We start from the raw sequence: 112,991 nt of genomic DNA, 5'->3' as shown, positions 1-112,991 counted from the left end.
GATCCGGCTCGGCACGTCGGGCGCCATCCGCGACTCGTCGATCAACCGGTAGAAGGCGGCGTACTCGCCTGCGAGCAGGACGGCGAACAGCTTGCCGATCGCCACGTCGTCACTCGCGGATACCGCGTCGGCAGAGTCGGATCGGGGCGAGCCGGAGTCGGAGGAGATACCGGGAGGAGGGGTCGCAGACGACATGATGGAGATGGTAGGCGGGGCCCGGAATGTTCACCAAGTACACTCAGGAAAGGTGTACCGACGCGAACATGGAGTTTCGGTGGCGCAACGACCGGCCTGATCGCGAGATCGTGGACAACGGATCGTCGACGGCGACCTCATCCATGAGCGCGAGAACACCCGACAATGTGCGCGCACACGGCCCGTACGACGACAGCGACGATCACCCGAAGACGACGCTGTCCGGGCCGCCCGGTTTCCTCCTTGCGATTCGCTTTCGCGACCAAGAGACGTGGAGCCCTTCGTGCGTGCGAGAACGCCAGAAAGGCTCGACAACACGATATGAGTGACACCACCACGAGCGAAGACGTCCAGACGACCATCGTCGACGAGGCGCACACCGCTCCCACCTTCGCCGAACTCGGCGTCGACGAACGACTCGTCGAGGCACTCGCCGACGACGGCAAGACCCACACCTTCGCGATCCAGGAACTGACGCTGCCCCTCGCCATGTCCGGCGACGACCTCATCGGACAGGCCCGCACCGGCATGGGCAAGACCTACGGTTTCGGCATCCCGCTGATGCACCGGCTGCTGCACGCCGAGGACTACGGCGTCCGCGCGCTCGACAAGACGCCGCGCGCGCTGATCATCGTGCCGACGCGTGAGCTGTGCATCCAGGTCACCGGCGACCTCGAGGTCGCCGCGAAGAAGACCGATCTACGGATCACCTCGATCTACGGTGGCCGTCCGTACGAGTCGCAGATCGCCGAACTCCAGAAGGGCGTCGACGTGGTCGTCGGCACGCCCGGCCGCCTGCTCGACCTCGCTCAGCAGGGCCACCTGGTCCTCGGCAAGGTGGCCGTCCTCGTCCTCGACGAGGCCGACGAGATGCTGGACCTGGGCTTCCTGCCCGACATCGAGCGCATCATGTCGTCGTTGCCGACGCCGCGCCAGACGATGCTGTTCTCGGCGACCATGCCGGGACCGATCGTCACTCTCGCCCGCACCTTCCTGGAGCGCCCGACGCACATCCGCGCCGAGCACGCCAACGACTCCGCGGTGCACGAGCGCACCACGCAGTTCATCTACCGCGCCCATGCCCTCGACAAGGCCGAGCTGGTGGCACGTGTGCTGCAGGCCGAAGGTCGCGGCGCCACAATGATTTTCACGCGTACCAAGCGAACGGCACAGAAGGTCGCCGACGATCTCGCCGAGCGCGGCTTCTCGGTCGGCGCCGTGCACGGCGACCTCGGCCAGGTGGCCCGTGAGAAGGCGCTGAAGAAGTTCCGCACCGGCGACATCGACGTCCTGGTCGCCACCGACGTCGCGGCCCGTGGCATCGACATCGACGACGTCACCCACGTCATCAACTACCAGTGCCCCGAGGACGACAAGACCTACGTGCACCGGATCGGGCGCACCGGCCGGGCCGGTCGCACCGGTATCGCGATCACCCTGGTCGACTGGGACGAGCTGCATCGCTGGGAGCTGATCAATTCCGCTCTGGGCCTCGGCGTCCCGGAACCCGTCGAGACGTATTCGACGTCGGAGAGCCTGCAGACCGAACTCGGCGTCCCCGCGAGCGCAACGGGGCGCATCGGCGCATCGACACGCAAGGAGTCCGCCGAACGGACCGAGGAGCGTCGAGCGCGTGCGGACCGCCCCAAGTCGACACGCACCCGCCGACGGACCCGCGCCGGGAAATCCGCGGATGCCGGGCAGTCCGGTGCGGACTCCGCTACGGGCGACAAGGCGGAGAAGAAGTCCACGGAGAAGGCGTCCGGGGACCAGGCCGCCACGGACACCCACGACGGTGAGGGCGCGAGTAAGCCGCGTCGCCGGCGTCGTCGCCGAGGTGGCGCCAAGCGCACCGACGACGGCCCGAACGTACAGGTGAGCACCGCCGCCACCGGCGAATAGCACTCTCCCCGACCGGCGACGACAGAACAGGCGGAACATCGGACGTGGCACGCATCCGACCCGAGCGGCGCACCCCGCTCGATCTGGTGATCAGTGCCGCGATCCTGTTCGTCGTGATCGTCGTCGGCGTGGTGGTCTGGATCGTCAGTCCCGCCCGGAACAGCGAGAGCAATCCGGCGTCGGCCGCCGTGCCGTCGGTGCCGCCCGCCGGTGCCGTCCCGGCCGAACTCGTGCCGACATGGGAGGCACGCTCGTCCGGCACACTCACGCCCGCGGTGGCCAATTCCCTGATCGTCACGGCCGATGACGGCACGGTGGCCGGCGTCGACCCGGTGTCCGGGCGGCAGGTGTGGAGCTATCACCGCAACCTCGACGTGTGCGCCGTCATCGCGGCCTGGCCGTCGAGCACCAACGAGGTCCTGGCGTCCTATCGCAATTCGCGGGGCTGCGGTGAGATCACCGCCCTGGATGCCTCGTCGGGACGGCGCGCCACGTCCCGCAGCAGTGACGCCGACTCCCGGATCCGATTCGCCGCGGACACCGGATACGTTGTCGCACAGGGCGATACCCGCCTGGAGACGTGGGGGTCAAATCTGGTCCGGGGCATCGAATACGGACGGGTGGACGCCCCGGTGAAGAGCGATGCGCAACCCGGTCGCACCGGTTGCACACTGCTGTCGTCGGCGATCGGCGGTGATCGCATCGCGGTCATCGAGCGATGCGATCGGGACACCGGATACCGGCTCACCATCCTCGGTGCCGTGCAGAACAAGGACGAGAAGGTCCAGCAGTACGGTTCCACGCTGATCACCTCGGGCACCGACGGTCCCCCGCCGGTCCTGATCTCGATGAGCACCTCCGGAGTCGCCGTCTACGACGGCGGCGCCAATCCCCCCAACGGTTTCACCGGCAACCCGGCCGAACCCCGTGGCGCGAGCATCCGGCAGTTCAACACCGACGGTGTCGCCACCACCACCAACACCGTCGACGGAGACGCGGCACCGCCCGCCGACTCCGTCCCGATCACCACCGACGGGCTCACCAGCTTCTACACCGGACGCTCGACCGTCGTCCTCGACGCCCAGCAGGTCCGTCCGATCTATCAGGTGCCCGGCGCCATCGGCACCGGCGACCAGATGGCCGGCACCCTCCTGCTGCCCACCGCCAATGGCATCAGCGTGCGCGACGCCGCCAACGGCCGCGAACTCCGCGCCATTCCGGTGACCCGCGCGGACCGCGGCGACCACCCGGTGGCCCTACGCGTGCTCGGCAGCACCATCGTCGAGCAGTGGGGACCGACGATCCACGCCTACCGCGCGCCCTCCTGAGGTTTCCGCCGATCGGGCGGTCGCGCACACCGGTTTCCGTGCCGCTTATTGGATCCGATAAGCACGAAGGAAGCCCGAACGCGGCAGCCGCCGATTCAGGACTGCGAGAGCTCCCGGACCGGCTGGTCGGTCTCCCAGTGCTTGAAGAGGTTCTCCGCGAGCTCGCGATAAGCGTTGGCGCCCTTGTTCTTCCGGCCCCGCATCACCGACGATCCGCTGGCCGACGCCTCGGCGAAACGCACGGTCCGCGGGATCGGCGGATCGAGCACCGGTAGGTCGTAGCGATCGGATACGTCGGAGAGGACGTCGCGGCTGTGGGTGGTGCGCGCGTCGAAGAGCGTGGCGACGGCGCCGAGAACCTCGAGATCGCTGTTGGTGATCTGCTGGACCTCGGTGACGGTCCGCATCAGCTGGCCCACGCCACGATGCGCGAGTGTCTCGCACTGCAGCGGGACGACGACCTCGTCGGCCGCGGTCAGCCCGTTGAGTGTGAGAACGCCGAGCGACGGCGGGCAGTCGATCAGGATGACGTCGTAGTCCTCGGCCACCTCGGCCAGCGCGCGTTTGAGCGCGTACTCGCGGCCGGGACGCATCAGCAGGAGCGCTTCGGCACCCGCGAGGTCGATGGTGGCGGGCAGGAGCGTGACGTTGTCGTCGGTGTCGAGAAGGACGTCGGCGATCTCCTCCTCACCCAGCAGCACATCGTGCACCGACATCTCGAGCTGGTCGGGGTCGTGGCCGAGTGAAAACGTAAGACACCCTTGCGGATCGAGGTCGACCACGAGGACCGAGACATCGAGGTCGGCGAGCGCTGCACCGAGCGAGGCCACGGTCGTCGTCTTGGCGACGCCGCCCTTCTGGTTGGCGATGGCGAGCTTCCGCGTCATAGGTCTCACTGTACGGCGACCGGTCGCCCCGGGGTGGATTTACCCCACCGGCTTTTACCTGCGCGTCATCATTTCGTGTGAGGCTCGTCCGGACCGTATTCGCCGACCAGCCACCGCGTGGAGGCCGGACTGAAGATGAGGACGAGGACGCCGAGCGCGGCGATGGCCACCGGGATGCCGATCGCCGGCAGGCCACTGTCGGTGAGCAGGGCATAGGCCACCGGCAACAGCAGGATCTGCGCGACCACCGAGATGGCGCGTCCCCACCGGCGGCCGGTCAGGAGCGCCAGACCTCCGACGAGGACACCGCCACCGATGATCCCGAACCACGCGGCGGTGCCGTAGCCGCTGATCGCCGCCTCCCGGTGACCACCCGCCTCACGAATGACCAGGATCACCGCGACGACCAGCGCGATGGCGCCTTCCAGCGCGGTGACGGCACCGGCCAGTCGGATGGTTGTCGGCGGGCCACTCTGATCGCTCACAAGCCAAGCCTAGGGGAACCGCCGAACACCTCGAGGGGCCGGTCGTACCGCGCCACGACCAGGCGGGATGCGCATCACACGGCCGGAGGCAATACGCTGAGGACCCGTGCGCGTCATGCTCATCGTCAATCCATTCGCCACCGCCACCACTCCGGCGGGCCGCGATGCCCTTGCCCATACCCTCAGCGCGAGATTCTCCCTGGACGTCGAGAACACCACTCATCGCGGCCATGCGGGCGAATTGGCCCGGCGGGCGATGGCGGGCGGAGTCGACGTCATCCTGGTGCACGGCGGTGACGGCTCGGTGAACGAGGTCGTCAACGGCTTGCTGGGGGCTCCGGGCGCTCCGCGGGCCGGCTCGGACCGGCCACTGCCCGCCGTCGGTGTGATCCCCGGCGGCAGTGCCAACGTGTTCGCCCGCACGCTCGGCATCGAGGCCAATCCGCTCGAGGCGACGGCCCAGCTCATCGAATTGCTCGACGCGGGTCGGTGCCGCCGCATCGGATTGGGCCACACCCAGGATCGGTGGTTCCTTTTCAACACCGGCATGGGCATGGATGCCGTCGTCGTCCACGCCATGGAGGACAAGCGTCACGCGGGCAAGGCGGCCACGCCTGCCCGATACTTCTGGACCACGGTGTCGTCCTTCCTCCGTCACGCCGGAAACAGCGCCACCTTCACCGTCGAGGTCCCGGACCGCGAGCCTCTCGACGGGGTCCGATTCGGCTTCGTCAGCAACACGAGTCCGTGGACCTTCCTCGGTGACTACGAGATCCGCACCAACCCGACGACCGGATTCGGTTCGCGGCTCGGATTGTTCGCGGCCACATCCACATCGGTGGCCCGCAACCTGCCCCTCGCGACGCAGTTGCTCACCCACCGAGCACCGAAGGCCCGCCATCTCTACCGCGACGACGACGTCGCCTGGGTGCGCTTCCGCGCCGATGAGCCCATCGACGTCCAGATGGACGGCGACTACGTGGGCGCACACCGACTCATCGAGTTCGGGCATCGCGCCGATGCACTGACGGTCGTGGCCCCACCGGCGCCCTGACTGTGACGAGGATCAAACAATCACCACGGGTTCATCCCGCCGTATCCCGTGTTCCCGCTCACACATTTCGGCGTTCGCCCAGGATAGCCCGCCCGTAACCTGGACGATCCGAAAAATTCTTCGAGCGTTTGCAGACGAAGGCGGGTAGAGTACTACAACGGTGATGATCGTAGTGCAGCCACCCCCTCTCCCGGAGGTGGTCGCAGCGAGTGATATTGCACACGTGTCGCCGGAAGCCCATTGACTTCGCCTGGATTCGTGAAAGTATTCACAAGCAACAGCGCGGAAACATTCGGTGCATCCGTGTGAACTATCGGTTACAGCCACAACCAACCACTTTTGGGAGCTGTCTAGTGGTGCGCGCAGCGCACTTGAAGGAGTTAGGAATGGACTGGCGTCACAAAGCAATCTGTCGCGATGAGGATCCGGAACTGTTCTTCCCGGTGGGAACCAGTGGCCCGGCCATCGCGCAGATCGCCGATGCGAAGCTCGTCTGCGCCCGGTGCCCGGTCACAGCCGAATGCCTCTCGTGGGCACTGGAATCCGGTCAGGACGCAGGCGTCTGGGGCGGAATGAGCGAAGACGAGCGGCGTGCACTCAAGCGTCGTACCGCTCGTACGCGTTCGCGCAGCGCTGTCTGAACCACATCGACAGCCCGGCCGGCGAACCGCCGCCAACGAATACACATGAAATGAGACCCGGCAGCCCCGGGTCTCATTTCTTGTGATGTGATCGTTCCCACTGAGCCGCAATGATTCTCACCGGGCCGCAATGATTCTCACCGGGCGCGGCACGCCGAATGTCAGCGCAGAGGGACGACAACCCGGGCCTGCGTGCCACGACCGGACGGGTTGGGCCCCAACTCCAGGGTGCCGCCCAGCTCGATCGACACCATGGTCTGCACGATCTGCAGCCCCAGTCGGTCCACGGCCTTGACATCGAATCCATCCGGCAGACCTGAACCGTTGTCGCGCACCGTTATCCGGAGGGCACGCACGTCGCGGTCGGCCACGATGTCGATCGCGCTGTCCGGTCCGGCGTCCTCGAAACCGTGCTCGATGGCATTCTGGATCAATTCCGTGAGCACCATGACCAATGGCATGGCCAATTCCGCGGACAACACCCCGAGGCGCGCACGGCGCCGAATGGCGACGGTCGACGATTCCTTCGACGTCACATCCACCAGAATCGGCACCAGCCGGTCGACCACCTCGTCGAGGTCGACTTCCTCGTCGACGCTGCCGGACAGCATTTCGTGGACGAGCGCGATCGACGCGACCCGTCGCACCGCTTCGCTCAGAGCCAGCCGCGCCTCCGGATTTCCGGTACGCCGCGCCTGAAGCCGCAAGAGTGCGGACACCGACTGCAGATTGTTCTTCACCCGGTGATGAATCTCCCGGATCGTCGCATCTTTACTGATCAGTGCCAGATCACGACGTTTGACCTCGGTGACGTCGCGGATGAGCACCACCGCACCGGTACTCACGCCACGCGGCCGCAACGGCACCGCCCGGATCAGCACGGTCGCCCGGCGGGCGTCGGCCTCCATGCGCATCCCCAGATCGCGGTACGGCGCGGCGGGCGGATCGCCGGCACCGGCCGCGGCGTCGATCATCGTCGCGACGTCCGCGGCCTCGAACGGATCAGTGAGCAGCGACGACGCCACCTCGGACAGCCGGGCCTGCGTCAGGTCGGCGGTCCAGCCCATGCGATGGAACGCCGACAGGGCGTTGGGACTGGCGTAGACCACCATGCCGTGCTCGTCGACACGGACGAAACCGTCGCCGGCGCGGGGCGTCGACAATCCCTGCGGGTTGCCCTCGAGATGCGGAAAGGTCCCGTCCGCGACCATCTGGCACAGATCGTCGGCGGACGCCTGATAGGCCATCTCCAGCGGCGACGGAAGGCGCAGATGACTCAGATCGACCGCACGGGTCACCACCGCGATCGGCGCATCCGCACCGTCGAACCCGACCGGAACCGCCTCTCGACTGATCGTCGATGATCCCTGCCGTGTCGCGCTGTCGTCGCGCAGCACACGATCTGCGGAGAACGCACGGGCCACCTGGGCGTTCAGCGGCCCGTCGACGACGGTGCCGACCTCGTCGCTCGGAAAGACCGTCGCCGCGGTGTTCGCCCGGCATTGCGCGACCGTGACGATGTCGCCGTTCTCGGTGCGCACCGACAGCAGCAGGTCCCCGAAGGACAGGTCGGCGAGCAACTGCCATTCGGCGACGAGCCGTTGCAGATGCCCGGCCTCCTCGTCGGACAGGGTGGTGTGTTCGGCCAGCAGATCGGCGAGCGTGGACATGAGCGGCCCCGCTCAGCCGAGACGACCGTGCGGTCGAGACGGCATCGCCGCTATTGATAGACGGCGATGATGTCGCCGGCCTGGATGACGTCGCCGACCTTGACCTTCACATCGGCGAGCACGCCGGGTTCCTCTGCGAGAACAGGGATTTCCATCTTCATCGATTCCAGCAGCACCAGCGTGTCACCGACATCGACCTGTTGGCCCGCCGTCGCGCGCACCTCCAGGACACTCGCCACGATTTCTGCCACGACGTCTTCAGCCATGCACCCAAAATAGCCCACCGGCTCCGCCCTGCCGACGCGATAGCCCCTACCCGCGAGTAGCCCTCCGGAGGCGGATACGAAGAAGCCCGGGCCGGCAGCCGTAGTACGGCCGCACCTGCCCGGGCGTCGTCTGCTCGCGCTCGTTGAGCCGGTGGCTCAAGCGTTGGGACGCTTGCCGTGATTGGCAGCGTTCTTCTTGCGAGCGCGCTTCTTGCGACCGCGCTTACCCATGACGGATCTCCTTCAATACGATGTGCGTCGTCGATTCTCCCATGACGACCGCCCGGAACAGTAATCGTGGTCGCCGGGACCCGCCGATCAACGCTGCGTCGGACGCTGTTCGACGATGACGGTCGTCTGCCGGATCGCCACCCGCAGCCGCTCACGCAGGCCGTCGGGGGCGTGGTCGCCACCGCACTTACGGCTGATCAGCGCCTTGAGCTTGACCTCGATGCCATAGTGCGCGAAGCACGTCGCGCAGGTGTCGAGATGATGCTGCAGCCGCGCACGGACCTCGGAATCGCATTCGTTATCGAGCAGCAGCCAGACATCGGCGATCACGGCCGAGCAATCGAGCGACGTCATCTCCTGGGCCACCGGGTCGGTGGAGTCCCGGCTCACCGGCCGGTCGTTGCCGGGGCATGGTGTATCGATGCTCATCGGGCCACCTCGCTCGCGGAATCGGTCGACGAGGACCGCAGGAACCCGCGATCCCGTGCCACGTCGGACAGCAGATCGCGCAGCTGACGGCGACCTCGGTGCAGACGGGACATGACGGTGCCGATGGGGGTGTCCATGATCTCGGCGATCTCCTTGTACGGCAGCCCTTCCACGTCGGCGTAATACACCGCCATCCGGAAGTCCTCGGGCAATTCCTGCAGGGCAGCCTTGATCTCGTCATCCGGCAAGGCGTCGAGCGCCTCGATCTCCGCCGACCGAAGACCCGTGGAGCTGTGCTCGGCGGTGGCCGCGAGCTGCCAGTCGGTGATCTCGTCGGTCGGGTATTGCGCGGGCTGCCGCTGCTTCTTCCGGTACCCGTTGATGTAGGTGTTGGTGAGGATGCGGTAGAGCCAGGCCTTCAGATTGGTGCCCTCGCGGAACGACGCGAAGGCCGAGAACGCCTTGACGTAGGTCTCCTGCACCAGATCTTCCGCGTCGGCCGGGTTGCGGGTCATCCGCAACGCGGCGCCGTAGAGCTGATCCAGCAACGGAAGCGCGTCGCGTTCGAAACGCTCGCTCAGCTCCTCCGCGGATTCGGACGGATCGGCGCGACGCGGCGCCTGCGACCCCGCACCGGTTTCGGTCACGTCTTCATCGGCCTGATCGGCAGATTCGGCTTCGACCACTACGATCCCTTCGGCGACGGTCTGTCGTCCGGCCTGGGCCGGACGAGGATCGGAAGCTCCGACCACCCATAGCGGATCGAGCATGTGTCCGCCATCGTTCGAGCTTACCGATCTCGATACGGACGGGACCCCGACGGTCTTGTCGGGGGCGAGCAATCCGGCGGTACTCATCGTCGGCGTCGACCTCCTTCACCGGCGGATCCGATCCTGGACCTGCCGAGTACGGGCCCGACCCGGACCCGTGTCGTGTGGCTGTTCGGCCACCGATACCTCGGCGGCACATGCAGCAACAACATCAGTGGGCCGGCAAATGTTCCGCCTTCCGTACGATGGCGGTCCGGTCGGCATGAGGAAGGCGGCGACGAACACATGGCTGCAACACCCGCCGTCACGGCACTCGAATACGCTCGGATGGCACACACCGTGCACCGCTATCGCCACGATCCTCGGCAAACCTCGTTCGGGGAGGAGGCCGTCGCGGCGCTCGCCGACGAACTCGGCATCGAGCCCGCGCAGGTCCTGAAAACGCTGGTGATCGACCTCGGCGGCACTCTGGCCGTCGCGGTCCTGCCGGTTCCCCAGCGACTCTCTCTCAAGGCCGCGGCCGCCGCGTTCACCGCGGTGGGCAACGTATCGTCGAAAGCCCGGATGGCCGACGCGAAGGCTGTCACCCGCGCCACCGGCTACGTCCTCGGCGGTGTCTCTCCCATCGGCCAGCGCACCCCGCTGCCGACAGTCGTCGACAGTTCGGTAACCACCTGGTCGCGGGTGCTGTGCAGCGCGGGCCGTCGCGGCCTGGAGATCGAACTGTCCCCGACCGACCTGATCGGGGTCACCGGCGCCGTGGTGGCCGACATCGTGGCCTGACCGCGCCTCGCTGGTCGAACAGCGAGCGACCCACCCCGCCGATCGAACAGCGAGCGACCCACACCCCGCCGATCGAGTAGCGAGCGAGCCGCCAGGCGAGCTCGCGTATCGAGATCCGCACGTGACCGGGTCTCGATACGCGCTGGGCTCGCCGGCGCTCGCGCACCGCTACTCGCGACCAATGGGACGAGCTCGCAGACTGTTGTTCGGCGGGCCGTGGAAACATGGAGGCATGTGCGGACGCTTTGCGGTGACCACCGACCCGGCGAAACTGGCTGCGGAGATCGAGGCCGTCAACGAGGTGCCCGCCTCGCTCGACCGGACACCGCAGACGGGTGGCACGGCCACGGACGCCGGTTCGGGAGAAGCAGCAGCCGAGACCGATCGTGAGCCCCGCGAGCTCGGCCCGAACTACAACGTCGCTCCGACGACCACGATCATGTCCGTGGTCAAACGCCACTCCCCCGACGATCCGGACGACGATCCGCTGCTGCGCGTCCGCGCGATGCGGTGGGGTCTGGTTCCGCCGTGGACCAAGGAACTCGGCAAGGGGCCGCTGCTGTTCAACGCCCGCGCCGAGAGTGCCGCGGAGAAGAGCTCGTTCCGTGCGTCGGTGAAATCGCGGCGGTGCCTCATCCCGATGGACGGCTGGTACGAGTGGAAGAAGGGTCCGAAGGACGCGAAGGGCAAGCCCACCAAGGTCCCGTTCTACATGTCGCCGCAGGACGGCACGCGCCTGTTCATGGCGGGGCTGTGGTCGGTATGGCGGCCGAAGGACGAGCCGAAAAGCACTGCACCCCTGCTGAGTTGCACCATTCTGACGACCGATGCCGTCGGCCATCTGACCGAGGTGCACGACCGGATGCCGCTCATCATGCCGTACGGCAACTGGGATGCATGGCTCGATCCCGATGCCACCGCGCCGCCGGAACTGCTGGCGGCGCCGAGCGAGGAGATCGCCGCGGCGATCGACATCCGCGAGGTCGCTCCGCTGGTGAACCGGGTTGCCAACAACGGCCCCGAACTGCTGGCGCCGGTATGAGCGGGCCCGGCTACCGCTGCGAATACCGGTAGGAATCGAGCGGGAACGTCTCCATCTCCCGCAGGGTCCCGAGGGTCGAATTCGGCCGCAGCAGTGCGGCTTCGCCGTGCTGGTTGAAGTAGTAACTGCGCGCGGTCGAGCAGTTGCCGTTGTAGAACACCGATGACTGCAGGTGATCGGTCACCTGATCGAGGAATCGGGTGTTCGCCTCGTCGGTCACCTCGAAGACGTCCCGCTTGCGGCGCTTGAGTTCCCCGAACAGTCGCCGCATGTGCTTCATCTGTCCTTCGATGGTGGTGAAGTACGAAAGTCCGCTGTACGAGTAAGGACTGTTGAGCGACAGGAAGTTCGGGAAGCGCGGCACGGTGATGCCCTCGAAGGCCTGGAAGCGGTTCTCGCGCCACCACTTTCCGAGGTCGCGCCCCTCTTTGCCGATGACCTGCATCGCCGGGAAGTTCACGTCCCACAGGTTGAATCCGGTGGCCAGCACCAGGGTGTCGACGGGGACCTTGGTGCCGTCCTGCGTCACGATGCCGTCCGGTTCGATCCGTGCGATGGAGTCGGTCTGCAGCGTCACGTCGGGACGATTGAAGGTGCGGAAGTACGTGTTGGAGAACGTCGGCCGCTTGCATCCGAAGTCATAGGACGGGGTCAGCTTGCGGCGGGTCTCCTTGTCGCGCACCTGCATTCGCAGGTGCGCCTTGGCCAGCAGTGCGGCCCCGCGATTGCCGGGCTTGGCCTGCTTGAAATGCAGCACCCCGACGACCATCAGCAACTCCAGCAGCGAGGTGTTGACCATCCGGGCCGCACGTTGCGTCAGTGGCACCCGCGCGAACAGCTTCTGCACGGGGCGCGGGATCGGGAAGTCGACCTTCGGCACCACCCAGATCGGCGTCCGCTGGAAAACGGTCAGATGATCTGCCCGCTCGGCGATCTCGGGGATCAACTGCACCGCCGTGGCACCGGTGCCGATGATCGCGGCGCGCTCGCCGGTGAAGTCATGCGATTCGTCCCACGCCGTGGTGTGGATGATGGTGCCCGCGAAGGTGTCGATCCCGGGGAAGTCCGGGGTGTGCGGCTGCGACAGAAATCCGGTCGCGGTGACGAAGTACCGGCAGGTGCGTTCCGCACCGTCGGCGGTCCACACATGCCAGAGGCCGGCTGCATCGTCCCACTCGGCCCGTTCCACCACCGTGCCGAATTCCATGTGGCGGCGCAGGTCGTACTTGTCGGCGATGTGTTCGGCGTAGCGCTTGAGTTCGGCACCCGGCGCGAAGAGTCGCGACCAGTAGGGATTCGGCTCGAACGAATAGGAGTAGGTGACCGACGCGATGTCGACGGCCAGCCCCGGATAGTGATTGACGTGCCAGGTGCCGCCGAGGTCGTCCTCGCGCTCGAGGATCGCGATGTCGTCGACACCGAGTCGTGTGAATTCGATGCCCGCCCCCATGCCACCGAAGCCTGCTCCGACGATCACCACCTGGTGATCCGGCACCGGCCGGTCGCGATCCAGGTTGTCCTCGGCCAACGGCTCCACAGACATGATTCTCGTTCCCCCCGGTCGAGCCCGCACAAGTAACTGTTACTTGAGAAACAGTAACTCGATCCCGCATCCGGCGGAATAGGATGGAGGCATGAGCGAAGCCGCACTCGGCACCGACACGGTGGTCGTGGTGTTCATCTCCGGCCTGATCCTGCTGTGGGCACTGGCGCTCGGCGTGTGGAAGTACCACGGCATCCGCACGTCACCGGACCACCGCGCGCATGTCTATGTCGACATCGCTCACCGTGCGGCGCTCATGTACTCGTTCGCGACGCTGGTCGTCGCGGCGCTCGTGGAACTCAGCGACTGGCCCGCCGCGGTGAACCTCACGGCGGCCGGCGTGATGATCGTGTTCTTCGTGGGCGCCATCGCCGCGTACATGCTGCACGGCGCGCGCCGCGACACCGAGAACCAATACGCCGATCCCGCACCGGGACTCGGCGCCGTGACGATCGCCTTGATCATCGGCGAGATGGGCGGCTGCATCGTGTTGCTCGCCGGCGTCGCCGCGGGGCACTTCTTCTGACCGCGGCGCCCCTGTCCTGGCGCGGCTCAATTCTCGAACAGCACACCGGGATTCAGCATGCCCGCCGGATCGAACGCGCGCTTGATCACCCGCATCGTGTCGAGGTCGGCCGCACTCCGGCCCAGGTGCGTCCACCCGACCTTGGCTCGGCCGATCCCGTGTTCGGCACTGATGCTGCCGCGGTGGCCGGAGATCACGGCGAAGACCCGTTCGGTGACATCCCCGGCGTTCTCGACGGGCACATCGAGCAGATTGACGTGAATGTTTCCGTCACCGACGTGGCCGAAGAGGATCGGCCGGCACGGATGGTCGACGGTCTCCGGCAGTGCGCTCAGTTCGGCGAACACCGCGGGCAGCGCACCGAGCGGTACCGAGACGTCGAGTTTCACGACCGGCGTGACCGAGGATCGCGAGATCGCCTCCGTGTGTGCCTCCCGGATCGCCCACAGCCGCCGCGCCGGTCCCGGCTCGAGAACCGCGTCACGCACACCCGGGGTGGTGTCGAGCACCGCGAGCAGGTCGGCCTCCACATCGCCGGGTCCGGACGCCTCGATCAGGACGGCATACGGTGTCGCCCGGTCCAGCGGACGGCGAAGTCCGTGTGCCCGTACGAGTTCGATGCCGTCGTCGGTCATGATCTCGGCCGCCTCGACGGTCCGTTCACGCTCGCCGAGGCGGGCGATGAGTTCGGCCGCGGTGTCCACCCGGTCCACCCCGGCGACGGCGACAATCGTTCCGGCGGGGGGCGTGACGAGCCGGAACAGCACACCCGTCACCACCGCCAGGGTTCCCTCGCTTCCGGTCAACAGCCCCGGAAGGTCATATCCCACATTGTCTTTCATCAATGGCGACCACCGGCGCAGGACACTGCCGTCCGCCCGGACCGCCTCGATGCCCGCCACCTGCGCACGTGTATTGCCGTGCCGGATCATGCGGATACCGCCGGCGTTGGTCGCGACGATTCCGCCCGCGGTGGCGCTGTCGCGTGCGGCGAGGTCGACTCCGAACATCAGCCCGCGGCGGCGCGCAGCCGCCTCGATGGACGCGACCGTGGCACCGGCCTGCACTCCGACGCAGCGATTGCGTTCGTCGACATCGTCGATCCCGGTCATCCGGGCGGTGGACAGCAGAACGGCAGGACGCGTCGCGTCCCGTGCCACCGGCGGTACGGAACCGCCGACCAGGCCGGTGTTCCCGCCCTGGATCGAGAGTGCGGCCCCCGCGCCGGCACAGATGCGGACGATGTCCACGACCTCGTCCGTGGTCCGGGGACGCACCACCGCGTCGGCAGCACCCGTCCGGTCACCGGTCCAGTCCGTCAGGTAACCGGCCATCGCGTCGGGATCGGTGAGCACATGGGCGGGACCCACGACCTCGACCAGCGCACTGGTATCCACCGCGGTTACCGACCGTCCGTCAGCCGAGCGCCTCGGCGATCGGTGTGGAACCGTCGCTGAACTCGATGGTGCGCCGCGCGGTGGCGGGAGCGTTCAGCACGTCCGCGGCCACGAGCGCCACATTGTCCCGGCTCACCTCGGCACCCTCCCCGCGTTCGCCGCCGACGGTGATCCGTCCACTGCCCGGCTCGTCGGTGAGACGACTCGGCCCCAGGATCGTCCAGTCGAGTGCGGTGCCGCGCAGATACTCGTCGGCCTCGGCCTTCGCCTCTGCATACGGATAGAACGGATTGTCTTCGGCGACACCGTGTTCGGGCCCCGCACCGAAGTACGAGATCATGACGTAACGGTTGACGCCCGCAGCCGCCGCCGCATCCATCGACCGGATAGCCGCATCGCGGTCGACCGCGTACGTGCGTGCCGGGTCACCGCCGCCGGCACCGGCGGACCAAACGATCGCCTGATGATCGCCGAGCACCTTCGCCAAACCGTCCACATCGAGGAGTTCGATGTCGGCCACCACCGGACGCGCACCGGTCAGCGCGACCTCGGCGGTCTGCGTGTCGTCGCGAATGATCGAGGTCACCTGATCGCCGCGTTCGGCCAGAATCCGCGCCAGCCGCAACGCGATCTTGCCGTGTCCCCCGATGATTGCCACCCTGCTCATCTCGCACTCCTCTCACTTGCGCCCCGACTCCAACGACTCCCAGGCTACCGACCGTCACCCTCTTTACGATTCGCTTACTTAGCCCTAAGCAACTAATAATTGGCCTCGGATCGGACGAGAGGGTGAATCGATGACGAGTGCACCGAACGGCACGGACAGCGGCGCCGAAGTGGCCACGCTGTATCACCTGCTCACCCGCATCAACCGGGCATTACGCACCCGAGGCGGCCAATCCAGCCTGACCACCGGCGTCGCCGCGGCCCTGTGGACGGTCATCAACCACGGCCCCATCCGGCTCTCGGCGCTCGCCGAACTCGAATCGGTGACCGCGCCGACCATGTCGCGTGTCGTCGCCGCACTCGAGGAACAGGGCTACGTCGAACGGACGGCCGACCCCGAGGACGGCCGCGCCAAACTCCTCAGCGCGACACCCGAGGGCGTCGAACTCATCCGCAACGCGCGCACCCGGAAGGCCCGACTGCTCTCCGAGGTCATGGATGAACTCGCCCCCGACGACCGGGCCGCGGTGAGCCGAGGCCTGTCCATCCTCGCCGACGCCCTCGGGACGACCTGAATCCCGGGCCGGTCACCGGCCCATCGCGACCCCTCCCCCTTCGCGACACCATCGAGTGCCCATGGCACTCAAAGGAATTCACATGACCACCACACACGCCACACCATCTGCGGACACCGTGGCCGCCGACCACGGACCCCACTACAAGTGGATCGCCCTGTCGAACACCACGCTCGGCATGCTCATCGCCACGATCAACAGTTCCATCGTCCTGATCGCGTTGCCGGATATCTTCCGCGGCATCAACCTGAACCCGCTCGAATCGGGCAACACGAGCTATCTGCTCTGGCTGATGATGGGATTCCTCGTCGTCACTGCCGTACTCGTGGTGAGCTTCGGCCGCCTCGGCGACATGTTCGGCCGCGCCCGCATGTACAACATGGGTTTCGCGATCTTCACCATCTCGTCGATCTTCCTCGCCATCACCTGGTTCGACGGAGCACCCGCGGCGATCTGGCTCATTGCCTGGCGCATCGTCCAGGGTGTGGGCGGCGCCTTCCTGATGGCCAATTCCTCGGCCATCCTCACCGACGCCTTTCCCACCAATCAGCGCGGCCTCGCACTCGGCATCAACGGTGTCGCCGCCATCGCCGGTTCGTTCCTCGGACTACTCGTCGGCGGTGTGCTGGCACCCATCCACTGGCATCTGATCTTCCTGGTGTCCGTGCCCTTCGGGCTGATCGGAACCGTGTGGGCCTACCTGAAATTGAAGGACACGGGTGTGCGCCGCCGCGCCAGGATGGACTGGTGGGGCAATCTGACCTTCGCGGTCGGCCTGGTCGCGGTCCTCGTCGGCATCACCTACGGCATCCAGCCCTACGGTGATCACACGATGGGATGGACCAGCCCGATGGTGCTGGGCTGCCTCATCGGCGGCGGACTCCTCCTCGTGGTGTTCGTGATCATCGAGACCCGGGTCGAGAGCCCGCTCTTCGACCTGCACCTGTTCACCAACCGCTCGTTCACCTTCGGCAACATCGCGAACCTGATGGCGTCCATCGGTCGCGGCGGGCTGCAGTTCATCCTCATCATCTGGCTGCAGGGCATCTGGCTGCCGCAGCACGGCTACAACTTCGAGCAGACACCGCTGTGGTCGGCGATCTACATGGTTCCGATGACCGTCGGCTTCCTGCTCATCGCACCGGTGTCCGGCGCCCTGTCCGACCGCATGGGCACCAAGTGGTTCACCACCACCGGCTTGGCGATCACCGCGGGCACCTTCGCCGCCCTGATCGCGCTACCGGTCGACTTCAGCTATCCGGTGTTCGCGATCATCTTGCTGCTCAACGGGATCGGCATGGGTCTGTTCTCCTCCCCGAACCGCGCCGAGGTGATGAACAGCCTGCCCGCCGATCAGCGCGGATCGGGTTCGGGCATGATGACGACCTTCCAGAACGCGGCGATGGTGCTGTCCATCGGACTGTTCTTCAGCCTGATGATCGCGGGCCTGGCCGCACACCTGCCGTCGACGATGAGCGCGGGCCTGACGGCCAACGGCGTGCCGGTCGGCGAGGCGAATCAGATCGCCCAGTTGCCCGCGGTCGCCGTGCTGTTCGCCGCATTCCTCGGCTACAACCCGGTCAAGGAACTCCTCGGCCAGCACCTCGGCGACCTCCCCGCGGCCGATCAGCACACACTGACGGGACTGGATTTCTTCCCGCACCTGATCTCCGCACCGTTCGCCGACGGACTGTCCGCAGCCTTCACCTTCGCCATCGTGTGCTGCGTGATCGGCGCGATCGCCTCGCTGTTCACCGGCAAACGGGCGGTGACGCCGGAGCCGTTGACCCCCACCGCGTCGGCCGACGACACGGAGACGTCGGTCGGCGAGGAACTCGCGGGCGTGGCGGCCGCCGCATCCGGGGAATCGCCCACCGAACTCATCGACGAACCGCGCCGCTAGCGGCTCACACCTGCCACCGGGGCCCGGACGATGCGATCGTCCGGGCCCCGTTCTTGTCCTTGAGCAACTATCGACAAATCGGACGATTTGCCGGGTTGCTTTACAAGTCATCTCCGTTGTCTAGACAACGTTCATCTCAACGGCTATTGTCAACTTCCGAGAGTGACGGCAACCACACCGTCGACGAACGGAGGAACAGCCCATGTCCCACGAGACCCTGTCCGAACACGGCGGAGCGACCGCCGAATGGCGCGACAAGAAGCGTCACCTGTGGCTTCTCGGCCTCATCCCGCCGACCGCGGTCTTTCTCGCCACCGGCTTCGTCGCGGCGTTCAACGCGATCGGCTGGGACCTGGTGTCGCCGGTGTGGTGGTGGATCGGCCCGCTGCTCGTCTACGTCCTACTGCCGGTCCTCGACGTGTTCTTCGGCCCGGACGGGGAGAATCCGCCGGACGAACTGATGGAGGAACTGGAGAACGACAAGTACTACCGCTACTGCACTTACGTCTACATCCCGTTCCAGATCGCCAGCCTGATCTTCGCCTGCTATCTCTGGACGGCAACGGATCTCAGCTGGCTCGGCATCGACGGCGGCCTCGGCCTGATCTCGAAGATCGGGCTCGCCTTCTCCATCGGCGCGATGGGCGGCATCGGTATCAACACCGCACACGAACTCGGTCACAAGAAGGATTCGCTGGAGCGCTGGCTCTCGAAAATCACTCTGGCGCAGACCTTTTACGGCCACTTCTACATCGAACACAACCGCGGGCATCACGTGCGGGTGGCCACCCCGGAGGATCCGGCCAGCTCACGGTTCGGCGAGAACTTCTGGACCTTCCTGCCACGCAGCGTCTTCGGCAGCCTGCGTTCGGCGTGGGAACTCGAGGCCAAGCGCATGCAGCGTCTCGAACGACCGGTGTGGCACATCAGCAACGACGTCGTGAACGCCTGGCTCATGTCGATCGTCCTGTGGGGTGCGCTGGCCGCGATCTTCGGCTGGCAGGTCCTGCCCTTCCTCGTGCTACAGGCGATCTACGGGTTCTCCCTGCTCGAAACCGTCAATTATCTCGAGCATTACGGCCTGCGCCGGCAGACCACCGCGTCGGGACGCTATGAGCGTTGCACCCCGCGCCACAGCTGGAATTCCGACCACATCTGCACGAACATCTTCCTGTATCACCTACAGCGGCACAGCGATCATCACGCCAACCCCACCCGCCGCTACCAGACCCTGCGTTCCTTCGACGACGCACCAAATCTGCCCAGCGGGTACGCCAGCATGATCACCCTCGCCTACTTCCCGCCGATCTGGCGACGCGTCATGGATCACCGCGTGCTCGATCACTACGACGGCGACATCACCCAGGCGAATCTGCATCCGCGCAAGGCCGACCGGATCATCGCGAAGTACGGGACGGTGGCCCGATGAGCGCTCACGAGAGCTACCGCTGCCCGGTGTGTGACTACGTCTACACCGAGGAGGCCGGCGCGCCCCGCGAGGGCTTCCCCGCCGGCACCGCATGGTCATCGATCCCCGACGACTGGCCGTGCCCGGACTGCGGGGTGCGGGAGAAGGTCGACTTCGAACCCGTCGCCGCGTCCACCTGACCGACACGACATCCCCTGATAACGAACGAAAAGAGGAGCATCCCATGAAGTTTCGACTCTTCCGCTGCGTCCAGTGCGGCTACGAGTACGACGAGGCCGTCGGCTGGCCGGATGACAACATCGCCCCCGGCACCCGCTGGGAGGACATCCCGGACGACTGGTCGTGCCCCGATTGCGGTGCCGCCAAAGCCGATTTCGAGATGGTCGAGGTGGCCCGGCCATGACCGGAGTGGTCGTCGTCGGCACCGGCACCGCCGGCATGTCGGCCGCCGAAGCCCTGCGCGCCAGGGGATTCGACGGACCGATCACCGTGCTTGGTGCCGAGCCCGACGCGCCCTACCGCCGGACCGCACTATCCAAGGACATCCTCGCCGCCGACTTGTCGCCGGAACGGATCACGCTGCGTCCCGCCGCCTTCTGGGACGACCGGGCCATTGAGATCCGCACCGGCGTACGGGTCGAGTCGATCGACACGGCCCGGCGACGGGTCCGATGCGCGGATGGCTCCGAATTCGCCTACGAAGCACTGATTCTCGCGACCGGTGGCCTGCCCGTCCGGCCCACGATCCTGTCGGCGGACGTCCCCACACTGCGCAGCCGTGCCGATGCCGAGCGCATCCGGTCGCTGATGGACGAATCGGAGGCACTGACGATCGTCGGCGGCGGCCTCATCGGCTTGGAACTCGCGGCGTCGGCCGCCTCCCAGGGCCGGCGTGTGACGATCTGCGAGGCGACCGACCGGCTCATGAAGCGTGCGGCACCTCCGCAGGTGTCGGCATTTCTGGCAGAACTCCACCGGGAACGCGGCGTCGACGTGCGGACCGGGTCGTCGGTGACGCTCGCCGAGGCGGACGGAGCCGCCCTCGCCGACGGCACTCGCCTGGCCGGCCCGGTGATCGGGGCCATGGGTATTCGCGCCGACACCGCTCTCGCGGACGCGACGGGAGCGCAGGTGTGCGCGGAGGGCATCGTCGTCGACGATCACCTGCGGACGTCGGTCCCCGCGGTGTACGCGGCGGGTGACGTGGCAGCGGTCCCGCACGCGATCACCGGAGCACCGGCCCGCGCCGAACAGTGGATGTCGGCCACCGAGCAGGGCAAGGCGGTCGGGCAGATCGTCGCCGCCGACCTGAGTGGCGCGCCCGCCGACGCACACGTCGAGGTTCCGTTCGGCTGGACCACCCAGTACGGCATCGCCATCCATTTCGCCGGATGGCCCGGCGATCCGGACGCCACCGAGGTCGCCGTCGACGGTTCCATCGCCGACGGCGATGCGACTCTGCGGGTCTGGCACGGGCCCGTATTGGTCGGTGGCGCGGCCATCGGCAGGCCGTCCGCGGGTCGCGAACTGCGCGCCGAGATCCGTGCGGGCATCGCCGATGTCGCGCCCGTGGCCTGAATCTCATGACCGCGACCGATACGCTCGGATTCGTGACGACCCGACCCACCTACGCCGAGGCGAGCAAAGCGCTCCTGCGCACCACGGTGCTCGACGCGCTGCGCGACCTGCTCGACGACCGTGACTGGTCGGGCGTCACAATGGCCGACGTCGCCGCCATCTCCGGCGTGAGCCGGCAGACCGTCTACAACGAATTCGGTTCGCGCAACGGTCTTGCCACCGCGTACGCCATGCGCCTGGTCGACGAATTCGTGTCCCTCGTCGGTGTGGCCATCGAACAGAACACCGAGCGGATCGTCGACGCGTTGCGGGACGGATTCGCCGCGTTCTTCGCCACCGCCGCCGAGGATCCGCTGATCCGGTCGCTCCTGTCCGGGGAGGCCAAACCGGATCTGCTGAAGCTCATCACGACCGACGCCGCACCACTGATCAGCAGCGCCACCGTCGGGCTGACCCGAGCGATCTCCGAGTCCTGGGTGGCGTTGCCGGCAGACGATGCCGAGCCCATCGCCCGCGCAATCGCCCGCATGGCACTGAGTTTCGTCGCCATGCCTCCGGCGGAGGGTCGGGATGTCGCCGAGGAACTGTCGGCCGTGATGTCGCCTGCGATCATCGCGGCACGCGCCAAGTACACCGACGGCGGGTGAGCCGGGGGGGATCTCGATACGCCGCCTCGCCTGGCGGCTCGGCGGCTACTCGATCAGCATCCTGGTGATGGCGGCGACCTCTGCCCCTGTCGAGTCGGGTAGCGACCGGGCCACTCAAACCCCGTCACTCAGACGCTGATCGAGCAGCGACCGAGCCGCCGGGCGAGGGCGCGTATCGAGATCCCGCCGTTAGTCGTGGAATTCGTTCTTCGGTAGGCGGGGCCGCGCACCGGCCGGCCATCGACGACCCGGCACCTGAAGGATCCAGCCCGCGGGCGGAGTGGTGAAGTCCATCCAGCGGCCGTTGCCCAGCCAGAGAGACCACAGGTCCTCGTCGGGAAAGTCGCCCATCCGCACGAACAACTGCTGATCCTCGGTGTGGGCGGTCATCCATCCCTCGTCGTCGGGATCATCGGCGAAGACCAGTTCGGCGGATAGCGCCGACTCCAGGTCGGCCACCTGTGCGGCCCGCTGCACCATCGTCGTCCCCCCGTCAGTCCTCGAACCGGACGGTCCGCACGGCGGCCGCGATCGCACGACGGAAGTCCTCACCCTCACGTACCGGCGCGCTGCCCGTCGCATGCAGCAGATAGGCGACGTTCCCGCGCCGGTATGCCGCGTAACGGATTGTGCAGAACCAGGTTTCGTCGTCACTGCGATAGGTACCGGTCTGCGCGGTAGCCCCTTCGGTACGGAACCCCGCGGGCTCCCGGTCGACGCTGTCCTCCTGCCACTCGGGCAGAGCCCGTGCCTCGACGAAGGCGTGATCGAGCAGATCCGACACGTCGGCACCATGGTCGACGACGAATCGGGTCAGGACGACCGCGATCGTGCCGTCTCCGCCGTGGTCGGCGATGTAGAGGCGCAGGTAACCGGGCGCCACGGCGGTTCGCCAGATGTCGCCGTCGACGTCGAGGTGGACCGCGCCGGGGATGCTGCGGTCGTCGACGCCGCGGCTCGCCGACACCGCCATCCGTTCGAGCCGTTCGAGAATCGGCGTGCACTCGCAATCGTCGACCGCTGCCTCGTGCCGAGGTCGCATGGCGGTGTCCGGGCGTCCCGAACGTGGCCGCAGCACGGTCGGCTCGGAGACACCGGTCGACGTGCGTGCCGTCGCCCCCCGCGACGACACGATGCGACGCGCGATAAGTCGCTCCGTGAAATCAGTGGTCACCGTGGATCACACATCCATTCGGCCGATATGTCTCGCGCACGACGAATCTCGTCATGTCCCCCTGAAGATACGGCCACGCGCCGAGGATAGTCAGATTCGGACGATTTTGCGATTCAGAGACCGAACGGCGCCACTTCGCGGTATTGGCCGAAAAGTCCACGAGCGTAACAACTTCGACAATATGAATTGAACGATTCAATAACTCGAATGATGTCACCAATCGCGGACGAGCGGTTGTATGCGGACGGGACGGAACGACGGGTTATCCGGACGATCCCGGGCGGGATCGGATCAGCATGTAGGCGCCGTATACGGCCAGAGCGAGCAGTGCGACCCAGAAGAGGCCCTTCAGCAGCGGCCCGATGATCGCCAGCCCGATGAGGACGACGGCGATGATGCCGAGGATCTTCCAGAAGCCGAGGCCGCCGGCGGACTGTGTTCCCTGTGAGGTGCTTGATGTGTTCATGTCTCCACTGTGGACCCCGGCGGCCGCGATTTCATCGCCCGAGCACGCAATTGGGTGAAAGATCAGGGCTCACCCTGAGGGGAATACCCCGGACCCCCGGGCGCCTTGTACGGGACATGACCGTTCCCACCATCACACTGAACAACGGCGTCGAGATCCCACAGTTGGGATTCGGGGTGTTCCAGATCCCGCCCGACGAGACAGAGGCGGCCACCACGACGGCCTTCGACGTGGGCTATCGCCATATCGACACCGCCGAGATGTACGGCAACGAGAAGGGTGTCGGTGCGGCGTTCGCCACGTCCGGACTCGACCGCGGTGACGTTTTCATCACGAGCAAGCTCAACAACGGCTTCCACGATTACGACGATGCGCTCACCGCCGCCGACCGCACCCTGGACGACCTCGGCGTCGAGCAGATCGACCTGTTTCTCATCCACTGGCCGATGCCGGACGTCGGCGACTTCGTGCAGACCTGGCGCGCTCTGGAGAAGTTCTACGCCGACGGCAAGGCCCGCGCGATCGGCGTCTCCAACTTCGCCGAACATCATCTGGCCCGGCTGTTCGACGAGACCGATGTCGTGCCCGCGGTCAACCAGATCGAGGTGCACCCCTACTTGTCGCAGGACTCGTTGCGCGCCTTCAACTCCGAACACGGGATCGCCACCGAGGCGTGGTCACCGATCGCCCAGGGCGACGTGTTGACCGATCCGGTGATCGTCGAACTCGCCGCTGCGAAGAACCGCACGCCCGCACAGGTCGTGCTGCGGTGGCATATCCAGCGCGGCGACATCGTGTTCCCCAAGTCCGTCACCCGCGCCCGTGTCGAGGAGAATTTCGCGCTGTTCGACTTCGAATTGTCGGACACCGAGATGGCAGTCATCGACGGTCTGAACCAGGACCGTCGGCGCGGCCCCGACCCCGACACCTTCAACATGATCCCCGACTGACGACATCCCGGCGGCGACACCTCGGCTGCCGTTGACCACAATGGCCGCCATGAGGATCTCGCAGCGTGCCGAAGCCGTCACGCCGTTCTATGCCATGGAATTCGGCAAACGTGCCGCCGAACTGGAGGCCGACGGCCACCATGTGGTGAAGCTCAGCCTCGGCGAACCGGACTTCGGTGCTCCACCGCAGTTCCTCGCCGCCGTCCGTGAGGTATCCGACGGCCGGGCGCTCCCGTACACCGGCGCGCTCGGTCTCCCGGAGCTGCGCAGCGCGATCGCCGGGTTCTATCGGGATCGCTTCGGCGCGGAGGTCGATCCCGGACGCGTGGTCGTCACGTCGGGGGCGTCGGCGGCCCTGCTCCTCGCCTGCGCGGCGCTCATCGACCCGGGCGACGAGGTGCTGGTCGCCGACCCGTCCTATCCGTGCAACCGCCGTTTCGCGGAAAGTTTCGGCGCGCGTGTGCGTTTGGTGCCGACGACCGCGGACACCCGGTATCAGCTCACCACCGACCTGGTGACCGGGGCGTGGGGACCGGACACCCGCGGGGTGATGGTCGCGTCCCCGTCGAATCCGACCGGGACGTCGGTGCCACGCGACGAACTGGCCGACCTCTGCGCCGGGGCCGCGGACCGGGGTGGGTGGCGGATCGTCGACGAGATCTATCTCGGGCTGGCCGATGCCGACGCGGCGGGTCACGAGCCGCGCAGCGTCCTCACCGATGACCCGGGCGCGATCGTCATCAACAGCTTCTCCAAGTACTTCGGGATGACGGGATGGCGTCTCGGCTGGTGCATCGTGCCCGACGATCTGGTGCCGGTGATCGAACGGCTGGCACAGAACTATTACATCTGCCCGTCCACGCCGGCCCAGTACGCCGCGTCGGCCTGTTTCGGCGCGGAGGCACTGGCCGTCGCCGAGGACCGGCGAGTCGAGTTCCGCCGCAGGCGTGACCTGGTGCTCGACGGTTTGGCACGCATCGGATTGTCGGTGCCGGTACGCCCCGACGGCGCGTTCTACGTCTACATCGACGTGTCGTCCACCGGCTTGAGCGCCACCGAGTTCTGTGACCGGGCACTGGCGGAGGCACACGTGTCACTCACGCCCGGAATGGATTTCGGAGATCTCACGGCCGATACGCACATCCGGCTCTCCTACGCCGCGTCGACCGCGGAGTTGACGGAGGGTATTGCGCGACTCGGCGACTTCGTGACCTCGCTGAGAGGCATCACCTCGTAGCCGTCACCTCATACACTCGGGGCATGGACGCAACGGCGCGGCTCACCGAAGCCCTCGACCACGTACTGGACGCTACGGGCGACGATCCGGCACTGCCCGGCGTCGTCGCCGGTGTCACCACACCGGACGCCACCGTGTATCTCGGCACCGCGGGCACACGCGCCGCCGACGATCCGGCTCCCATCGCGGCCGACACCGTGTTCCCGTTGTTCTCGGCGACGAAGCCCATCACGGCCGCGGTTGCGTTGCGCCTCGCCGACCGGAGCGTCGTGGACCTCGACGAACCGGCGCACCGGTACCGGCCCGAACTCGCCGACGTGCAGGTCATCGAGGGTTTCGATACCGACGGCACCCCCGTGCTCCGCGCTCCTCGCACCGCGATCACCCTGCGTCAACTCCTCACCCACACAGCAGGATTCGGGTACGACTTCTTCAATCCGGTGTACGAGCGATTCGTGCGTGAGCAGGGACTGCCGGACGTGGCGACCGCACGCCTGGCCTCGCTGGCGACGCCTCTGCTGTTCGATCCGGGGACGCGCTGGGAGTACGGGGTGAACCTCGACTGGGCGGGCCTGGTACTCGAAGGTGCCGCCGGGCAACGTCTCGGCGACCTGACCGCCGAACTCATCACCGGGCCGCTGGGCATGGCGGACACCGCATTCGGGGCCGATGATGCCGTTGCCGAGCGCCGCGCCGTGATGCACCACCGGACCCGCGACGGCGACCTGCGCGCCAATCACCGGTTCGCGCCGCCCGCCGAACCGGAGGTGCAGATGGGCGGTCAGGGATTGTCGACGACGGTCGACGATTATCTTCGGTTCATCCGGATGTGGTTGCGCGACGGTCGATCCGACAGCGGGGAACAGATCCTCGAGGCCGACACCGTCCGCGCGGCCGTCGCCAACCAGATCGGTTCGCTCGCAGTGACTCCGTTGCCGGGCATCAAACCGGCGATCACCAATGCCGACTCCGACCTGCTGCCGGGTACTCAAACATCGTGGGGCATCAGCTTTCTCATCAACGATGAACCACTCGTCACCGGCCGTGCCGCGGGTTCCCTCTGCTGGTCCGGTCTGGCGAACCTGTATTTCTGGATCGACCGCGCGGCCGGTGTCGGCGGCTTCTGGGCAACGCAGTTGCTCCCCTATGCCGATCCGGCGGCCCGTGCACGCTTCACCGATTTCGAGACCGCGACGTATCGCGCCCTCACATCGTGACCGTGGTGCATTGGCGGCGCCACCCCCGACCGATGGCGCCGCCACGCACGCCTTCCCTCCGCTCGCGATCACCCTGTTCGCGCGATGACGCTGCCCGGCAGGGGTTTACGCCATTCACCGATCCGGACGACGATACTGTCGTCATCCCCTCGCGGGTCGTCGGCGTGCAGGCCGTGCCCGATGAGTGCACCGACGATCTGCTCCCTCAGCAGGGTCGTCGTGCGCGGGCCCGGCGCGGTCACGCGCTCGTCGGGAAGTCGTGGGTGTGAGCGGAAGCCGCCGAACCGGAGTCGAAGGAACGGTTCGTCGTCGGCCAGCGACTCGGCGTCCTCTTCGTGGAAGTGAACATGCCCCCACTCGCGGAATCCGTAGCCGTCGGCACCTGCTGCCATCGGGGTGCGTTCCCACCCGATTGCTCGCGCGGCGCATGGCGTGCAGCAACGGAAGTTCATGCGACCGAGGATGCCGTCGGCGTCGAGTGCGTGAAAAGCTGAGCGCAGCCGGTGATAGTCGCCGGTGCCGGACCAGCGTTCCTGCTCGGCGAGGCGTTCCTGCCACAGCATCCGTGCCCGGGCCACCGGCTCCTGAGCGGACAGGTGCCGGTCCTCGGCCCAGTCGCGCACGTCTGCTTCGATGGCGTCGAGGCCCGCGAAACCGGGGATCATGCGGGCTCGCACCAGGTGACGCAGTTCGGCGTCTGCGACGGACCCGAGAATTGGCCGATCGTCGGTCATCTCGCTCACCTCGCCTCACCCATATCTCCGTACGCCGCGTATGTGATCCCTTGGACGCCGTCACTCGCGCCCCGGTTCCGCGCCCGACATCGGTTGGTTCGTTTGAATGACACGCGGACGGGCACAGCGAGGCGAAGGACACGGTCGGCGGTCAGGTTCGCGGCGGCCATCTCAGGAGGGGATTTCCAGAATGAATTCGACCGAGGAGTAATTCACGGCGAAAACACCAACGAAATCACGAGGACGACAATTCGATCGTGAACAAAATCCGAGTGAATCGAGCACAGGCCACGCCTCCCACTAGCCGCCCTTGGTACAGGTCAGTTCGTGTGCGCGACTATCGGCGATATTCAGCCGTCAGGACAATCCCCACCGTATTCCTGGCGGGCGCGATCACTGCGAGCGAGGATAGAACACCGAGCTATGAGCTGCAACAGACAACCTATTCATCGGTCGGCATGGAAAGCCCCGGATGTCCTTTATCGGTCACCGTGACAGGATCGGGATCGTCGGAGCGCCCGGTGACCGTGAGCTGAATCAGTGCGAGTTGGGGTCCGCTGTCCTCTGCGATCAGCGTGGCGGCGGCGTCCACCACGATCCAGCCACCATCGATCGCACGGAGCCGGATGCCGTCGACCTGCGCCTCATCGATCTCACCGGCCAGCGCCGCGGCCGCAGCAGCGAAAATCCTCTCGACATCGTCGGGATGGGGCGTGTCCCGGTCGTCGACCTGCCCTTTCCATTGCACGCCCTCCAGTGGAGCCGTGACCCATTGCAGCAGCCGCACCTTCTGCACATCGACGAGAACCAGATGGCGATCCGGCGCGAGCCGGGGCAGAGCCGACAGGGCCGCCGTGTCCAGCGAGGTCATCTCCGTGACGTGCTGCGGTGTCGCGTACAACAGACCACGCCACACCGTCGGGTTCTCGCGGTCGGCCGCCATCACCAGCGATGCCCCGACCCCGGGCCGGTGCCGCAGTTCCACCGGACTGATCCAGTTGCCGGACGAGCTCTTGAGCAGTACCTCGGTGATGAGTTCGAGGTCGTTGTCCACCCGGATCATCTCGAACACCTCGGGCGACGTCAGTGGCCGGTCCGGAACATCGACCCCGAGGATCTCCGACGCCTCCCCCAGAGCGCTGACGAACCGGGTCTCGCCCCGCCACTCGATCGCGAGGGTGAGCGGCGGGGGCGGGCACAGCGGCTGATCCGCCGCCCGGCCGAAATGCACCCAGACCCCGTACACCGACCGACCGGGCCCGACACACGGCAGCAGGGTCACGACGTGCGTGTACCGGCCACCCCGGATCGACTCGACGACCGGCTCCGATGTTCCGGGCAGACGCTCGATGGCGGCACGCAACTGCGGCCACACCCGTCGGTCCCCCACGAGTTTCGAGACGGCCCGCTCGGGCGACACCCATGCACGCGGCGTGGTGTCCTCCGCGACGACCGTATGCCCGTCACGAAGGGTTTCGACGAGCAACCACTGTGTCGATCGGCTCCTGTCCGCCATCGTCTCGATCCTTTTTCTCATCCCGACCGCAAGGCATCATGGTGTCCGCCACATCGGCTGCATGAGGGTGTGGCCTCGATCAGCGAGCGTGAAAGCGGGACGTTCGGTGAATCCGAATCGCCGGTAATACCGCGCATTCCGTGCGGTGGTCGCCACCAGATAGGCGGGCAATCGGTCACGATCGACCTGCGCGAGTCGATGATTCAGCAGAATTCCGGCAAGCCCTCGGCGCCGGTCGTGCGGAACGACACCGATGTTCGACAGATACCAATGGGGTTCGCGGGGTTCATGCTTTTCCAGAACTCGACGCACCCGGAGCCCGGCCCAGGCGCGGCCGCCCAGTCGCCGACCCAACCGAAGTGCGGCGACAACCGGCAATCCGGTGTCCGTGTGCGGAGCGTCCCAGACCGCAACCCCTGCGAGTCGGCCCTCCGACTCGACGGCGTCGATCACCCCGTGGGAGGCATGGACATACCGGAGGGAGGTCTCGAAATATCCGGGAAGAACGGCAACGCGGCGAGGCCTGTCGGGCCAGATCGCAGCCATCAGAGGGTCGTCGGCGAACGCGGCCGCGAGAACGTCGGCCGCTTGACGGACATGCGGAACGGACGTGATCTGGCGGACCGCGCACCCTCCCATATCGGCCACAGTACCGGCGCCGGCGGCCACCGAAAGGCTACTGTTCATCCAATCGGACACCGTCGTGGACCGACCAGCAGCCAACTCCTTCCCAGCCGCCGATCGAGTAGCGACGAGCGAGCGCAGCGAGCCCGAAGCGTATCGAGATCACCCACCGAAATCCTCGGTGACGCACACCATCCGTGCCGCCATCGAGGCGTATACGACTCCGAGAGCCGCGGGATCCCGGTGGGTTCGGGACGGGAACCAGCGACAGACGTCGACGCACAGCGACGAGATGGCGAGCACCGCCTCGTCCGGGTCGTCGATCCGGAACGCCCCCGACGCCACGCCCGCCGCGACGATGCGGGCGAGCACGTCCGTCGTGTCACGACGGAGAGCGGTGATGGCGCGATAGTGCGGCGGCGTCAGACCGTTCAATTCGTACTGGACCACCCTGGCCAACTCGTGATGCTCCGCCTGCCACGTCGCGAATGCCCCGACGACCGCCGCGAGCCGCTGTCCCGGGGTCGCCTCCGGATCGTCGACGTCACGGAGTACCGCGAGCACGCCCCGGTGTCCCTCCTCGGCAATGGCGTAGAGGAGTTCCTCCTTGGACCGGTAATGCGGGTACATGGCGGCCGCACTCAGATTGAGCTGCCGGGCGATCTGCCGGGTCGACGTGCCCGCATAACCGTTTCTCGCGAAGGACTCGACGGCCGCCTTGCGGAATCGCTCGGCCGCGGCCGATGCACGCCTCTGCTCAGCCATCGCCCTCCGTCTCCTCGCACCGTTGACCCGTCCGGCTTCCTGCGGCAGTATAAGCGAGTGCTCACAAAATGAGCGACTGCTTATGCGAAGGAGAATCCGTCCGTGGCCGCACCGCTGTCCCGTCGCGATCTGGAATTCCTGCTCTACGAATGGCTCGACGTCGAAAATCTCACCGGCCACGAGCGCTTCGCCGAACACTCCCGCGAGACCTTCGACGCGGTACTCGCCCTCAGCGAGGACCTCGCCGTCAAGCGCTTCGCCCCTGCAAACAAGATCGGCGACCAGCAGGAGCCCGTCATCGGCGACGACGGCGCAGTCATCCTTCCCGACGAGATCACCTCGGGCATCCGGGAATTCATCACAGCCGGACTCGTCGCCGGCTCCTTCGACGCCGATCTCGGCGGCATGCAATTGCCCACCGTGGTCAATCGGGCGGCGATGGCATGGTTCCAGGCAGCGAACGCGGCCATGTCCTCCTACGCGTTCCCCACCGTCGGCAATGCCAACCTGATCGCCGAGTACGGCACCCCCGACCAGATCGATACCTGGGTGCGCCCGCTCGTCGAGGGCCGCTACTTCGGCACCATGTGTCTGTCCGAGCCGCAGGCCGGGTCGTCGCTGGCCGACATCACCACCAAGGCCGTACCGCAGGACGACGGCACCTACCGCATCACCGGCACCAAGATGTGGATCTCCGCGGGCGACCACGAGATCACTGAGAACATCGTGCATCTCGTCCTGGCGAAGGCGCCCGGCGGCGGACCGGGCGTCAAGGGGATCTCACTGTTCATCGTCCCCAAGTATCTGGCCGACGGCACCCGCAACGACGTCGCCCTCGTCGGCCTGAACCACAAGATGGGCAACCGCGCCACCACCAACTGCCTTCTGAACTTCGGCGACGGAACTCATTCCCCCACAACGGCTCCCGGCGCTGTCGGATACCTTGTCGGCGAGGAACACAAGGGCCTCTCCTACATGTTCCACATGATGAACGAGGCGCGCATCGGCGTCGGATTCCTCGCCACCGCACTCGGTTACGCCGGTTACCTCGCGTCAGTCGAATACGCGAAGGTCCGCACCCAGGGGCGCCCCGTCGACGCGAAGGATCCGGCCGCACCGCCGGTGCCGATCATCGAGCATGCCGACGTGAAGCGCATGCTGCTCACCCAGAAGTCCTATGTCGAGGGCGCGTTGGCCCTCGGCCTGTACTGCAGCAGGCTCGTCGACGAGGAGGCCACCTCCACCGGCGACGAGCGCGCCCGCGCGACCCTGTTGCTCGACGTGCTGACGCCGATCGCGAAGAGCTGGCCGTCGCAGTGGTGCCTGGAAGCGAACAGTCTCGCCATCCAGATCCATGGCGGCTACGGCTACACCAAGGAATTCGACGTCGAACAGTATTACCGCGACAACCGCCTGAACCCGATCCACGAGGGTGCGCACGGCATCCACGGCCTGGATCTGCTGGGGCGCAAGATGATCATGAAGGACGGGGCCGGACTACGGCTGCTCGTCAAGACCATCAACGCATCCATCGACCGGGCCACCGCAACGGGCGACGACACACTGGCCGCCCAGGGCACCGAGCTGCGGGCGATGCTCGAACAGCTCGTCGCCGCCACCACGGGTGCGTGGGCCGACGCGGATCCCGCCGTCGCCCTCGCCAATGCCACCGCGTACCTGGAGGCCGCCGGACACATCGTGATCGCCTGGATGTGGCTGGAACAGGAAACTGCCGCCCACGATCGCGGCGGCGACTTCTACGACGGCAAACGCGCTGCGGCACAGTACTTCTTCCGATACGAGCTACCCAAGGCCGAACTTCAGTTGTCCCTTGTCGAAAGCCGTGACCGGACTACCCTGGATGCCGCACCCTCCTGGTTCTGACCCGTTCCACCACATTTCGAGGAGTTCCGCATGTCCGTGATGAATCTGTTCGACATGACCGGCAAGGTCGTCATCGTGACCGGCGCGTCGTCCGGTCTGGGCGTGTCCTTCGCGCTCGGCTTCGCCGAGGCCGGAGCCGACGTGGTACTCGCCGCCCGGCGCGCCGAGAAGCTCGCCGACACGGCGAAAGCCGTTGAGGCTCTGGGACGTAAGGCGCTCGTCGTACCCGCCGATGTCGCCGAACCCGAACAGTGTCAGGCGGTGGTCGATGCGGCGATGGAGACCTTCGGCCGGGTGGACGTACTCATCAACAATGCCGGCGTCGGTACCGCCTTCCCCGCCACACGCGAGACCCCGGAGCAGTTCCGGCAGGTGATCGACGTGAACCTGAACGGCTCGTACTGGATGGCGCAAGCCTGTGGCCGCGTCATGCAGCCGGGCAGTGCCATCGTGAACATCTCGAGTGTGCTCGGTCTGACGACGGCCGGACTTCCGCAGGCGGCCTACAGCGCGAGCAAGGCCGGCGTGATCGGCCTGACTCGCGATCTCGCGCAACAATGGGGCGCCCGCAAGGGAATTCGCGTGAACGCCATCGCGCCAGGGTTCTTCGCCACCGAGATGACCGACACCTACCATCCCGGCTACCTGGACACCCAGATGCCGCGCGTCGTGCTCGGACGCATGGGCGAGGGCGCCGAACTCGCGGCGACCGCGATCTGGCTGGCATCTCCGGCGGCGGGCTACGTGACCGGGCAGACCGTGGCCGTCGACGGCGGGGTCACCATCACCTAGTCGGCGCGGGCCGGCATCGAGAGCGAGAATCACGGAGGACGACGTACGTGCGGTATGTGGCAGTGGGCGACAGTTTCACCGAGGGTGTCGGCGATGAGCCCGACGGGGTGAGGCCGCGCGGCTGGGCGGATCTCGTCGCCGCGGGGCTCGCCCGGACCCACGGCAGTGTCGATTACGCGAATCTTGCTGTGCGGGGCCGGTTGCTGGCGCCCATCGCGAGCCTCCAGGTGGATGCCGCGCTGGCGTTGGATCCCCTCCCCGAACTGATCACGTTCAACGGCGGCGGCAACGACATCCTCCGTCCCGGTGTGCGGCTGGCAGACCTGTCGGCGATGATCCGGGCGTCCGTGCGACGCTGCCGGGAGGCAGGGATCGACGTGGCGGTGCTCGCGGGCGCCGATCCGTCCATGGGACTGCCGTTCGGTGATGTGATCCGACGTCGCTGCGAGGTACTGACCAACGATGTCGTCGCCATGGCCGCCGAGGAGGGCGCCACGATGATCGACATCTTCCACGACGCGGAGATCCGGCGGTCCGAATACTGGTCGGCCGACCGCCTCCACCTCAACCCGGTCGGCCACCAACGCGTGGCGGCCCTGGTCCTCCGGGCACTCGACATCGAAACACCCGTCCCCGACCGACCAGCACCACTCACCGGACGCCGACTGGTCAACGACCTCCGCTTCGGCCGGGAACACCTGGCGCCCTGGGTGTTACGCCGCCTCCGACGCCAATCGTCGGGCGACGAACGCCAAGCCAAATATCCCGACTGGGTACCGATCTCCGGGCAGAGCATTCTCGACTGACTCATCCCGCACTAGACTCGACGCCGATGGACACAGCACCGGCGTCTCTGCGCGAGCCAGCACATCAGGTCAGTCCGCGCGCGCGGACGATGTGGCGGTTCACGCCGCTGTTCTGGGGTGTGCCGTTGGTGATCGCGGGCATCGCGGTCGCCGCGACCACCGGCGCACCGACGCGGTGGATCGCGCTGGCGGCTCTGATCGTCGTCGTGTTGTTCCTGGCATTCGCGATGCTGGTCGTTCCCGTGTGGCGCTACCGTTTTCATCGCTGGGAGATCAGCGACGACGCGGTGTACACACAATCCGGCTGGTTCACCCGCAATCGGGTCATCATCCCGATCGCCCGGATCCAGGTCGTCGACACCGAAGCCGGTCCGATCGAACAACTTCTGCGACTGGCCACGCTCACCGTGACCACTGCATCGTCGGCGGGCACCATCAAGATCATCGGCCTCGACGAGGTCACCGCCCGTCACGCGGCGGCCGACCTGACGGCGCGCACCCAGGCCTACACCGATGACGCAACCTGACCCCGCACCCCATCGCTCCGGTTACCGCGTCGACGGACCGGACGAGTGGCACCGGCTGTCCCCGTGGATGATCGCGGTCAAGCCGATCGAGCAACTCCCGCAACTCATCCCGATCCTCATCGCGATCATCTTCGCGGGCCGCGCCGCACCGAGTACCGCCGCGCTCCTCGCCGCCGTGGCCGTCTGCCTCGTCGCGATCGTCCCCTGGCTGACCACCCGCTATCAGGTCACCGACGATCACGTCCGCATGCGCAGCGGCCTCCTGACCCGCAAGGTCGCCACCGCCCGCCGCGACCGCATCCGCAGCGTCGACCTCACCGCGTCCCTGCCGCACCGCATCCTGGGCCTGCAGAAGGTCCGGATCGGAACCGGTAGCGACAAGGCCGATTCCAACGTCGAACTCAACGCCATCGCCGCCCCTGCCGCGCAGGCGCTGCACGATTCGGTGATGGCGACCGTCGTGCGGTCCGGCGCACCCGACCGCACCGAGTCAGCGGCCACGCCCTCGCCACCCGTTGTACTCGCGCGTTTTCAGCGGGCCTGGCTGCGATTCGCCCCGTTCTCGGCGACCGGACTGGCCACCGCCGCCGCGATCGGCGGCATCGGCGCGCAGATCGCCAACGAGGCCGGCGCCTTCGAGAACGGCGGATCGACCGCCGAAGACCTCGTCAACCGACTCCGCGACATCCCGATCGCGGCACTGACCGTCGGCGCGATCGCGGCACTCGTGATCGTCGGCGGACTCCTGTCGTTGATCGCGTACGCCCTGGCCTACTGGGGTTTCCTGCTCACCCGGTCCACCGCAGACGGCACGCTGCGGGTCCGTCGCGGACTCCTGACGACAACCGCAACCAGCCTGGACGAGAACAGGATTCGCGGCGTCCACATGCACGAGCCGCTCCTCATGCAGCCGCTGCACGGCGCGCGCCTGCATGCGATCGCTACCGGTTCCGACAAGAGCCCGCTGCTGCTACCGCCCGCACCGGCCGCCGAAGCAGTACGCGTCGGGCAGCTCGTCGCCGACGACGGCGACGAACTGACCATGCCGCTGACATCGCACGGGCCGCGCGCCCGCCTGCGGCGACTGACACGAGCCGCCTGGGCGGGCGTGTTCGTCGCGGCGGTGACGGCCGGACTCGTCGCCGGGCCGCTGAGCCGTCCGTGGCTGATCGTCGCAGCGGTGGCCCTGATCGTGGCACCCGCGTTCGGGTGGCTGCGCTACCGAAACCTCGGGACCGCTCTCACCCCGTCGTCGGTGATCATCGCCCCGCCGAAGGTCGCCCGGCACCGTTACGTCATCGATCGGGACGGAGTCGTCGGCTGGGCCACCAGCGAATCGTTCTTCCAGCGGCGCAGCGGTGTTCGCACCGTGGTGGTGGCCACCGCGGCGGGCAGCGAAGGCTACGCCGCCGTGGATCTGACGGCCGAGGCCGCGGACGCGCTGATGTCCACGGTCTCCCCCGACCTCGTGGCGCCCTTCCGCGCCTGACTCCCCGGGCGACACCGGTCGGCGAGGCTGAGCGGTGACGGTTGCGGATCCTTCGTCCCCGCTATCGGTGTCATTCGTTCGTAGGAATTCCGGCTCGTCCGTCGAGACTCCTCCCGCCCGCCGCTGGTTGGTGATACAAATCACAACAGTCAATGCTGACTGATTAAGCGATGCACACGACAGACGGGGCTGTTCATGGGCAACAATCACGCTGACCAGGTATCTCGACGATCCGTACTGCAGGGGGCCGCGGCCGCGGCGGTACTCGCGGGCACCGCGGTGGCCATGCCGAATGTGCGGGTTCCCTCGGCGCAGGCGACACCGCGCACCGGGCGGGGACGCGGCCGGAAGGTGGCGATCTTCGGTGGCGGTATGGCCGGACTGTCCGCCGCACACGAGCTCATCGAGCGCGGATTCGCCGTGACCGTCTACGAACCCGCGTACCTCGGCGGCAAGGCCCGCAGCCACGACGTGCCGGGCACGGCGCGTGGTGGCCGGCACGCACTGCCCGGCGAACACGGGTTCCGCTTCTTCCCCGGGTGCTATCAGCACGTGCCCGAGACGATGGAACGCATCCCCGTCCCCGGCGGCGGCAACGTCCGGGACCGGCATCTGATCAGTGTCGAAACCGGCCTCATCGCGTTCGACCAGGCCGGGTATGCGCCCACATCCGCGCCGACCTCACTCGCCGGACTCGCCCGGCATCCCGGCGACATCCTCGGACTCGACAACATTCGCCGCGCGATGATCACCGGTCTCGGCTTCATCCGGGACATACCGCCCACCGAACTCGCCTACTTCGTGAATCGCGAACTCATCATCGCCACCAGCTGTCCGGAACGACGGCTGGGCCAGTGGGAGAAGATGTCCTGGATGCAGTTCGTCAAGGCCAAGGGCAAATCCGTTGCGTACCAACGTTACCTGGCAGGCGCTCTGACCCGCGCGCTGGTGGCCGCCAAGTCGCACACCGCATCCGCCCGCACCATCGGGCAGATCGGGCTGGCCATGGCGACCGCCGCCACCGGCCTCATCCCCCAGTACCGCACCGATCTGATCTCGGGCGGTCTGGACCAGATCCTCAACGCCCCCACCAACCATGCGTGGATCGATCCGTGGGTCGCTTATCTCCGTGCGCGAGGTGTCACCTTCGTGATGAACGAGGGCGCCGCCGAGTTCCGGGTGGACCGCGGACGGATCACCGGGGTGCGATTGAGTTCCGGAGCCACCGTGGACGCGGACTGGTATGTCGCCGCGATGCCACTCGATCGCATCCGGCGACTGCTGACACCAGCATTGCTATCCGCCGACCCATCACTGGCCGGACTACGTCACCTGCAGGACGACTGGATGGTCGGCATCCAGTACTACCTGTCGCGCGGTACCGATCTGCCGCCGGGACATATTGCGGCACTGGGCACCCCGTGGGCGCTCACCGGACTCTTCCAGGCCAAGGCGTGGGATGTGAACTTCGCGAAGACCTACGGCGACGGCCGCGTCCACGAGTGCCTGTCGATCGACATCTCCGATTGGGACACACCGGGCATCGTCTACGGCAAGACGGCGAAACACTGCAACCGCAACGAGATCGCGCGTGAGGTGTGGGCACAGATGAGCCGCGCCATGAACTCCGGCGGCGCCCGTCTGCTGCGATCGGAGAACATCGTGTCATGGTCTTTGGACCCCGGCATCACCTGGTCACCGACCATCTCGAACGCGACACCGCTCATGGTGAACACCGCGGGCTCACACCAGCATCGGCCCCACGCCCACACCGCGATCAGCAACTTCTTCATCGGCGGTGACCATGTGCGCACCAACATCGACCTGGCAACAATGGAGGGCGCCAACGAGTCCGGGCGCCAGGTGACGAACGCGATCCTCGCGGCATCGGACAGTTCGGCCACACCCGCGACGATCCATCCGTTGTGGGAACTCCCCCTGTTCGATCCGTTCAAGGCCGAGGACCGGCGGCGCTACCGTGCCGGTTTACCCCACGTCCTCGACTTCTGAGTGGGCACCGACGCCTGAGCCCTACCATGTGACGATGACTGCCGAACAGCCCGCGCCGGAACGTGTCCGGCGCTCCGGACAACTGCGCGGAGACCTCACTCGCGCGCAGATTCTCGACGCCGCGATCCGGGTTCTCGTCAGCAACGGCTATGCGCACACGTCGACCCTGGCCATTCAGGCGGAGGCCGGTGTCAGCCGCGGCCGACTGCTTCACCATTTTCCCTCGCGCGACACACTTCTGACCGCCGCGGTCGATCATCTGGCACGCAGCCGGATCGAGGAGATGTCCGCCCTCGACGACTGGCCCGCCGATCCCGCGGATCGTATCGGACCGGCCATCGACTTCGGCTGGACCACATTTCAGCAGCCGTACTTCGTCGCGTCGATGGAGTTGTGGATCGCCGCCCGGACCAACGAGACCCTCCGCGCCGCGCTCGTACCCTCCGAACGCAGACTGGGACCCGTGGTGCGGGATGCGGTCTGCGGCTTCCTCGGTCCCGAACTGACCGCGCGGCCCCGGTTTCCCGAGCTATATCCACTTCTGTTGTCCAGCATGCGGGGTGTCGCGACGACCTATCTCATCGACCGCAGAGATCCGGCGACGGATCCGCATCTGGCCCTGTGGAAGTCGCTCACCGCGACCTATCTGCTCTAGCCGTCTGTCTCGAATTCCTCACGGATGGACGGATTATCGAGGAGCCGCTCGAGGCGGTCGACGAATGCCGCCTGTGCGGGATTAAGTTTCTCGCGCGCGACGTCCGGCGTCACCCAGGCCGCACGGTCAACCTCCGGGAATTCCTGCACGCGACCCGATCGCGGCGGCCACGGCATCTCGAACGTGTTGCTCACCAGCGCACTCACGTCGAAGTCACCCGCCACCGCGAAACCGGTCACCACCTTGCCGCCGGACTGACGCACCTCGCCGAGTTCGAGCACGGCACCGGCAGGCGCCGAACCGCCTGTCTCCTCGCCGAATTCCCGTCGTGCCGTGTCGACGAGGTCCTCGCCGGGTTCGGGCAGCCCCTTCGGGATCGTCCACGCGCCCGCGTCCTTGCGTGCCCAGAGCGGGCCGCCGGGATGGGCTATCAGCACCTGCAGGCCGTCGTCTCCGGTCCGATACAGCAACAGGCCCGCGCTCGCCTTGCCTCGTGCTCCGGACTTCCCGGTGGATCGCGTCATGGCTCCATCATGGCGCGAGATCCACTTACAGTGAACGGTGATGGACGAACACGAGTACACGGAGGTGGGTCGATGGAGATCCTGAGCAGCCGGACGTTGCTGACGTCGACCGACCCGGCACGGTTGCAGGAGTTCTACCGGGACCGTCTCGGCCTCGCCGTCGCCCGCGAATACCCCGGTGGTGTCGTATTCCACGCCGGCGCCGGGTTCATCGAGGTGCCGACGCATCACCGCGCCGAGGGCAGTCCCGCGGGCACACTGCTGTGGCTGCAGGTTCGCGACATGGGCACCGCCGAGCGCGAGTTGCGGGACGCCGGCGTGCCGATCACCCGCGAGGCACGGACCGAGCCGTGGGGCCTGATCGAGATGCACATCGCCGACCCGGACGGCCGCACGCTGATCGTCGTCGAGATCCCCGCGCATCACCCACTTCGCGTCGACACCCGTCCCGATCCGGGCTGACCAGGTGCGATGACCGGGGATTCCGGCATGACAGACTGGACCGCATGAGCATCTGGAGCGCTCCGCGCGCAACCGCACCCGTGGTGGCCTCCGTCGCCCTGCCGGGTTCGAAGTCCATCACGAACCGGGCGCTCATCCTCGCCGCACTTGCCGACGGGCCGTCCACCGTCCGTGGCACCCTGCGCAGCCGCGACACCGACCTGATGCTGGCCGCGCTGGCCTCTCTCGGCGTGCACGTCTCCGTCGACGACAGCGATCCCACCACCGTCACCGTCGAACCGGCCGCGATGCACGGGGCCGACGTGGACTGCGGCCTCGCGGGCACCGTGATGCGGTTCCTGCCGCCGGTCGCGGCGTTCGCCACCGGAACCGTTGCGTTCGACGGCGATCCGCATGCCCGCACCCGCCCCCTGTCGACGATCCTGGACGCCCTGCGCCACCTCGGCGTCGAGGTCTCCGGCGACCGACTGCCCTTCACCGTCGACGGGCGCGGCACCGCACCCGGCGGCGAGGTGACCATCGATGCCTCCGCATCCTCACAGTTCGTGTCGGGGCTGCTGTTGTCGGCGGCGCGTTTCGACAACGGCGTCACGATCCGGCACGTGGGCCCCCCGGTGCCGTCGACGCCGCATATCGACATGACCGTGGAGATGCTGGCGGAATCGGGCGTCACCGTGGACCGCTCCGAGAACGACACCTGGCGCGTGGCACCGACGATCATTCGTGCCGTCGACCGTGACGTCGAACCCGATTTGTCCAACGCCGCACCCTTTCTCGCCGCAGCGGCGGCCACCGCCGGTTCCGTGACCGTGCCGCGCTGGCCGTCGACGACCACCCAGCCGGGCGCACAGTTCGTCGACATCCTCACCGCGATGGGCTGCCGCGCCGAGCGATCGGAGGGCGCACTCACCGTCCACGGACCGGAACGCCTGTCCGGCATCGACATCGATCTCCGCGACATCGGCGAGCTCACCCCGACGGTCGCGGCACTCGCGGCGCTTGCCGGCACCCCGTCGACGCTGTCGGGTATCACCCACCTGCGCGGCCACGAGACCGACCGGCTCGCCGCACTCACCACCGAGATCAATCGACTCGGCGGCACGTGCGCGGAGACCGACGACGGCCTGCGGATCACCCCCGCCCCGTTGCACGGCGGTGTGTGGGAGTCCTACGCCGATCACCGCATGGCCACCGCGGGCGCCATCATCGGGCTGGTCGTCGACGACGTGCGTGTGGACGATGTGGAAACCACCTCGAAAACGCTTCCGGACTTCCCGGCCTTGTGGCACAGCATGATCGGTGCGAACTCGTGATCGGAACCCTCTGACGTGTCCCGCCGCGCCTCGAGCTACGACGAATCCGACGTCCGGATCCGTCCCGGTAAGGGCAGCAGGCCCCGCACCAAAACCCGTCCCACACATGAGGATGCGGAACAGGCGATGGTGGTGTCGGTCGATCGTGGGCGCTGGGGCTGCGTGCTCGGCGGTGACCCGGATCGCCGGGTCGTCGCGATGCGGGCGCGGGAACTGGGACGTACGCCGGTGGTCGTCGGTGACCAGGTGTCGGTGGTCGGTGACCTCACCGGCCGCCTGGACACTCTGGCTCGGATCGTGCGGGTGGCGGATCGCTCCACGGTGTTGCGCCGCACCGCCGACGACACCGACCCCTACGAGCGCATCGTGGTCGCCAACGCCGATCAGTTGCTGATCGTCACCGCACTCGCGGATCCGCCGCCGCGCACCGGATTCGTGGAACGCGCACTCGCCGCCGCCTACGTCGGGGGGCTCTCCCCGATCCTGTGTCTGACCAAATCCGATCTCGCCGATCCCGACGAATTCGCCGGGGCCTTCGCCGATCTGGACCTCCCCATCGTCGCCGCCGGCCGCGACGATCCACTCGACGTGGTGTCCGGCATGCTCGACGGTCACCTCACCGCGCTCATCGGACATTCCGGCGTCGGCAAGTCGACACTGGTGAATCGCCTTGTGCCGGAAGCCGAACGGGCGACCGGTGAGGTGTCGGGCGTCGGCAAGGGACGGCACACCTCCACCCAGTCGGTCGCACTGCCGCTGCCGGAGGGGCCTGCCGGTACACAGGGTTGGGTGGTCGACACTCCGGGCATCCGTTCATTCGGACTCGCCCACGTCGGGCCCGACGACATCATCGCCGCCTTCGCCGATCTCCGCGACGCGATCGAAAACTGTCCGCGGGGCTGCACCCACCTCGGTCCGCCCGCCGATCCGGAATGCGCACTCGACGACCTCACCGGTGTCTCGCACCGGCGCGCGATGGCGGTACGCGGATTGCTCGTGGCCGTCAGCTCTCCCCCGGATCCCGCCCGCGACGCGGCCGTCGATCCGTCCGAACCGGATTCGCCCTGATCGGCGGTACCGATGTCAGCGGTCGACGACGGTGGTGTCGAAGGAGTAGCGATCGGACCGATACGCATGGTGCCCGATCTCGACGACTCGCCCCGCATCGTCGAATGCGGTGCGCGCCATGGTGAGCAGCGGGTCACCGACGGCCACACCGAGCAGGGCGGCCTCCTGCGCATCCGCGGCCTTGGCACCGATACGCTGACGCGCGAGCCGGATGTGGACGCCGCGCTCCCGCAGCGCGCAGTACAGGCCCTGATTCTCCAGTTCCCGGATGCGTGGACACAGGTCGGCGGGCAGATGATTGACCATGAGCGCCAACGGTTCTCCCCCGGCGCGCCGTAGGCGGGTGATGGTGACCGCGGACAGCCCGGCGGCCAAGCCCAGGTCGGCACGCAGACGATCGCCGGGATCACCGGCCTCGTAGTCGAGCAATTCGGTGGTGGGCCGCATGCCCGCATCGTTCAGATCGTCGTACAGGCCGGTGAATTCGGCCGAATGATCGGCCGGGCTCTGCACCACCTGGGTGCCGACCCCGCGCTTGCGGACCACCACGCCCTTGTCGACGAGTTCCTGGATCGCCTGGCGGATCGTCGGACGCGACAGCTTGAGGCGATCGGCCATGTCGAGTTCGTTCTCCAGGCGATCCCCCGGTTCGAGGTCGCCACGGATGATCGCCGCCTCGAGTGCCTGCGAAAGCTGGTGGTACAGCGGCACCGGCGTCGAACGGTCCAACTCCACCGCGACGGGTGTGATCACCATCACAGCATATCGCCGATCGGCCCGTCGGGCCGGAAGTCCGGTCACGTTCGCGTTCCGGACCGATAGAGTCGATGGCGAGGACTCCTATGACCGAACCCAGAATCGCTGCCGCCCCGATCTCCTGGGGCATCTGTGAGGTCCCGGGGTGGGGGCACCAGCTCGATCCACACCGTGTACTCACCGACATGCGCGACCTCGGGGTGCACGCCGCGGAGACCGGTCCCGAGGGATTCCTCCCCACCGACCCGGCCGGGCTGCGAGAAACGTTGGTTCGGTACGGGATTCACTGCGTGGGCGCATTCGTGCCACTGATCCTGCATGATCCGGACATCGATCCGGCGATCCCGGTGGCGCAGGTACTCGACCGCCTCGACACCTCGGGCGGCGACGTGATCGTCCTGGCCGCGGCCGGCGGCTCCGAGGGGTACGACACACGGCCGGAACTGTCCGCGCCACAGTGGCGAACACTGCTCGGCAACCTGGACCGCCTCGACGACCTCGTGACGCAACGCGGCATGACGGCGGTCTTCCATCCGCATATCGGCACCGTCGTGGAACGTCGCGACGAGGTGTACCGCGTGCTGGGGGCATCGGGCATCGGACTCTGCCTCGACACCGGCCACCTGCTGATAGGCGGTACCGATCCACTCGAGATCACCACCGCCCACCCCGACCGCATTCGCCATGTGCATCTCAAGGACGTCCGCGACGATCTCGCCGAACAGGTCCGTCGCGACGAGCTCGCCTACACCGAGGCGGTCGCCCGGGGCATGTACGTGCCCCTGGGTCGCGGTGACTCCCACATCGCGGAGATCGTCGCGACCCTGGAGAACGCGGGCTACACCGGCTGGTTCGTCCTGGAGCAGGACACCATCCTGGCCGACGCGTCCGGTGCGGACGACGCGGCCCACCACGTCGCGGAATCCCTGACCTATCTCCGCACTCTCTCGGCGGGTGGTCGATGAACGCACCTGTGCGCATCGGCATCCTCGGTGCCTCCCGAATCGCGGAATCCGCGATCGTCGCGCCCGCGCACACCCTGGGACACCGCCTGGTCGCGGTCGCCGCCCGTGATCGCCGGCGTGCCGAGGTCTTCGCCGAGAAGTACGGCGTGGAGCGGGTGCTCGACAGCTACCAGGAGGTCATCGACGATCCCGGGGTCGACATCGTCTACAACCCGCTCGCGAACGCGCTGCACGCTCCGTGGAACCTGCGCGCCATCGAGGCGGGCAAGCCGGTTCTGTCCGAAAAGCCGTTCGCGCGCAATGCGATCGAGGCCGCCCGGGTCGCCGATGCCGCCCGCACCGCGGGCATACCGGTTCTCGAGGGCTTCCACTACGTCTTCCACCCGTTGATGCTCCGCGCCCTCGCCCTGATCGACGACGGTGCCATCGGGAACATCCGGCACGTCGACGTGGTGATGGGCATGCCGACGCCCGGCGACGAGGACCCGCGCTGGTCGTACGACCTCGCCGGCGGCGCGCTCATGGATGTGGGGTGCTATGCACTGCACATGTTCCGCCTGCTCGGTTCCCGATGCGGCGGTCGCCCCGACATCGTCGGCGGCACAGCCGTTCTCCGCGATCCGCAGATCGACGAATCGTGTGTTCTGGAGCTTCGCTACCCCGGCGGGGCCACCGCGAGGTCGGCCATCTCCATGGTCGCGGGCGAATACGACTTCGGCGTCCACGTCACCGGCGACGCGGGAAGTCTTCGCCTGCACAATGTTCTCGGCCCCGATCTCGACGACCGACTCACCCATGTGTCCTATCGCGACGGCACCGTGGCCGTCGAGCATCTCGGCGAACGGTCCACGTACACCTACCAATTGGAGGCCTTCGCGGCGGCCGTCCGTGACGGCGCCACCTTGCCCCTCGATTTCGACGACGCCGTGGAGAACATGCGTTACGTCGACGCCGCGTACCGGATGATCGGACTCGAACCGCGCTGACGGAGCGCTAGCCGGAGTAGTACTCGTCCGGCAGGGCCGTGACGGTCACCGTGGTCGCGGGGACCGGGGCTCCGTCGGCGCCCGGGATCAGCATCCACATCTGCAACTGGTCGCCCTCGCGACGCCTGCGGATTCTGACAGGTTCGGCGATCCCGCCGGCGAAGTCGATCGGGCGAAGGTATTCGATGACCGCCCGGTGCGGTCGGCCCGCGAGGTCCGGGTGATCGAGGAGCTCGTCCTCGACGGCCTCCCAGGCCGCCGCGTTGTTGAGATGCCGGAACGGGTCGAAGTCGGTGACCCGCAGGTGATGTGGGCGATCATCGGAAGCCGCGGACTCCCCCGGCAGGGCCGTGGTGTTCATCGCCTTCCAGCGCAGCCGATGTTCGTCGGTGTGCGCGCCGAGGAACGCGAAGGCGGGATCGGTGAGCCGGGCGGGTAACCCCTGCTGGGTGACGTTGATCCAGAAGGCCTCGGTCTCGACGCGTCCGGGCGGTCGCTGTTCGGGCTTGAAACCATTGGTGTCGTGCCGGGAGGTCACGCTGACCCGCATATTGGCCCAGCGCGTCGACAGCGCCCCGCACCACCGCTGCAGCGTCACCTCACCGGGCCAGCTGATCGGCTCGATGACATCGATCACGGTGCGCCGGATGACCCAGAACGGGTCGGTGTCGGCGAAGACCGTGGCGGCGAGATTGTCGTTCGCGACATCTTGCAGGTATCGGGCGGTCCCGTCGAGCCGTAGTTCCATGTCCTGATCGATGACATCGGCGCGGATCGGATACGTCGCCTCGAAGTACTCCACACCGTCCGGTTGCGCCGACAGCGGCCCGGTCAAGACATCCCCCACGGTCACAAGCATTCTCCGATGGTCCATTCGCCTGAAAGGGCGACACTCCGACTACCGGAACGCATTCGGTGCGCCCGGTCAACCCCCGAAGGACATTGAACCACGGCGCACCGAACATCTGCTCTCAGGCCGGGTAGACCCCCGCCACGAATGCGCCGCGCTGCTGGAACACACCGCGCCTGGTGAGCGTCTCGGTGTCGATCTTCACCACCCGGGTCTTCAAACGCATGAGCGATGCGAACCAGGCCTGGTGCTTCATGTAGTACTGCCAGTCCTTCACGAACGGCGAGAAGTACGGAAGCGGCCCACCGTCGTCGAGCTCACTGAGGAATCCGGTCTTGCCGTCATCGGTGAAGCCGATATACACGGCGGCACCCCGGGTCTTCATGGTGCGCTTCAGTTTTCCGCTGCCGACGTCGAAGATCTGCACGTCATCCGTCGTGTAGTTGCACACCCACAGTTCGCTGCCATCCGGCGTCAGCGTCGCCGAGATGGGTCCGGAGCCAAAGGGCTTGATGTCGATGTTGCGGACCACGCGCCAGTTCTTCAGGTCGACGACCGTGATGCTGTTGAAGAAGTTGATCGCGTACATGGTGCTCTCGTCGGCCGACGTCGCACCCCAGCCCGGCACGAGTCCGACGCCCTGGAGCGGAACCGCCACGGGCGCACCGGTATACGCGTCGTACTTGGTGATCGTTCCCGTCGACGCGAATCCGTAGATGAATCGTTCGTCGTTGGACACCTCGATGTGCGCGATGCCCGGCGGCAACACCAGCGGGATCGTCCGGATGGTCTCCAGCGTGGTCGTGTCCATGACCTGTGTAACCGACGCCGCCGTCGGCACGTACAGGCGTTTACCGTCCTTCGACATCTGGATCACCGCGTATGCGGCCAGGATCGTCGGAATCTTCTTGAGCACCTTGCCCGTCCGCGCATCGAGCACGGTGACGCTCCAGTCGAAGGGACCGAAGTTGCCGACGAACAGCTTCTTCTTGTCCGGCGACATCTTGATGACCATCGGATGATCACCGGTGAACTTCGTCTCGCGCTTCTTGCGCATGGTATCCGGATCGACCTCGAGGATCGATCCCGAACCGTAGTTGGGCACCCAGATCGAACCGCCCTGCCCGCTGGAACTGCCCGGGATCGACGGGTTCGCGGCCACCTCCGCCCCACCGGAGAACGCCACCACACCCGCGATCGCCAGGACGACCGCGATCAGCCGCACCACGATACCGCTCGGGCGACGCCGAATACTCTTGTCACGCATCACGATCACCTCTTCTCGATCGGTGGCACCCACGCCGGGATGCCGGTGCCGCGTCCGGTCGGGATCTGCCCGAGGACCTCATCCGACCGCGGATCGAAGACCTGCAGCTGACCGCGGCCCAGCGTGCCGAGCAGCACCAGTTTGGTGAACAGGATCGTCTCGCCGATGGGCGTCGGATGCCCCAGCGAACTCGGCCCCAGGTCCGAGATGTAGCCGCGGGTGCCGTCCTCACTGAAGATCACCGAGGTGGTGTAGCCGACGGTCGGGATCTCGCGGATCACCCGGTCGGTCCTGGTGTCGATGACCATCACGTTGTTGCGGCCGAACATCGTGACGTAGAGCTTCGACCCGTCCGGTGACAGCGTCGAGGTGAACGCGCCCGGGTTGGCCAGGCTGTACCGGTGATCGCGTGCCGTGTGGATGCGGTTGATCACGCGCCACGACTTCACGTCCACCACCGCAATGGAATTGACGACGTCGACGTACATCTTCGAGCCGTCCTTGGTGAAGGAGTACCAGAACGGCGCGGTCCCGCCGGTGTGGATCGGCGGCTTGACCACGGCACCGGTCTTCGGGTTCACGCCGATCATGAATCCCGAGGAGAGACCGACGTACATCAGGCCGCCGGGACCGGCGATGGAGCCGACGGGGACGTCCGGATAGTGGAACCGGCGAACGATCCGGTCGGTCGCCACGTCCATCACCTCGACGGTGAGACCTTCCTCGGGCAGGTAGATCTCACGTCCGTCGGCAGAGGTGAAGGCACCCAGTGGCGCCGAGAGGACCGGCACGGTCTTGTCCGTGCCCTTCTCCCGGTCGATGACGGTCACCGTCGCCGGGAACTGACCGAAGTTGTCCGAGTAGACCTTCCGGCCGTCCGGCGTCGCGGCCATGACGGCCGGCTTCGACGCGCCGTGCCGCATCGGGATGTACCGCTTGACCCGATTGGTCTTGGTGTCGATGATCGCGATCCGCTCGGAATTGACCTCCGGGAGAATCAGTTCACCGGCCGGCCCGGCGGGCGGCATCCCGATCTTGTTGGGCACCACCGGCACCGCCTGGGCCGTGCCCGCGACCGGCGCCCCCACAACCGCGGTACCGACCGATACCGAGGTGATGGCCACCGCCACCGCCGTGAGCAGCCGTAGCGACGCTCCCCTGGACTTCGTCATCTCATCGTTCCTCTCTGACAACACCGGATCTCGGATCTCAGATGTTCGTACTCATGGGGATGTTCGACGGGAGCAGATAGGGATACTCCCAGTGCCGCTTGGTATTCCGTCGTTCGATCTCGCGTTCGGTGTTGCGCAGCCGCCGTTCGAAGGCCGCCAGATGCGGCGTCGCGCGCCGGTCGACGATGCACTTCGGGTACGGGAACTCGTTGGTGCGATAGTCGCCGAGTCGCCGGTAGTACACGGTGCCCAGGACATTCAGGAAGTACATCTGCGCGAACGAGCTCAGGAAGCTCGGCATCATGTTGTACCAGTCGGTGGCGGTGTAGGTACGCTTGTCGTCCTTGGGCAGATCGGCCAGCGTGCCCGAATAGAACGGCGCGTAGGTCATGTCGTCGCGCTGGAGGTAATTCACCGCGGCGTGCTGTGCGCTGGCCGTGAAGATCACCATCGTCAGACATTCGACGAGCGTCTCCTTGCTCCGGATCCGCGGCACCCCCTTGACGCGGCCGTGGGTGCTGACCTCGGTCACCCACCTGCGCAGGTCCGCATCGCCCCGGACGTCGGCGTCACCGCGGTAATAGACGTCGATATAGTCCTGCACCCAGGACTCGATATCCGACCACACCAGCAGAGCGTCGTCGCGATACGGGAATTCGAGATCGGGGTCGTCGACGCCGCGTCGCGCCATCTCGCGTTTCGGCATCATCTCGGTGAAATCCCAGTCGAGCCGGGCCTTGCCTGCCGTCGTCTGCGAGATATGGACCTCCGGCGCCAGGATCTGGTCGACGAATGTCTGCGGCCCCTGGATGATCGCCGCGGCCAGGTTGTTGATGAACAGGTCGCCCTCGAAATGCGGTTCGAGCAGTACGCGCAGCGGATGTCCCGGGGGCAATTGCCGATGTGTCGCGATGCAGCTGACTCTTCGTCAGATTCTTCTCGATGGTCTCGAACAGCGCCCGGCGAATTGCTTGCAGCGCGGACAGAATTCCGAGTGCGATATCGGCCAGAATCGAGATCGTGTATTTGTCGGCAACCTCGACGACGGTGTTCACGGTTGCGTTGTCATATTTCTTCACCAGCACGTCGAATCGCTCGACCAGATCCACGAAACGGTTCTTGAGGTCCAGCACCTGAGCCGAGAACCCCTTCATGGCAGGTTTCAATTGCGGGATCACCGCGACGATCGCACTGTGTACCAGATTTTCGACGAGGTCGAGAAAGTTTCGCAGAAATTCGATGAGCCAGTCCACCGTGGGGTTCTCCCCCGCGGGGATGTGCGGGATCATCGGAACACCCTCGACGTTCTCGACCTTGAGGGACCAGACGTAGGTCTTCCGCGCCTCGGCCAGCATCCGTGCACGTTCACCCAGTTCAGCGCGGGTGCATTGGGCACCGAGCTTGGGCCGTTGAGACGGCGCCGCCTGCGCGGCGACCGGAATCAACTGCGGACCGGCGACGACTGCTCCGGCGCTCACCAGCCCCACCCTGAAGAAATGTCGTCTATCCATTGCGCTCCACGTTCCATCTCCGGCTAATTGCGCACACATGCAATCAGGCGATTCGGCGCGGGGATTATCGACGCCGGCACCAATGGCCGACAAAGGACATTTTCAGAAAGGACGGACCCTCGACGCCCACACGTGCACGTGAGCCGCCGACACATATTCAGTGCGTGCGCACACTAACGTCAGGCGTGCGTACGCACCTGCCTGCTGATGGCCCAAGATTCCACGATGAAATCCCCCCTGAAACTGCCCGAAGACGTGCCCCCCGGCTTTACTTCGGTGACTGTTTGCCAAGCGCGAGTGTATGTGGATTCGCTGAGATTTCGCAAACGAAACACCACGAATTCGCCTTTATGACTCGGCGCACATCGCGCGGCACATGAGACGTACCCGGATTGATTCGGACGTTTCGGACATTCGTCCCGCGCCCGGCCCGACGCGGGCCGGGTGCCGATTCCCCGGCGCGCCGGTCCCTGACCACTAGCCTGGGACCAGTAGGGCAGACAAGCTGCACCGACAACCCGGCGACGGGAGAGCGGAGACCGATCAGTGGTGACCTCGGAGCCGGCCGTGGCCGGTGCGCCGGTCATCGACGTGCTGGCCATCGGCCGATGCGGGGTGGACCTCTACCCGCATCAGACAGGTGTCGGCCTCGAGGAGGTCACCAGCTTCGGCAAGTTCCTCGGCGGCAGCGCCGCGAACGTCGCCGTCGCGGCCGCACGCCTCGGCCGGTCCAGCGCCCTCATCTCCCGGGTCGGCGACGATCCCTTCGGCCGTTACGTGCGAGCCGAACTCGCCCGGCTCGGCGTCGACAACTCGTTTGTGGGTGTCGACGAGGAGAATCCGACACCGGTGACCTTCTGCGAGATCTTCCCACCCGACGACTTCCCCCTGTGGTTCTACCGGCGCCCCATCGCACCGGACCTGTGCGTCCGTCCGGACGAGCTGGACCCCGAGGCGATCCGCACCGCCCGCCTGTACTGGTCGACCGTGACGGGTCTGTCCGAAGAGCCGTCCCGCAGTGCGCATCACGCGGCCTGGGAGATGCGCGGCCGGCGGCCGTTGACGGTGCTCGACCTCGATTACCGGCCGATGTTCTGGTCGTCCCCGCAGGCGGCGGCCGAGCAGGTACGTGCGGCGTTGCGACATGTCACCGTTGCCGTCGGCAATCAGGAGGAATGCGAGATCGCCGTCGGTGAGACCGATCCGCAGAGGGCGGCGGACGCGCTGCTCGACCTCGGCGTCGAACTCGCCGTCGTCAAACAGGGCCCACGGGGCGTACTCGGCAAGACACGGACGGACACCGTCGAGGTGCCACCGACACCCGTCGACGTGGTGAACGGACTGGGCGCCGGAGACGGTTTCGGCGGGAGCCTGTGCCACGGACTGCTCGACGGATTACCGCTGACCCAGATCCTGCGCCGCGCCAACGCGGCCGGCGCCATCGTCGCGGGCCGACTCGAATGCTCGACCGCGATGCCGACCACCGACGAGATCACCGCGCTACTCGGTGAATCGGAGAATCCATGACCACACAGCTCTATCTCCCCGCACGACCTGCCGACGAGAACGGGGTCGCGGCACACGTGACCCCCGAGTCGGCGGGCTGGACGGAAACGTCTCTCGTGATCGTCGAACTGCCCGCGGGTGGATCGGTGGACCGGCTCACCGGGCCCGACGAGATCATCGTGCTTCCGCTCACCGGCGCCTGCCACGTGACGTCCGACGGCGAGACCGTCGAATTACGGGGCCGCCGAGATGTTTTCGACGGACCGAGCGACTTCGCCTACGTCGGTCGCGACTCGGAGTTCACGCTGGCCGGCGCGTCCGGCGGGCGGTTCGCGCTCTGCGGTGCCCGCGCTCGCAGACGTCTGGACTTCCGGTACGTGCCCGCCTCCGATGTGCCGGTCGAGTTGCGCGGTGCAGGTCGCTGCAGTCGGCAGGTACACAATTTCGGTACCGCCGACGTCTTCGAGGCCGATTCACTCATCGCCTGCGAGGTGCTCACGCCGGGCGGCAACTGGTCGAGTTATCCGGCGCATAAGCACGACGAGGACTCCGACGTCGAATCCCGCCTCGAGGAGATCTACTACTTCGAGATCGCCGACGGCCCCGACGGCACACCGGGTTTCGGCTATCACCGGGTCTACGGCACTCCGGAACGTCCCATCGACGTTCTCGAGGAAGTCCGCAACGGTGACATCGTGCTGGTGCCGCACGGCTACCACGGTCCGTCGGTGGCCGCACCCGGGTACGACATGTACTACCTCAACGTGATGGCAGGACCGGGACCGGAACGCGCCTGGAAGATCTGTGACGATCCGGCCCACGCCTGGGTGCGCGACACCTGGGATGAGCAGGACATCGACCCGCGCCTCCCGATGCGGGCCGCCGGCGAGGAGGACTGACCATGGAGCCGACCATCCGCCTCACCGTCGCACAGGCCACCATCCGATTCCTCACCCGGCAGTTCACCGAGCGCGACGGCGAACGCAGCCGGTTCTTCGCCGGCTGCTTCGGGATCTTCGGGCACGGCAACGTCGCCGGCCTCGGGCAGGCGCTGCTCCAACAGGGGGTCGACGACGCCGAGAACGGCCGCGAACCGTCGCTGCCCTACGTGCTCGGCCGTAACGAGCAGGCGATGGTGCACTCCGCCGTCGCCTACGCGCGCATGCGAAACCGCTTGTCGGCGTGGGCGGTCACGTCCTCCATCGGGCCCGGCGCGACCAACATGGTCACCGGCGCCGCGCTCGCGACCATCAACCGGTTGCCGGTGCTGCTGCTGCCCGCCGACACCTTCGCAACCCGCGTGAGTGCCCCGGTCCTCCAAGAACTCGAACATCCGTCGTCGGGCGATGTCACCGTCAACGACGCCTTCCGGCCGGTGTCCCGGTACTTCGATCGCGTGTCCCGCCCCGAACAACTGCCCGCGGCGCTGCTGGGCGCCATGCGAGTCCTCACCGATCCGGCGGGGACCGGCGCGGTGACCGTGGCCATCGGCCAGGATGTCCAGGCCGAGGCGTACGACTGGCCGGAGGCGCTATTCGCTCCCCGGACCTGGCATATCGCTCGTCCGGTGCCGGAGACGCGGGTCATCGAGGCCGCGGCCCGGATGATCCGGAACGCTCGTCGGCCGCTGATCGTCGCGGGCGGCGGTGTCCTCTACAGCGACGCCGCAGACAACCTGGCGCGCTTCGCCGCTCGCACCGGAATCCCGGTCGCCGTGACGCAGGCGGGCAAAGGCGCTCTCCCGCACGATCACCCGCAGTCGGTGGGTGCCATCGGCGCCACCGGCACCACGGCCGCCAACGCGCTCGCCGCCGACGCGGACGTGGTCGTCGGAATCGGCACGCGCTACAGCGATTTCACCACCGCGTCCCGGACCGCGTTCGCGAATCCCGGCGTGCAATTCGTCAACATCAACGTCACCTCTCTGGACGCGGTGAAGCACAGTGGGCTCGCCGTGGTGGCCGACGCGCGCGAGGCGATCGATGCGCTCGACGAACTCCTCGACGATCACACCGTGGACGACGAGCATCGTGCCCGCACCGGCGAACTCGTCCGCGCATGGGACGATGTCGTCGAACATGCCTGTGCGCCAACCGCTACCGGAACGAATGTGGCGACCGGCGGCGAAGCACTCACCCAGCCCGCGGTGATCGGGATCGTCAACGACGCCTCCGATCCGCGGGATGTGGTGGTGTGCGCGGCCGGTTCCCTCCCCGGCGATCTCCACAAACTGTGGCGGGTCCGGGATGCCAAGGGTTATCACGTCGAATACGGGTACTCGTGTATGGGATACGAGGTGGCGGGCGGACTCGGGGTGAAGATGGCCTGTCCGGACCGCGACGTCATCGTCATGGTCGGTGACGGGTCCTATCTGATGATGGCGACCGAACTGGTGACGGCCATTCAGGAGAACCTCACGATCATCGTCGTCCTGATACAGAATCACGGCTTCGCCTCCATCGGCTCGCTGTCGGAATCGCTGGGTTCCCAGCGCTTCGGGACGGCCTACCGATACCGATCCGGCGACGGCCAACTCACCGGGACGGTGCTCCCCGTCGATCTGGCCGCCAATGCGGCATCGCTCGGCGCACAGGTGATCCGCGCGCACACGGCCGGCGAACTGACCGACGCCATCAGGACCGCCAAGGCCTCCGAACGCACCACCGTCATCCATGTGGAGACCGATCCGATGATCGGTGGCCCGGACAGCGAATCCTGGTGGGACGTACCGGTGTCCGAGGTCTCCGAGCTTGCGTCGACGCAACGGGGCCGCGAGGAGTACATCCGGGCGAAGACCGGGCAGCGTCCCTACCTCACCCCACCGGACCCCCAGTCCTGAAGGAGCAGTACATGTCCGATCTGCGCGTCGCCGTCATCGGCGTCGGCATGATGGGCGCCGACCACGTCGCCCGGATCTCCGCACGAACCAAGGGCGCCCGGGTCACGGTGATCAGCGACCCGCGGCGCGACCGGGCCGCGGAGGTCGCCACGGCGACTTCCGGGATTCGCGTGATCGACGACCCGCTCGAGGCGATCGGCGATCCGGAGGTCGACGCCGTCATCCTCGCATCGCCCGGATCGGCCCACGAGTCGCAACTGCGCGCCTGCATCGACACCGCCACCCCGGTCCTGTGCGAGAAGCCACTGACCACCGATGCCGCAACCTCGCTCGACATCGTCCGGCTCGAGGCGGCTGCCGGCCGCAGACTGATCCAGGTCGGTTTCATGCGTCGCTTCGACCCCGAATACGAACAGCTCAAACGGCTGATCGACGACGGCGCCTTCGGCCGGGTCCTGCTCGCCCACTGCGTACACCGGAACCCCGCCGCGGCACCGGGTTTCGACTCCTCGATGATCGTCCGGGACTCCCTGGTCCACGAGATCGACGTGACCCGGTACCTGTTCGGCGAGGAGATCGCGGCGGTCCAGATCATCACGCCGGGTTCGAATCCCGCTGCACCCGGGGGACTGATCGATCCGCAAATCGCGATCCTCACCACCGAGTCCGGCCGGCACGTCGACGTCGAGTGCTTCGTCACCACCGGAGTCGCCTACGAGGTCCGCACCGAGGTCGTCGGCGCACTCGGCTCGGCAATCATCGGCCTCGACCATGGCCTGATCCGCAAGCGCCGCAACCCTGTTCAGTCGGACACCGGTGACGCCCGATCGGTCGCCGGGCTCTGGGGTGGTGACATCTCACCCAGCTTCCTGGAGCGATTCGGAGCAGCCTATGACGCCCAGATCCAGCGCTGGGTGGACGCCGTCCGGGCGGGCACGATGGTCGACGGCCCCACCGCCTGGGACGGCTACGCGGCCGCGGCCGTCTGCGCTGCTGCGGTCGAGTCCCTCACGACCGGCGCCCGCATCCCGGTCACCCTCACTCCCCCGAATCTGTAGCGATCACACGCGTTTCCGCGTGTGATCACTACGCCATCGAGCGGGTGCGGCGGCGGCGAAGTTCAGCGATGGCGGTCTTCAGACCGCGGGTGCGGGGCAGGCCGACAAACCGGCGTTCGGACGCCGTCTCGGGGGCGTCGTCGGCGGTGGCCCGGAGGAAACGGTCGGGCAGCGCGAGCTTGTTGATGGTGCGCAGCGTCTGAAGATATTGCACGACAATCGATCCCGACGTGTACGGAATGTCGTACTTGTCGCACAGTTCGCGCACCCGCACGGCGATCTCGGCATACCGGTTGCTCGGCAGGTCAGGATAGAGGTGATGCTCGATCTGGTAGCAGAGGTTGCCGGACATGAAGGCCATCACCGGCCCGGCGTCGAAGTTCGCCGTCCCCAGCATCTGCCGCAGATACCACTGGCCGGGCGTCTCGTCCTCGAGCGACTCGACCGTGAATTTCTCCGCGCCGTCGGGGAAGTGGCCGCAGAAGATCACCACGTAGGCCCACAGGTTGCGGACGAGGTTGGCGGTCAGATTCGCGGTCAGTGTATGCCGGAAATTCGGACCGGTGAGCGCCGGGAACAGCACGTAGTCCTTGGCGACCTGTTTGCCGACCTTCCGCAGGAACAGCTTGATCTGCGGAATGGCCTCTTCCTTGGACTTGGTCCCCTGGATGACCTCTTTGAGTGCCAGGTCGTGCAGACCGATCCCCCACTCGAAGGTCGCCGCCAGCATCATGTTGAACAGGGGCTGGAACGCCCGGCGCGGCTCCCACGGTTCGTCGCGGGTGACGCGCAGGATCTTGTAACCCACGTCGTGATCCATGCCGACGACATTCGTGTACTTGTGATGGATGAAGTTGTGCGAGTGCTTCCAGTGCGGCGACGCGCACACCATGTCCCACTCGTAGGTCGTCGAATGCACCTCGGGATCGTTCATCCAATCCCACTGACCGTGCATCACATTGTGGCCGAGCTCCATGTTCTCGATGATCTTCGAGAGCGCGAGCGCCCCGGTACCCAGCAGCCACAGCGAACGCCGATGGCTGCCCAGCAGCGCGACGCGGCCCGCCACCTCCAGCGCCCGCTGCGCGAGGATCGCCCGATGCAGATAGCGGACATCACGCGCACCCCGATCGTTCTCGATCTCGCGGCGCAGCGCATCGAGTTCCGCCCCGAGCGCCTCCACGTCGGACTCGCTCAGGTGCGCGTACTCATTGATATCCGTGATGGCCATTGGTGTTCATTATGCCCTTGCTTCGGACGGCCGGACCAGTGGCCGAGGTCCCACGTCGGCGGAACCGCTACGCGGCGCGCCGGATGACCGATTCGGCGGGACGGCTCGCTCGCCGATCCTTGCGTCGCAGTCCCGCGATGGCGGTCCGCAGCCCGCGCCGACGACCGGTACCCGGGTCGACGGTCGACGTCAGGCGCACACCCGCGGGCAGATCGGCCTTGAAGCGGCGCTCCGATGCCGTCTCCGGGGCATCATCGGCGGTGGCCCGCAAGTACTTGTCCGGCAACGACAATTTGGCGATGGTCCGCCATGACTTGGCGTACTGCAGCGGGAACGATCCCGTGGTGTACGGAATGTCGTACTTGTCGCACAGCGCCCGCACCCGGACCGCGATCTCGGCGTACCGGTTGCTCGGCAGATCCGGGAAGATGTGGTGCTCGATCTGGTACGACAGGTTGCCCGACATGAACGCGAGCACCGGACCGGAACGGAAGTTCGCACTGCCCAGCATCTGACGCAGATACCACTCGGGCTGCGACTCGCTGTCCACGTCCTGCTTGGTGAACTTCTCGGCACCATCGGGGAAATGCCCGCAGAAGATGACGGCGTTGGTCCACAGATTGCGGATCACGTTCGCCATCACGTTGGCAGTGGCCGCCTTGCGGAATGCCTTGCCGTAACCGACTTTCCGGCCCGTGGCCGCACTCACGACGGCCGGGTGCACGACGTAATCCTTGGCCACCTGCTTGCCGATCTTCGCACCCACGTCGGCGAGATCGCGGCGGAACTGCTCCTTGGCCTCGGGGGTCCGGCGCTTCTTGCCCAACTCCAGATGCTGTGCGGCAACGCCGTATTCGAAGAGCAGTGCCAGCAGTGTGTTGTAGGCGAGGTTGCCCAGATAGAACGGGCGCCACCGCTGATCGCGGGTCACCCGGAGCAGGCCGTAGCCCACGTCGTCGTCCATACCCAGGACGTTGGTGTACTTGTGGTGGATGTAGTTGTGGGTGTGCTTCCAGTGCGCCGACGGATCGGTGTTGTCCCACTCCCAGGTCGTCGAATGCACCTCGGGATCGTTCATCCAATCCCATTGGCCGTGCATCACGTTGTGACCGAGTTCCATGTTCTCGATGATCTTCGCGACACCGAGGGTGGCCGCACCGGCCCACCAGAACGAACGCTTCGACGATCCGGCGATCAGCGCGCGGCCGGCCAGTTCCAGACCGCGATGCAGCCGGATGGTGTTGCGGATGTAGCGCGCGTCGCGCTCACCTCGGTCGGCCTCGATGTCCGCGCGGATCGCGTCGAGCTCCGCGCCCAGTGCCGCGATGTCGGCAGCAGAGAGGTGCGCGTATTCGGGGATGTCGGTGATGGCCATGTCGCTCCCATCCGGATCGGCTACCTACTGTTCCGTAACTTACGCAAGCGTAGGTTACGGACCCGTCGGTTGTCCAGAGGTGCCGGTCACACGTCGAGTGTGCAGTCGCCGGCGGCCGCGCTGATACACGTCTGGATGCGCTCACCCTCCACGTGTTCGACACCCGTGCGCAGGTCCCGGACACAGCCACGATCCAGCATCACCACACAGCTCTGGCAGATGCCCATCCGGCACCCGAACGGCATGATGACGCCGGCCTGTTCCCCCGCCTCCAGCAACGTCGTCGCGCCGTCGGCCTCGGCGGTGCGTCCCGTCCGGCCGAAGGTCACGGTGCCGCCCTGCGCACCGACGGCCCCGCGTTCGAGCGCGAACCGCTCGATGTGCAAGTGATCGTCGCGGCCCGCATCGTCGAACATCCCGTGCAGCGCATCGAGGAATCCACTCGGCCCGCACGCCCAGGTCTGTCGTTCCGCCCAGTCCGGCACCAGGTCCGCAATCGCGTCCGGGGTGAGCTTCCCGTCGACACGGGTGTGCTGGACATGGAGGTCGATGAGCCCGTCGTCGGCCATCGACGCGAGTTCGTCGGCGAAGAGCAGATCGGCCTCGGTCGGGGTGGAATGGACCAGCCGGATATCGGTGCGCTGGCCGCGATGCCGGATCATCCGCAGCATCGCCATGATCGGCGTGATGCCGCTGCCCGCGGTGGCGAACAGGATCTTCGCCGGCAGCGGATCCGGCAGGACGAATTCGCCCTGCGGCGCGGCCAACCGGACCACCGTGCCCGGTCGCAGACCGTTGACCAGATGAGCGGACAGGAATCCCTCGGGCATCGCCTTCACCGTGATCGCGATGGTCCGGTCGGATGCCGTGGTGTCGGGGGTCGAGGTCAGCGAATACGACCGCCACGTCCAGCGTCCCTCCATCAGGACGCCGATGCCGACGTACTGGCCGGGCTGATAGTCGAGGGAGAATCCCCAGCCCGGCCGGATGCGGATCGTCGCGGTGTCCTCGGTCTCCTGGGACACCGAGACGACCTTGCCGCGCAGTTCGCGCGCCGACCAGAGCGGATTCGCCAGGTGCAGGTAATCGTCCGGGAGCAGCGGCGTGGTGATCCGGGCGAAGGCCGCCCTCGCCCAGCGCGCCCCCTTGCTGCGGGCGGCAACATCGGCGACCGGCTCCTCGAACCGTTCCAGCCATCCCACGACCGCGTACCACCTGTTCTCATCGGCCGGAGCCATCGCTCCGGCGGACTAACCTACGCTTCCGTAGGTTACGCGACGGCCGGGCTCCCGCAAAGGCGGGCGAGCCCCGGAGATCGAGTCAGAGGAGATCGAGTCAGAGGAGATCGAGTCAGAGGAGATCGAGCAGGAACGGCAATTCCTGTGTCGCGTACCAGGCGAGGTCGTGATCCTCGACGTCGCCGAGTGCGAGTTCGGCATCCTCGTCGCCCATATCGGCGGCATCGATGACGATAGCCGCGGCACGCACCTGCGGTTCGGCATCGGCTCCGTCGACGAGGATCGACGCGATCGCCGAGCGCGGCACCGGCCCGGAGATCTTGACCACCGCGTCATCGAGTTCCGGGCGCAGCGTGACGTCGTCGACATCGGCCGCGACGACGGCGCGGCGCGGCGGCAGTGTCGGTGTGTCCCCGGGTTTGTCGGTCCCGGCGTCGGCGGCCAGTTCCGCGTCGGCCGCGGCGTCTCCGGGTTCCGGGGCCTCCCCCGCCAGCAGTCGCAGCGATGCACGGGCCGCGTCCCGGATGGCGATCTCGGACAGTTCCTCGTCGTCACCGGCATTGAAGGCCTCGCGCAATGCGGGTGTCAGCGCGAATCCGGTACCGCCGATGGCGCGGAACTCCCCCGTCTCGTCGAGTTCCATGAGCATCGCCAGCGTGGCAGGTAGATAGACCCGCACCATCACTCCTTCACCGATCGGCCGCGCCGGCGGCCGCCGACGGCACTACGTCCGCCAACCTTAGTCGCGGATACGCTCAGGGCGCGGAACGGAGTTCCTCATACGATTCCGTCACGTAGTCGGCCATCGCGGGCAGGTCGTTCAGCACACCCCGATCCGCGATGAACGCGAACTGCAGGGTGTTGTGATAGTCGATGACGCTGATCGCCAGCGCTCGCTGGTTCAGCAGCGTCGGGATCGAGTAGATCTGATCCACCGCGCACCCGCCGACGTATCGGGAGGCCACCGGGGCGGTACTGGTCGAGACGGGCACGTTGTAGTTCCGACGGCTGATCGTCTGGAAGGCACGCGAACTGAACTCCGGGAACGGCACGATCCCGAGTTCGGGCAGCAGCGGACGGGCCGACGGCGACAGCCGCCGCGACGAATGCGAATACCGGTTGGCGAGCCCGGCCACCTGCGCGATACGGACCGCCGGATTGTCCTCCCCCACAGGCAGATCTGTCACGAACCGCGGTTTCGCCACATTGATCCAGCGCCCATCGGCGTCGACACGGCGATTGACCGACGGGTCGCGCGCGCACAGCGGCAACACCGCCCGCACGGTATCGCCGGCGCGCATCGAGTCATGGATGGACAGCATCCACCGGCGCAGCACGCCGGTGATGATGGCCAGTTCGACATCGTTCACGGTGCAGTCGTAGCGGTCGGCGATCTTGGCGCACCCGCGCCGCGGCACCGAGGCCACCGTGAAGATCCGGGTCGACGTGGTGGCGTTGTTCAGGGGACTCGACGGAGCCGAGTCGGTGAGCTGCTGCACGAGGCTGCCGACCCGCCGGGCCACACTCTCCGCGGTGGACCGGACATCGGAGATCACCGAGTTGCCGCGGATGACCGAGTCCACCAGATCCCCGGGACGGGACATCGCTTCGGCGAGCGCGCCGAGTGCGAGCTGGGACGACCGGGGTGGCGAGCCCGGCATCCACAGATCTTCGGCGAGCGGCTCCACCTCGGGGGTCTCGTCGCAGATCACCTCGCTGATCTCGAAGCACGACTCGTCGTCGACGAGGCTGCGATGGCTCTTGGTGAGGATCGCCAGCTTGCCGTCCGGGAGTCCTTCGATCAGGTACATCTCCCAGAGCGGTCGTGTGCGGTCCAGTGGACGCGACATCACGCGCGAGATCAGATCCTGCAGCTGGCGGATGTCTCCCGGTTTGGGCAGCCCGGAGCGGCGGATGTGGAAGTTGATGTCGAAATCGGGGTCGTCGACCCACACCGGGCGCGCCAGACCGAGGGTCACCTCGCGCACCACCTGCCGGTAGCGCGGGACGAGCTGCAGCCGGTTCTCGACGAGAGCGACCAGCCGCGGGTAGTCGATGACCCGGGGCGGTGTGGACTCGTCGGTGTCGGCGGATGATCCGCGCGCCGCGGCGGGCCGGCGTTTGGGTGCGGGTTGCGGATCGAGGATGAGCAATGCGCCGAGATGGGTGGTGGCGCCCGACTCGTCCAGGAAATAGAACATCGCGTCACGCGCGGACAGTCGGTTCACCACGTCGTCGATCCTAGTGCCCCGGGCCGGCCGGTCCGCGGTGATCGGCCGCTCCGGGCGCCGCACACCCGACGACCGGGGCCACCCTGACGGCGGGCGAGCCCGGACTCACCGGTCAGGCGATACTGAAAGCGACGAGCTGCCAACGATATTCGACGGATTGTGAGCCCCGGGAGGTGTACGTGCCGCGGGGGGCGGTCCGGATTCGCCGCGGACGACGCTCGATCCGGCCCGCGAACGCCCGGACCCGGTTACCACGCCGATAGCTTCCGAAGATCTCCGCGGAGTCGAGGCCGCCCATCTGCACGTGCACCCGGCGCAGGGTGGCCGTGTCACCCGGTCCCGAGGGGGTGCCCCGCGCCCCGTGTGACGGGATCAGCGCGGTGATCTGATCGGTCAGATGCGCGGCCACCACCGGATCGAGGTGACGGATGCCCCGCCGACGGTCCAGCACCTCGAGGACCTGAGTCAGTGTCGCTACCGCGAAGCGTCGTGCAGCCATGGCGTTCTCGGTCTCGGCCGGGTTCGCGGGAGGCGGCGCCGACATCGACGGTATCCGGGTGTGGGTGATCGCATGGACCGCGTCCCGCCGCCTGCGGACCTCCGGCTCGGGTGCGGGGCAACCGTGCCGGCACCGACCACGCGCCGTGCAGGCCGGTATCTCGTACGACGGGGCCGGGCGAATCAGAATCCGATGCGTGTCCATGCTTACTCGGACGCAGCATCACGACCCTGGGTTCCCGACAGACCGCCTTCCGGGTGGACTGCACACGAACGGTCAGTGCCCGATCGGATAAAGGGTATCCGATCGGGCACTGGTCACCGTGTCAGCGACGCCGCTTCTTCGATTTCGGCGGCTTCTTCGCCGGGCCGCTCTTGCCCGCGTCGCGCGCGGCGGCCCGCCGCTCCCGGCGGGTCGCCGAGGTCACCGGCTCGCCGTGCTCCTCGTCCTCCGAGTGCACGGTCGCGTCACCGTCCTCGCCCGGCCCCGAATAGGTCATCGGTACGTCGGGCCGATCCTCCACACCGACGGCCCGCAGGGCGGCCGGTACCTGCTGCGGATCCGCGCTTGCCGCACGCGGATCCGGCCCGGTGGCCACGGCGATCGGGGTCGGTGCGACGACCGGCTGCGCGGGTTCGGTCTGCACCTGCACGTTGTAGAGGAAGCCGAGGGTCTCCTCCTTCAGGCCTTCGAGCATGCCCTTGAACATGTCGTAGCCCTCGCGCTGGTACTCCACCACCGGATCACGCTGCGCCATCGACCGCAGGTGGATGCCCTCACGCAGGTAGTCCATCTCGTACAGATGGTCCTGCCACTTCCGGTCCAGCACGGTCAGCAGGATGGTGCGCTCGAGTTGACGCATCGCGTCGTCGCCCGCGATCTCCCGGATCTCCTCCTCGCGCTTGGTGTAGGCCTCATGGGCATCGGCGACGAGGATCTCCCTGAGCTCCTCGGCGGTGATGTCGTCGCGCTCGCCGAACTGGTTCTCGCCGACGACCTGCTTCGGATTGAGCTTGATGGGATACAGGCTGCGCAACGCGGTCCACAGCTGGTCGAGATCCCAGTCCTCCGCATAGCCCTCGGCCGTCGCGCCGTCCACGTAGGCGCCGACGACGTCGTCGACCATGTTCTGAACCTGTTCGCTGTGATCGTTGCCCTCGAGGATCTCGCGGCGCTCGCCGTAGATCACCTTGCGCTGCTCGTTCATCACCTCGTCGTACTTCAGAACGTTCTTGCGCATTTCGAAGTTCTGCTGCTCGACCTGGGTCTGGGCGCTGCGAATGGCCTTGGTGACCATCTTCGCCTCGATCGGCACGTCGTCGGGCAGGTTGACCCGGTTCATGATCGATTCGAGAGCTGCGCCGTTGAAGCGCCGCATGAGTTCGTCGCCGAGGGACAGGTAGAAACGGGACTCGCCCGGGTCGCCCTGACGGCCGGAACGTCCACGCAGCTGATTGTCGATGCGGCGGGACTCGTGACGTTCGGTGCCCAGCACGTAGAGGCCACCGGCCTCCTTGACCGCCTCGGCCTCCCGTTCGGCCTCGGCACGCGCGGTCTCGATGGCCTCGGGCCATGCCGCCTCGTACTCCTCGGGCGTGTGCACCGGATCGAGACCGGCCTTGCGCAACCGGATGTCGGCGATGATGTCGGCGTTGCCGCCGAGCACGATGTCGGTACCGCGACCGGCCATGTTGGTGGCGACCGTGACCGCACCGAGCCGGCCCGCCTCGGCGATAATCTGCGCTTCCTGCTCGTGGTACTTCGCGTTCAGCACGCTGTGCGGGATGTCCCGCTTCTTGAGCTGCCTGGAGAGATACTCCGAACGCTCGACACTGGTGGTACCGATCAGCACCGGCTGCCCCAGCTCGTGACGCTCGGTGATGTCGTCGACGACCGCGTCGAACTTCGCCTCTTCGGTCTTGTAGATCAGGTCGGTCTGATCCTTGCGGACCATCGGCTTGTTCGTCGGGATCGGCAGCACGCCCAGCTTGTAGATCTGGTCGAACTCGGCGGCCTCGGTCTCGGCCGTACCGGTCATGCCGGCCAGCTTGTCGTACATGCGGAAGTAGTTCTGCAGCGTGACGTTGGCGAGCGTCTGGTTCTCCGCCTTGATCTCGACCTTCTCCTTGGCCTCGATCGCCTGGTGCAGGCCCTCGTTGAAGCGACGCCCGTCGAGCACGCGGCCGGTGAACTCGTCGACGATCAGGACCTCGCCGTTGCGGACGATGTAGTCCTTGTCGCGCTCGAACAGCTCCTCCACCTTGATGGCGTTGTTCAGGTAGCTGACCAGCGGCGAGTTGGCGGCCTCGTACAGATTGTCGATGCCGAGCTGATCCTCGACGAACTCGACGCCCGCCTCGTGCACGCCGATCGTCTTCTTCTTGATGTCGACCTCGTAGTGCACGTCCTTCTTGAGCAGCGGCGCGATGCGCGCGAACTCGACGTACCACTTGCTCGATCCCTCGGCGGGACCCGAGATGATCAGGGGGGTGCGGGCCTCGTCGATGAGGATCGAGTCGACCTCGTCGACGATCGCGTAATTGTGGCCGCGCTGCACGAGATCCTCGATGGAGTGCGCCATGTTGTCGCGCAGGTAGTCGAAGCCGAACTCGTTGTTGGTTCCGTACGTGATGTCGGCGGCGTAGGCCTCGCGACGCTGGTCGGAGTTCATGCCGGTGAGGATCACCGCGGTCGTGAGGCCGAGGAACCGGTGCACGCGGCCCATCCACTCGGAGTCACGTTTGGCCAGGTAGTCGTTGACGGTGACGACATGGACGCCGTCACCGGACAGTGCGTTGAGATACGCGGGGAGCACACACGTGAGGGTTTTGCCCTCACCGGTCTTCATCTCGGCGATGTTGCCGAAGTGGAGGGCCGCGCCACCCATGATCTGCACGTGGAAGGGCTTCTGCTCGAGAACGCGCCATGCCGCCTCACGTGCCACCGCGAAGGCCTCGGGCAGCAGTTCGTCGAGGGTTTCGCCCTCCTCGATACGTTCCTTGAACTCGTCGGTCTTGGCCCGGAGTTCGGCGTCGGTCAGCGCCTCGACCTCGTCGGACAGGGCCTCGACGTGCGACGCGATCGCATCGAGACGCTTGACCATGCGGCCTTCACCGACGCGCAGCAACTTGTTCAGCACCGTGGATCGAGTCCCCTACTCATATCGACAAACCATGGGATCCGGCCTGCACTGTGTGCAAACCGGATCCCATGGTAGCGGCGCCAGCTGCGAAGAACCTGATCGGTAGGTCAGGCCAGCCGGATCAACCCGTAGTCGAAGGCGTGCCGGCGATAGACGACGGACGGCTTGTCGGTCTCCTTGTCGTGGAACAAGAAGAAGTCGTGCCCCACGAGTTCCATCTCGTAGAGTGCGTCATCGACCGTCATCGGGACCGCCTGATGCTCCTTGACGCGGACGACCTGGCCTGGCTCGTGCTCGGTGACGCCGTCGTCCCAGCGGGAGGTCTCGATCTCATCCGGAGCATCGCCGTTCGCGCTGAGCTGGTTGGACTTCAGCGGCGGCGCGCCGATCTCGGTCGCCTCGGCAACCGACTGCGGGGTACGCGATCCGTAGGACACCCGCCTGCGGTCCTTGACCCTGCGCAATCGGGATTCGAGTTTGTCGAGCACCGATTCGAGAGCCGCGTAGAAGTTGTCACCCGCGGCCTGGGCGCGCACCGTGGGGCCCTTGCCCGTCGCGGTGATCTCGACGACCTGGCAGATCTTGGACTGCCGGCGATTGCGTTCATGGTGCAGTTCCACGTCGAAGCGGAAAAGTGAGGGATCGAACCGCTCGAGCCGGGCGATCTTGTCGCCGACGTAGATGCGGTAGTGATCAGGTATCTCGACGTTGCGGCCGACGAACTCGATCGACGCGTCGGGTTGCGCCGGGTCGGTCACGTCGTCGGCGCCTGCCGGACGCACGAAAGCGAAGTCGGGATCGAACTCGGCGGCTTCGGCCTTGGAAACCGGCGTCTTCGCGGCCGGCGGCGTGGCATCGGCGAGCTTGGATTCGCGATTGCCTTTGCGGTGGATGACAGTGGACATTCAACTACCTCCTTTGATGGTCCCCGACGCCTCGGCAAGTCCGCGTGGTGGGACTTCCTACGGCCGCGCACTCGCGTTCGATCACACCAAAATTGCTGCGGCAGAGAATGTTTCGCAACACAGGAGGGACGCGCGAATGGCGTGCGATATCGGGAATCGTTGCCATGCCGGCCGACGGCCGACACTCAAGCGCAGGGGCCTCACCTCCGTGGAAAGTCGGCGGCTACCTGATGTGCCTTCGACCGTAGCCCGAAGTTCGCCCGGTGGCCACGTTTACGGGCAATGTGCGGGCGTGTCCCGCGATTCGGGTCGTGGGTCCCTCCGGACACGGGCCGGCAGCCCTCGCCGGGGTGGGTCATCGGCCCCTGTCGGTGGATCATCCACAGGGCGCCGGTGCATCCACAGATCGCCGTCGCCGACCGGCCCGGAAGCCTCCACGATGCGACGCTGTCCGGATGAGCGTCCATCGAGATCGGCCGCGCATCACCGGACCGGTCGCCCGTGTCGCCGACATCCTGAGATCCGGCGCCGACCTGGCTCTTCCGACGATCTGCGGTGGCTGTGGGAGTCCGGGCCGGAATTGGTGCGCCGATTGCGCCGCCGCGCTGGCCGACGTACCCGTGGCATTGACCCCGCGGGTGACGGTCGGCGCACCGGCGTGGGCGCTGGGCCCCTACCGCGACGTCCACCGGACGGCGCTGCTGTCCCTCAAGGAACACGGACGCCGCGACCTGGCCGCACCGTTGGGTCAGGCACTGGCCGGGGGACTCACGACGCTGGCGCGATGGGGCGAGTTCCCGGCGGGGCCGGGCGCCGACGATCGCACGCTGACGCTGGTCCCCGCCCCCACGCGCAGATCGTCGGCGCGACGGCGCGGAGGGGATCCCGTCACCGCGATGGCCCGGGCCGCGGCGCACGAGCTGGGCGATGGACGAGTGCGGGTGCGGCGCATGCTGGTGACATCGTCACGGGCACGGGACTCGGCGGGCCTCGACGCACGCGGGCGGGCCCGGAATCTCGCCGGGTCGGTCCGCCTCGTCACCCGGGTGCGACCCGGTGGCACCGTGGTGGTGGTCGACGACATCCTCACCACCGGCGCCACCGCCGCCGAATCCACCAGAGTGCTTGCCGCCCATGATGTTCCCGTGCATCTCGTGCTGGTCGTCGCGGGCGCGTGAAGCGATTCGGGTCAGGGCAGGACCGGAATCGCGTCCGGGGTGGCCGCAGGCTCGACCTCGGTCCAGTACTGGTCGGGCTGCCCGTCGGTGCTGCCGAGCCGCAGCACACCGCGGGCATCGCCTGCGTAGACCGTCGAGCGGTTGGCGACGACGGCCCGCACCGGAGGCGAGAGGTTGCCGCTGAGCAGCCCCACCGCCGGGGATCCGTTGACGGAGAGTTGCACCACCGGCGACTCGACGGCGTCGCGTGCCAGCATCACGGTCGTCGGGGTCGCCCAGGCCACCGACACCGCCCGATTGCCCACGTTGTAGGCGGCGATCCGGGGATTGGTGAGTGCCAGGCCGCCCCCGGGATTGGGGGTCACCACCGCGAAGATCACCTGGCCGCCGACGATCAGCACGGCCCGCACGCCGTCGGGACTGATCTGCAACTCGCTGATCGGGCCGCGGACGACCGAACCGATCGCGGAGACGTCCACGGCCGTGGTCTGTTCGGTCTCGGTGTTGGCGGTGACGTCACGCTGCCAGCGGATCGGCCGTCCGTCGACCACCACCCACACCGAGTTGGCGTCCGGCCCGAAGGACGGCCGGGTGATGGTCTCGCCGGAGACGACCGTGCGCACGTCACCTCCGTACGCTCCGATCGCGAGGTCCTGCTTCGGTCCCCGCCCGTTGTGCGTGAGGACGGCGGCGACACGACTGCCATCCGGCGAGATCATCGCCGACCGCATGAGACGACTGGTGCCCAGCGGGCCGGCGACCGGCTCCCGACCCGAGTCGGTCACCTTGTACATCGCGCCGCCGCTGATCAGGTTCAGCCCCACGTCGGTCGCGGGTTCGGCCGACGGATCGAATGCCCGGACGTCGGCGGTCTGCCAGCCCGAGGCATGTTCGGCGACCAGCGGTGCCCCATCGGCGTCGATGACGTACGGTCCACCCACGTCCGATTCGTCCAGTGTCCAGATGACTTGCGCGGCAAGCACTTCACGTTCCTGGGGAGACAGACCCGTCAGGCCGGTGAATTCCATCCGCACACCGCCGCCGAGACGCGACGAGACCGGCCCGCGGAGCGCGGCGCCGTCCGGGAAGGCGCTGCCCACCGAGTCACCGAGGTCTGTCGCCGGTCCGCTGACCAGCCGGTTGATGAGGGCCGTCGAATCGGCGGCCATGGTCGCGAAGAGCCACCGCGGGTCCGCGACGAGCCGGGTACGGCTCCGATCCGGGTAATAGAGGGTCGCGGGCCGGTACGTGGAGTCGAACTGACGACGATCGATCATCGTGCCCTGGGGCAGCGCGCCGTCGATTCGCCACTGCCCGTTGCTCCGGGTCAGAGACATGGTCGTCTCCACGCGGCCGGTCGCCGGCAGCAGCTGCCGGTCGGGTTTGAGGGTGCCCACGTTGTCGCCGACCAGCCGCAGCCGTACCGAATCGGCGGTGCGTTCGTCGATGAACACGTTGATCTCATCGACCACGATCTTGTCGCCGCGGTCGTCCCAGCGCTCGGCGGACTCGGCGGTGAGGAATTTCCGTGCCGCCTGATGATCCGACCGGGGATCGGCGGTCGCCTTGAGGAACGCACGGACCAGCGACTCCGGATCCATGTCCGGCTGCGGGGTGGGTACCGCGTTGGTCGGCGCCTGACGTGCGAATGCGGAGATCGGTTGCGGCGAGGACGAGTTGGGAATCGCACCGCAACCGGCCAGGACCATTCCGAGTACTGCTCCGAGCACCCCGGCGACCAGGCCGCGGCGCGGCGCACGGACCGTGCGGGCACCGAGGTCACTCCCCATCGCGACCACCCCCTCGCTCGGACTGGCCCCGCTCCGGCGACGTGGACCGCATGCCCCCGAGCGGCTTCAGCGGCAGCGGACTGCCCAGCACCTTGTGCCCACGGACGAGCGGCAGCGTCAGGCGGAAGCTGGCTCCCTTGCCGGGTTCACCCCACGCTTCCAGCCGCCCCTGGTGCAGGCGGGCGTCCTCGATGCTGATGGCCAGGCCGAGGCCGGTGCCGCCCGAGCGCCGGAAGCGGGACGGATCGGACCGCCAGAACCGGTTGAAGACCAGCTTCTCCTCACCGGGACGCAGACCGATTCCGTTGTCGCGCACCGTGATCGCCACAGCGTCGCCGTCGGACCGCATGGTCAGCGTGACCGGTTTGCGTTCACCGTGGTCGATGGCGTTGGCCAGCAGGTTGCGGAGGATGCGTTCCACGCGGCGCGGATCGATCTCGGCGATCACCGGCTCGGCGGGCAGATCGAGGACGAGCTCGGTGCCGGTCTCCTCCGCCAGATGGTTGACCGTCGCCAGTGCCCCGTCGATGGGGATCGCCATGTCCATGCGTTCGGCCGCCAGTTCGGCCATGCCCGCGTCGTGGCGGGAGATCTCGAGGAGTTCATTCAGCAGGGTCTCGAAGCGGTCGAGTTCCTTGTCGAGAAGTTCGACGGACCGTTTGCGCACCGGATCGAGATCCTCGCGGCCGTCGTAGAGGACGTCGCTGGCCATCCGCACGGTGGTCAGCGGTGTGCGCAACTCATGACTGACGTCCGAGGTGAACTGCCGCTGCAGCCCGCCGAATTCCTCCAGGTGGGTGATCTGCTTCGACAGGCTCTCGGCCATGTCGTTGAACGACATGGCCAGCCGGGCCATGTCGTCCTCACCACGCACCGGCATCCGCTCCTTGAGCCTGCCGTCGGCGAAACGCACGGCGATACGCGACGCGGACCGAACCGGGAGCACCACCTGCCGGGACACGAGCCACGCGATGGCGGCCAGCAGACCGAGCAGGACGACACCGCCGGTCAGCAACGTTCCGCGCACGAGGTCGACGGTGTTCTGCTCACTGGTCAGGGGGAAGACGAGATACAGCTCGAGGCCGGACATCGACGCGTTCGTCGGTGTGCCCATGATCAGCGCGGGCTCGCGGCCTCCGGACCGATTCGGGACCGACGTGTACTGATAGGCCACCTGTCCGCCCTTCACCATGTCGCGAAGGTTGGCCGGGATCTCTTCGATGGGGCCGACGCCGCTGTCCTCACCGTTGTCGGAGGTACCCGGCACCATGAGCACGGTGTCGAAGGTGCCGACCGTGCCGGCACTGTTGCCGGAGTCGACGTCACGGTCGGTGAGCAGTGATCGCGTCTGCCGCAACCGGTTCTGGACCGACATGTTGCCGTCGCTGGTGGACAGGTCGCGTTCCACCGCGACGCGGGCGCGATCGACTTCCTCGGTGGCCGCAGTGAGTTTGACGGCGAGGAGACGGTCGGTGATCTGGCTGGTCAGCACGAATCCGAGTATCAGGATGACGACGAAGGACAGCACCGCCGTCGACACCACCACACGAAGCTGCAGCGAACGACGCCAGAAGCGGCCGAAGACCCGCCCGACCCGGCTCGCGGCCCGGGTGAGGCGCCCTACGGTGCTGTTGACGCGACGGGGACGACCGATCACGGCGGGCCGGCCTTGTAGCCGACCCCCCTCACCGTCAGAACCACTTCCGGATTCTCCGGATCGGTCTCGACCTTCGCGCGCAGACGCTGGACATGCACGTTGACGAGTCTAGTGTCCGCCGGATGGCGGTAGCCCCACACCTGTTCCAGCAACACGTCGCGGGTGAAGACCTGACGCGGCTTGCGGGCCAGCGCGACCAGCAGATCGAACTCCAACGGGGTGAGCGAGATCGGTACGCCGTCGCGGGTGACCTTGTGCGCGGGCACGTCGATCTCGACCGGTCCGATGGCCAGCAGCTCCGCCGGTTCCTCGTCCGTCCGGCGCAGTCGCGCCCGCACACGGGCCACGAGTTCCTTCGGCTTGAACGGCTTCACCATGTAGTCGTCGGCACCCGACTCCAAACCGAGGACGACGTCCACGGTGTCGGACTTCGCGGTGAGCATCACGATGGGCACCCCGGAGTCGGCGCGCAGGACCCGGCACACGTCGATGCCGTTCATCCCGGGCAGCATGAGGTCGAGAAGCACCAGATCGGGGCGGATCTCGCGGACCGCACCCAACGCCTGCGTACCGTCACCGACGACGAACGGTTCGAAACCCTCCCCGCGGAGCACGATCGTCAGCATCTCGGCGAGGGCGGCGTCGTCATCGACTACGAGGATGCGCGGCTTCATGACCACCATGGTGACACTTTCGTGACCAGGGTGGAGGATGGCGCGCCGACGACCGGCGCTCTCGGGTCCACGGTGGGCCGATACCATCGCGACCGTGGGCCGATTGATCGCCGTCGAGGGTCTCGACGGAGCCGGGAAGAACACTCTGGTGACCGCTCTGGTGGCGCGATGGCGCGCCGACGGTCTGCGGGTGGCGACGATGACGTTTCCGCGCTACGGCGAATCGGTGCACGCCGATCTCGCCGCCGAGGCCCTGCACGGCGCTCACGGCGACCTCGCGGAGAGCGCACATGCGATGGCGCTGCTCTTCGCTCTCGACCGCGCCGACGCCGCACCGGCCATCCGGACCGCGGTCGCCGACCACGACATCGTGCTCCTCGACCGGTATGTCGCATCCAACGCGGCGTACGGCGCGGGGCGACTCGGGCAGGACGCCGACGGCGAGATGGTCCGGTGGGTGGCCGACCTTGAATTCGGCCGGTTCGGGCTCCCGGTCCCCGATCGCCATCTGTTGCTCGGGGTATCCGTCGACGTGGCCCTGGGCCGCGCGGCGTCCCGTGCCGCCACCAACGCGCAGCGGCAACCGGATCGTTATGAACGTGATCACAATCTGCAACATCGTGTAGATGACGTGTATCGTCAACTGGCCCAAGCGAATTGGATGTCGCCATGGCTGGCCGACGACGGCTCGGACCCGATTGCGCTGTCCGCGGCCCTGCGCGCCGGATAACCTGCACTCCCATCGGGCTCGACTGGGTTAACCTGCGGGAACACGCCTCTGCGAAGGGATGTGACCCATGACGGTTCCGCCGAGCCCGCAACGTCCGCGCCGGCAGCGATCACTGATCGCGGGCCTCGTCCTGGGCGTCCTGCTCATCGCGACCGTCGGTGTGTTGCCCGCGAGTGCGGAACGGTCCACCGATCTCGTCGGGCACACGTCGCGGGTGCCCGCCGGAGCAGTCGCCGGCCTCGACGTCCGGAAGCCTCGTGAGCGGGTCACGCCGACTGACGTCATGGCGATCCATGATGCGATGCAGACCTTCGTCGACGCGGTCAACTCCCGCGACGTCCTGCGCCTGCGGGCAGCGGTCTGCACGTCGCTGCGCCCGCAGGTGACATCGCCGTTCGATCTGCCGGGCAGCCTCGTTCTCGAGGACATGCAGGACATCACGATCGTCGGCGAATCCGCCGAATCCCGTGTGCTCACCCGTCTTCAGGCGGGCACCGCACGGTCCGACAGCAAGCCGAACCACGAGAACTTCGTCCGCGAGCACGGCACCTGGTACATGTGCCCGGGCGTCCGGCCGGACGCCGTGGCCTGAGGGGGCCCACGGCGTCCGCCGCTGCGATCAGTAGCGGTAGTGCTCCGGCTTGTACGGCCCGTCGACGTCGACGTTGATGTACTCGGCCTGATCCTTGCTGAGCTTGGTCAGGGTGCCGCCGAGGGCCTCGACGTGGATGCGCGCGACCTTCTCGTCGAGATGCTTGGGCAGCCGGTAGACCTCGTTGTGGTACTCGTCGTTCTTCGTCCACAGCTCGATCTGTGCGATGACCTGGTTGGAGAAGCTGTTGCTCATCACGAACGACGGATGACCCGTCGCGTTGCCCAGGTTCAGCAGACGACCCTCGGACAGGACGATGATGGCCTTGCCGTCGGCGAAGATCCACTGATCGACCTGCGGCTTGATGGTGATCCGCGTGGCGCCCGAGCCCTCCAGCCCGGCCATGTCGATCTCGTTGTCGAAGTGACCGATGTTGCCCAGGATCGCCTGATGCTTCATCTGCTTCATGTGATCGAGGGTGATGATGTCCTTGTTGCCGGTCGACGTGATGACGATGTCCGCGTCACCGATCGCCTGCTCGACGGTCACCACGTCGAAGCCGTCCATCAGCGCCTGCAGCGCGTTGATCGGGTCGATTTCGGTGACCTGCACGCGAGCGCCCTGGCCGGCCAGCGACTCCGCACAACCCTTGCCGACGTCGCCGTAACCGCAGATCAGCACCTTCTTGCCGCCGATGAGGACGTCGGTGCCCCGGTTGATGCCGTCGATCAGCGAGTGCCGGGTGCCGTACTTGTTGTCGAACTTCGACTTGGTGACCGAATCGTTGACGTTGATCGCGGGGAACGCGAGCTCACCCGCGGCGGCGAACTGATACAGGCGGAGCACGCCGGTGGTGGTCTCCTCGGTGACGCCCCGGACCGACTCGGCGATGGTCGTCCACTTGGTCTTGTCCTTTTCGAAGCTCTCGCGCAGCAACTCGAGGAAGACCTTGTACTCGGCGGAATGATCGTCGTCGGCGGGCGGAACCACGCCGGCCTTCTCGAATTCGGCACCGCGCAGCACGAGCATGGTCGCGTCACCGCCGTCGTCGAGGATCATGTTCGCGGGCTCGCCCGGCCAGGTGAGCATCTGCTCGGCGGCCCACCAGTACTCCTCGAGGGTCTCGCCCTTCCAGGCGAAGACCGGGACGCCGGACGGCTCGTCGACCGTGCCGTGCGGTCCGACCACGACGGCAGCGGCCGCGTGATCCTGGGTGGAGAAGATGTTGCACGACGCCCAGCGCACCTCGGCGCCCAGAGCAACCAGAGTCTCGATCAGTACGGCCGTCTGCACCGTCATGTGCAGCGAACCCGAGATGCGAGCACCCTTGAGCGGCAACACATCCGCGTACTCGCGGCGCAACTCCATCAGGCCCGGCATCTCGTGTTCGGCGAGTCCGATCTCCTTGCGGCCGAAGTCGGCGAGCGACAGATCCGCAACCTTGAAGTCGATTCCGTTACGGTTGTCGACCTGAAGTGCGGAGTCCTGTGCTGTCGTCATCTGTTCCCCTTGTCATCCGGATAGAAGTCATGCGCTTGACGAGCGTGACGTCACGCCACCTCGAGGCGGCGTGACAGGCGTTCGATTCAGGCTATCGAACACCCCACGACCACCGCGCACCAGACCGGGCGGCGAAGGTCGGCTCGCCGCCCGGTTCGGGATGACCTACTCCCGCACGGTCGGAGTCTCGAGCCCTTCCACCTCGCCGCGGGCCCGCTTGCCGACGATCGAATGTCGTTGGCTGTACACGAAGTAGATGATGACGCCGAGCGCCATCCAGATGATGAACCGAATCCAGGTCAGCGCGGTCAGATTGAGCATCAGCCACAGACACGCGAGGATCGCGAGGACGGGAATGATCGGTCCGCCCGGCACGGTGAAGCCGCGCTTGAGGTCCGGCCGTGTGCGCCGGAGCACGATCACGCCTCCGGCCACCACGGCGAACGCGAAGAGCGTGCCGACGTTGACCATTTCCTCCAGCTTGTCGATCGGGAAGAAGCCCGCGACCAGGGCGACCACCACACCGATGAGGATGGTCAGTCGCGCGGGTGTGCCGAACCTCGGATGCGTGGTGGACAGCCCGCGCGGCAGAAGACCGTCACGGCACATCGCGAACAGGACGCGCGACTGTCCGAGCATCAGCACCATCACCACGGTGGTGAGGCCGGCGAGCGCACCGATCGCGATGAGTTTCTCGGCCCACGTCACCCCGTTCATGGCGAAGACGTCGGCAAGGTTTTTCGATCCGCTGTCATCGGTCGCCAACTGCTTGTAGTTGACCATGCCGGTCACCACGATCGTGACGAGCACATAGAGCACGGTGACGATGGCCAGCGAGCCGAGGATGCCGCGCGGCACGTCGCGCCGGGGGTAGGTGGTCTCCTCGGCGGTCGTCGCGACGACGTCGAAGCCGATGAAGGCGAAGAACACGATCGATGCCGCCGCCAGGACGCCGTACCACCCGTAGGAACTGTCACCACCGCCGGTGATGAGTGAGAACAGGGAGGAATCCACCGAACGTTCCGTACCCGCACCTCGTTCGGCGGGCGGCACGAAGTTGTTGTAGTTGTCGCCCTTGATGTAGAAGAAACCGACCACGATGACCATCAGCACCACGGACACCTTGATCGCGGTGATGACGGCGGAGAACTGGGACGAGAGTTTGGTGCCCAGCACCAGCAGGATGGTCACCGCGGTGACGATGGCGATGGCTCCCCAGTCGACGGTGTGCCCACCGATGTCGAAGGTTCCGCCGTCGAATCCGAAGACGCTACCGAGGTAGCTGGACCAGCCTTTGGAGACGACGGCCGCGCCGACCGCGAATTCCAGGATCAGATCCCAGCCGAGAATCCAGGCGAGGAATTCGCCGAATGTCGCGTAGCCGAACGTGTATGCGGAGCCGGCGACCGGGACGGTCGACGCGAACTCGGCGTAACAGAGCGCGGCAAGGGCGCAGGCGATCGCGGCCATCACGAACGACACCGTGATCGCGGGCCCGGCCTTGTCGCCCGCGGTGGAGACGGTGATCGTGAAGATGCCCGCACCGATGACCACCGAGACACCGAAGACGATGAGGTTCCAGACGCTCAGATCTTTGCGGAGTCTTCGGGTGGGGTCGTCGGTGTCGGCCATCGATTGCTCGATGGATTTTGTCCGGGTGAGCGGATTGGCCATGTGGTGGACCTCCCGAATAGGGCGCCGGCATCAGGATCGCTGCCCGGCTCGCATGACGAACATCAGGTAAAGCGGTTCCTTACGCTAGCCGAACGAGCCACCGTAAGACGGCAATTCGCCCCAAGATTCGCCCGCGAGTTCCCGGCAATCCGCGGCGACGACGGAAAGGACCCACCACCGGACAGAATCCGGGGTGGGTCCTTGTGGTCGTACTCGCCCGAGTATTGCTCAGGCGAAGGTGGCGCCGATCGCCTTGTCGGCCTGATGCATCGCGGTGGACGCACCCTCGACACCGCGGCTGAGTCCGTTGAGCTGCATGCGCAGTTCCTCGAACAGCCGGTCCCAGTTGGCCTGTGCGGTCTGGTACTGCTGGGCGCCGGTCTCCGACATCCAGTTGACACCGAGGCGACTCACCTCGCTCTTGAGGAGGTTCGACAGGTTCTCCAGCGCCTTGAATTGACCGTTCAGGTCGCCGGCGAGGGTATTGAGTGCGGCGAAGTTGTACTTGATCAGATCATCCATTGCGGACTCCTTGGTGAGGGTGGTGAGTGGATCAGGTGAGGGTGAGGCCGCCGCCGGTGCTCTTGGCAACCGTGTTGGCGATGTCGGCGTCGTGGCCGTGGTATCCCTTGAAACCGGTCGTCAGCTTGGCTTCGATCTCGTTGAGCGCCGCCTGGAGCTTGGAGGCGGTTCCGCTCCAGTCCCCCTGCGTGGTACCGAAGGAGCGCGACGCCTGACCGCTCCAGGTCGCGATGCCGTCGGCCGACGACGCCTCGATCTTGGACAGAATGCCCTTCATGTCCGCGACGATCTGACTGATCGACTGAGTGGACTTCTGGGCGGCCCCGCCGTCCAGGTGCAGCCCGTTGTTTCCGGTCATGCAATTTCCTCCTGTGTTGCGGCATCGCCCGTCGATGCTCTGTTGATGAGTTCGGGGTTATCGGAGTCGGGCTCCCCCATCCGGTTCACGGCATCCACCTGCCCTCGGGCAGGGTCTCGACAAGCAGGCCGACGGCCTGCGTGATGCGATGACCCGTACCCGGCGAGAGGGTGGTCCACACCCGCCCGTCCGGAGACTTGCTGGGACTGGCCACGATTCGACCGCGATCGGTGTCGAATACGGCCAGCGCTCCAGAAGATTGTGTGTTGATCCCGCCGGACCACGAGACCGCGACAACCTCGGATCTACACAGGCAATTGTCGAGTGCGGCAGCCACATTCACCGCATCGCGGACGGATGCACCCAGTGCGCGCAGCGCATCGGCGGTGTCGGTGGCCCCGCGGCATCGGCCGAGACGCTCGGCGAACTCGGCTGCCGGAGTGGACAGTCCGGTGAACGCTATGGGTACCGGCACCGCGGGTACCGATATCCGGGCGGGCTCGAGTTCGCGGGCGACGATCGTGCCCACCCGCTCCTCGGTGGCGACGTCGATTATCGAGACATCGATCCGGCTGCCCTCGCGGACCGCGAGTACGTTGTCGTTGCCGTTGCGCGCCAAGCAGGCACGGCGCACCGAACCGTCGGCCGCGAAGGTGCGGATCTCGATCTGCCGTTCCGGGGCCGAGAGCACCCGCAGCGCGGTCGCCAACCAGGCAGCCGGCTCGCCGTCGGCGATCAACTGGTGTTCGGCGATGATCTGGTCGGCATGGGCGACACGCGCCACGGCGATCGCCGGATCCGGCTCGTCGAACCACATGTCGAGGACGACCGGCCACGTCTGCAATCCCGTTCGTTCCCCCACACGGGCCAGCACATGCGCATCGAGAACGATGCAGGGTTCCGCGATGGTCGACCACATGTCAGTTCCCCCTCGGCGAGCCGAGAGTCAGGAACGCCGAATCATGGTCCCCCACAGTGCGATCCGAAACGGGTTGCACCGCCGATCTCTCGGCGACGGCGAGTTCGGCCCACGTGGCAGGCGCGGCTGACGACTCCCCGGCCACGCTCGTCCCGGCGTTCTCGGTGACGGAGTCCTCGGCCTCCGGCCCACGCGCGACGACGCGTTCCGAATTGGCCATGCCCACCTGCGGCGCGAACGGAGCCATCGGGGCGTGCGGGGACGAGGCGGGTGCGACCGGCGACGCGGCGGCGGGCGCCGTGCCCGTGGCGGCGGCCACCACGGTCGGCGCGTAGCGGGACTTCTCCGGCGTCACCGATACTCCGAACGGCATGCCCGCGAACGGCGAGGGACCCGCGGCCGGTGTTCCCGCGGTAGGGGCCGTCGTCGCGGCGGCACGCGCCGCGGCCTCACGTGCGGCTCGCTCGGCCGCGAGCGAGGCACCGGAGACGAGATTCGGTGCGGGCAGCGAGCTTTCCCACGGCCGCGCTGCCGGTTCGGTGGCCGACTCGTAGGTCTGCATGACCCGTGACGCACGCATCCGTTGATCGTGTACCGCACGTTCGGCACGCGCGGCGGCGCCGACCATGGCGGGGGCGAGCGCGCTGAGCGATGTCGCCGCATGCATCGCCGATTGCGCGATATCCACCTCGGCGAGGTTCGGCATCGCGAGCCGGGCGACGGATACCGCCGCGGCCTGGGTCTCGGCGCGGACCGCGTTGTCGGCCGCCGCCGCGGCCGTCTGCGCGAACCACGGCGCCAGTTCGGTGAGCTTCTCGAAGGCCGAACCGGTGTATGCCGAGCGCCAGTGCGTTCCGAGTGCGGTCATGATCGATGCGTATTCGGTCCCCGCGGAGGCGAACTCGGCGGCCACCGCCGCCCACTCGCGTCCGGCCTCGATCAGCGGGGCCGGTCCGGCACCGTCACCGAGTTCATGAGCGAGCCGCTCGGTTGTCCGGGTATCCCAGACAACACCGGTGAATCCGGTCATCTCACTCTCCTCTCGGTGGTCGGTACGGAATCAGGATCGGATGGTCGTCGGCGCACATCCGTTGCGCCGCGGCGGTGTTCAGAGGCGGAACGCCTCGGCCGCGGTTTCCTCGCCCCGGGTGAATCCACCGGCCTGCGACCGCAGTACGGCGGCGATCTTCCGGAGTTCCTCCACCCCGCGAGCGGAATCGCCCGCGAACTCGTCGGCCACCGCGTTGAACGTCGCCGCGGAGGTGGTGGACACCTCGTCCCGGCCGGCCGCGGGCACGGTGAGAGCGTGCGACGAGGACGCGAGTGACTTCTCGAGCCGGTCTGCCAGGGCATCGAGGCGGCCGGCGGCAACCACGAGCTGACCGGGATCGACCTGCAACTGGGTGTCGGACATGGTGCTCATTCCTCTCGGGAAATCTGGCGGTTTCGTGTGGTCGTGTCGGGTGACGCTCAGGTGGCCGGTCCGAGCCGCAGTTCGATATCCGGCCCGGGCGCCGGACCGGCCTCCTCGTCGTGTCCGAGCACCGCCGGGGCGACCTCGGGGACATCACCGACCACCCGGTGCCCGTTGTCCTCGGTGACCAGGTAGTCCGGCACCTCTCGCTCTTCTTCAGACGCACCGGCACCCCGCGCGGTTCCCGCTGCGGCAGGAGCCATCGACGCCGGAATCCCGGTCGTCGACGTCGTCGTCGTGGTGCGGGTGCCCTGCTGGCCGTTGACCCCCATCGGTTCGGTGACCATCGGCGCCGAGGCCACACGCGGGGCGGACAACGATGTCCCGCCGCCGGCGCCCACACCTCCCACGCCGCCACCGAAGCCCGCGGGCATCGTGGTGCCGCCCGGTCCTCCGCCCGGACCGTTCGGTCCGGCGAACGCATTCGCGCCCGGCAATGCGCCGTCGGGCCGGGACGGGTCGATCATGGCCGCCCCGAGCATCCGGCTGACCGGTGCGGCGATCATCCCGGGCAGCTCGGCCGCACCCGACACCACCGGTGTGACGGCCTGCATCACCGTGCTGGCCACCGCGAACGGCGACTGTGCCGCACCGCTGGGGGACGGCGCCTTGGTGACCGGCACCTGTGTGCCGTTGGTGACCATCTTGGTGGTGGGGGCGAGTAACTGCGCTCGCGTGAACGCGACGGCCGCGGTCGCCTCGGACAGTCCTTCGGTCGCGAAACCGATCGCCAGCGGTGGCCCCACGGGAGTCGTCATGAGGGGCACGGTGCCGGCGATCTTCGCCACGGTCGCCGCGATGATGCCCTGCACGGTGGCCAGACCCGCACCCACGATGGCCGCGGCCGCCTGGATGTCGAAGGACATCCCGGTGCCCTGTGTCGCCACCTTTCCGGTGTCGGCCGTCGTGATGGTGGATTTCGCGATCGCGGCCGTCCCCGAGGTACCCGTCCACACCTGGTCCAGCGCCTTGGTGGCGCCGGTGCCCATGGACATCGCGGTCTGCAGGACCTTGCTCAGGCTCGCGAAGATCGCCGACGGGTCGAACGCGCCGGCGGACAGGTCTCCCGTGCCGAATCCGCCCAGGAGATCGGTGAGCGGCTTGATCAGGGCCGTGAGGTCGATCTGCGGCATGGGCGGCAGCCCCGGTAGCGGTGGCAGCGGTGGGATCTGCGGCAGCGGCGGAATGCCGAGACCCTCCAGGATGTCGGCGACCGGGGTGTCCAGGATCGGTCCGAGCGGGGTCGCGTCGACCATCTCCTGCACGGTCATGTGCGTCATCGCCGGGACATCGGGGATGCCCGGGAGCGGACCCGCGGGAATGCCGGTCACAGTACCGATCGGATCGCGCTCGCCGACGTCGCGTCGTCGCCGTCGAACCGCTCCAGACCCGAGAAGGTGGCCACCGCGGTGCCCGCGTGGACGGCCGCCACATTGCCTACGGAGAGAAGGTGATTGGCCTGCGCCACGATGAACGAGGCCAGGAACTCCTGACCGATGAGTCCGAACACCGGAACCATCACCGCGGTATTGGCCGCGGCATTGATGCCACCGGCCGCACCGACCGCGGTCGCCAGCGCACCACTGGTCGCGCCGAAGGCCTGGACGGCTTCGGGCAGTACGGTCACTTCACTCATTGCGGCCCCTCCTTGCCGTGGCCTCCGGCCACTGCTCGTGATGGTGATGTGTAGGTCCGGCGATCGCCGCCGGCGCGTTCGCTCATCGGTCCACCGGCCTCGATGCCAGCAGCTCGGCGAAACTCTCGGTGAACTCCTCGGTCACGGCGGCCCGCTGGGCGAACGCACGCTGCACCGCGAGCCCCGCCGTCGCCACGATGACCTCTCCGAGTCGCGCTCCGCCGAGACCGTTGGCGCCCGGCGCGAGCCACAGCCCGGTGAGCGCGCCACCTCCGTCGACCTCGACGGTCACCAGGTCGTCCGGGGATGTCTCCCGCACGCTGATCGTCGCGAACCGCTCATTGACCTCGTACAGACTGTTCAGCTGCGCGTTCGCGCGGGCCGTCAATTCGTCCATCGCCCAACTCATTCGGCGTCCCCTACACCGACCGCAGCCAGGACGCCGGGGCGTCGTCGGTGTGGTCGTCCTGTTGTTCGGCGCGTGCGAGGTCGTCGGGTCGCGGCAGCTTCATCTCGTCGACGATCTCCCGGCTCACCCCGGTGGCGATCAGGTGCTCCCGGATGCGGATGCCCGCGACCATGGCCGACTGCTGACACAGACGCAGTATCTCGGCCGCCAGCACGGATTCGTCCTTGGCGAGCGCCGAGTTCTCGATGCGCACGGTCATCGGCAGGCCCTGAGGCGTCGTCGTCACCGACACGGCGCCCGACCGAGAGCGGGCCGACGAGAGTGCGGTGATCGGGTCGGCGTCGGGGTCGTACCCACCGGCCGGCGAAGACGTATCCTTTTGTGGGACATCCTTTTGTGGGACACCGACAGGGCGTGGGCTGTGAGCGGGTCCGTTGACCCGGTGATTCGGCGACATGGTCTGCCCCCCTTCACGACCTAAGACGCACTCCGACAGACATCGGTTCCGCCGGACCATCCCCCGCGAATCCCCGCATTCGCCCTGACACCGCGGCGTGTCACGACCGTGTGGTCGCTCGCCGACGGTGCCGAGAGTGCATTTTGCCACACCCGTCCGGAGCCAACCAGCCGTGACGCCACGGCGACTCCATCCCGGCAAGACCGGCGATTCCCTGCGGTCGGCCGGTTCGCATACGGGATGCTGACACGGTGACGACGAATGACGTGCCCGCGGGCGCACTCGACGGAATCCGGGTCCTCGAGCTGGGCACCCTCATCGCCGGCCCGTTCGCCGGTCGCCTGCTCGGCGACATGGGCGCCGAGGTGATCAAGATCGAGGCGCCGGGCTCCCCCGATCCGATCCGCACCTGGGGGCAGGCCGAGGTCGACGGCGAACGCGCCTACTGGACGGTGCACGCGCGCAACAAGAAGGCCGTCACGCTGGATCTCCGCTCCCGGCGGGGGCGCGAGCTGTTCCTGGACCTGGCCGCCCGTTCGGATGTCATCGTCGAGAATTTCCGGCCGGGCACCCTGGAACGCTGGGACCTCGGATACGACGTGCTCACCGCCCGCAACCGCGGCATCATCCTGGTCCGGGTCTCCGGTTACGGACAGACCGGCCCCGCCGCGTCCCGAGCCGGCTACGCGTCGGTCGCGGAGGCCGAGAGCGGACTGCGATATCTGAACGGCTACCCGGGCGAGGCACCGCCGCGCCTCGCGTTGTCCCTCGGGGACACCCTCGCCGGGATGTTCGCGGCACAGGGCGCTCTCGCGGCGCTGTATCGCCGCACCGTGACCGGCGAAGGTCAGGTGGTCGACACGGCACTGACGGAGGCCTGTCTTGCGGTGCAGGAGTCGACGATCGCCGACTACGACCTGGCGGGGGTGATCAGGGGACCGTCAGGCACCCGGCTGGACGGGATAGCACCCTCGAACCTTTATCTCGCCAAGGACGGGCTTCGCGTCGTCATCGCCGCCAATCAGGACACGGTCTTCGGTCGGCTGTGCGCGGCGATGGGCCGCGACGACCTCGCGACCGACCCCCGGTTCGCCGACCATCGGGCCCGGGGCGTGCATCAGGACGACCTCGACGACATCATCGGCGCATGGGCCGCCGAGCACACCAGCGAGGAACTGATGGACATCCTCGGCTCCGCGGGCGTGGTGGTCGGCCCGGTGAACACGGTGGCCGAGGTCGTCGCCGACCCGCAGATGATCGCCCGCGACATGCTGATCCCACATCACGACGAACGGCTCGGCCGGACGGTGCTCGGACCCGGCATCGTGCCGAAGCTCTCGGCGTCACCCGGACGCGTGGCGAGCGCCGGTCCGCCGACGCCCGGGGCTCATAACGCGCAGGTCTACGGCGACGTCCTGGGCCTGACCGCCGACGATCTGGCCGCCCTTGCCGACGAGCGGATCATCTGATGTCGCGTAGCCTTGAGACGTCAACTGATCGTTCGCGGTGAGCAGCATGCCCCGACCGATCGACCAGTGGACGACATTGTGCTGCATAACACCTGGTCATCGACCAGATCGGGCCGATTGGGCCCACAGCCCGCACACAGTGGCGGCCACCGGTTCGGGCAGAAGAGAGTGACCGTGAGTACCGACATCACAGCGTTCCGGTTCGTTGCACCGGGTTTTCAGGGGGTGAGACCGCTATGACGTACGACACTGCAGGTAATTCCGCGGAAGGCACCAACTCCGCGGGGGGCAATGACGTGGCCGGGGGCGACATGGCCGGGGGCGCCGAGATGCCGGCACCTCCCCCGTGGTTGCAGTTCGCGAATCCCGGTCCGCCGCCGCACGAGCCGAATCACGAGGTGGCCCCTCAATCGGCCCCCGCACCCGCGGACCGGGTGAGTCCGGAACCCGGCACCCAGTTCCCGAATCAACCGGTTCCCGGCGGCCCCGCGCCCGAGATGCCGGCGTACCCGCCTCAGCAGCACCCCGTGCAGCCACAGGCGCATGTCAACCACCAGCAGCAGTACCCGCCCGCGCAGATGACCGGTCAGCCGTATCAGGCCGACCCCGGTTATCCCGCCTATCAGTCCGCACCGCCCACCGGATACGGCGCACCGGCCGATCCGATGGTGCAGCAGGCCCAGTGGAGCGCTCCGCCCGCCGAACCACAGAATCAGTACCCGCCGGTGGCACCGCCTGCTGCGGGCCCACCGCCCGATGCACCGCCGATGGGCGCACCCTATGCCGGATATCCCTCCGGCCCAGCCGGATTCAATGATCCCCACGGCGGTCCGGCGCTCGACGAGGTCGCTCTGATCCGCAAGGCGCGCCGCGCCCCGGGGAAGGGTTGGCGCCGCGCCGTCCACACGTTGTCCGGCGGCGCCATCAACCCCGGGGAGTCACAGAGCGACATCAACTACCAGCAGTTGCTGGAGCGGGTGAACCGCCCGGTACGCGGTGACTACCGCATCGCCGTGCTGTCCCTGAAGGGTGGCGTCGGCAAGACCACAACATCGGTCGGCCTGGGATCCACGTTCGCCTCCCTGCGCGGCGACCGGGTGATCGCCGTCGACGCGAATCCGGACCTCGGCACCCTGGCACAGCGCATCCCGCAGCAGACCCGATCGACGGTCCGCGACCTGCTCGCCGACCGCAACGTCTATCGCTACTCCGATGTGCGGGCACACACCTCCCAAGCGCCGAGCCGCCTGGAAATCCTTGCCTCCGAACGTGATCCGGCAGTCGCCGAGGCCTTCTCCGAGGAGGAGTACCGCGGCGTCATCCAGATCCTGCAGCGGTTCTACAACATCATCATCACCGACTGCGGTACCGGGTTGAGCCACTCGGCGATGAACGGAGTGCTGGATCTGGCGAACGCGATCATCCTCGTCAGCTCACCGGCACTGGACGGCGCGCGCAGCGCAGGCGCCACGCTCGACTGGCTGGAGGCCCACGGCTACGGACACCTGGTCTCGCGTGCCGTGGTGGTCCTGAGCTCGTCACGCCCCGGGGCATCGACCATCGACACGGCGCAACTGGGTCAGCACTTCCTCACCCGGTGCCGTGCGGTCCACCAGGTGCCCTTCGACGATCACCTCTCCGAGGGCGCCGAGGTGGACCTGGATCTGGTCAGCAAGCAGACACGTCGCGCGTTCGTCGAACTCGCCGCGACGATCGCCGACGACTTCGCGACGCCGGTCGATCATCCGGACCCGTTCTACCACTGAGCGGTCAGAGGGCGGCGGCGTCGTCCCGGTCCTCGGCGTCTTCTGCTCCGGCATCCTGCGTGCCGGGACCGGCTGCCTTCTGCCTGCGGAATCTCCGCCACCGCGAGAACGCGTGGATACCCATCGGGATGACGATGGTGAGGACCGAGCCGATGATGAAGATCTCGATGTTGTCCCGGATGAGCGGCACCTGTCCGAGGAAGTATCCGAGGACGATGATGCCTGCCGCCCAGGTGATGCTGCCGAGCACACTGAACAGGGTGAAGACCCGGTAGGGCATCTTGGTGAAGCCGGCGACGAGGGGCGTCAGCGTCCGTACGACACCGACGAACCTCGCGAAGAACACCGTGAACGCGCCGAATCGCTCGAAATAGTTGTGCGTCTTCTCCAGCGGCCCGGGTCCGATCCATCGCATCAGCCGCCCGTGCACCACCGACGATCCGAGGCGTCGGCCGATCAGGTAGCCCACCTGATCGCCGAGGATCGCGGCCACCGGGACGGCGACGCACAGCAGCCAGAGCGGCGCGAACGGTTTCGGTTGCGCGGCAAGCACACCCGCACCGAACAGCACACTGTCGCCGGGGAAAACGAAACCGATCAGCAGACCGGTCTCCACGAAGATCAGCACACACAGACCGATCAGGCCACCGGTGGCCAGGAATGCGTCGACATCGAACGGGTTCATCACAGTCCAGCGTAGAGACGGCGGGTACGCCGGCCGGGCAGCCGCGTTAACTCCGTGCAACATGTCGGGCACGAGACGACGACGTACGGTTTACTCGGCGTAGGCGGTGTCGTCCGAACGGATGGCGCCCGACACCGGAGGAGGGTGCACGTGTCCATACCGATCGACGCCCTGTCCGCGCCGGCACCCACTCTGCACGCGGTCGACGACCGGCCGCCCGCGGCCGACGCACCCGAGGTTCGCGTCGAGTACCGGGTGATCCACGGGTATCGCCGCGCATTCCGGATCGCCGGGAGCGGACCGGCCCTGCTGCTCATCCACGGCATCGGCGACAACTCGTCCACCTGGGACGAGGTCATCCCACTGCTGGCGCGCCACTACACGGTCATCGCACCGGATCTGCTCGGACACGGCCTGTCGGACAAGCCACGAGCCGACTATTCGGTGGCCGCCTTCGCCAACGGCATGCGGGACCTGCTCGTGGTGCTGGGACATACGCGGGTCACGGTGGTGGGACATTCGCTGGGCGGCGGGGTCGCGATGCAGTTCTGCTACCAGTTCCCCCGTTTCGTCGAACGGCTCGTCCTGGTGGCTGCGGGCGGGGTGACCCGCGACGTGAATCCGGTCCTGCGACTGGTGTCCGCGCCGGTGGCGGCCGAGATGCTCGCCCTGCTCCGGATTCCGGGTGCCGTGTCGGCTCTTCGAATGACATCCCGGACGCTCACCGCACTGCCCGTCGTGCCCGGAACGCCCGCCGTGATGACCCCTCGGCGGATGCTGAACGACCACGACGACCTGATGCGTGTCCTGGGTGGTCTCACGGATCCGACGGCGTCCTCGGCTTTCCTTCGCACCCTGCGTGCCGTCGTCGACTGGCGCGGCCAGGTCGTCAGCATGCTCGACCGATGTCATCTGACGGACAACCTCCCGGTACTGGTGGTGTGGGGAGACGAGGACACCGTGATCCCGTATCGCCATGCGCTGCTTGCCCATTCGGCGATCCCGCATTCCGAGTTGGTGACCTTCGGCGGCTGCGGGCACTTCCCCTTCCGCGCCGAGCCCCGACGATTCGCCGACACCGTGGCCGACTTCATCGAGCGGCATCGGCCCCTGGATTTCGACCCCGCGAACTGGCGGGAACTCATGAGCCGCGGGCCGCGCCCGGAGAACGTCGTCGGCGACGACGCCACCGTGGAGGCACTTTTCGAGGCCATCGACGACGAGCGCGGCGCGACCTGACGGCGGAGAACGTGGGAGGATCGACCGCATGACCGAGCCCTTCGACCGTCCTTCGGATGCGACTCCACGGCCGTTCGACATCACCGATCCGGCCAATTACGACATGCCCGCCGTCCAGCCCGGCATGGTGCCCGAGCCACCTCTGGTGGTCATCGGCGACATCACCTGTACCCAGACGCATGTGATCACTCCGTCGGGTACGTTTCCGATCCGTGGTTCGCAATGGGCCGTCACCGATATGTCGATGACGACCGAGCGGATGTCCCAGACCGGTCTCGTCCTCGCCCTCGTCGGTTTCTTCCTGGTCTGCTTCCTGAGCCTGTTGTTCCTGCTGATGAAGGATCGGCAGACCACCGGCTACATCCAGGTGACGGTGCGCGGGAACGGCATCACCCACGTCTGCAACATCCCCGCGTACAACCCGGGCGTGATGAACGAGATCTCCAACCGCGTCGCCTACGCGCGAACCCTCGCATGATAGGTCTCTGACCAGGCACTCCGCCGTGCCGTGTCATCATGTCCCCATGAGTACCCCCGGAGATCCATCGGCATTCGACGTATCCGGGTATCAGCCGTCCGCGTACCCGCCCGGTCCGAACCGGAGTGCGTACACCGATTATCCGATGGCCTACGTCCCACCCGGGTTGACCGATTCCGACGCACCGTTCGGCCGTCATCCGGTCACGGGTGTGCCACTGTCGAACAAGTCCAGAACGACGGCGGGGCTGCTGCAGTTCTTCCTCGGCGGGGCCGGTGCGGGACGCTTCTACATCGGCGACAACCGCACGGCGATCATTCAGGCCGGACTGACGCTCGGCGGCTGCGCACTGGTCGTCCTGTGCAGCATGCTCGCGTTTCTGATCGTGCCGATCATCGGGATCCTCGTCGGTGGCCTCATGTGGTTCGCCGGCAGCATCTGGGTCCTGATCGACTCCCTTGTGCTGTTCTCCGGCAACGCCCGTGACTCCCAGGGCAGGCCACTGCGCTCGTGACGGGTCAACCGCCGCAGCAGTCGCCGCCGGTCCGGTCGCTCACACGCACGTCGCGGGTCATCTCATTGCGGGCGGCGAGGTCGCCGGGGGCCGGGTAATCGACACCCACGAGGCACAGTCCCCGCGCCTCGGCGACCGGCACACGGCTACTGCGTGTGGTCTCGGTCAGCAGCGCGCGGCACCAGTCCACGTCGCGGCGCCCGTCCCCCACCGAGGCCACCGCACCGACCAGCGATCGGACCATCGACCAGCAGAACGCATCCGCGGTCACCGCACCGACGAGGACGCCCGAGTCGTCGCGCCGCCATTCGAAGCGTTGCAGGTCCCGGATGGTCGTCGCACCCTCACGGCGCCGGCAGAACGCCGCGAAGTCGTTGAGCCCCAGCAGGGTTGCCGACGCCGCGTTCATCGCGTCGACGTCCAGCGGTCGCGACCACGCGGCGGTGGTGCGCGCATGAATCGGTTCGGCACCCCACCGGGCGTCGGTGAGCCGGTACTCGTAGTGCCTCCGCAGCGCCGAGAACCTTGCGTCGAAGTCGGCGCTCACCCGTGAGATCCCACGTACCCGGACATCGTCGGGCAGCATCTTCGCGAGCCGGCCGACGAGCAGGCTCGGGTCGCCTGCGATGGACCGCGTCGCCAGCGCGGATTCCGGGACATCGGCATGGGCGACCTGTCCGGTGGCATGGACACCCGCATCGGTGCGGCCCGCGACGGTCAGGCGCACCGGCACCCGCAGCACCGTGGCGAGCGTGTCCTCGAGGACCTGGCACACCGTGCGCTGATCGGTCTGCCGTGCCCAGCCCGCGAAGTCCGTGCCGTCGTAGGACACGTCGAGCCGCAGGCGTACCGACGCAGAGAACCCGCGGTCACCACCAGGGGTGACCGCGGGTTCCGGTGTCTGCGAGGTGCTCAGTCCTCGGACTCCTGCTGACTCGGCGGCAGCGAGTAGCCCGCGGCCTCCGCGTCGGCGTCGGTCGCAAACCAGATCTCGGCGACCGTGGAATCGTAGAAGCGGGTGCCGGGGCGGTGGTAGAGCTTGGAGCTCGCATTGCCCTTGATCGGGAACCCTTCCGGCTGCGAGTCGTCCTCGAGCGGTGCGTGCGCACCGGCAGGCAGGGCGGCCTCGTCGGCCGGAGCGGCGCTCGACTCGTCGGTGACGGCGTCGGCAACGGCCGCGGCGTTCTCGACGGCCGCGTCCGAGGACTCGGCCTCGACCTCGGCGACGACGTTGTCCGGGTTGTCGGCAGCCTTCTTCTCGGCGGCGACTTTCGCCCCGCTCGCTGCGCTCCCGGCGGCGGCCTTCTTCGACGCGGCCGCACGAGTCGCACGGTTCGCCTCGGTGGACACGGTGTTCTCGCGGACCAGCTCGATCACGGCCATCGGGGCGTTGTCGCCCTTGCGCGGCAGCGTCTTGATGATGCGCGTGTAACCACCGTTGCGCTCGGCGAAGAACGGACCGATCTCCGCGAACAGGACGTGCACGATGTCCTTGTCACGGATGTCCTTCATCACCTGGCGACGGTTGGCCAGCGAGCCGGCCTTCGCGTGGGTGATGAGCTTCTCGGCATACGGGCGCAGGCGCTTGGCCTTCGCTTCGGTGGTGGTGATGCGGCCGTGCTCGAAGAGCGAGGTGGCAAGATTCGCCAACATCGCCTTCTGATGGCTGGCCGACCCGCCGAGGCGGGCACCCTTGGTGGGCTTAGGCATTTTCTTCTCCTAGTTGGCGACAGCCCTACAGCTGCTCTGTCTCGGCGAAATCCTCACCGGAATCGGCGTCGAACGACGCGTCATCCGACCACGTTCCCGTTGCCGGGTCGTATCCGGCGACCTGCGACGGATCGAAGCTGGCCGGGCTGTCCTTGAGGGACAGACCCAGGGCGTGCAGCTTGACCTTGACCTCATCGATCGACTTCTGCCCGAAGTTGCGGATGTCGAGCAGATCCGACTCGGTCCGGGCCACCAGTTCGCCGACGGTGTGCACACCCTCGCGCTTCAGGCAGTTGTAGGACCGCACGGTCAGCTCCAGATCCTCGATGGGCAGACTGAACGACGCGATGTGATCGGCCTCGGCCGGCGACGGACCCATCTCGATGCCCTCGGCCTCCACGTTGAGCTCCCGGGCGAGCCCGAACAGCTCGACCAGGGTCTTGCCCGCGGAAGCGAGCGCGTCACGCGCGGTGATCGAGTTCTTGGTCTCCACATCGAGCACGAGCCGATCGAAGTCGGTGCGCTGCTCGACACGGGTGGCCTCGACCTTGTAGGTCACCTTGAGCACCGGCGAATAGATCGAGTCGACCGGAATCCGGCCGATCTCGGCACCCGATGCCTTGTTCTGCACGGCAGGCACGTAGCCGCGGCCCCGCTCGACGACGAGCTCGATCTCGAGCTTGCCCTTGTCGTTCAGGGTGGCGATGTGCAGATCCGGGTTGTGCACGGTGACACCGGCCGGGGGCACGATGTCGGCGCCGGTGACGGTGCCCGGACCCTGCTTACGCACGTACATGGTGACCGGCTCGTCCTCTTCGGAGCTGACCACGAGACCCTTGAGGTTCAGGATGATGTCGGTGACGTCTTCCTTCACACCGGGGACGGTGGTGAACTCGTGCAGGACTCCGTCGATGCGGATGCTGGTGATCGCAGCACCCGGGATCGAGCTGAGCAGGGTGCGGCGCAGCGAGTTGCCGAGGGTGTAGCCGAAGCCCGGCTCGAGCGGTTCGATGACGAACTTCGAGCGGTTCTCGACGACAACTTCCTCGGTGAGCGTGGGTCGCTGTGAGATGAGCATTTCTTGTTTCTCTCCTTTGGCCGACCGCTATATGACGGCCTCGAAAGTGAACCGAAACAGCTTGTGCTGCTTGGCTTGTCGTTAGACGTTCGTTTACTTCGAGTAGTACTCGACGATGAGCTGCTCGGTCAGCGGGACGTCGATCTGGGCACGCTCGGGCACGTTGTGCACGAGGATGCGCAGGGTCGACGGGACCACCTGGAGCCACCCCGGAACCGGACGCTCGCCCTGGATCTCCTTGGCGATCTGGAACGGCACGGTCTGCAGCGACTTCGGGCGGACGTCGATGATGTCGTACTGGCTCACGCGGTAGCTGGGCACATCGACACGAACACCGTTGACGGTGAAGTGGCCGTGGGTGACCATCTGGCGGGCCTGGCGACGGGTACGGGCCAGTCCGGCGCGGTACACGACGTTGTCGAGGCGGGTCTCCAGGATCTGCAGGAGCTGGTCACCGGTCTTGCCGGTGCGCCGGTTGGCCTCTTCGTAGTAGCGACGGAACTGCTTCTCCATCACTCCGTAGGTGAAGCGGGCCTTCTGCTTCTCCTGCAGCTGCAGCAGGTATTCGCTCTCCTTGATCCGCGAGCGGCCGTGCTGGCCGGGCGGGTAGGGGCGACGCTCGAACGCCTGGTCTCCGCCGATCAGATCGACGCGCAGACGACGGGACTTCTTTGTTGCGGGGCCGGTATAACGAGCCATTGTTCTAGTTCCTTACCTTCCCGCTAGACCCGGCGCCGCTTGGGCGGACGGCAACCGTTGTGCGGCTGCGGGGTGACGTCAGAGATGGTGCCGACCTCCAGGCCGGCGGCCTGCAGCGACCGGATGGCGGTCTCACGACCCGAACCCGGTCCCTTGACGAACACGTCGACCTTCTTGACGCCGTGTTCCTGGGCCTTGCGGGCAGCGTTCTCGGCAGCGAGCTGCGCGGCGAACGGGGTGCTCTTCCGCGAACCCTTGAATCCGACGTGTCCGGACGACGCCCAGCTGATGACGTTGCCGTTGGGGTCGCTGATCGACACGATGGTGTTGTTGAACGTCGACTTGATGTGCGCCTGGCCGTGCGGGACGTTCTTTTTATCGCGACGGCGGGTGCCCTTCTTGGGGCCTGCGCTACGTGACTTCGGAGGCATTACTTCTTCTTCCCGGCGATGGTCTTCTTCGGGCCCTTACGAGTACGGGCATTGGTCTTGGTGCGCTGTCCGCGGACGGGCAGGCCACGACGGTGGCGAAGACCCTGGTAGCAACCGATCTCGATCTTGCGACGGATGTCGGCCTGCACCTCGCGGCGCAGGTCACCCTCGACCTTCACCGATGCCTCGATGTACTCACGCAGCTTGGAGACGTCTGCGTCGGTCAGATCCTTCGCGCGCAGGTCGGGACTGAGCCCGGTCGCGGCGATGATCTCCTTGGAGGTGGTACGACCAACTCCGTAGATGTAAGTCAGTGCGATCTCCAGCCGCTTTTCGCGGGGGAGGTCCACACCAGCAACACGTGCCATGTGGCGGTTTCCTTTTTCTGGTCAGAGGTCTGCTCCCAGTCCGTCCTCGCTCTGCGCGGGGCTCCGGCCTCTGAACCGGAGGTGGGCACCGACCCGAATGTCGATGCTGGTGCTGGGAGGGCTTCACATGAATCTGTTCAGCTCTGTTGTGTGTCTATTCAGTTGTGTTGTTCTCAAGCGACCCGGAGGGCGCGAGTGATCAACCCTGACGCTGCTTGTGACGCAGGTTCTCGCAGATCACCATGACCCGACCGTTACGACGGATCACCTTGCACTTCTCGCAGATCGGCTTGACGCTCGGCTGAACCTTCACGTCGGCTTCTCCTCGATGGTCCGGGCGCGGCTGACCGCACCCGATACTGTCTCCACCCGTGTTCGGGGGAAGTCTTTACTTGTACCGGTAAACGATGCGCCCACGTCCGAGGTCGTAGGGCGAGAGTTCCACGACGACCCGGTCCTCCGGCAGGATGCGGATGTAGTGCTGCCGCATCTTGCCGCTGATGTGGGCGAGAACCTTGTGACCGTTCTCCAGCTCGATGCGAAACATCGCATTCGGCAGGGGTTCGACCACTCGTCCCTCGACCTCGATGGCCCCGTCTTTTTTCGCCATGTCCTCCGCGATCCTGGTGCCGCTCCCACCTGTTCCGATCATCGGGATCGGGGCGGGTGCGAACCCCGGTTGAAAGCGTGTCTATCCGTTAGTGTGGTGCCAGACCCGCGACGCCCCGGCGCGATCACCTGGAAGACCAGCCGACATGCCGAGAACGGCGCGCGACGCACACCGACGTTCAATGTTACGCGAACTGCGAGAACAGTCCAAATGCCGGACTTCCGCCGTCCGCGCCGCCCTCGTCAACGTGCGGACGCACAGAATCCACGTGATGATCGCCCCCGGCTGGCATGCTTGACCGCATGACAGCTTTCCTGATTCGTACCGCCCTGACCGGCGTGACCCTGTGGATTGCCGCGCTGATCGTGCCCGGACTCGACTTCGTCTACGGCGACAACGCCTCGACACTCAAGAAGATCGGCGTCGTCCTGGTCGTCGCGGTGATCTTCGGCCTGGTCAACGCGATCATCAAGCCGATCCTCCAGATCCTGTCGATCCCCTTCTACATCCTCACCCTCGGCCTCATCCACATCGTGATCAACGCGTTCATGCTGGAGATCACCGCCTGGATCACCCGCAACACCACGCATTGGGGGCTGAACGTCGACAGCTTCTTCTGGACCGCGATCCTCGGTGCGATCGTCATCTCGATCGTCGGCTGGGGCATCGGCCTCCTCCTGAAGGAGCCGGTCCGGTGATCCGCATCAAGCGGGTTCTGGCAGCGGCCGCCGTCGGGGTCGTCGCCGCGGCCGGTCTCGCCGCCTGCAGCAGCGACGACGGCGGCGACAAACCGCGCACCGTCACCGTGGTCGGCAACGGAAAGGTGACCGGCGCCCCGGACACCCTGCGGGCCGAGGTCGGCGTCGAGGCCACCGCCCCGGACGTGACCGGCGCCCTCAACGAGACGAGCGCCAAGGTCAAGCAGGTCACCGACGCTGTGGTGGACGCGGGCGTGGAACGCAAAGACGTGCAGACCCAGCAGGTCAGCGTGAATCCGCGCTACAACTCCCCCGCTCCCGGCGGCAGCAGCGAGATCAGTAGCTACCAGGCGAGCAACTCGGTGCGGATCACCATCCGCGACCTCGCGAAGGCATCGGCGATCCTGGCCGCGGCCGCCGGGGCGGGCGGCGACGACACCCGGATCAGTGGCGTCAGTTTCGCCATCGACGACAATTCGGAACTGATGAAGCAGGCTCGCGAGGCGGCCTTCAAGGATGCGCGATCACGCGCCGAGCAGTACGCCTCACTGGCAGGCGACGGACTGGGCTCGGTGCAGACCATCTCCGAATCGACCAGCGGACAGGATCAGCCTGCACCGTCGATGCAGCGCGACAGCATGAGCGCGTCGGCCGCGCCGGTGCCCGTCGAACCCGGCGAGCAGACACTGACCTTCGCGGTCACCGTCACCTACGCGCTGCGCTGATCGCACCGGCGGGAGCGACCGTGTCCACAGTGGACACCGGAGAGCGCCGCCGCCGGTAATGCGCCAACGGACAGCAATCAGCGTGCGGCCTAGCCCAATTCATCGGCGATACTCCGACACCACCACGCCCGAACCGAATGTCCGGCTGGCGGTGAGGTCGAGATCTATCGGTGCCGCGAGGCCGTCGAACAGCGGAATGCCCCGTCCCAGCAGGACGGGATTCACCTTGAGGATCAGCCGGTCGATCTCGCAGGCAAGGGACGCGGCGATCTTCCCGCCGCCGCACAGCCAGATGTCGCCCGGCACCGCGGAGTCGGCACGCTCGGCAGCGATGACCTCCTCAGGAGTCGTATCCGCCAGTCGGACATCCGGCGGGACATCGGCAGCGGTTCTGGTGCGCGAGAAGACGATCTGCCGCAGGTGCGGGTACGGGCTCGTGATGCCGTACGGCAGACCGACCGCGTAGGTCGACCACCCCATCAACACGGTGCCGAACACCGAACAGTCCGGCTCGATGCCGAGCACCGGGTGCGCAGCGGCCGGGAATGCGTCGGCGTAGTTCTCCGCGAGATAGTCGATGTGGTCGCCCTCCACCGGGAACATGCCGAATCCCCCGTCCGGGTCCGCGATGAATCCATCCAGACTCACCGCCACGTAGTACACGAGTTCACGCATGCCGGCCTCCGATCACGACGGGTGTCGTGCAACGGAAACACATCAGCCGCCCGTGCGGCGACCCATTTTCCCACGGGCCGCAGCGTCGTAACGAATCAACCTGCGTCCGAGGCCAATTCGTCCGCGATACCCGTGGCCCCACGCCCGGATGGCAGCCCAGTCGCGGGTATCCGGTTCCTGCTCGGCGGCGTGCCGCACAAGCACCTTCTCCACGAAGCCCTTCGGATCGAACACACTGCGGTACAGGATCTTCGGACCTCACAGCCGGTCACCCCGATAGCGCCTATTCCTGGATCGGCGGCCCGCACCGCGCTCCCGAAGCCGGCGGGATCAGGTCGGCAGGATCATCACCTTGCCGCATTCACGGGAATCGTCGAGCACGGAGAACGCCCTGTCGAGCTCATCCAATCCGAACCGGTGCGTGATCATCGGACTCAGGTCGTGGCGCTCCAGGAGCTCGACGGCACGGCCGAACTTTTCCGGATACTCCATGGACCCGCAGATTCTCAGCTCATTCGCGAGCACTGCCATGAAATCGACCTCGACGCCCACGAAGTGCAAGCCGACCACCGCGATTCTGGTGTGCCGACCGGCGTTCGCGATCGCCGTCGCAAGTGCCTGCGCCGATCCCGTCGCCTCGATGACCACCGATGTTGCCGCCCGCGGGCCGAAGGTCGACTCGCGCGTGCCGTGAATCCGTCCGAGGCTTTCCCACACATCTGCCACCGCCGGGTCGATCACATGGTGTGCGCCCATCGCCCGTGCGAGCTCACGCCGGGTGCCCGACGTACCGACCGCGACGATGTCGGTGACGCCGATGTCGGCAAGAACGGCGATCGCGCTCAGCCCGATCGGCCCGCAGCCCAGCACGACCGCCCGGTCGGCAGCACCGGCATCGACCTGCTCCACCGCATGCATCCCGACCGCGACGGGTTCGGCCAGCGCCGCCGTCTCGAGCGGCATCGAGTCCGGCACCGCGAACAACTGCATCGCCGCGTCGTCGATCACCGCGACGTCGCTCAGACCACCTCCGCGCGCCCCGTTCCCGAGGCGTCCGATCTCATCGTTACCCGGGAACACCACCACCCGATCCCCGACCGACACCGCGGTGGTTGCCGCACCGACCGCCAGTACCGTCCCCGCGAACTCGTGGCCGAGAGCCATCGGCCCCGCACTGACGGGGTTTCCGCCCATCGACCGATACGACAGGTCACTGCCGCACACACCGCAGGCGGCCACCGACAGCAGCGCGCCGCGGTCCGGCACCTCCGGTAGCCGCTCGTCATCTATCCGGACGTCGCCGGGTCCGTGGACCCGTGCCTGCCGATGCCGTTCCACCGTCAGATCCACGCCTGCTCCTCGATGCCGGGATTCCGGGATCTCACCGGTCGTGCACCAGGGTCACGCGGACCGCGTCATCGTCAGGCCCCCGTCGCTCGAGGAGATCGATACCGCGACCGATCTCGCCGAGCGAGATCTGCACGCCACGCATGGCGCGGCCGATCGACGGCCGGTCACGGAGGACGTCCACCGCCTGCTCGATGGACAGCGGCGTGGGGCCGGCGCACCCTACGATGTTGAGCGACTTGAGCGTGATGAGATCCGAGATGACCTCGACCGGCGCCATCTTCTTGAGACCGGCGAAACCGATACGGCCGTACTCGGCGGCGAGTTCGACGGCGTCGGCGACGGTGCCGGGGACCGGCGTCAGATCCATGACGACACTGGCCATCTGACCGTCCGTGAGTTCGGCGGTCCTTCCGACCAGGTCCTCCTCGTCGACGTCGATCACCGCGTGCGCTCCCAACTCCGTCGCCTTCGCGAGCCGCGCGCCATCCGCGCTCGTACCGGTCACGATCACGGTCGAGGCACCCCGGGCAACGGCCGCCGCCGCACACAGCAACCCCTGATGACCCGGCCCCAGGACCACCACCCGGTCGCCGGGGCGGACCTTGATCAGCTCCATCCAGTTCAATGCGTTGGCAAGGGGTTCGAAGACCGTCAGTTCGACCGGGTCGGCGTTCGCGGGTGCCTTGACCAGATGGGTGTTCGGCAGCAGTTGCATGAACTGCCCGTATCCTCCCCATAGTCCGCCGGCGAAGTCGCTGCCCATCGTGTAGCCGTAGAGCTGCGCGTTGGCACACAGCCCGACCCCGGTGTGGCACTGCCGGCACTGTCCGCAGCGGACGACTTCGTCGACACACACCCGGTCGCCCGGTTGCACTCCCCAGGTCGCCGCAGCCTCGTCGGTGATCTCGTGGATGACACCGACGATCTCATGTCCCGGAACGACATTCGCGACCTCGCCGGGGACGTGCGGCTGCCCGCGCAACTGCATCACGTCGCTGCCGCACAGCCCGACGGCCTCCACGGCGAGAACGGCGCCACCCGGCCCGGGCGGCGGCACGGTGAAGCTCCGGGTCTCATGGGTGCCGTCACCCGCGAATACCACGGCCTCTGCGGTCAGTGTCATGACATCTCCTCGTCTCGGAATAGGGTTGCGTCGGACAGGAATTGATCACACCGTCTCGGGTGTCCGTGTCATTCGGCGACAGTGGTGTCGAGGACCACCGGAACCTCGCCGGCCGCGACCGCAGCCGTCACCGCTGCGCGCAGCGGAGTGCACGAGCGGCGACGCTCACCGGCCGCCGGGGGCCCGACTCCGAGCTCGACGCAGCGGCGTCGCGCATCGGTACTCCATTGCAGACTCGTCTGCCAGATCGTGCTCTTACGTACCATCACCTCGGCACCGCAGGTCCCGCAGCGCACGCCCCGCATCGGACAGTCCCGGATGCGGTCATCGACGCGGCTCGCGGCATGCGAACCGGTCATGACGATGCCGCCGCGCTCCGCATGTTCTCGCGAATCTCGGCCCGCCAGGTCTCCAGTGGCGCAGTCACATCCACCTCGTGTTCGAAGCGGTCGGTCATGTCCGGGGTGACATCGGCACGGTCGACATAGAACTGCCCGTACCACCGACGCAACTGGTAGACGGCGCCGTCCTCCTCGCAGAGGAGTGGGTTGTCGATGCGCGTCTTCGCGCGCCAGATCGCGATGTCCTGCTCGATCCCGTTCTGCACCCAGTCACCGAGACCCGTTGCGGTCTCCTGTGCGACCTCGTCGGTCACGTACTCGGACTTCTCCACGATGACCGCGTACTGGTACTCGGTGTGTTCCTCGTCAATCGGGTAATGCGTGTGCAACAGAACCGTGCGGATCTCGAAACCCTCGTACAGATAGGTCAGGTCGTCGATCATGAAGGACGGACCGTAATAGGTGGCCACCGATCGCACCCCCAGCAGTGGCGGCGTGCCCTCCGGCCCCGGAACGTCCTCTCGTGGACCACTATCGAGATACTGCACGCTGATCGGCCCCTCGAGTACGTTCTTGAAGTACGTCGGGAGATTGCCGTGGATGTAGTAGAAGTGCGCCATATCGACGTTGTTGTCCATGATTTCGCGGCAGTTCACCGCCATTGTCGTTCGATACCACAGCCAATCGGTCCAGTTCCCGTCGAGCGCCCCCGGGATCCGGGGTATCGCATCCGCTTCGGTCGGCGGATTGCCTTCCGGGTCATGCCAAACCGACACGAGCCCATCCTGTTCGAGCACCGGCCAGGACTTCGTCTTCGCAAGCTTCGGCACGCGTTTGGCATAGGGGATCGACTTGCATCGCCCGTCACCGCCCCATCGCCAATCATGGAAGGGGCAGGCCACCTCGTTCCCCTTCACCGTCCCCTCGGCGAGGTTCCCGCCCATGTGCCGGCAGAATCCGTCCAGTATGTGCAATTCGCCTTCCTGATCACGGAAGGCGACCAGATGAAGTCCGAATGCGTCGATCCCATGCGGCCTCCCGTCGTCGAATTCCGTTGACAGACCGAGACAATGCCAGCCTCGCGCGAACCTGGACGGAATGCGCTCGGCCTCGATGCGTCGATCCTGAACCTCTACCGACATGGTTATCCCTCGACTTTCTGTGATGGCAACGGGAATGGACTGCAGATCGTGGACAACGGCGGGATCACGCGGCACCGACAGCCGGGCCCGCCTCCCGCCGTCGCGACATGTGATCGGACGCGGCCCACCCGAAGGCCATCGCCGGCCCGATCGTCGCCCCCGGCCCGGGGTAGCTCTCACCCATCACGGAGGCGGCGAAATTGCCTGTGGCATAGAGGCCGTCGATCGGGTTTCCGTCACCTCTGACCACCGCACCGTGGACGTCGGTCAGGACGCCGCCGCGCGTTCCGATGTCGCCGGGATGCACCGGCAAGGCGTAGAAAGGCGGCTCGACGAGTGCGGCGAGATTGGGATTCGCCAGGTTCGGATCGCCGTAATACCGGTCGTATACGCTCTCCCCGCGGCCGAAATCGGCATCGCGGCCGGTGTCGGCGAAACCGTTGAAGCGCGCGACCTCCGCTTCGAGCCTCGTGGGCGGCACCCCGATCGCGTCGGCGAGCTCGCCAATGGTCGCGCCCTCGACCACCGTCCCGTGTTCGCGCCACGATTTCGGGAAAGCCTGCCGCGGCATCAGTCCCATCAGCATGTAGCGTTTACGCGACCGCCCATCGATGATCATCCACGACGGGACGGCTGACGCACCGGACCGGTTGTGCGCGTGCATCTTCCGGGCGAACTCGTCGTATGGCAGACATTCGTTCGCGAACCGACGACCATCCGAGTCCACGATCACCATGCCGGGTGTGGCACGTTCGGCCACCATGAAGAAGGGGCTACGGTCCGGCAGAGTCACGACCGGCGCTCCCCACACACTGTCCAGCAGGTCGGTGGCGGCGCCGAGTGCCATTGCCATGTCGAGGACTTCGCCCGTCTGCCCCTCCGATGCAGTGGTCCATTCGGCCCGCGACGGCGACGGCAGGTAGCGATCCCTCTTGGCCTGGTCATGCGAGAAGCCGCCGCAGGCGAGCACCACCCCGCACCGCGCACGCACTCCGACCCTTCGCCCGTCCCGCTCGACGACCACACCGACCACCGCGCCGTTCTCGCTGACGAGTTCGTCGGGCCGCGCCGACAGCCACAACTCTCCTCCGAGCTCGTCGAGCGAATACCTCAGTCTCGCAACGAGCCCCTCGCCGAGCGAGACCATGGACCGACCGCGCAAGGCGTTGCCGCAGGCCCGGGCGGCCACCGCCGCGGCGGCGATCTTGCCCCGACGGGTCCGTCCCATCATGTTCATGTCATGGAACGACATCGTGGTGATCGCAAGGCCATAGGTGGGCAGGCCGGATCGACGCATCGTCGCACGGGACTCCGGATTCAGTCGCTTGAGGTCGAAAGGCAGCGGCTCCAGTGACCGCCCCTGTGGGTATGCTCCGAGGCGCTCCGGAAAGTAGTCGGGGTATCCCGCGACATAGCTGAATCGAACCTCGGTGCGGTCGTGCAGCTCGCGAAGCATCTGCGCCCCGTTCGACAGGAAGGCATCCTTCCGTTCATCGGACACCCGGTCGCCGACGGTCGCGTCAAGGTAACTGCGGGCCTTCTCGTGTGTGTCGGCGAGCCCCGCATCCGCCAGGTGGAAGTTGTTCGGAATCCACACGCCCCCACCGGATAGCGCGGTCGATCCGCCGTAGAGTCCGGTCTTCTCGATGACAACCGCACGCAGTCCACGCAACCGGGCGCTGATGGCCGCAGCCATCCCTCCCGCGCCCGATCCGACGACGACGACGTCATACGTGTGGTCCCACGTGGTGGTCATACTGTCCCCTCCGCTGTGCCGGCGACCGGAGGCGCCGGTAGTGATGTGAGACACAGTACGCAGGTCCAGAACTTACATCAAGAGGTCTTTTGAATAAAATTTACGAAACGGCCTCCGAATGCCCTGAACAGGACAAACGCGTCGAATGACGGAGAGGGACGCCCTCGATGGATCAGAAATCGACGGCAGTTGAAGGTGCCGAGAATGCGCCGACGATGTAATCGACGAGATCTCCGATCAGCGCCCCGTCAACGGCCGCACCGTGGGCCGCCATCCAGTCCTCGAGGGTCGTGTGCGCCATCCCGAGAACCTGATACAGGAGAATGCGTGTGATCGCGTAACGCCAGAGCCGCACCGTGTCCGACAACTCCGGTGTGACCTTGGCCAGCAGCGCAAGCAGGGTCACCGTATACGGTTCCGCCGTGACCCGCAGTTGCACACCGTATTTAGGATGTGAAGCAATCGAGGACAGGAAACGGACGTAACTCAGACCCGCGTCCGTCCTGGTCAGTTCGACCACCGGCCGGACAATGGCCTCCGCGACGTCGCGCAGGCTGCAATCGTCGCGCGCATCGAGGTCGGCGACGATCTCGTTGCGGCGCTCCCCCCACAACGTCGTCCCGTCCGCCACGATCGCCTCGACGAGTCCGTCCTTGGAACGAAAATGGTAGTGAACCGCAGCCGGATTCACTCCCGCCTGCTGGCATATCCGGTTGATCGACACCGCGTCGACGCCCTCGTCGCCGAAGAGTCGCTGCGCCGTGGAGATGATCAGACCACGGGTTTCGGTGCCCGCCTGACGGGTTGAGCGACCGACCGTTCCGGCACGATCAGCCATGCGACGACCTCATTTCCTCATCTCGGCACCGACCCAAGTGGTCCCGAGGATACCAACCCTCCGTCGCGTGGCCGCCGATCTCGCCCCCGGCGCCGGGCAGAGTCCGACTATTGCATCAAGAGGTCTCTTGATATAACTTCATGGAATGTTGGGCTCCGATTCCGCGCTCCGCGACCGGGCGGCCGTCGTCGGTGTCGGTTACACCGAGTTCTCCCGCCAATCCGGTGCCTCCACACTGGATCTCGCGCTACGAGCCATCTCTGCTGCCGTGGACGACGCGGGCCTGAGCCTCTCCGACATCGACGGGGTGGCCTGCCATCGTCTCGGTGATTCGGTCGCGCCGAGCATTGTTGCCGCATCACTGGGGATCCGGGATCTGCGGTACCACCTCGACCTTTTCGGCGGAGGGAGTGTGTCGGCCGGGGTGATCGGCCACGCCGCCATGTCGATCGCCTCCGGGACGGCCGACACCATCGTGTGCTGGCGCGCCCTGAACGCTCGATCCGGCCACCGGATGGGTCAGGGAGGCAAGGGCCCCGGCGACACCACCGAGATCCAGTACAAAAGCCCCAGCGGATACCTCACGCCCGCACAGGAATTCGCCATGTACACGCGCAGCTTCCTGGAGCGCTGGAACGTTCCACCCGAAGCCCTCGGGCAGATTGCGATCACCCAGCGCGACAACGCGAGACTCAGCCCGCGCGCGATGATGACGGCTCCGCTCACGATGGCGGAATACCTTGCGGCGCGGCCCATCGTCGAGCCGCTCCGGCTTTTCGACTGCTGCCTGGAAACCGACGGCGCGGTGGCGCTGGTCGTCACCTCCGCCGAGCGCGCCCGGGATCTGGCCACCATCCCGGTCCTCGTCCGCGGAATCGGCTTCGGACCGGGGCACACGATCTTCTCCAACGGACACGACCGGCTCGACATCAGTGCGGCCTCCGCCATGGCACCCCGCCTCTACGACGCGGCCGGTATCGGTCCCGACGAGATCGACATCGCCGAACTGTATGACGCGTTCAGCCCTCTCGTCCTCATCCAACTCGAGGACTACCGACTGTGCGGACGTGGCGAGTCGGCCGATTTCGTCCTGTCCGGCAACATCTCCCGCGACGGGTCGCTGCCCGTCAATACCCACGGCGGTCACCTTTCCGAAGGCTATGTGCACGGCCTCAACCATGTGGCGGAGGCGGTCAACCAACTTCGTGGGGAGTGTGGAGCACGGCAGGTGCCGGGCGTCGAGACCGCCCTCGCGACCGGTCAGCCCGGCTACGCCGCCGGCCTCACGTCCTCGGTGATCCTGCGGAAGGGGGCGTGATGTCCGTCGATCACGTCAGGATAGGCGATCCGGATGCCCACGAGTGGTATTCGTCTCTCGCGCAACACCTTCTCCGTATCCAGCGCTGCGACCGGTGTGGGTGCCTCCGGTGGCCGGTCCGCGCACTCTGCGGTCGCTGCGGTTCCATCACGTGGACATGGCAGGACCTGTCCGGCGATGCGACCGTTGCGAGCTACATCGTGAACCGACATGGGTTCGGCCTGGACATCGAGGTGCCGTCAACCGTGGTGCTCGCGCGGATCGCCGAGCAGGACGACGTACTGATCGTCGCCCGATGCGCCGGACACCGCCCCGGGACAACCACATCCATCACCGGCCGCGCGTTGCGCGCGGAATTCACCACGAGCGCCGAGGGCTCGACAGAGCTCAGATGGCGCCTGGTGGAACCGAAACGGAGCACCGATCGATGATCGACTATCTGTGCAACGCGTTCACCCCGGACCGCGCACCGATCTGGCGCCGGGCCGTTGCCGGCGTACAGGTGAAGGTCAGGGACGATGCCGCCGAGGGCTTCTGCACCCCCGACGAGATGATCCGGCGGATGGACGACCTCGGCACCGAATTCCTGTGCCTGCCGGTGTCCGACATCGGGCCGCACGGACTCCTCCGGGACACCGATTTCGAACACCTGATCCTGCGCTGGTCCGAGCTCGACGAGCTGTCCGGACGATACCCCGGGCGATTCGCCGGGCTGGCCGTCCCTGATCCCGCCGGCGGTATCCGGGCCGTCCGGCGAATGGCGCAACGGATCACGGGGCGTCCCGACATCGTGGGCTTCTACCTGCACACCCACAGCTGGGACCGCCGGTTCGACCACGCCGACCACTACCCGTGGTACGCCCTCGCAGGCGACCTCCGCCTGCCGTTCATCATGCAGGCCGGCAGTTCAGGCGGCCTGATGCCCAGTGAATGCGGTCACCCGATCGGCATCGATCGGCCCGCTCTCTACTTTCCGGACACCGACTTCGTGCTGTCCCACCTCGGGTGGCCGTGGACCGACGAGGCGATCGCGATGGCACTGAAGTTTCCCAACGTATATCTCGGTACCGCGGCCTACCCACCGCGACACTGGGATCCGGCCGTCATCAGATTCATCAATGGTCCAGGTCGGCGAAAGACGTTGTTCGGCACAAACTTTCCAACCGTTGGGCATCGTTCGGCAGTGGCCGCACTCGACACGGTGGGCCTGCGCGCGGAGTCCGTCGACGAACTCGTGCACGGCAACGCCGCCCGGCTGTTCACACGCACACGCCCGTCCTAGTCCACATTTCGTCCTTCCGATCCAGGAGGTTCGCATGCCCCTCGGCATCCGCAGACCCGTCGATGCAGTCGACCGCGCCGAGATCATCCGGCGATTTCCGCCACCCCCCGACTTCTTCGAGACGGCATGGTTCGACAGCCCCGAGACGATCCACCGCAAACAGGAGACGCGCCTGGCGGAGAAGTTCGGACATGCCGCACGCATCCCGTTCTACCGGCGGCTATGGAGCGAGCACGATTTCGACCCGATGACCGTCGGTGGCCTGGACGACCTGCATCGCGCGCCGATGTACGACGTCGAGGACATCCGCCGCAGCATTGCCGAACATCCGCCGCTGGGTGACTACCAGGGCATCGACCTCGACGATGTCCGCCGCGAACCCGCACGGCTCTACATGTCCGGCGGAACGACCGGTGCGTCGCGGCCGACCCTCTACACACAGTGGGACCGCGAGGTCGGATCGCTACTCATGGCACGTCAGTTGTACCTCCAGGGAATCCGGCCGGGTGATGTCGTGCTGAACTCCTGGTCCTACGGAACGCACAACGGTGCCTTCATCTTCGACGAAGCCGCCTACAACTGGCTGAACTGCGTGGTCATCACCACCAGTACCGGCGTGGTGACGAGTACCGATCGGCAGATCGACCTGATGCTGGAGTACCGCGCCAATGCGGTTCTGGGCACCGGCGACTACCTGCTCCGGATCGCCGAGGCAGCAACCGCACGCGGCCTCGATCCGCGTACGGATTTCGCGCTGACCGCACTCCCCAACATCGGCGATCGCGCGGTCCTGGAGGCGACCTGGGGCCTGCCGGTACTCGGCCAGTACGGCTTCCACGAGGTACAGACCGTCGCGGTGGAATGTCCGGATCGCAACGGACTGCACATCTTCGAGGACGCGTTCGTGGTCGAGGTCGTCGATGCCGAGACCGGCGAGCGTCTGCCCGACGGCGAGACCGGCTCCCTGGTGGTGACTGAACTGTACAAGACCGGTAGCGCCCAATTGCGTTATCACATCAAGGATCTCGCCTATATGTATCCACGCGCACAGTGCACGTGTGGCAGTTGGTACCGGCGGATCGGCCCCTTCGCCGGCCGCGCGGACAACATGATCAAACTCCGTGGGATCAACGTGTGGCCCGAGGCCATCGGCGAGATCATCACCGGCCTCGACGGCGCACGTCCGGACTATTTCGTGCGCGCGATCCGCGCCAATCACCGGGACGAGTTGATCGCGCTCGTCGAGACGGAGGTACCGGAGGACGGGCGCGAGCGGTTCGCGGCTGACGCCGAGGACCTGCTCAAACGACGACTCGGGGTCGCCATCCGCTGTCAGGCGGTCGGCCCCGGTGACCTCGACGAGGACACCGGTTTGCGGACTTCCCCGAAACCCAGGCGATTTCGGGACGAACGCGTCGCGCACTGACGGCCCGGCCCGAACAGAAAGGAACGAGATGGACTTCGACCTGACCCCGGAGCAGCGGGACTTCGTCGAACGCGTGGAGGCATTCCTGGACGCGTACCCCGATCAGAGTGTCTTCGACGTCACGAAGGAGAACAACGCGCAGGTGGTGGACAGTCCCGAGCGACGGGCCTTCATGCGCGCTCTCGGCGCTCAGGGCTGGCTCGGACTCACCTGGCCCACCCAGTGGGGCGGGGCCGACGAGGACGGGATGTATGAATACCTTCTCAACGAATCACTCGCCCGCCGGGGCGGGCCGCAGATCGGCAAAGGTGTCGGCATCATCGGAAAGACCTTGCTGCGCCATGGAAGTGAGCGACTGAAGGCCGAGTTCCTGCCCAAGATCCTGCGCAGCGAGATCGAATTCGCGGTCGGCTACAGCGAACCGGATGCGGGTTCCGACGCCGCCTCGATGCGGCTTGCGGCCACCCGGGACGGGGCCGGCTGGCGACTGAATGGTCAGAAGACGTGGACCACCTCCGCGCACTTCGCCGAATGGTATTGGCTGGGCGCGAGAACCAATCCGTCGGCACCGAAACATCAGGGCATCACATTGTTCCTGGTGCCCATGGACGATCCCGGCATCACCGTCACCCCGATCTGGACCATGGGCGGAGAGCGCACCAATCAGGTGCACATCGATGACGTCTGGGTATCCGACGACTACGTGGTCGGCGAGGTAGGCAAGGGATTCCAGTACATCTCGGAGGCCCTCGACATCGAGCGATTCACGCTCTTCACGCTGTCCCCCATCGAACAGCGCCTCGAGGTCCTTCTCGACTATGTGCGCTCGGCCCGACGAGACGGTGTACCGCTGCGAGAGATCGAGTCGGTCCGGCAGCGCATCGCCCACCTCGTGACACATGCCGCGATGGCCAAGGGGCTGGGGCTGCGCGTGGTGCATGCCTCCGGCGACGCTCCGCCCACCACCGAATCCTCGGAGTACAAGCTGTACGCGACGGAGTTCTCCCGCCGACTGGCCGACACCGCAATGGATCTCGGCGGTCCGGGCACCCAGCTGCGCGTCGGCACCGAGGAGGCACCGATGCGGGGCCGGGCGGAGTCCACCTACCGCTACACCGTGATCGACACCATCGGCGGCGGCACCTCGGAAATTCAACGGAACATCATCGCCCGGCGTGGGCTGGGCCTGCCGAGGTGTTACTGATGGGGGCACTCCTCGAAGGGGTTCGGGTCGTCGACCTGTCGACCGTCGGGCCGGCCGCCCGGACCTCACGCTGGCTCGCCGACCTGGGCGCCGACGTCGTCAAAGTCGAGGCGCCACGTACGGCAGACCGCCTGCCGTGGCGTCCGCCGCCGCACGCCTACGGCGGCAACCGCGGCATGCGGCGCGCACGGATAGATCTCACGAACGCCTCCGGCACCGCAGCCTTCCTCGCTCTCGTGACCACCGCGGATGTCGTCATCGAGTCGTTCCGCCCTGGCGTCGCCGACCGTCTGGGTATCGGGCACGCGGCGATCAGCCAGGTCAATCCCGCCGTCATCTACTGCGCGACATCCGGTTACGGCCGTTCCGGACGCCGCTCGGCGTGGGTCGGACACGACATCAACTACCTGGCGACCGGTGGGTTCCTGGCGACCGGCGCTCGCGACGCCCATGGCGCACCGGCCCTGCCCGGTGCCACGGTTGCCGACAGCGCCGGCGGCGGACTCCACGCGACCACATCGATTCTCGCCGCCCTGTTCCGTCGGGAGCGCAGCGGCGAGGGCGCCGCCCTCGACGTATCGGTCACCGACGGAGTCCTGGCCCTGATGGGGTTGCATCTGGACGCCTACCTGGCCACCGGAACCGAACCCGGTCCCGGCCGGGATCTGCTCAGCGGGCGCTATGCATGCTATGGCGTCTACCGCACGTCGGATGACGGCTGGATAGCGGTGGGCGCCATCGAATCCCGATTCTGGCGGAACCTGTGCGCGGAACTCGGGTTGTCCCGGTGGTCGGAGCATCAGATGTCCGAGGATGTCCAGGACCGCATCCGCGCCGACATGTGCGAGGCCTTCGCGGCCCGTCCCCGCGACGAGTGGGTCGATCGGCTGGCTCCCCTCGACACCTGTGTGGCACCGGTCCTGACCGTCGCGGAGGTTGCCGGGGACCGGGACTTCGCCGAACGCGGACTGTTCGTGGAGAACCGCACGGAGTCCGGATCCCCGATCACCCAGCTCGGCGCGCCCCTCGCCGGTTCAGTACATGGCCGAACCGATTCGGTGCTCGGGCCGGACACCACCCATACCCACGACCTGCTCACCACGGCCGGCCTCGACGCCGAGCTGATCGCCGCCCTGACGCGTGACGGGGTGATCGAGTGACCGCGCCACTCGACGACTTCGCCGACGACCTGCCGTACGACGTCCTCAGCCTCGCCGGCCGCGAGATGTATCGGGAGGAGAGTTCGGTACCCGTCGAGATCGGAGCGATCCGAAATCTGTGTGCGGCAGTGGGGAACGCGAGTCCGGTCTTCTGGCACGACACCGCCGCGGAGGAGATCTGCGGCGGTCTCATGGCGCCGCTGACCATGATGTCGGCCTGGGTACGCCCCTTCTCCTGGTCCCCGGACGAGGCGGACAACCTCGCGCTCCGACTACATTTCGACGTCAAGGAGCTACTCGGCGTACCCGAGGCGATCGTCGCCGAGAACACCGCACGATTCCTCGCACCCGTGCGGCCCGGCGACCGCCTCTGCTCCGTGCAGATCCTCCGTGGCGTCGGTCCGATGAAGACCACCCGGCTCGGGCGCGGCCGCTTCTGGGCGCTCGATGTCGAATACCGTTGCGGCACAGTACCGGTAGGCGTCGAGTCCTACCGTTTCTTCGGCTACCGGACTCGGGGTGGGTCATGAATCCGACGGAGGCACTGCGGTACGAAACGGTGGCGGTCGGAGACGAACTGCCGCACCTCGACGTGCCGGTCTCGGCGACCACCGTCGTCTTGTCGGCCCTGGCAACCCGCGACTGGCGGCCGATGCATCACGATCGCGATTTCGCCGTGCACCACAACGGAACCCGTGACATATTCATGAACACCCCGGCCATCGCCGCCTTTCTGGAGCGCTACCTGACCGATTGGACCGGATCCACCGGACGACTGCAGCAGATCGGCTTCGCGATGCGCGACTCGATCTACCCGGACACCCCGATGAGGTTCGCGGGATCGGTGCTGGATACCGAGACACACTCGGAGGCAATCGGATTCGTGACTGTAGACACCACGGTGACGCAGCAGGACCGGTTGTGCGTGGTGGCGAAGGCCACCATCGCGCTGCCCCGCGATCACCCTCTCGCCGCCTGGCACACCCCCACCCCGGACTGGAATCCACGAGTAGCCACCGCCGTGCCGGTGACCGACAGGAAGTAGCCCGCCATGGAATTGACCTTCTCCCCCGAACAGCACGATCTGCGACACGTGATCCGTGACGTCTGTGCCGCGCACTGCGGTATGAATCGGGTTCGCGAACTCGAGGACGACGCCCGCGGTTACGACGACGGCCTGTGGTCCCGGTTCGCCGAGCTCGGTGTGACCGGGATGCTGATCCCCCAGGATCACGGCGGCCTGGGCATGAGCATGCTCGATGCCGCAATCGTGTATCAGGAGTTCGGCCGCGCGCTCATTCCGTCACCACATTTCTGCAGTTCCGTAGTGTCCGCCTCGATCCTGTCCGCCATCGGAACCGAGGAAACCACAGCCCTGCTCCCCGGGCTCGCCGATGGCACATCAATCATCGTGCCCGCCTGGCTCGAACCCGAATCCGGGTTCGGCGCCGAAGGCATCCACGCCAGACTCTCCGCCGACGGCCGGCTCTCCGGCGTCAAACTTCATGTTGAATTCGCGTCCATCGCAGACCATTTCATGGTTCTTGCGCGAAACAACAAGGGAATCGTGGCCGTCCTCGTCGCCGCGGACACCCCTGGTGTGCGTCTGACACAGATGTTCTCCATGTCCGGGAACGCCCAGTACCGCGTCGAATTCGATTCGGTCCGGGTCGATGACGCGCAGATCGTCGCGGATGCCGCGACCGCATGGGATATCTGGACCACCTCGCTCACCCGCGCGGCGATCGTGCTGGCCGCGCAGGCCGTGGGCGGTGCACAGGAGTCGTTGAAGCAGTCCGTGGAGTACGCGAAGGTCCGTGAGCAGTTCGGCAAGCCCATCGGCGCATTCCAGGCGATCTCCCACGCCCTCGCCGATCGCAGCACCGAGATCGACGGTGCCGAGACCCTGGTGTGGCAGGCGGCCTGGGCCGCCGATCAGGGCCGGTCGATCGCCGCCCTCGGCCCGATGGCGAAACTCGCGGCGTGCCGGGCATTCCGTGACGTGACCGCGACGACCCAGCAGATCTTCGGCGGCAACGGGTTCACCGTGGATTACGACCCGCAACTCTTCTTCCGCCGCGCCAAGGTATGGCAGCTCTCGTACTGGGATGAGCCGTTCCTGGCCGAGATGATTGCCCGCGTCTACCTCGACGGGCGGAGTGCGTCATGAACGCGCCACTGGATGGGGTCCGCGTGGTGGAGGTGAGCATGCTCGGTCCCGGCGCCATCACCACTCATCTCGCCGATCTCGGCGCTGACGTGATCAAGGTGGAGCCACCGGGCGGCGACTATCTCCGTGACGTGACATGGCCGATCATCGACGGGGTCTCGTTGATGCATCTGCACATCTCGCGCGGCAAACGGAGCATCGTGCTCGATCTGCGCGCCGACGACGACGTACGCGTATTCCGGGATCTGGTGAGCACCGCCGATGTCGTGGTGGAGGCGATGCGTCCGGGCGGCCTCGACCGGCGGGGGCTCGGCTACGACACGCTGTGCGCCATCCGCCCCGAGCTCGTCTTCTGTTCCATCTCGGGGTTCGGCACCTCCGGGCCGTATCGTGACATCCCCAGTCACGGAGTCGCTTTCGATGCGTGGGCGGGTCTGGTACCGGTATCCCGCACAAGCGGCGGTCAGCCTGTCATCGACGAACACCTGTCGGTGGGGATCAACGCGGGGCCGCTGTATGGCGCGCTCGGCATCCTCGCCGGGATAATCCAGGCGCGGACGACGGGCCGGGGCTGCCGGGTCGAGATCGCGCAATCCGATGCCGCCGCGGCTTTCGACTGGCTACGCATCGAGACCTGGCGCGCTTATGAGCGCGACGCCGACGAGGTCACCGGGAATCCGTCCGACGGATACCGGCGACGTGCGCCGGGAACTGCGGGGATGCGGGAAGGAGTCCGCTATCAGTTCTACGATTCGGCCGACGGCATGGTGCTGTTCATGGCCGCCGAACGGAGATTCTGGAAGGCCTTCTGCGACGGGATCGGTCGCTCGGATCTGTTCGACCGGTATCCCGGCGCCGATGCCGGCGACCATGCCGTCGGCAACGACGAGCTTCACCGGGAACTGGGCGCGGTGTTCGCCACCCGGAGCACCCTCGATTGGATCGATTTCGGACTACGTCATGACGTGCCGATAAGTGCGGTGAACAGCAGTGCATCGGCTCCCTCGGACCCGCAGTTCCGCGAACGGATGCCCTGGATTCCACAGGACCGCCTGGCGGCCGATCAACTGCCGAATCCCCTGCGTTTCGACGGTGAACAACTGCCGGTACCGACGTGCGCACCGACTCCTGACAAACATCGTGCGGAGATCCTCGACGATCTCACCCACCAGAACATCGGACGCGTCGGCCGCTGGTCGCCCGGCGGGCCGACAACGCTCCGACATGCCCGTCGGCGCACCGAAAAGTGAAGGGATACATCATGAACAAGTTCGATGACCGGGTCGCGTTGATCACCGGCGGGGCGTCCGGAATGGGCCTCGAAACAGCGCGGGCGTTCGCCGCAGCCGGGGCGACCGCGGTTATTGCCGACATCTCGGCCTCCCGCGCGAGAGAAGCGGCCGACGGCATCGTCGCTGACGGCGGCCGGGCGGACTGGGTGGAGGCCGACGTCACCGACGACGCCGCGGTCGCCGCGATGGTGCAGGCCGTCGTGGATCGGTTCGGCCGACTGGACTTCGCGCACAACAACGCCGGTTTCGGTTTCCCTCCGAAGCCCTTCGCCGAGATGTCGGAGGCCGACTGGTCGGCCACCGTCGACATCCACATGTCGGGTGTATTCCGTTGTCTCCGGCACGAACTCCCCGTCATGGAGCGAGCCGGGCGAGGTGCGATCGTCAACACGTCGAGCGGCGCCGGAATCAACGGAGTCCACAGTCTGTCCGGCTATTGCGCGGCGAAACACGGGGTCATCGGACTCACCAAGGCCGTCGCGCTCGAATACGCGCCCAAGGGAATCCGGATCAACTCGATAGCGCCGGGTGCGATCGCCACTCCGCTCATCGACAATGTCGTGAAGAACGATCCGTCGATGATGGACCATATGATCGCCGAATGCCCCACCGGCCGCATCGGAAAGCCCACCGAGATCGCCGCCGCCGTCCTGTTCCTGTGCAGCGATGACGCGAGCTTCATCACCGGCGCGACGCTCCCCGTCGATGGCGGCCGCACCGCGTACTGACGATCAGACCACGGGCATCGAGACGGTCACATCCGCATGCGCACAACGCTTTCCGGATTCGACGGCGACTATGTCGACCTCGATCCGCAGAATCCTGCCACCGCGCTCCTCATCGGCTTCGTCGGCTCGCACGGTGCCCGTGACCTCGATGACGTCCCCACCACAGATGGATTCACGCATGGACAGCTTGCGGCGTCGCAGAAATCCGTGCGGCCCTGTCCAACCGAGGACGTACCGGTCGACCAGCCCGGCGATGGGGCCGCTTGCGAGGTAGATGTCGCGGCGGCCCTGCGACCGTGCGTAGTCGGTGTCGAGGTGCCCGTCGAAGTAGGTGCCGGTCTCGATCGCGCTGACCATGACATCGCGGTGCGATATCACCTCACGCAGCGGTGGCAGGGATTCGGTGACCACCGCTCCGGGCGGTCGATCATGCTGGGCGGCATCATTATCGGTCATCATCATCCCGCTTTCGGAATCGGAGGATCACATTGCGCTGGGTGGCGACGGCCGTGCCGTCATGCCGTGTGAAGTGCGAGAGGACAGTCAGGAAATGCCCGGGTCCGGCGGCGGTGTGCTTCAGTTCCGACACCGACTCCACTTCTTCGGTCTGCGTCAGCCGGTCACCCGCGCGCAGGTGATCGAAGAACTCGATCTCGGTGGAGATGTTGATCATCGAATCGCCGGGCAGCGGGACCCGGATCAGCATCGAATCCACCGGTACCCCTTCCGGTGTCCACATCGGTGGCGTGAGCCACCGAACCAAGGTGGCCGGCGGCACGACCTCGCCGCCTGCCACCTCCCGGGCGATCTCCGGATCCCACCACAGCGGATTCGGATCGCGGACCGACGCGGCGAATCTGCGTCCCGCCCCCGCGCTGACCACGTAGTCGGAATACCGCGGTTCGCCACGCCTGCCGACCCAGGCCAACGCATCCTCGTAGGTGCCGACGGCGAGCGTGTACGCCCCCTCGCTCATGATGCCGTCGTCGCGACCGGTCCGAGCGCGGCCAGAACGGTCTCGGTACCGGACACCTGGCCCAGCATCGGGAAGATGCGGGTCACCGTCCGGCCGTGCAGATCCGCGTCGGCCGATGCCATCGCGTCCTCGACGAAGATCTGGCGATATCCGCGGTCATGCGCCGATCGGGCCGTGCTCTCCACACCGTGGTGGGTCATCACCCCGCACAGGACGAGCGTTTCTATCGCGTTGCGCCGCAACACCATATCGAGCGACGTCCCATAGAAGCCGCTGACCGAGTGCTTGGTGAGCACGACGTCGCTCTCCCGGACGCCGAGTCGGGCGTCGAGCTCATCCCAGCCCGCGGGCGGATCGAAAACGATATTCGCGTCATGCGGGACGTCGAGCTGAAGTGAATTGCCCGGTCCGTAGTTCACATTCACGAAAATGACCGTACCGCCGTGTTCGCGGAAACCATCCGCCAGACGTCGGGCACG

120 protein-coding genes and 1 pseudogene (2 of these 121 cut by a window edge) are annotated in these 112,991 nt (G+C 66.8%); 56 read left to right on the top strand and 65 right to left on the bottom strand.

Translation table 11 applies throughout. The features are described from left to right. A protein-coding gene (locus AC4JJG_RS04990) for a ferritin-like fold-containing protein (RefSeq protein WP_495399832.1) crosses the window boundary here: on the bottom strand, positions 1-195 show its beginning. The gene continues 525 nt to the left of window position 1, outside the view; 195 of the gene's 720 nt are visible here — the first part of the coding sequence; the start codon lies at positions 193-195; its stop codon lies off the left edge, out of view. A gap of 321 nt (positions 196-516) precedes the next feature. Here AC4JJG_RS04990 and AC4JJG_RS04985 point away from each other — a divergent pair, with 321 nt between their 5' ends. Both AC4JJG_RS04985 and AC4JJG_RS04980 read left to right on the top strand, forming a co-directional pair. After that, positions 517-2,097, top strand: coding sequence for a DEAD/DEAH box helicase (locus tag AC4JJG_RS04985; protein ID WP_495399830.1), 1,581 nt, complete (start codon positions 517-519; stop codon positions 2,095-2,097). A 44-nt stretch (positions 2,098-2,141) separates the two neighbouring features. Beyond that, on the top strand, positions 2,142-3,425 hold the full coding sequence (locus AC4JJG_RS04980) for an Rv3212 family protein (protein ID WP_495399828.1): 1,284 nt from the start codon (positions 2,142-2,144) through the stop codon (positions 3,423-3,425). 95 nt (positions 3,426-3,520) lie between these two features. On the opposite strand, the gene AC4JJG_RS04975 is transcribed toward AC4JJG_RS04980, so the two are convergent. Together AC4JJG_RS04975 and AC4JJG_RS04970 are read right to left on the bottom strand one after the other, a co-directional pair. Beyond that, positions 3,521-4,312 (bottom strand): ParA family protein, encoded by a 792-nt coding sequence (locus AC4JJG_RS04975; protein ID WP_495399826.1) that lies wholly within the window; start codon positions 4,310-4,312, stop codon positions 3,521-3,523. 68 nt (positions 4,313-4,380) lie between these two features. Further along, complete coding sequence (locus AC4JJG_RS04970) at positions 4,381-4,797, bottom strand: hypothetical protein (protein WP_495399824.1); 417 nt, start codon at positions 4,795-4,797, stop codon at positions 4,381-4,383. 115 nt (positions 4,798-4,912) lie between these two features. On the opposite strand from AC4JJG_RS04970, the gene AC4JJG_RS04965 reads away from it, so the two are divergent. Together AC4JJG_RS04965 and AC4JJG_RS04960 are read left to right on the top strand one after the other, a co-directional pair. Further along, a complete protein-coding gene (locus AC4JJG_RS04965) occupies positions 4,913-5,851 on the top strand; it encodes a diacylglycerol/lipid kinase family protein (protein ID WP_495400482.1) in 939 nt (312 codons plus the stop codon). Positions 5,852-6,237: 386 nt separating this feature from the next. Then, complete coding sequence (locus AC4JJG_RS04960; RefSeq protein WP_495399823.1) at positions 6,238-6,492, top strand: WhiB family transcriptional regulator; 255 nt, start codon at positions 6,238-6,240, stop codon at positions 6,490-6,492. Positions 6,493-6,653: 161 nt separating this feature from the next. Here AC4JJG_RS04960 and AC4JJG_RS04955 read toward each other — a convergent pair whose 3' ends face one another. The 5 genes from AC4JJG_RS04955 to AC4JJG_RS04935 all read right to left on the bottom strand — a co-directional run bounded on the left by AC4JJG_RS04955 (position 6,654) and on the right by AC4JJG_RS04935 (position 9,945). Continuing rightward, entirely contained in the window at positions 6,654-8,162 is a 1,509-nt protein-coding gene (locus AC4JJG_RS04955) for a sensor histidine kinase (RefSeq protein WP_495399822.1), read from the bottom strand. Between the two features lie 50 nt (positions 8,163-8,212). Further along, entirely contained in the window at positions 8,213-8,428 is a 216-nt protein-coding gene (locus AC4JJG_RS04950; protein WP_495399821.1) for a biotin/lipoyl-binding carrier protein, read from the bottom strand. Positions 8,429-8,584: 156 nt separating this feature from the next. Beyond that, a complete protein-coding gene (locus AC4JJG_RS04945; RefSeq protein ID WP_369758845.1) occupies positions 8,585-8,659 on the bottom strand; it encodes a 50S ribosomal protein bL37 in 75 nt (24 codons plus the stop codon). Between the two features lie 87 nt (positions 8,660-8,746). After that, entirely contained in the window at positions 8,747-9,013 is a 267-nt protein-coding gene (gene rsrA, locus AC4JJG_RS04940) for a mycothiol system anti-sigma-R factor (protein WP_495400481.1), read from the bottom strand. Between the two features lie 71 nt (positions 9,014-9,084). Further along, positions 9,085-9,945, bottom strand: a complete 861-nt coding sequence (locus AC4JJG_RS04935) for a sigma-70 family RNA polymerase sigma factor (RefSeq protein ID WP_495399820.1) — start codon at positions 9,943-9,945, stop codon at positions 9,085-9,087. A gap of 198 nt (positions 9,946-10,143) precedes the next feature. Between AC4JJG_RS04935 and AC4JJG_RS04930 the strand changes: the two genes are divergently transcribed. Then, on the top strand, positions 10,144-10,641 hold the full coding sequence (locus tag AC4JJG_RS04930) for an aminoacyl-tRNA deacylase (RefSeq protein ID WP_495399818.1): 498 nt from the start codon (positions 10,144-10,146) through the stop codon (positions 10,639-10,641). A 232-nt stretch (positions 10,642-10,873) separates the two neighbouring features. Further along, positions 10,874-11,683: an SOS response-associated peptidase gene (locus AC4JJG_RS04925; protein ID WP_495399816.1), complete on the top strand. Its 810-nt coding sequence runs from the start codon at positions 10,874-10,876 to the stop codon at positions 11,681-11,683. A 10-nt stretch (positions 11,684-11,693) separates the two neighbouring features. On the opposite strand, the gene AC4JJG_RS04920 is transcribed toward AC4JJG_RS04925, so the two are convergent. Next, on the bottom strand, positions 11,694-13,226 hold the full coding sequence (locus AC4JJG_RS04920; RefSeq protein ID WP_495399814.1) for a flavin-containing monooxygenase: 1,533 nt from the start codon (positions 13,224-13,226) through the stop codon (positions 11,694-11,696). Between the two features lie 91 nt (positions 13,227-13,317). On the opposite strand from AC4JJG_RS04920, the gene AC4JJG_RS04915 reads away from it, so the two are divergent. Beyond that, on the top strand, positions 13,318-13,752 hold the full coding sequence (locus AC4JJG_RS04915) for a hypothetical protein (RefSeq protein WP_495399812.1): 435 nt from the start codon (positions 13,318-13,320) through the stop codon (positions 13,750-13,752). Positions 13,753-13,778: 26 nt separating this feature from the next. Here AC4JJG_RS04915 and AC4JJG_RS04910 read toward each other — a convergent pair whose 3' ends face one another. Together AC4JJG_RS04910 and AC4JJG_RS04905 are read right to left on the bottom strand one after the other, a co-directional pair. After that, the gene (locus tag AC4JJG_RS04910) at positions 13,779-15,149 is read right to left on the bottom strand and encodes an FAD-binding oxidoreductase (RefSeq protein WP_495399811.1); all 1,371 of its coding nucleotides are present in this window, start codon (positions 15,147-15,149) and stop codon (positions 13,779-13,781) included. A 19-nt stretch (positions 15,150-15,168) separates the two neighbouring features. Beyond that, entirely contained in the window at positions 15,169-15,816 is a 648-nt protein-coding gene (locus AC4JJG_RS04905; RefSeq protein ID WP_495399809.1) for an SDR family oxidoreductase, read from the bottom strand. Positions 15,817-15,946: 130 nt separating this feature from the next. Here AC4JJG_RS04905 and AC4JJG_RS04900 point away from each other — a divergent pair, with 130 nt between their 5' ends. The 7 genes from AC4JJG_RS04900 to AC4JJG_RS04870 all read left to right on the top strand — a co-directional run bounded on the left by AC4JJG_RS04900 (position 15,947) and on the right by AC4JJG_RS04870 (position 21,947). Next, complete coding sequence (locus tag AC4JJG_RS04900; protein ID WP_495399808.1) at positions 15,947-16,390, top strand: MarR family winged helix-turn-helix transcriptional regulator; 444 nt, start codon at positions 15,947-15,949, stop codon at positions 16,388-16,390. Between the two features lie 82 nt (positions 16,391-16,472). Then, the gene (locus AC4JJG_RS04895) at positions 16,473-18,293 is read left to right on the top strand and encodes an MFS transporter (RefSeq protein WP_495399807.1); all 1,821 of its coding nucleotides are present in this window, start codon (positions 16,473-16,475) and stop codon (positions 18,291-18,293) included. Between the two features lie 202 nt (positions 18,294-18,495). Then, positions 18,496-19,722, top strand: a complete 1,227-nt coding sequence (locus AC4JJG_RS04890) for an alkane 1-monooxygenase (RefSeq protein WP_495399805.1) — start codon at positions 18,496-18,498, stop codon at positions 19,720-19,722. Further along, positions 19,719-19,901, top strand: a complete 183-nt coding sequence (locus AC4JJG_RS04885) for a rubredoxin (protein ID WP_495399804.1) — start codon at positions 19,719-19,721, stop codon at positions 19,899-19,901. The genes AC4JJG_RS04890 and AC4JJG_RS04885 overlap by 4 nt, the downstream gene beginning before the upstream one ends. A 44-nt stretch (positions 19,902-19,945) precedes the next feature. Next, a complete protein-coding gene (locus tag AC4JJG_RS04880) occupies positions 19,946-20,125 on the top strand; it encodes a rubredoxin (protein WP_495399803.1) in 180 nt (59 codons plus the stop codon). Continuing rightward, positions 20,122-21,300: an NAD(P)/FAD-dependent oxidoreductase gene (locus AC4JJG_RS04875; RefSeq protein ID WP_495399802.1), complete on the top strand. Its 1,179-nt coding sequence runs from the start codon at positions 20,122-20,124 to the stop codon at positions 21,298-21,300. The genes AC4JJG_RS04880 and AC4JJG_RS04875 overlap by 4 nt, the downstream gene beginning before the upstream one ends. Before the next feature lie 5 nt (positions 21,301-21,305). Further along, positions 21,306-21,947, top strand: a complete 642-nt coding sequence (locus tag AC4JJG_RS04870) for a TetR family transcriptional regulator (protein WP_495399801.1) — start codon at positions 21,306-21,308, stop codon at positions 21,945-21,947. A 189-nt stretch (positions 21,948-22,136) separates the two neighbouring features. Here the strand turns inward: AC4JJG_RS04870 and AC4JJG_RS04865 are convergent, their stop codons facing one another. From AC4JJG_RS04865 to AC4JJG_RS04855, 3 genes are all read right to left on the bottom strand, one after another. Next, positions 22,137-22,427, bottom strand: a complete 291-nt coding sequence (locus AC4JJG_RS04865) for a hypothetical protein (protein ID WP_495399799.1) — start codon at positions 22,425-22,427, stop codon at positions 22,137-22,139. Positions 22,428-22,440: 13 nt separating this feature from the next. Further along, entirely contained in the window at positions 22,441-23,121 is a 681-nt protein-coding gene (locus AC4JJG_RS04860) for a hypothetical protein (RefSeq protein WP_495399798.1), read from the bottom strand. 262 nt (positions 23,122-23,383) lie between these two features. After that, on the bottom strand, positions 23,384-23,587 hold the full coding sequence (locus AC4JJG_RS04855) for a hypothetical protein (RefSeq protein WP_495399797.1): 204 nt from the start codon (positions 23,585-23,587) through the stop codon (positions 23,384-23,386). 116 nt (positions 23,588-23,703) lie between these two features. On the opposite strand from AC4JJG_RS04855, the gene AC4JJG_RS04850 reads away from it, so the two are divergent. The 3 genes from AC4JJG_RS04850 to AC4JJG_RS04840 are packed head-to-tail and all read left to right on the top strand — an operon-like array spanning position 23,704 to position 26,991. After that, positions 23,704-24,537, top strand: a complete 834-nt coding sequence (locus tag AC4JJG_RS04850) for an aldo/keto reductase (protein WP_495399796.1) — start codon at positions 23,704-23,706, stop codon at positions 24,535-24,537. Between the two features lie 49 nt (positions 24,538-24,586). Beyond that, positions 24,587-25,774 carry a pyridoxal phosphate-dependent aminotransferase gene (locus AC4JJG_RS04845; RefSeq protein WP_495399795.1) on the top strand — a complete coding sequence of 396 codons (1,188 nt, stop codon included), beginning with the start codon at positions 24,587-24,589 and terminating at the stop codon, positions 25,772-25,774. 23 nt (positions 25,775-25,797) lie between these two features. Further along, positions 25,798-26,991: a serine hydrolase domain-containing protein gene (locus AC4JJG_RS04840; RefSeq protein WP_495399794.1), complete on the top strand. Its 1,194-nt coding sequence runs from the start codon at positions 25,798-25,800 to the stop codon at positions 26,989-26,991. 68 nt (positions 26,992-27,059) lie between these two features. On the opposite strand, the gene AC4JJG_RS04835 is transcribed toward AC4JJG_RS04840, so the two are convergent. The 4 genes from AC4JJG_RS04835 to AC4JJG_RS04820 form a co-directional block, all read right to left on the bottom strand. After that, complete coding sequence (locus AC4JJG_RS04835) at positions 27,060-27,725, bottom strand: DUF6891 domain-containing protein (protein ID WP_495399793.1); 666 nt, start codon at positions 27,723-27,725, stop codon at positions 27,060-27,062. Between the two features lie 442 nt (positions 27,726-28,167). Beyond that, positions 28,168-29,241, bottom strand: a complete 1,074-nt coding sequence (locus AC4JJG_RS04830; RefSeq protein ID WP_495399792.1) for a GAF domain-containing protein — start codon at positions 29,239-29,241, stop codon at positions 28,168-28,170. A 36-nt stretch (positions 29,242-29,277) separates the two neighbouring features. Continuing rightward, positions 29,278-29,928, bottom strand: coding sequence for a GNAT family N-acetyltransferase (locus AC4JJG_RS04825; RefSeq protein WP_495399791.1), 651 nt, complete (start codon positions 29,926-29,928; stop codon positions 29,278-29,280). A 99-nt stretch (positions 29,929-30,027) separates the two neighbouring features. Beyond that, positions 30,028-30,630, bottom strand: coding sequence for a TetR/AcrR family transcriptional regulator (locus AC4JJG_RS04820; RefSeq protein WP_495399789.1), 603 nt, complete (start codon positions 30,628-30,630; stop codon positions 30,028-30,030). Positions 30,631-30,732: 102 nt separating this feature from the next. On the opposite strand from AC4JJG_RS04820, the gene AC4JJG_RS04815 reads away from it, so the two are divergent. The 7 genes from AC4JJG_RS04815 (at position 30,733) to AC4JJG_RS04785 (ending at position 38,793) form a co-directional block, all read left to right on the top strand. Next, complete coding sequence (locus tag AC4JJG_RS04815; RefSeq protein ID WP_495399788.1) at positions 30,733-32,514, top strand: acyl-CoA dehydrogenase; 1,782 nt, start codon at positions 30,733-30,735, stop codon at positions 32,512-32,514. A 30-nt stretch (positions 32,515-32,544) separates the two neighbouring features. Next, positions 32,545-33,306, top strand: coding sequence for an SDR family NAD(P)-dependent oxidoreductase (locus tag AC4JJG_RS04810; protein ID WP_495399787.1), 762 nt, complete (start codon positions 32,545-32,547; stop codon positions 33,304-33,306). Positions 33,307-33,353: 47 nt separating this feature from the next. Beyond that, positions 33,354-34,112, top strand: a complete 759-nt coding sequence (locus tag AC4JJG_RS04805) for an SGNH/GDSL hydrolase family protein (RefSeq protein ID WP_495399786.1) — start codon at positions 33,354-33,356, stop codon at positions 34,110-34,112. A 26-nt stretch (positions 34,113-34,138) separates the two neighbouring features. Further along, positions 34,139-34,639: a PH domain-containing protein gene (locus tag AC4JJG_RS04800; RefSeq protein ID WP_495399785.1), complete on the top strand. Its 501-nt coding sequence runs from the start codon at positions 34,139-34,141 to the stop codon at positions 34,637-34,639. Continuing rightward, entirely contained in the window at positions 34,626-36,128 is a 1,503-nt protein-coding gene (locus AC4JJG_RS04795) for a PH domain-containing protein (RefSeq protein WP_495399784.1), read from the top strand. The genes AC4JJG_RS04800 and AC4JJG_RS04795 overlap by 14 nt, the downstream gene beginning before the upstream one ends. A gap of 195 nt (positions 36,129-36,323) precedes the next feature. Then, positions 36,324-38,138: a hydroxysqualene dehydroxylase gene (locus tag AC4JJG_RS04790; protein ID WP_495399783.1), complete on the top strand. Its 1,815-nt coding sequence runs from the start codon at positions 36,324-36,326 to the stop codon at positions 38,136-38,138. 34 nt (positions 38,139-38,172) lie between these two features. Next, positions 38,173-38,793 (top strand): TetR/AcrR family transcriptional regulator, encoded by a 621-nt coding sequence (locus AC4JJG_RS04785; RefSeq protein WP_495399782.1) that lies wholly within the window; start codon positions 38,173-38,175, stop codon positions 38,791-38,793. On the opposite strand, the gene AC4JJG_RS04780 is transcribed toward AC4JJG_RS04785, so the two are convergent. Next, positions 38,790-39,317 carry an NUDIX hydrolase gene (locus AC4JJG_RS04780; protein ID WP_495399780.1) on the bottom strand — a complete coding sequence of 176 codons (528 nt, stop codon included), beginning with the start codon at positions 39,315-39,317 and terminating at the stop codon, positions 38,790-38,792. The genes AC4JJG_RS04785 and AC4JJG_RS04780 overlap by 4 nt on opposite strands. 72 nt (positions 39,318-39,389) lie before the next feature. On the opposite strand from AC4JJG_RS04780, the gene AC4JJG_RS04775 reads away from it, so the two are divergent. The 3 genes from AC4JJG_RS04775 to rsgA are packed head-to-tail and all read left to right on the top strand — an operon-like array spanning position 39,390 to position 42,160. Further along, complete coding sequence (locus tag AC4JJG_RS04775; RefSeq protein ID WP_495399779.1) at positions 39,390-39,779, top strand: VOC family protein; 390 nt, start codon at positions 39,390-39,392, stop codon at positions 39,777-39,779. 44 nt (positions 39,780-39,823) lie between these two features. Further along, a complete protein-coding gene (gene aroA, locus AC4JJG_RS04770; protein ID WP_495399778.1) occupies positions 39,824-41,092 on the top strand; it encodes a 3-phosphoshikimate 1-carboxyvinyltransferase in 1,269 nt (422 codons plus the stop codon). 15 nt (positions 41,093-41,107) lie between these two features. Beyond that, a complete protein-coding gene (gene rsgA / locus AC4JJG_RS04765) occupies positions 41,108-42,160 on the top strand; it encodes a ribosome small subunit-dependent GTPase A (RefSeq protein WP_495399777.1) in 1,053 nt (350 codons plus the stop codon). 15 nt (positions 42,161-42,175) lie between these two features. Here rsgA and AC4JJG_RS04760 read toward each other — a convergent pair whose 3' ends face one another. Beyond that, positions 42,176-42,916, bottom strand: coding sequence for a GntR family transcriptional regulator (locus AC4JJG_RS04760; protein WP_495399776.1), 741 nt, complete (start codon positions 42,914-42,916; stop codon positions 42,176-42,178). A gap of 86 nt (positions 42,917-43,002) precedes the next feature. Here AC4JJG_RS04760 and AC4JJG_RS04755 point away from each other — a divergent pair, with 86 nt between their 5' ends. Both AC4JJG_RS04755 and AC4JJG_RS04750 read left to right on the top strand, forming a co-directional pair. Next, positions 43,003-43,881, top strand: a complete 879-nt coding sequence (locus AC4JJG_RS04755) for a TIM barrel protein (RefSeq protein ID WP_495399774.1) — start codon at positions 43,003-43,005, stop codon at positions 43,879-43,881. Continuing rightward, on the top strand, positions 43,878-44,867 hold the full coding sequence (locus AC4JJG_RS04750; protein WP_495399773.1) for a Gfo/Idh/MocA family protein: 990 nt from the start codon (positions 43,878-43,880) through the stop codon (positions 44,865-44,867). Before AC4JJG_RS04755 ends, AC4JJG_RS04750 begins: the two co-directional genes overlap by 4 nt. A gap of 7 nt (positions 44,868-44,874) precedes the next feature. Here AC4JJG_RS04750 and AC4JJG_RS04745 read toward each other — a convergent pair whose 3' ends face one another. The 4 genes from AC4JJG_RS04745 to AC4JJG_RS04730 all read right to left on the bottom strand — a co-directional run bounded on the left by AC4JJG_RS04745 (position 44,875) and on the right by AC4JJG_RS04730 (position 49,051). Further along, positions 44,875-45,726 (bottom strand): acyl-ACP thioesterase domain-containing protein, encoded by an 852-nt coding sequence (locus AC4JJG_RS04745; RefSeq protein ID WP_495399771.1) that lies wholly within the window; start codon positions 45,724-45,726, stop codon positions 44,875-44,877. 112 nt (positions 45,727-45,838) lie between these two features. Continuing rightward, complete coding sequence (locus AC4JJG_RS04740) at positions 45,839-46,984, bottom strand: YncE family protein (protein ID WP_495399770.1); 1,146 nt, start codon at positions 46,982-46,984, stop codon at positions 45,839-45,841. A 5-nt stretch (positions 46,985-46,989) separates the two neighbouring features. After that, complete coding sequence (locus AC4JJG_RS04735; RefSeq protein WP_495399769.1) at positions 46,990-48,156, bottom strand: YncE family protein; 1,167 nt, start codon at positions 48,154-48,156, stop codon at positions 46,990-46,992. A 37-nt stretch (positions 48,157-48,193) separates the two neighbouring features. Next, positions 48,194-49,051, bottom strand: a complete 858-nt coding sequence (locus tag AC4JJG_RS04730; RefSeq protein WP_495399768.1) for a lipoxygenase family protein — start codon at positions 49,049-49,051, stop codon at positions 48,194-48,196. A 16-nt stretch (positions 49,052-49,067) separates the two neighbouring features. Between AC4JJG_RS04730 and AC4JJG_RS04725 the strand changes: the two genes are divergently transcribed. The 5 genes from AC4JJG_RS04725 to AC4JJG_RS04705 all read left to right on the top strand — a co-directional run bounded on the left by AC4JJG_RS04725 (position 49,068) and on the right by AC4JJG_RS04705 (position 55,070). Then, positions 49,068-49,694 (top strand): hypothetical protein, encoded by a 627-nt coding sequence (locus AC4JJG_RS04725; protein ID WP_495399767.1) that lies wholly within the window; start codon positions 49,068-49,070, stop codon positions 49,692-49,694. Positions 49,695-50,216: 522 nt separating this feature from the next. After that, positions 50,217-51,194 carry a 5-dehydro-2-deoxygluconokinase gene (gene iolC, locus AC4JJG_RS04720; protein WP_495399766.1) on the top strand — a complete coding sequence of 326 codons (978 nt, stop codon included), beginning with the start codon at positions 50,217-50,219 and terminating at the stop codon, positions 51,192-51,194. Beyond that, positions 51,191-52,072 carry a 5-deoxy-glucuronate isomerase gene (gene iolB, locus AC4JJG_RS04715; protein WP_495399765.1) on the top strand — a complete coding sequence of 294 codons (882 nt, stop codon included), beginning with the start codon at positions 51,191-51,193 and terminating at the stop codon, positions 52,070-52,072. Before iolC ends, iolB begins: the two co-directional genes overlap by 4 nt. Before the next feature lie 2 nt (positions 52,073-52,074). Continuing rightward, positions 52,075-54,012 (top strand): 3D-(3,5/4)-trihydroxycyclohexane-1,2-dione acylhydrolase (decyclizing), encoded by a 1,938-nt coding sequence (iolD, locus tag AC4JJG_RS04710; protein ID WP_495399764.1) that lies wholly within the window; start codon positions 52,075-52,077, stop codon positions 54,010-54,012. Positions 54,013-54,023: 11 nt separating this feature from the next. Further along, positions 54,024-55,070: a Gfo/Idh/MocA family protein gene (locus AC4JJG_RS04705; RefSeq protein ID WP_495399763.1), complete on the top strand. Its 1,047-nt coding sequence runs from the start codon at positions 54,024-54,026 to the stop codon at positions 55,068-55,070. 28 nt (positions 55,071-55,098) lie between these two features. Here the strand turns inward: AC4JJG_RS04705 and AC4JJG_RS04700 are convergent, their stop codons facing one another. The 8 genes from AC4JJG_RS04700 to hpf form a co-directional block, all read right to left on the bottom strand. Continuing rightward, entirely contained in the window at positions 55,099-56,301 is a 1,203-nt protein-coding gene (locus tag AC4JJG_RS04700; protein ID WP_495399762.1) for a fatty acid desaturase family protein, read from the bottom strand. A gap of 67 nt (positions 56,302-56,368) precedes the next feature. Continuing rightward, complete coding sequence (locus AC4JJG_RS04695; protein WP_495399761.1) at positions 56,369-57,676, bottom strand: fatty acid desaturase family protein; 1,308 nt, start codon at positions 57,674-57,676, stop codon at positions 56,369-56,371. A gap of 86 nt (positions 57,677-57,762) precedes the next feature. Continuing rightward, complete coding sequence (locus tag AC4JJG_RS04690; protein ID WP_495399759.1) at positions 57,763-58,914, bottom strand: ferredoxin reductase; 1,152 nt, start codon at positions 58,912-58,914, stop codon at positions 57,763-57,765. A 112-nt stretch (positions 58,915-59,026) separates the two neighbouring features. Next, entirely contained in the window at positions 59,027-59,593 is a 567-nt protein-coding gene (locus AC4JJG_RS04685) for a DUF6912 family protein (protein ID WP_495400480.1), read from the bottom strand. 76 nt (positions 59,594-59,669) lie between these two features. Beyond that, positions 59,670-61,145, bottom strand: a complete 1,476-nt coding sequence (locus AC4JJG_RS04680; RefSeq protein ID WP_495399758.1) for a wax ester/triacylglycerol synthase family O-acyltransferase — start codon at positions 61,143-61,145, stop codon at positions 59,670-59,672. A 112-nt stretch (positions 61,146-61,257) separates the two neighbouring features. Beyond that, complete coding sequence (locus tag AC4JJG_RS04675; protein ID WP_495399757.1) at positions 61,258-61,689, bottom strand: Rv3235 family protein; 432 nt, start codon at positions 61,687-61,689, stop codon at positions 61,258-61,260. 280 nt (positions 61,690-61,969) lie between these two features. Continuing rightward, the gene (gene secA / locus AC4JJG_RS04670; protein ID WP_495399756.1) at positions 61,970-64,783 is read right to left on the bottom strand and encodes a preprotein translocase subunit SecA; all 2,814 of its coding nucleotides are present in this window, start codon (positions 64,781-64,783) and stop codon (positions 61,970-61,972) included. Positions 64,784-64,893: 110 nt separating this feature from the next. Further along, entirely contained in the window at positions 64,894-65,691 is a 798-nt protein-coding gene (hpf, locus tag AC4JJG_RS04665; RefSeq protein WP_495399755.1) for a ribosome hibernation-promoting factor, HPF/YfiA family, read from the bottom strand. Between the two features lie 455 nt (positions 65,692-66,146). On the opposite strand from hpf, the gene AC4JJG_RS04660 reads away from it, so the two are divergent. Further along, positions 66,147-66,869, top strand: a complete 723-nt coding sequence (locus AC4JJG_RS04660; RefSeq protein ID WP_495399754.1) for a ComF family protein — start codon at positions 66,147-66,149, stop codon at positions 66,867-66,869. Positions 66,870-66,880: 11 nt separating this feature from the next. Here the strand turns inward: AC4JJG_RS04660 and lpqB are convergent, their stop codons facing one another. The 3 genes from lpqB to mtrA are packed head-to-tail and all read right to left on the bottom strand — an operon-like array spanning position 66,881 to position 70,999. Beyond that, positions 66,881-68,659 (bottom strand): MtrAB system accessory lipoprotein LpqB, encoded by a 1,779-nt coding sequence (lpqB, locus tag AC4JJG_RS04655; RefSeq protein ID WP_495399753.1) that lies wholly within the window; start codon positions 68,657-68,659, stop codon positions 66,881-66,883. Next, the gene (gene mtrB / locus AC4JJG_RS04650; RefSeq protein ID WP_495399752.1) at positions 68,649-70,316 is read right to left on the bottom strand and encodes an MtrAB system histidine kinase MtrB; all 1,668 of its coding nucleotides are present in this window, start codon (positions 70,314-70,316) and stop codon (positions 68,649-68,651) included. Before mtrB ends, lpqB begins: the two co-directional genes overlap by 11 nt. Then, positions 70,313-70,999, bottom strand: a complete 687-nt coding sequence (gene mtrA / locus AC4JJG_RS04645; protein WP_495399751.1) for an MtrAB system response regulator MtrA — start codon at positions 70,997-70,999, stop codon at positions 70,313-70,315. Before mtrA ends, mtrB begins: the two co-directional genes overlap by 4 nt. 85 nt (positions 71,000-71,084) lie before the next feature. Between mtrA and AC4JJG_RS04640 the strand changes: the two genes are divergently transcribed. Both AC4JJG_RS04640 and AC4JJG_RS04635 read left to right on the top strand, forming a co-directional pair. After that, positions 71,085-71,720, top strand: a complete 636-nt coding sequence (locus AC4JJG_RS04640) for a dTMP kinase (protein WP_495399750.1) — start codon at positions 71,085-71,087, stop codon at positions 71,718-71,720. A gap of 67 nt (positions 71,721-71,787) precedes the next feature. Then, on the top strand, positions 71,788-72,312 hold the full coding sequence (locus AC4JJG_RS04635) for a hypothetical protein (protein ID WP_495399749.1): 525 nt from the start codon (positions 71,788-71,790) through the stop codon (positions 72,310-72,312). A gap of 27 nt (positions 72,313-72,339) precedes the next feature. On the opposite strand, the gene ahcY is transcribed toward AC4JJG_RS04635, so the two are convergent. The 11 genes from ahcY to AC4JJG_RS04580 form a co-directional block, all read right to left on the bottom strand. Beyond that, positions 72,340-73,812 carry an adenosylhomocysteinase gene (gene ahcY, locus AC4JJG_RS04630; protein WP_495399748.1) on the bottom strand — a complete coding sequence of 491 codons (1,473 nt, stop codon included), beginning with the start codon at positions 73,810-73,812 and terminating at the stop codon, positions 72,340-72,342. Positions 73,813-73,977: 165 nt separating this feature from the next. Further along, positions 73,978-75,486 carry an amino acid permease gene (locus AC4JJG_RS04625; RefSeq protein ID WP_495399747.1) on the bottom strand — a complete coding sequence of 503 codons (1,509 nt, stop codon included), beginning with the start codon at positions 75,484-75,486 and terminating at the stop codon, positions 73,978-73,980. A gap of 228 nt (positions 75,487-75,714) precedes the next feature. Continuing rightward, positions 75,715-76,008 (bottom strand): WXG100 family type VII secretion target, encoded by a 294-nt coding sequence (locus AC4JJG_RS04620; RefSeq protein WP_495399746.1) that lies wholly within the window; start codon positions 76,006-76,008, stop codon positions 75,715-75,717. Between the two features lie 31 nt (positions 76,009-76,039). Next, entirely contained in the window at positions 76,040-76,366 is a 327-nt protein-coding gene (locus AC4JJG_RS04615) for a WXG100 family type VII secretion target (protein WP_495399745.1), read from the bottom strand. Positions 76,367-76,451: 85 nt separating this feature from the next. Then, positions 76,452-77,285 carry an ESX secretion-associated protein EspG gene (locus tag AC4JJG_RS04610; protein WP_495399744.1) on the bottom strand — a complete coding sequence of 278 codons (834 nt, stop codon included), beginning with the start codon at positions 77,283-77,285 and terminating at the stop codon, positions 76,452-76,454. 1 nt (position 77,286) lies between these two features. Continuing rightward, positions 77,287-78,315, bottom strand: a complete 1,029-nt coding sequence (locus AC4JJG_RS04605; RefSeq protein WP_495399743.1) for a PPE domain-containing protein — start codon at positions 78,313-78,315, stop codon at positions 77,287-77,289. 78 nt (positions 78,316-78,393) lie between these two features. Then, the gene (locus AC4JJG_RS04600) at positions 78,394-78,699 is read right to left on the bottom strand and encodes a PE family protein (protein WP_495399742.1); all 306 of its coding nucleotides are present in this window, start codon (positions 78,697-78,699) and stop codon (positions 78,394-78,396) included. Positions 78,700-78,755: 56 nt separating this feature from the next. Further along, entirely contained in the window at positions 78,756-80,039 is a 1,284-nt protein-coding gene (locus AC4JJG_RS04595) for a hypothetical protein (protein WP_495400479.1), read from the bottom strand. Positions 80,040-80,086: 47 nt separating this feature from the next. After that, entirely contained in the window at positions 80,087-80,395 is a 309-nt protein-coding gene (locus AC4JJG_RS04590; protein WP_495399741.1) for a type VII secretion target, read from the bottom strand. An 82-nt stretch (positions 80,396-80,477) separates the two neighbouring features. Then, positions 80,478-80,792 (bottom strand): YbaB/EbfC family nucleoid-associated protein, encoded by a 315-nt coding sequence (locus AC4JJG_RS04585; protein ID WP_495399740.1) that lies wholly within the window; start codon positions 80,790-80,792, stop codon positions 80,478-80,480. 22 nt (positions 80,793-80,814) lie between these two features. Further along, entirely contained in the window at positions 80,815-81,135 is a 321-nt protein-coding gene (locus AC4JJG_RS04580) for a hypothetical protein (protein WP_495400478.1), read from the bottom strand. Between the two features lie 377 nt (positions 81,136-81,512). Here AC4JJG_RS04580 and AC4JJG_RS04575 point away from each other — a divergent pair, with 377 nt between their 5' ends. Further along, complete coding sequence (locus AC4JJG_RS04575) at positions 81,513-82,730, top strand: CaiB/BaiF CoA transferase family protein (RefSeq protein ID WP_495399739.1); 1,218 nt, start codon at positions 81,513-81,515, stop codon at positions 82,728-82,730. Between the two features lie 311 nt (positions 82,731-83,041). Next, positions 83,042-84,496 (top strand): MinD/ParA family ATP-binding protein, encoded by a 1,455-nt coding sequence (locus AC4JJG_RS04570; RefSeq protein ID WP_495400477.1) that lies wholly within the window; start codon positions 83,042-83,044, stop codon positions 84,494-84,496. A gap of 4 nt (positions 84,497-84,500) precedes the next feature. On the opposite strand, the gene AC4JJG_RS04565 is transcribed toward AC4JJG_RS04570, so the two are convergent. Further along, a complete protein-coding gene (locus AC4JJG_RS04565; protein ID WP_495399738.1) occupies positions 84,501-85,181 on the bottom strand; it encodes a DedA family protein in 681 nt (226 codons plus the stop codon). Between the two features lie 156 nt (positions 85,182-85,337). Here AC4JJG_RS04565 and AC4JJG_RS04560 point away from each other — a divergent pair, with 156 nt between their 5' ends. From AC4JJG_RS04560 to AC4JJG_RS04550, 3 genes are all read left to right on the top strand, one after another. Further along, positions 85,338-86,420 carry an alpha/beta fold hydrolase gene (locus AC4JJG_RS04560; protein WP_495400476.1) on the top strand — a complete coding sequence of 361 codons (1,083 nt, stop codon included), beginning with the start codon at positions 85,338-85,340 and terminating at the stop codon, positions 86,418-86,420. Between the two features lie 103 nt (positions 86,421-86,523). Further along, positions 86,524-86,898, top strand: coding sequence for a hypothetical protein (locus AC4JJG_RS04555; RefSeq protein ID WP_495400475.1), 375 nt, complete (start codon positions 86,524-86,526; stop codon positions 86,896-86,898). A 46-nt stretch (positions 86,899-86,944) separates the two neighbouring features. Continuing rightward, complete coding sequence (locus AC4JJG_RS04550) at positions 86,945-87,412, top strand: TM2 domain-containing protein (protein ID WP_495399737.1); 468 nt, start codon at positions 86,945-86,947, stop codon at positions 87,410-87,412. 4 nt (positions 87,413-87,416) lie between these two features. Here the strand turns inward: AC4JJG_RS04550 and truA are convergent, their stop codons facing one another. From truA to infA, 8 genes are all read right to left on the bottom strand, one after another. Beyond that, on the bottom strand, positions 87,417-88,328 hold the full coding sequence (gene truA / locus AC4JJG_RS04545; protein WP_495400474.1) for a tRNA pseudouridine(38-40) synthase TruA: 912 nt from the start codon (positions 88,326-88,328) through the stop codon (positions 87,417-87,419). Next, positions 88,325-89,122 (bottom strand): 50S ribosomal protein L17, sunset domain variant, encoded by a 798-nt coding sequence (gene rplQ, locus AC4JJG_RS04540; protein WP_495399736.1) that lies wholly within the window; start codon positions 89,120-89,122, stop codon positions 88,325-88,327. Before rplQ ends, truA begins: the two co-directional genes overlap by 4 nt. Positions 89,123-89,147: 25 nt before the next feature. Then, the gene (locus AC4JJG_RS04535) at positions 89,148-90,200 is read right to left on the bottom strand and encodes a DNA-directed RNA polymerase subunit alpha (protein WP_495399735.1); all 1,053 of its coding nucleotides are present in this window, start codon (positions 90,198-90,200) and stop codon (positions 89,148-89,150) included. Between the two features lie 93 nt (positions 90,201-90,293). Further along, on the bottom strand, positions 90,294-90,899 hold the full coding sequence (gene rpsD, locus AC4JJG_RS04530) for a 30S ribosomal protein S4 (protein WP_495399734.1): 606 nt from the start codon (positions 90,897-90,899) through the stop codon (positions 90,294-90,296). Between the two features lie 23 nt (positions 90,900-90,922). Beyond that, positions 90,923-91,330, bottom strand: coding sequence for a 30S ribosomal protein S11 (gene rpsK, locus AC4JJG_RS04525; protein ID WP_495399733.1), 408 nt, complete (start codon positions 91,328-91,330; stop codon positions 90,923-90,925). Beyond that, complete coding sequence (rpsM, locus tag AC4JJG_RS04520) at positions 91,330-91,698, bottom strand: 30S ribosomal protein S13 (protein WP_415032092.1); 369 nt, start codon at positions 91,696-91,698, stop codon at positions 91,330-91,332. The genes rpsK and rpsM overlap by 1 nt, the downstream gene beginning before the upstream one ends. A gap of 199 nt (positions 91,699-91,897) precedes the next feature. Then, positions 91,898-92,011, bottom strand: a complete 114-nt coding sequence (rpmJ, locus tag AC4JJG_RS04515) for a 50S ribosomal protein L36 (protein ID WP_005207978.1) — start codon at positions 92,009-92,011, stop codon at positions 91,898-91,900. Positions 92,012-92,086: 75 nt separating this feature from the next. Then, on the bottom strand, positions 92,087-92,308 hold the full coding sequence (infA, locus tag AC4JJG_RS04510) for a translation initiation factor IF-1 (RefSeq protein WP_005187701.1): 222 nt from the start codon (positions 92,306-92,308) through the stop codon (positions 92,087-92,089). Positions 92,309-92,610: 302 nt separating this feature from the next. Here infA and AC4JJG_RS04505 point away from each other — a divergent pair, with 302 nt between their 5' ends. Together AC4JJG_RS04505 and AC4JJG_RS04500 are read left to right on the top strand one after the other, a co-directional pair. Beyond that, complete coding sequence (locus AC4JJG_RS04505; RefSeq protein WP_495399732.1) at positions 92,611-93,006, top strand: phage holin family protein; 396 nt, start codon at positions 92,611-92,613, stop codon at positions 93,004-93,006. Further along, positions 93,006-93,731, top strand: coding sequence for an SIMPL domain-containing protein (locus AC4JJG_RS04500; protein ID WP_495400473.1), 726 nt, complete (start codon positions 93,006-93,008; stop codon positions 93,729-93,731). The genes AC4JJG_RS04505 and AC4JJG_RS04500 overlap by 1 nt, the downstream gene beginning before the upstream one ends. Positions 93,732-93,830: 99 nt before the next feature. Here AC4JJG_RS04500 and AC4JJG_RS04495 read toward each other — a convergent pair whose 3' ends face one another. From AC4JJG_RS04495 to AC4JJG_RS04465, 7 genes are all read right to left on the bottom strand, one after another. Next, entirely contained in the window at positions 93,831-94,406 is a 576-nt protein-coding gene (locus AC4JJG_RS04495; protein ID WP_495399731.1) for a dihydrofolate reductase family protein, read from the bottom strand. Between the two features lie 330 nt (positions 94,407-94,736). Then, entirely contained in the window at positions 94,737-95,756 is a 1,020-nt protein-coding gene (locus AC4JJG_RS04490; RefSeq protein WP_495399730.1) for a zinc-dependent alcohol dehydrogenase, read from the bottom strand. A 31-nt stretch (positions 95,757-95,787) separates the two neighbouring features. Beyond that, on the bottom strand, positions 95,788-96,879 hold the full coding sequence (locus AC4JJG_RS04485; RefSeq protein ID WP_495399729.1) for a zinc-dependent alcohol dehydrogenase: 1,092 nt from the start codon (positions 96,877-96,879) through the stop codon (positions 95,788-95,790). A gap of 68 nt (positions 96,880-96,947) precedes the next feature. Beyond that, complete coding sequence (locus tag AC4JJG_RS04480; RefSeq protein WP_495399728.1) at positions 96,948-97,238, bottom strand: hypothetical protein; 291 nt, start codon at positions 97,236-97,238, stop codon at positions 96,948-96,950. Further along, positions 97,235-98,386 carry a 3-ketosteroid-9-alpha-monooxygenase, oxygenase component gene (locus AC4JJG_RS04475; protein WP_495400472.1) on the bottom strand — a complete coding sequence of 384 codons (1,152 nt, stop codon included), beginning with the start codon at positions 98,384-98,386 and terminating at the stop codon, positions 97,235-97,237. Before AC4JJG_RS04475 ends, AC4JJG_RS04480 begins: the two co-directional genes overlap by 4 nt. 40 nt (positions 98,387-98,426) lie before the next feature. Beyond that, a complete protein-coding gene (locus AC4JJG_RS04470) occupies positions 98,427-100,118 on the bottom strand; it encodes an FAD-binding protein (RefSeq protein ID WP_495399727.1) in 1,692 nt (563 codons plus the stop codon). Between the two features lie 172 nt (positions 100,119-100,290). Further along, on the bottom strand, positions 100,291-100,956 hold the full coding sequence (locus tag AC4JJG_RS04465; RefSeq protein WP_495399726.1) for a TetR/AcrR family transcriptional regulator: 666 nt from the start codon (positions 100,954-100,956) through the stop codon (positions 100,291-100,293). A gap of 145 nt (positions 100,957-101,101) precedes the next feature. Between AC4JJG_RS04465 and AC4JJG_RS04460 the strand changes: the two genes are divergently transcribed. From AC4JJG_RS04460 to AC4JJG_RS04405, 12 genes and pseudogenes are all read left to right on the top strand, one after another. Next, positions 101,102-102,274: a thiolase C-terminal domain-containing protein gene (locus tag AC4JJG_RS04460; protein WP_495399725.1), complete on the top strand. Its 1,173-nt coding sequence runs from the start codon at positions 101,102-101,104 to the stop codon at positions 102,272-102,274. Next, positions 102,274-102,408, top strand: a pseudogene (locus tag AC4JJG_RS04455) (zinc ribbon domain-containing protein); the annotation flags it as partial. The gene AC4JJG_RS04460 and the pseudogene AC4JJG_RS04455, both read left to right, overlap by 1 nt. 66 nt (positions 102,409-102,474) lie before the next feature. Beyond that, on the top strand, positions 102,475-102,705 hold the full coding sequence (locus tag AC4JJG_RS04450; protein ID WP_495400527.1) for a hypothetical protein: 231 nt from the start codon (positions 102,475-102,477) through the stop codon (positions 102,703-102,705). Further along, positions 102,702-103,556, top strand: coding sequence for an amidohydrolase family protein (locus AC4JJG_RS04445; protein WP_495399724.1), 855 nt, complete (start codon positions 102,702-102,704; stop codon positions 103,554-103,556). The genes AC4JJG_RS04450 and AC4JJG_RS04445 overlap by 4 nt, the downstream gene beginning before the upstream one ends. Positions 103,557-103,590: 34 nt before the next feature. Beyond that, entirely contained in the window at positions 103,591-104,982 is a 1,392-nt protein-coding gene (locus AC4JJG_RS04440) for a phenylacetate--CoA ligase family protein (RefSeq protein ID WP_495399723.1), read from the top strand. 28 nt (positions 104,983-105,010) lie between these two features. Further along, entirely contained in the window at positions 105,011-106,186 is a 1,176-nt protein-coding gene (locus tag AC4JJG_RS04435) for an acyl-CoA dehydrogenase family protein (RefSeq protein WP_495399722.1), read from the top strand. Further along, a complete protein-coding gene (locus AC4JJG_RS04430) occupies positions 106,186-107,346 on the top strand; it encodes a CaiB/BaiF CoA transferase family protein (protein ID WP_495399721.1) in 1,161 nt (386 codons plus the stop codon). The genes AC4JJG_RS04435 and AC4JJG_RS04430 overlap by 1 nt, the downstream gene beginning before the upstream one ends. Beyond that, complete coding sequence (locus AC4JJG_RS04425) at positions 107,343-107,876, top strand: FAS1-like dehydratase domain-containing protein (protein ID WP_495399720.1); 534 nt, start codon at positions 107,343-107,345, stop codon at positions 107,874-107,876. The genes AC4JJG_RS04430 and AC4JJG_RS04425 overlap by 4 nt, the downstream gene beginning before the upstream one ends. Further along, positions 107,873-108,391, top strand: coding sequence for a hotdog family protein (locus tag AC4JJG_RS04420; RefSeq protein WP_495399719.1), 519 nt, complete (start codon positions 107,873-107,875; stop codon positions 108,389-108,391). Before AC4JJG_RS04425 ends, AC4JJG_RS04420 begins: the two co-directional genes overlap by 4 nt. Positions 108,392-108,397: 6 nt before the next feature. Then, positions 108,398-109,516, top strand: coding sequence for an acyl-CoA dehydrogenase family protein (locus tag AC4JJG_RS04415; RefSeq protein WP_495399718.1), 1,119 nt, complete (start codon positions 108,398-108,400; stop codon positions 109,514-109,516). Further along, positions 109,513-110,766, top strand: a complete 1,254-nt coding sequence (locus tag AC4JJG_RS04410; protein ID WP_495399717.1) for a CaiB/BaiF CoA transferase family protein — start codon at positions 109,513-109,515, stop codon at positions 110,764-110,766. The genes AC4JJG_RS04415 and AC4JJG_RS04410 overlap by 4 nt, the downstream gene beginning before the upstream one ends. Positions 110,767-110,777: 11 nt before the next feature. Beyond that, a complete protein-coding gene (locus AC4JJG_RS04405) occupies positions 110,778-111,536 on the top strand; it encodes an SDR family NAD(P)-dependent oxidoreductase (protein WP_495399716.1) in 759 nt (252 codons plus the stop codon). A 3-nt stretch (positions 111,537-111,539) separates the two neighbouring features. On the opposite strand, the gene AC4JJG_RS04400 is transcribed toward AC4JJG_RS04405, so the two are convergent. The 3 genes in view from AC4JJG_RS04400 to AC4JJG_RS04390 are tightly spaced (each overlapping or abutting the next) and all read right to left on the bottom strand, a layout consistent with a single transcriptional unit that may run on beyond the window. Continuing rightward, entirely contained in the window at positions 111,540-111,992 is a 453-nt protein-coding gene (locus AC4JJG_RS04400) for a hotdog family protein (protein WP_495399715.1), read from the bottom strand. Continuing rightward, positions 111,982-112,512, bottom strand: a complete 531-nt coding sequence (locus tag AC4JJG_RS04395) for an FAS1-like dehydratase domain-containing protein (RefSeq protein ID WP_495399714.1) — start codon at positions 112,510-112,512, stop codon at positions 111,982-111,984. The genes AC4JJG_RS04400 and AC4JJG_RS04395 overlap by 11 nt, the downstream gene beginning before the upstream one ends. Beyond that, on the bottom strand, positions 112,509-112,991 hold the 3' portion of the coding sequence (locus AC4JJG_RS04390) for an isochorismatase family protein (RefSeq protein WP_495399713.1). The gene runs 108 nt beyond the window's last position; only the last 483 of its 591 coding nucleotides appear in the window; its start codon lies beyond the right edge, outside the window; its stop codon occupies positions 112,509-112,511. The genes AC4JJG_RS04395 and AC4JJG_RS04390 overlap by 4 nt, the downstream gene beginning before the upstream one ends.

It is taken from the genome of Gordonia sp. B8661-1, assembly GCF_059427765.1.
Note: the sequence above shows the minus strand (reverse complement) of the source record. Positions and strands in the feature narration are given on the sequence as shown.

Bases quoted from the DNA above. Each gene is read 5' to 3' on its own strand.
- AC4JJG_RS04985 (WP_495399830.1), top strand. From the start codon at position 517: ATGAGTGACACCACCACGAGCGAAGACGTCCAGACGACCATCGTCGAC.
- AC4JJG_RS04975 (WP_495399826.1), bottom strand. From the start codon at position 4,312: ATGACGCGGAAGCTCGCCATCGCCAACCAGAAGGGCGGCGTCGCCAAG.
- AC4JJG_RS04965 (WP_495400482.1), top strand. From the start codon at position 4,913: ATGCTCATCGTCAATCCATTCGCCACCGCCACCACTCCGGCGGGCCGC.
- AC4JJG_RS04960 (WP_495399823.1), top strand. From the start codon at position 6,238: ATGGACTGGCGTCACAAAGCAATCTGTCGCGATGAGGATCCGGAACTG.
- AC4JJG_RS04955 (WP_495399822.1), bottom strand. From the start codon at position 8,162: ATGTCCACGCTCGCCGATCTGCTGGCCGAACACACCACCCTGTCCGAC.
- AC4JJG_RS04950 (WP_495399821.1), bottom strand. From the start codon at position 8,428: ATGGCTGAAGACGTCGTGGCAGAAATCGTGGCGAGTGTCCTGGAGGTG.
- rsrA (WP_495400481.1), bottom strand. From the start codon at position 9,013: ATGACGTCGCTCGATTGCTCGGCCGTGATCGCCGATGTCTGGCTGCTG.
- AC4JJG_RS04935 (WP_495399820.1), bottom strand. From the start codon at position 9,945: ATGAGTACCGCCGGATTGCTCGCCCCCGACAAGACCGTCGGGGTCCCG.
- AC4JJG_RS04930 (WP_495399818.1), top strand. From the start codon at position 10,144: ATGGCTGCAACACCCGCCGTCACGGCACTCGAATACGCTCGGATGGCA.
- AC4JJG_RS04925 (WP_495399816.1), top strand. From the start codon at position 10,874: ATGTGCGGACGCTTTGCGGTGACCACCGACCCGGCGAAACTGGCTGCG.
- AC4JJG_RS04920 (WP_495399814.1), bottom strand. From the start codon at position 13,226: ATGTCTGTGGAGCCGTTGGCCGAGGACAACCTGGATCGCGACCGGCCG.
- AC4JJG_RS04915 (WP_495399812.1), top strand. From the start codon at position 13,318: ATGAGCGAAGCCGCACTCGGCACCGACACGGTGGTCGTGGTGTTCATC.
- AC4JJG_RS04905 (WP_495399809.1), bottom strand. From the start codon at position 15,816: ATGAGCAGGGTGGCAATCATCGGGGGACACGGCAAGATCGCGTTGCGG.
- AC4JJG_RS04900 (WP_495399808.1), top strand. From the start codon at position 15,947: ATGACGAGTGCACCGAACGGCACGGACAGCGGCGCCGAAGTGGCCACG.
- AC4JJG_RS04895 (WP_495399807.1), top strand. From the start codon at position 16,473: ATGACCACCACACACGCCACACCATCTGCGGACACCGTGGCCGCCGAC.
- AC4JJG_RS04890 (WP_495399805.1), top strand. From the start codon at position 18,496: ATGTCCCACGAGACCCTGTCCGAACACGGCGGAGCGACCGCCGAATGG.
- AC4JJG_RS04885 (WP_495399804.1), top strand. From the start codon at position 19,719: ATGAGCGCTCACGAGAGCTACCGCTGCCCGGTGTGTGACTACGTCTAC.
- AC4JJG_RS04880 (WP_495399803.1), top strand. From the start codon at position 19,946: ATGAAGTTTCGACTCTTCCGCTGCGTCCAGTGCGGCTACGAGTACGAC.
- AC4JJG_RS04875 (WP_495399802.1), top strand. From the start codon at position 20,122: ATGACCGGAGTGGTCGTCGTCGGCACCGGCACCGCCGGCATGTCGGCC.
- AC4JJG_RS04870 (WP_495399801.1), top strand. From the start codon at position 21,306: ATGACCGCGACCGATACGCTCGGATTCGTGACGACCCGACCCACCTAC.
- AC4JJG_RS04865 (WP_495399799.1), bottom strand. From the start codon at position 22,427: ATGGTGCAGCGGGCCGCACAGGTGGCCGACCTGGAGTCGGCGCTATCC.
- AC4JJG_RS04855 (WP_495399797.1), bottom strand. From the start codon at position 23,587: ATGAACACATCAAGCACCTCACAGGGAACACAGTCCGCCGGCGGCCTC.
- AC4JJG_RS04850 (WP_495399796.1), top strand. From the start codon at position 23,704: ATGACCGTTCCCACCATCACACTGAACAACGGCGTCGAGATCCCACAG.
- AC4JJG_RS04845 (WP_495399795.1), top strand. From the start codon at position 24,587: ATGAGGATCTCGCAGCGTGCCGAAGCCGTCACGCCGTTCTATGCCATG.
- AC4JJG_RS04840 (WP_495399794.1), top strand. From the start codon at position 25,798: ATGGACGCAACGGCGCGGCTCACCGAAGCCCTCGACCACGTACTGGAC.
- AC4JJG_RS04835 (WP_495399793.1), bottom strand. From the start codon at position 27,725: ATGACCGACGATCGGCCAATTCTCGGGTCCGTCGCAGACGCCGAACTG.
- AC4JJG_RS04830 (WP_495399792.1), bottom strand. From the start codon at position 29,241: ATGGCGGACAGGAGCCGATCGACACAGTGGTTGCTCGTCGAAACCCTT.
- AC4JJG_RS04825 (WP_495399791.1), bottom strand. From the start codon at position 29,928: ATGAACAGTAGCCTTTCGGTGGCCGCCGGCGCCGGTACTGTGGCCGAT.
- AC4JJG_RS04820 (WP_495399789.1), bottom strand. From the start codon at position 30,630: ATGGCTGAGCAGAGGCGTGCATCGGCCGCGGCCGAGCGATTCCGCAAG.
- AC4JJG_RS04810 (WP_495399787.1), top strand. From the start codon at position 32,545: ATGTCCGTGATGAATCTGTTCGACATGACCGGCAAGGTCGTCATCGTG.
- AC4JJG_RS04800 (WP_495399785.1), top strand. From the start codon at position 34,139: ATGGACACAGCACCGGCGTCTCTGCGCGAGCCAGCACATCAGGTCAGT.
- AC4JJG_RS04795 (WP_495399784.1), top strand. From the start codon at position 34,626: ATGACGCAACCTGACCCCGCACCCCATCGCTCCGGTTACCGCGTCGAC.
- AC4JJG_RS04790 (WP_495399783.1), top strand. From the start codon at position 36,324: ATGGGCAACAATCACGCTGACCAGGTATCTCGACGATCCGTACTGCAG.
- AC4JJG_RS04785 (WP_495399782.1), top strand. From the start codon at position 38,173: ATGACTGCCGAACAGCCCGCGCCGGAACGTGTCCGGCGCTCCGGACAA.
- AC4JJG_RS04780 (WP_495399780.1), bottom strand. From the start codon at position 39,317: ATGACGCGATCCACCGGGAAGTCCGGAGCACGAGGCAAGGCGAGCGCG.
- AC4JJG_RS04775 (WP_495399779.1), top strand. From the start codon at position 39,390: ATGGAGATCCTGAGCAGCCGGACGTTGCTGACGTCGACCGACCCGGCA.
- aroA (WP_495399778.1), top strand. From the start codon at position 39,824: ATGAGCATCTGGAGCGCTCCGCGCGCAACCGCACCCGTGGTGGCCTCC.
- AC4JJG_RS04760 (WP_495399776.1), bottom strand. From the start codon at position 42,916: ATGGTGATCACACCCGTCGCGGTGGAGTTGGACCGTTCGACGCCGGTG.
- AC4JJG_RS04755 (WP_495399774.1), top strand. From the start codon at position 43,003: ATGACCGAACCCAGAATCGCTGCCGCCCCGATCTCCTGGGGCATCTGT.
- AC4JJG_RS04750 (WP_495399773.1), top strand. From the start codon at position 43,878: ATGAACGCACCTGTGCGCATCGGCATCCTCGGTGCCTCCCGAATCGCG.
- AC4JJG_RS04745 (WP_495399771.1), bottom strand. From the start codon at position 45,726: ATGCTTGTGACCGTGGGGGATGTCTTGACCGGGCCGCTGTCGGCGCAA.
- AC4JJG_RS04740 (WP_495399770.1), bottom strand. From the start codon at position 46,984: ATGCGTGACAAGAGTATTCGGCGTCGCCCGAGCGGTATCGTGGTGCGG.
- AC4JJG_RS04735 (WP_495399769.1), bottom strand. From the start codon at position 48,156: ATGACGAAGTCCAGGGGAGCGTCGCTACGGCTGCTCACGGCGGTGGCG.
- AC4JJG_RS04725 (WP_495399767.1), top strand. From the start codon at position 49,068: ATGCAGCTGACTCTTCGTCAGATTCTTCTCGATGGTCTCGAACAGCGC.
- iolB (WP_495399765.1), top strand. From the start codon at position 51,191: ATGACCACACAGCTCTATCTCCCCGCACGACCTGCCGACGAGAACGGG.
- iolD (WP_495399764.1), top strand. From the start codon at position 52,075: ATGGAGCCGACCATCCGCCTCACCGTCGCACAGGCCACCATCCGATTC.
- AC4JJG_RS04705 (WP_495399763.1), top strand. From the start codon at position 54,024: ATGTCCGATCTGCGCGTCGCCGTCATCGGCGTCGGCATGATGGGCGCC.
- AC4JJG_RS04700 (WP_495399762.1), bottom strand. From the start codon at position 56,301: ATGGCCATCACGGATATCAATGAGTACGCGCACCTGAGCGAGTCCGAC.
- AC4JJG_RS04695 (WP_495399761.1), bottom strand. From the start codon at position 57,676: ATGGCCATCACCGACATCCCCGAATACGCGCACCTCTCTGCTGCCGAC.
- AC4JJG_RS04690 (WP_495399759.1), bottom strand. From the start codon at position 58,914: ATGGCTCCGGCCGATGAGAACAGGTGGTACGCGGTCGTGGGATGGCTG.
- AC4JJG_RS04675 (WP_495399757.1), bottom strand. From the start codon at position 61,689: ATGTCGGCGCCGCCTCCCGCGAACCCGGCCGAGACCGAGAACGCCATG.
- hpf (WP_495399755.1), bottom strand. From the start codon at position 65,691: ATGTCCACTGTCATCCACCGCAAAGGCAATCGCGAATCCAAGCTCGCC.
- AC4JJG_RS04660 (WP_495399754.1), top strand. From the start codon at position 66,147: ATGAGCGTCCATCGAGATCGGCCGCGCATCACCGGACCGGTCGCCCGT.
- lpqB (WP_495399753.1), bottom strand. From the start codon at position 68,659: ATGGGGAGTGACCTCGGTGCCCGCACGGTCCGTGCGCCGCGCCGCGGC.
- mtrA (WP_495399751.1), bottom strand. From the start codon at position 70,999: ATGGTGGTCATGAAGCCGCGCATCCTCGTAGTCGATGACGACGCCGCC.
- AC4JJG_RS04635 (WP_495399749.1), top strand. From the start codon at position 71,788: ATGACGGTTCCGCCGAGCCCGCAACGTCCGCGCCGGCAGCGATCACTG.
- ahcY (WP_495399748.1), bottom strand. From the start codon at position 73,812: ATGACGACAGCACAGGACTCCGCACTTCAGGTCGACAACCGTAACGGA.
- AC4JJG_RS04625 (WP_495399747.1), bottom strand. From the start codon at position 75,486: ATGGCCAATCCGCTCACCCGGACAAAATCCATCGAGCAATCGATGGCC.
- AC4JJG_RS04620 (WP_495399746.1), bottom strand. From the start codon at position 76,008: ATGGATGATCTGATCAAGTACAACTTCGCCGCACTCAATACCCTCGCC.
- AC4JJG_RS04615 (WP_495399745.1), bottom strand. From the start codon at position 76,366: ATGACCGGAAACAACGGGCTGCACCTGGACGGCGGGGCCGCCCAGAAG.
- AC4JJG_RS04610 (WP_495399744.1), bottom strand. From the start codon at position 77,285: ATGTGGTCGACCATCGCGGAACCCTGCATCGTTCTCGATGCGCATGTG.
- AC4JJG_RS04605 (WP_495399743.1), bottom strand. From the start codon at position 78,315: ATGACCGGATTCACCGGTGTTGTCTGGGATACCCGGACAACCGAGCGG.
- AC4JJG_RS04600 (WP_495399742.1), bottom strand. From the start codon at position 78,699: ATGTCCGACACCCAGTTGCAGGTCGATCCCGGTCAGCTCGTGGTTGCC.
- AC4JJG_RS04595 (WP_495400479.1), bottom strand. From the start codon at position 80,039: ATGACGCACATGACCGTGCAGGAGATGGTCGACGCGACCCCGCTCGGA.
- AC4JJG_RS04590 (WP_495399741.1), bottom strand. From the start codon at position 80,395: ATGAGTGAAGTGACCGTACTGCCCGAAGCCGTCCAGGCCTTCGGCGCG.
- AC4JJG_RS04585 (WP_495399740.1), bottom strand. From the start codon at position 80,792: ATGGACGAATTGACGGCCCGCGCGAACGCGCAGCTGAACAGTCTGTAC.
- AC4JJG_RS04570 (WP_495400477.1), top strand. From the start codon at position 83,042: ATGGCCGGGGGCGCCGAGATGCCGGCACCTCCCCCGTGGTTGCAGTTC.
- AC4JJG_RS04565 (WP_495399738.1), bottom strand. From the start codon at position 85,181: ATGAACCCGTTCGATGTCGACGCATTCCTGGCCACCGGTGGCCTGATC.
- AC4JJG_RS04555 (WP_495400475.1), top strand. From the start codon at position 86,524: ATGCCCGCCGTCCAGCCCGGCATGGTGCCCGAGCCACCTCTGGTGGTC.
- AC4JJG_RS04550 (WP_495399737.1), top strand. From the start codon at position 86,945: ATGAGTACCCCCGGAGATCCATCGGCATTCGACGTATCCGGGTATCAG.
- rplQ (WP_495399736.1), bottom strand. From the start codon at position 89,122: ATGCCTAAGCCCACCAAGGGTGCCCGCCTCGGCGGGTCGGCCAGCCAT.
- AC4JJG_RS04535 (WP_495399735.1), bottom strand. From the start codon at position 90,200: ATGCTCATCTCACAGCGACCCACGCTCACCGAGGAAGTTGTCGTCGAG.
- rpsD (WP_495399734.1), bottom strand. From the start codon at position 90,899: ATGGCTCGTTATACCGGCCCCGCAACAAAGAAGTCCCGTCGTCTGCGC.
- rpsK (WP_495399733.1), bottom strand. From the start codon at position 91,330: ATGCCTCCGAAGTCACGTAGCGCAGGCCCCAAGAAGGGCACCCGCCGT.
- rpsM (WP_415032092.1), bottom strand. From the start codon at position 91,698: ATGGCACGTGTTGCTGGTGTGGACCTCCCCCGCGAAAAGCGGCTGGAG.
- infA (WP_005187701.1), bottom strand. From the start codon at position 92,308: ATGGCGAAAAAAGACGGGGCCATCGAGGTCGAGGGACGAGTGGTCGAA.
- AC4JJG_RS04505 (WP_495399732.1), top strand. From the start codon at position 92,611: ATGACAGCTTTCCTGATTCGTACCGCCCTGACCGGCGTGACCCTGTGG.
- AC4JJG_RS04495 (WP_495399731.1), bottom strand. From the start codon at position 94,406: ATGCGTGAACTCGTGTACTACGTGGCGGTGAGTCTGGATGGATTCATC.
- AC4JJG_RS04485 (WP_495399729.1), bottom strand. From the start codon at position 96,879: ATGACACTGACCGCAGAGGCCGTGGTATTCGCGGGTGACGGCACCCAT.
- AC4JJG_RS04480 (WP_495399728.1), bottom strand. From the start codon at position 97,238: ATGACCGGTTCGCATGCCGCGAGCCGCGTCGATGACCGCATCCGGGAC.
- AC4JJG_RS04470 (WP_495399727.1), bottom strand. From the start codon at position 100,118: ATGACCACCACGTGGGACCACACGTATGACGTCGTCGTCGTCGGATCG.
- AC4JJG_RS04465 (WP_495399726.1), bottom strand. From the start codon at position 100,956: ATGGCTGATCGTGCCGGAACGGTCGGTCGCTCAACCCGTCAGGCGGGC.
- AC4JJG_RS04460 (WP_495399725.1), top strand. From the start codon at position 101,102: ATGTTGGGCTCCGATTCCGCGCTCCGCGACCGGGCGGCCGTCGTCGGT.
- AC4JJG_RS04445 (WP_495399724.1), top strand. From the start codon at position 102,702: ATGATCGACTATCTGTGCAACGCGTTCACCCCGGACCGCGCACCGATC.
- AC4JJG_RS04440 (WP_495399723.1), top strand. From the start codon at position 103,591: ATGCCCCTCGGCATCCGCAGACCCGTCGATGCAGTCGACCGCGCCGAG.
- AC4JJG_RS04435 (WP_495399722.1), top strand. From the start codon at position 105,011: ATGGACTTCGACCTGACCCCGGAGCAGCGGGACTTCGTCGAACGCGTG.
- AC4JJG_RS04430 (WP_495399721.1), top strand. From the start codon at position 106,186: ATGGGGGCACTCCTCGAAGGGGTTCGGGTCGTCGACCTGTCGACCGTC.
- AC4JJG_RS04420 (WP_495399719.1), top strand. From the start codon at position 107,873: ATGAATCCGACGGAGGCACTGCGGTACGAAACGGTGGCGGTCGGAGAC.
- AC4JJG_RS04415 (WP_495399718.1), top strand. From the start codon at position 108,398: ATGGAATTGACCTTCTCCCCCGAACAGCACGATCTGCGACACGTGATC.
- AC4JJG_RS04410 (WP_495399717.1), top strand. From the start codon at position 109,513: ATGAACGCGCCACTGGATGGGGTCCGCGTGGTGGAGGTGAGCATGCTC.
- AC4JJG_RS04405 (WP_495399716.1), top strand. From the start codon at position 110,778: ATGAACAAGTTCGATGACCGGGTCGCGTTGATCACCGGCGGGGCGTCC.
- AC4JJG_RS04400 (WP_495399715.1), bottom strand. From the start codon at position 111,992: ATGACCGATAATGATGCCGCCCAGCATGATCGACCGCCCGGAGCGGTG.
- AC4JJG_RS04395 (WP_495399714.1), bottom strand. From the start codon at position 112,512: ATGAGCGAGGGGGCGTACACGCTCGCCGTCGGCACCTACGAGGATGCG.